This window comes from Yoonia sp. F2084L, from assembly GCF_023015625.1.
In the GTDB taxonomy this organism is placed as follows: domain Bacteria; phylum Pseudomonadota; class Alphaproteobacteria; order Rhodobacterales; family Rhodobacteraceae; genus Yoonia.
Genome location: NZ_JALKAH010000003.1, coordinates 1 through 115,343, shown reverse-complemented (window position 1 = coordinate 115,343; position 115,343 = coordinate 1). Strand labels below are relative to the sequence as shown.

At 57.0% G+C, this 115,343-nt stretch carries 109 protein-coding genes, 1 tRNA gene and 1 riboswitch (1 of these 111 running past the window's edge); of the genes, 34 read left to right on the top strand and 76 right to left on the bottom strand.

Going from position 1 to position 115,343, the window contains the following annotated elements; all coding sequences use genetic code 11:
* Together clpA and gloB are read right to left on the bottom strand one after the other, a co-directional pair.
* Positions 1-2,015, bottom strand: the 5' portion of a protein-coding gene (gene clpA, locus MWU60_RS09220; protein WP_247226980.1) for an ATP-dependent Clp protease ATP-binding subunit ClpA. 310 nt of this gene lie to the left of the window's left edge; 2,015 of the gene's 2,325 nt are visible here — the first part of the coding sequence; it begins with the start codon at positions 2,013-2,015; its stop codon lies off the left edge, out of view.
* 169 nt (positions 2,016-2,184) lie between these two features.
* Positions 2,185-2,958: a hydroxyacylglutathione hydrolase gene (gloB, locus tag MWU60_RS09215; RefSeq protein WP_247226979.1), complete on the bottom strand. Its 774-nt coding sequence runs from the start codon at positions 2,956-2,958 to the stop codon at positions 2,185-2,187.
* A 63-nt stretch (positions 2,959-3,021) separates the two neighbouring features.
* On the opposite strand from gloB, the gene MWU60_RS09210 reads away from it, so the two are divergent.
* Positions 3,022-3,807: a class I SAM-dependent methyltransferase gene (locus MWU60_RS09210; RefSeq protein ID WP_247226978.1), complete on the top strand. Its 786-nt coding sequence runs from the start codon at positions 3,022-3,024 to the stop codon at positions 3,805-3,807.
* Here MWU60_RS09210 and MWU60_RS09205 read toward each other — a convergent pair.
* Both MWU60_RS09205 and MWU60_RS09200 read right to left on the bottom strand, forming a co-directional pair.
* Complete coding sequence (locus MWU60_RS09205; RefSeq protein WP_247226977.1) at positions 3,804-4,193, bottom strand: CAP domain-containing protein; 390 nt, start codon at positions 4,191-4,193, stop codon at positions 3,804-3,806. The genes MWU60_RS09210 and MWU60_RS09205 overlap by 4 nt on opposite strands.
* Before the next feature lie 322 nt (positions 4,194-4,515).
* The gene (locus MWU60_RS09200; RefSeq protein WP_247226976.1) at positions 4,516-5,076 is read right to left on the bottom strand and encodes a CAP domain-containing protein; all 561 of its coding nucleotides are present in this window, start codon (positions 5,074-5,076) and stop codon (positions 4,516-4,518) included.
* A 181-nt stretch (positions 5,077-5,257) separates the two neighbouring features.
* Between MWU60_RS09200 and MWU60_RS09195 the strand changes: the two genes are divergently transcribed.
* On the top strand, positions 5,258-6,691 hold the full coding sequence (locus tag MWU60_RS09195) for a hypothetical protein (RefSeq protein ID WP_247226975.1): 1,434 nt from the start codon (positions 5,258-5,260) through the stop codon (positions 6,689-6,691).
* 42 nt (positions 6,692-6,733) lie between these two features.
* A complete protein-coding gene (locus tag MWU60_RS09190; RefSeq protein WP_247227481.1) occupies positions 6,734-7,843 on the top strand; it encodes a class I SAM-dependent RNA methyltransferase in 1,110 nt (369 codons plus the stop codon).
* Here MWU60_RS09190 and MWU60_RS09185 read toward each other — a convergent pair.
* The 15 genes from MWU60_RS09185 to MWU60_RS09115 all read right to left on the bottom strand — a co-directional run bounded on the left by MWU60_RS09185 (position 7,840) and on the right by MWU60_RS09115 (position 20,470).
* Positions 7,840-8,223, bottom strand: a complete 384-nt coding sequence (locus MWU60_RS09185; RefSeq protein WP_247226974.1) for a hypothetical protein — start codon at positions 8,221-8,223, stop codon at positions 7,840-7,842. The two genes, MWU60_RS09190 and MWU60_RS09185, sit on opposite strands and share 4 nt — an antisense overlap.
* An 11-nt stretch (positions 8,224-8,234) precedes the next feature.
* A complete protein-coding gene (gene dxs, locus MWU60_RS09180) occupies positions 8,235-10,157 on the bottom strand; it encodes a 1-deoxy-D-xylulose-5-phosphate synthase (protein WP_247226973.1) in 1,923 nt (640 codons plus the stop codon).
* Positions 10,158-10,336: 179 nt separating this feature from the next.
* A complete protein-coding gene (gene pufX / locus MWU60_RS09175) occupies positions 10,337-10,573 on the bottom strand; it encodes an RC-LH1 core complex protein PufX (protein WP_247226972.1) in 237 nt (78 codons plus the stop codon).
* A gap of 12 nt (positions 10,574-10,585) precedes the next feature.
* The gene (gene pufM / locus MWU60_RS09170) at positions 10,586-11,512 is read right to left on the bottom strand and encodes a photosynthetic reaction center subunit M (RefSeq protein WP_247226971.1); all 927 of its coding nucleotides are present in this window, start codon (positions 11,510-11,512) and stop codon (positions 10,586-10,588) included.
* A 13-nt stretch (positions 11,513-11,525) separates the two neighbouring features.
* On the bottom strand, positions 11,526-12,356 hold the full coding sequence (pufL, locus tag MWU60_RS09165) for a photosynthetic reaction center subunit L (protein ID WP_247226970.1): 831 nt from the start codon (positions 12,354-12,356) through the stop codon (positions 11,526-11,528).
* Between the two features lie 126 nt (positions 12,357-12,482).
* A complete protein-coding gene (gene pufA / locus MWU60_RS09160; RefSeq protein WP_019954421.1) occupies positions 12,483-12,638 on the bottom strand; it encodes a light-harvesting antenna LH1, alpha subunit in 156 nt (51 codons plus the stop codon).
* 12 nt (positions 12,639-12,650) lie between these two features.
* Positions 12,651-12,806: a light-harvesting antenna LH1, beta subunit gene (gene pufB / locus MWU60_RS09155; RefSeq protein WP_008231906.1), complete on the bottom strand. Its 156-nt coding sequence runs from the start codon at positions 12,804-12,806 to the stop codon at positions 12,651-12,653.
* Between the two features lie 147 nt (positions 12,807-12,953).
* Positions 12,954-13,178 (bottom strand): cytochrome PufQ, encoded by a 225-nt coding sequence (gene pufQ / locus MWU60_RS09150; protein ID WP_247226969.1) that lies wholly within the window; start codon positions 13,176-13,178, stop codon positions 12,954-12,956.
* Complete coding sequence (bchZ, locus tag MWU60_RS09145; protein WP_247226968.1) at positions 13,175-14,635, bottom strand: chlorophyllide a reductase subunit Z; 1,461 nt, start codon at positions 14,633-14,635, stop codon at positions 13,175-13,177. Before bchZ ends, pufQ begins: the two co-directional genes overlap by 4 nt.
* Positions 14,635-16,239 (bottom strand): chlorophyllide a reductase subunit Y, encoded by a 1,605-nt coding sequence (gene bchY / locus MWU60_RS09140; protein ID WP_247226967.1) that lies wholly within the window; start codon positions 16,237-16,239, stop codon positions 14,635-14,637. Before bchY ends, bchZ begins: the two co-directional genes overlap by 1 nt.
* Entirely contained in the window at positions 16,229-16,372 is a 144-nt protein-coding gene (locus MWU60_RS09135) for a hypothetical protein (RefSeq protein ID WP_247226966.1), read from the bottom strand. The genes bchY and MWU60_RS09135 overlap by 11 nt, the downstream gene beginning before the upstream one ends.
* Positions 16,362-17,396: a chlorophyllide a reductase iron protein subunit X gene (locus MWU60_RS09130; protein WP_247226965.1), complete on the bottom strand. Its 1,035-nt coding sequence runs from the start codon at positions 17,394-17,396 to the stop codon at positions 16,362-16,364. Before MWU60_RS09130 ends, MWU60_RS09135 begins: the two co-directional genes overlap by 11 nt.
* Positions 17,393-18,331 carry a chlorophyll synthesis pathway protein BchC gene (bchC, locus tag MWU60_RS09125; RefSeq protein WP_247226964.1) on the bottom strand — a complete coding sequence of 313 codons (939 nt, stop codon included), beginning with the start codon at positions 18,329-18,331 and terminating at the stop codon, positions 17,393-17,395. The genes MWU60_RS09130 and bchC overlap by 4 nt, the downstream gene beginning before the upstream one ends.
* A 109-nt stretch (positions 18,332-18,440) precedes the next feature.
* Complete coding sequence (locus tag MWU60_RS09120) at positions 18,441-19,589, bottom strand: methyltransferase (protein ID WP_247226963.1); 1,149 nt, start codon at positions 19,587-19,589, stop codon at positions 18,441-18,443.
* On the bottom strand, positions 19,589-20,470 hold the full coding sequence (locus MWU60_RS09115) for a polyprenyl synthetase family protein (protein ID WP_247226962.1): 882 nt from the start codon (positions 20,468-20,470) through the stop codon (positions 19,589-19,591). The genes MWU60_RS09120 and MWU60_RS09115 overlap by 1 nt, the downstream gene beginning before the upstream one ends.
* Before the next feature lie 86 nt (positions 20,471-20,556).
* Here MWU60_RS09115 and crtD point away from each other — a divergent pair, with 86 nt between their 5' ends.
* Positions 20,557-22,110 (top strand): 1-hydroxycarotenoid 3,4-desaturase CrtD, encoded by a 1,554-nt coding sequence (gene crtD / locus MWU60_RS09110; protein ID WP_247226961.1) that lies wholly within the window; start codon positions 20,557-20,559, stop codon positions 22,108-22,110.
* Positions 22,074-22,943: a carotenoid 1,2-hydratase gene (gene crtC, locus MWU60_RS09105; protein ID WP_247227480.1), complete on the top strand. Its 870-nt coding sequence runs from the start codon at positions 22,074-22,076 to the stop codon at positions 22,941-22,943. Before crtD ends, crtC begins: the two co-directional genes overlap by 37 nt.
* Positions 22,944-22,998: 55 nt before the next feature.
* Here crtC and MWU60_RS09100 read toward each other — a convergent pair whose 3' ends face one another.
* The 11 genes from MWU60_RS09100 to MWU60_RS09050 form a co-directional block, all read right to left on the bottom strand.
* Positions 22,999-23,637 carry a DUF6886 family protein gene (locus MWU60_RS09100; protein ID WP_247226960.1) on the bottom strand — a complete coding sequence of 213 codons (639 nt, stop codon included), beginning with the start codon at positions 23,635-23,637 and terminating at the stop codon, positions 22,999-23,001.
* An 11-nt stretch (positions 23,638-23,648) separates the two neighbouring features.
* Positions 23,649-24,404, bottom strand: a complete 756-nt coding sequence (locus MWU60_RS09095) for a GGDEF domain-containing protein (protein ID WP_247226959.1) — start codon at positions 24,402-24,404, stop codon at positions 23,649-23,651.
* Positions 24,405-24,516: 112 nt separating this feature from the next.
* The gene (locus tag MWU60_RS09090) at positions 24,517-25,158 is read right to left on the bottom strand and encodes an ATP-binding cassette domain-containing protein (RefSeq protein WP_247226958.1); all 642 of its coding nucleotides are present in this window, start codon (positions 25,156-25,158) and stop codon (positions 24,517-24,519) included.
* Positions 25,151-26,845 (bottom strand): ABC transporter permease subunit, encoded by a 1,695-nt coding sequence (locus MWU60_RS09085; protein ID WP_247226957.1) that lies wholly within the window; start codon positions 26,843-26,845, stop codon positions 25,151-25,153. The genes MWU60_RS09090 and MWU60_RS09085 overlap by 8 nt, the downstream gene beginning before the upstream one ends.
* Before the next feature lie 55 nt (positions 26,846-26,900).
* Positions 26,901-28,100: an ABC transporter substrate-binding protein gene (locus MWU60_RS09080; protein ID WP_247226956.1), complete on the bottom strand. Its 1,200-nt coding sequence runs from the start codon at positions 28,098-28,100 to the stop codon at positions 26,901-26,903.
* Positions 28,101-28,112: 12 nt separating this feature from the next.
* Complete coding sequence (locus MWU60_RS09075) at positions 28,113-28,721, bottom strand: CDP-alcohol phosphatidyltransferase family protein (RefSeq protein ID WP_247226955.1); 609 nt, start codon at positions 28,719-28,721, stop codon at positions 28,113-28,115.
* 97 nt (positions 28,722-28,818) lie between these two features.
* Positions 28,819-29,223 (bottom strand): GtrA family protein, encoded by a 405-nt coding sequence (locus MWU60_RS09070; protein ID WP_247226954.1) that lies wholly within the window; start codon positions 29,221-29,223, stop codon positions 28,819-28,821.
* On the bottom strand, positions 29,198-31,198 hold the full coding sequence (locus tag MWU60_RS09065) for a hydantoinase/oxoprolinase family protein (RefSeq protein ID WP_247226953.1): 2,001 nt from the start codon (positions 31,196-31,198) through the stop codon (positions 29,198-29,200). Before MWU60_RS09065 ends, MWU60_RS09070 begins: the two co-directional genes overlap by 26 nt.
* Positions 31,199-31,264: 66 nt before the next feature.
* Positions 31,265-33,055 (bottom strand): hypothetical protein, encoded by a 1,791-nt coding sequence (locus MWU60_RS09060; RefSeq protein WP_247226952.1) that lies wholly within the window; start codon positions 33,053-33,055, stop codon positions 31,265-31,267.
* A gap of 117 nt (positions 33,056-33,172) precedes the next feature.
* Positions 33,173-33,541: a GtrA family protein gene (locus MWU60_RS09055; protein ID WP_247226951.1), complete on the bottom strand. Its 369-nt coding sequence runs from the start codon at positions 33,539-33,541 to the stop codon at positions 33,173-33,175.
* Between the two features lie 35 nt (positions 33,542-33,576).
* Positions 33,577-34,512 (bottom strand): glycosyltransferase family 2 protein, encoded by a 936-nt coding sequence (locus MWU60_RS09050; protein ID WP_247226950.1) that lies wholly within the window; start codon positions 34,510-34,512, stop codon positions 33,577-33,579.
* 156 nt (positions 34,513-34,668) lie between these two features.
* Here MWU60_RS09050 and MWU60_RS09045 point away from each other — a divergent pair, with 156 nt between their 5' ends.
* Complete coding sequence (locus MWU60_RS09045; protein WP_247226949.1) at positions 34,669-35,943, top strand: acetylornithine deacetylase/succinyl-diaminopimelate desuccinylase family protein; 1,275 nt, start codon at positions 34,669-34,671, stop codon at positions 35,941-35,943.
* Between the two features lie 53 nt (positions 35,944-35,996).
* Here MWU60_RS09045 and MWU60_RS09040 read toward each other — a convergent pair whose 3' ends face one another.
* The 3 genes from MWU60_RS09040 to MWU60_RS09030 form a co-directional block, all read right to left on the bottom strand.
* The gene (locus MWU60_RS09040) at positions 35,997-36,758 is read right to left on the bottom strand and encodes a YHYH protein (RefSeq protein ID WP_247226948.1); all 762 of its coding nucleotides are present in this window, start codon (positions 36,756-36,758) and stop codon (positions 35,997-35,999) included.
* Positions 36,759-37,063: 305 nt separating this feature from the next.
* Complete coding sequence (locus tag MWU60_RS09035) at positions 37,064-37,738, bottom strand: DUF2461 domain-containing protein (RefSeq protein ID WP_247226947.1); 675 nt, start codon at positions 37,736-37,738, stop codon at positions 37,064-37,066.
* A 27-nt stretch (positions 37,739-37,765) separates the two neighbouring features.
* Positions 37,766-38,368: a TetR/AcrR family transcriptional regulator gene (locus MWU60_RS09030; RefSeq protein WP_247226946.1), complete on the bottom strand. Its 603-nt coding sequence runs from the start codon at positions 38,366-38,368 to the stop codon at positions 37,766-37,768.
* 116 nt (positions 38,369-38,484) lie between these two features.
* On the opposite strand from MWU60_RS09030, the gene MWU60_RS09025 reads away from it, so the two are divergent.
* Both MWU60_RS09025 and MWU60_RS09020 read left to right on the top strand, forming a co-directional pair.
* Positions 38,485-39,561 (top strand): efflux RND transporter periplasmic adaptor subunit, encoded by a 1,077-nt coding sequence (locus MWU60_RS09025; protein ID WP_247226945.1) that lies wholly within the window; start codon positions 38,485-38,487, stop codon positions 39,559-39,561.
* 4 nt (positions 39,562-39,565) lie between these two features.
* Complete coding sequence (locus tag MWU60_RS09020) at positions 39,566-42,637, top strand: efflux RND transporter permease subunit (protein ID WP_247226944.1); 3,072 nt, start codon at positions 39,566-39,568, stop codon at positions 42,635-42,637.
* Positions 42,638-42,798: 161 nt separating this feature from the next.
* Here MWU60_RS09020 and panC read toward each other — a convergent pair whose 3' ends face one another.
* Together panC and panB are read right to left on the bottom strand one after the other, a co-directional pair.
* A complete protein-coding gene (gene panC / locus MWU60_RS09015; RefSeq protein WP_247226943.1) occupies positions 42,799-43,641 on the bottom strand; it encodes a pantoate--beta-alanine ligase in 843 nt (280 codons plus the stop codon).
* Entirely contained in the window at positions 43,638-44,465 is an 828-nt protein-coding gene (gene panB / locus MWU60_RS09010; protein ID WP_247226942.1) for a 3-methyl-2-oxobutanoate hydroxymethyltransferase, read from the bottom strand. Before panB ends, panC begins: the two co-directional genes overlap by 4 nt.
* A 118-nt stretch (positions 44,466-44,583) precedes the next feature.
* On the opposite strand from panB, the gene MWU60_RS09005 reads away from it, so the two are divergent.
* Complete coding sequence (locus MWU60_RS09005) at positions 44,584-46,059, top strand: ABC transporter substrate-binding protein (RefSeq protein WP_247226941.1); 1,476 nt, start codon at positions 44,584-44,586, stop codon at positions 46,057-46,059.
* Positions 46,060-46,701, top strand: coding sequence for a cysteine hydrolase (locus MWU60_RS09000; protein WP_247226940.1), 642 nt, complete (start codon positions 46,060-46,062; stop codon positions 46,699-46,701).
* Between the two features lie 5 nt (positions 46,702-46,706).
* On the opposite strand, the gene MWU60_RS08995 is transcribed toward MWU60_RS09000, so the two are convergent.
* Complete coding sequence (locus MWU60_RS08995) at positions 46,707-47,147, bottom strand: 6,7-dimethyl-8-ribityllumazine synthase (protein ID WP_247226939.1); 441 nt, start codon at positions 47,145-47,147, stop codon at positions 46,707-46,709.
* 79 nt (positions 47,148-47,226) lie between these two features.
* A riboswitch (FMN riboswitch) is annotated at positions 47,227-47,370 on the bottom strand.
* A gap of 43 nt (positions 47,371-47,413) precedes the next feature.
* On the opposite strand from MWU60_RS08995, the gene MWU60_RS08990 reads away from it, so the two are divergent.
* From MWU60_RS08990 to MWU60_RS08965, 6 genes are read left to right on the top strand one after another with little or no spacing between them, the layout of a single operon-like run.
* A complete protein-coding gene (locus MWU60_RS08990; RefSeq protein WP_247226938.1) occupies positions 47,414-47,926 on the top strand; it encodes an N-acetyltransferase in 513 nt (170 codons plus the stop codon).
* Positions 47,923-48,867, top strand: a complete 945-nt coding sequence (locus MWU60_RS08985; RefSeq protein WP_247226937.1) for an ABC transporter permease — start codon at positions 47,923-47,925, stop codon at positions 48,865-48,867. The genes MWU60_RS08990 and MWU60_RS08985 overlap by 4 nt, the downstream gene beginning before the upstream one ends.
* A complete protein-coding gene (locus MWU60_RS08980; protein ID WP_247226936.1) occupies positions 48,864-49,679 on the top strand; it encodes an ABC transporter permease in 816 nt (271 codons plus the stop codon). Before MWU60_RS08985 ends, MWU60_RS08980 begins: the two co-directional genes overlap by 4 nt.
* Positions 49,676-51,262: a dipeptide ABC transporter ATP-binding protein gene (locus tag MWU60_RS08975; protein WP_247226935.1), complete on the top strand. Its 1,587-nt coding sequence runs from the start codon at positions 49,676-49,678 to the stop codon at positions 51,260-51,262. The genes MWU60_RS08980 and MWU60_RS08975 overlap by 4 nt, the downstream gene beginning before the upstream one ends.
* Positions 51,263-51,302: 40 nt before the next feature.
* Positions 51,303-52,040 carry an SDR family oxidoreductase gene (locus MWU60_RS08970; protein ID WP_247226934.1) on the top strand — a complete coding sequence of 246 codons (738 nt, stop codon included), beginning with the start codon at positions 51,303-51,305 and terminating at the stop codon, positions 52,038-52,040.
* Positions 52,024-53,049 (top strand): P1 family peptidase, encoded by a 1,026-nt coding sequence (locus tag MWU60_RS08965; RefSeq protein WP_247226933.1) that lies wholly within the window; start codon positions 52,024-52,026, stop codon positions 53,047-53,049. The genes MWU60_RS08970 and MWU60_RS08965 overlap by 17 nt, the downstream gene beginning before the upstream one ends.
* A gap of 1 nt (position 53,050) precedes the next feature.
* On the opposite strand, the gene MWU60_RS08960 is transcribed toward MWU60_RS08965, so the two are convergent.
* From MWU60_RS08960 to MWU60_RS08925, 8 genes are all read right to left on the bottom strand, one after another.
* On the bottom strand, positions 53,051-53,668 hold the full coding sequence (locus MWU60_RS08960; RefSeq protein WP_348644677.1) for a ferric reductase-like transmembrane domain-containing protein: 618 nt from the start codon (positions 53,666-53,668) through the stop codon (positions 53,051-53,053).
* Positions 53,655-54,122 carry a twin-arginine translocation pathway signal gene (locus MWU60_RS08955; protein ID WP_247226932.1) on the bottom strand — a complete coding sequence of 156 codons (468 nt, stop codon included), beginning with the start codon at positions 54,120-54,122 and terminating at the stop codon, positions 53,655-53,657. The genes MWU60_RS08960 and MWU60_RS08955 overlap by 14 nt, the downstream gene beginning before the upstream one ends.
* Before the next feature lie 205 nt (positions 54,123-54,327).
* Complete coding sequence (locus MWU60_RS08950) at positions 54,328-55,320, bottom strand: ABC transporter substrate-binding protein (protein ID WP_247226931.1); 993 nt, start codon at positions 55,318-55,320, stop codon at positions 54,328-54,330.
* Between the two features lie 52 nt (positions 55,321-55,372).
* Complete coding sequence (locus MWU60_RS08945) at positions 55,373-56,224, bottom strand: ABC transporter permease (protein WP_247226930.1); 852 nt, start codon at positions 56,222-56,224, stop codon at positions 55,373-55,375.
* A complete protein-coding gene (locus MWU60_RS08940) occupies positions 56,221-57,141 on the bottom strand; it encodes an ABC transporter permease (RefSeq protein WP_247226929.1) in 921 nt (306 codons plus the stop codon). The genes MWU60_RS08945 and MWU60_RS08940 overlap by 4 nt, the downstream gene beginning before the upstream one ends.
* A gap of 51 nt (positions 57,142-57,192) precedes the next feature.
* Positions 57,193-57,975, bottom strand: a complete 783-nt coding sequence (locus tag MWU60_RS08935) for an ABC transporter ATP-binding protein (protein WP_247227478.1) — start codon at positions 57,973-57,975, stop codon at positions 57,193-57,195.
* A gap of 244 nt (positions 57,976-58,219) precedes the next feature.
* Positions 58,220-59,674, bottom strand: coding sequence for a dihydropyrimidinase (gene hydA, locus MWU60_RS08930; protein ID WP_247226928.1), 1,455 nt, complete (start codon positions 59,672-59,674; stop codon positions 58,220-58,222).
* A gap of 94 nt (positions 59,675-59,768) precedes the next feature.
* A complete protein-coding gene (locus tag MWU60_RS08925) occupies positions 59,769-61,019 on the bottom strand; it encodes a Zn-dependent hydrolase (RefSeq protein WP_247226927.1) in 1,251 nt (416 codons plus the stop codon).
* Between the two features lie 162 nt (positions 61,020-61,181).
* On the opposite strand from MWU60_RS08925, the gene MWU60_RS08920 reads away from it, so the two are divergent.
* The gene (locus MWU60_RS08920; protein ID WP_247226926.1) at positions 61,182-61,784 is read left to right on the top strand and encodes a TetR family transcriptional regulator C-terminal domain-containing protein; all 603 of its coding nucleotides are present in this window, start codon (positions 61,182-61,184) and stop codon (positions 61,782-61,784) included.
* Positions 61,785-61,905: 121 nt separating this feature from the next.
* Here MWU60_RS08920 and MWU60_RS19585 read toward each other — a convergent pair whose 3' ends face one another.
* The 5 genes from MWU60_RS19585 to araD all read right to left on the bottom strand — a co-directional run bounded on the left by MWU60_RS19585 (position 61,906) and on the right by araD (position 67,601).
* Positions 61,906-62,058, bottom strand: a complete 153-nt coding sequence (locus MWU60_RS19585; protein ID WP_348644676.1) for a hypothetical protein — start codon at positions 62,056-62,058, stop codon at positions 61,906-61,908.
* Positions 62,059-62,130: 72 nt separating this feature from the next.
* Complete coding sequence (preA, locus tag MWU60_RS08910; protein ID WP_247226924.1) at positions 62,131-63,435, bottom strand: NAD-dependent dihydropyrimidine dehydrogenase subunit PreA; 1,305 nt, start codon at positions 63,433-63,435, stop codon at positions 62,131-62,133.
* Positions 63,436-64,770, bottom strand: coding sequence for an NAD(P)-dependent oxidoreductase (locus MWU60_RS08905; protein WP_247226923.1), 1,335 nt, complete (start codon positions 64,768-64,770; stop codon positions 63,436-63,438).
* A gap of 165 nt (positions 64,771-64,935) precedes the next feature.
* Positions 64,936-65,844, bottom strand: a complete 909-nt coding sequence (locus tag MWU60_RS08900; protein ID WP_247226922.1) for a Gfo/Idh/MocA family oxidoreductase — start codon at positions 65,842-65,844, stop codon at positions 64,936-64,938.
* Positions 65,844-67,601, bottom strand: a complete 1,758-nt coding sequence (araD, locus tag MWU60_RS08895; RefSeq protein WP_247226921.1) for an L-arabinonate dehydratase — start codon at positions 67,599-67,601, stop codon at positions 65,844-65,846. Before araD ends, MWU60_RS08900 begins: the two co-directional genes overlap by 1 nt.
* A 71-nt stretch (positions 67,602-67,672) precedes the next feature.
* On the opposite strand from araD, the gene MWU60_RS08890 reads away from it, so the two are divergent.
* A complete protein-coding gene (locus tag MWU60_RS08890; RefSeq protein WP_247226920.1) occupies positions 67,673-68,422 on the top strand; it encodes a class II aldolase and adducin N-terminal domain-containing protein in 750 nt (249 codons plus the stop codon).
* A gap of 105 nt (positions 68,423-68,527) precedes the next feature.
* Complete coding sequence (locus MWU60_RS08885) at positions 68,528-69,388, top strand: SDR family oxidoreductase (protein WP_247226919.1); 861 nt, start codon at positions 68,528-68,530, stop codon at positions 69,386-69,388.
* On the opposite strand, the gene MWU60_RS08880 is transcribed toward MWU60_RS08885, so the two are convergent.
* The gene (locus MWU60_RS08880; protein ID WP_247226918.1) at positions 69,354-70,010 is read right to left on the bottom strand and encodes an androgen-induced gene 1 family protein; all 657 of its coding nucleotides are present in this window, start codon (positions 70,008-70,010) and stop codon (positions 69,354-69,356) included. The two genes, MWU60_RS08885 and MWU60_RS08880, sit on opposite strands and share 35 nt — an antisense overlap.
* A 135-nt stretch (positions 70,011-70,145) precedes the next feature.
* Between MWU60_RS08880 and MWU60_RS08875 the strand changes: the two genes are divergently transcribed.
* Entirely contained in the window at positions 70,146-70,928 is a 783-nt protein-coding gene (locus tag MWU60_RS08875; protein ID WP_247226917.1) for an ion transporter, read from the top strand.
* Between the two features lie 20 nt (positions 70,929-70,948).
* On the opposite strand, the gene MWU60_RS08870 is transcribed toward MWU60_RS08875, so the two are convergent.
* The 5 genes from MWU60_RS08870 to phnD form a co-directional block, all read right to left on the bottom strand.
* Positions 70,949-71,872, bottom strand: coding sequence for an HAD-IIA family hydrolase (locus tag MWU60_RS08870; RefSeq protein WP_247226916.1), 924 nt, complete (start codon positions 71,870-71,872; stop codon positions 70,949-70,951).
* Entirely contained in the window at positions 71,836-72,651 is an 816-nt protein-coding gene (gene phnE, locus MWU60_RS08865; RefSeq protein ID WP_247226915.1) for a phosphonate ABC transporter, permease protein PhnE, read from the bottom strand. Before phnE (MWU60_RS08865) ends, MWU60_RS08870 begins: the two co-directional genes overlap by 37 nt.
* Position 72,652: 1 nt before the next feature.
* Positions 72,653-73,489: a phosphonate ABC transporter, permease protein PhnE gene (gene phnE / locus MWU60_RS08860; RefSeq protein ID WP_247226914.1), complete on the bottom strand. Its 837-nt coding sequence runs from the start codon at positions 73,487-73,489 to the stop codon at positions 72,653-72,655.
* The gene (phnC, locus tag MWU60_RS08855) at positions 73,486-74,280 is read right to left on the bottom strand and encodes a phosphonate ABC transporter ATP-binding protein (protein ID WP_247226913.1); all 795 of its coding nucleotides are present in this window, start codon (positions 74,278-74,280) and stop codon (positions 73,486-73,488) included. Before phnC ends, phnE (MWU60_RS08860) begins: the two co-directional genes overlap by 4 nt.
* Before the next feature lie 90 nt (positions 74,281-74,370).
* Positions 74,371-75,342 carry a phosphate/phosphite/phosphonate ABC transporter substrate-binding protein gene (phnD, locus tag MWU60_RS08850; protein ID WP_247226912.1) on the bottom strand — a complete coding sequence of 324 codons (972 nt, stop codon included), beginning with the start codon at positions 75,340-75,342 and terminating at the stop codon, positions 74,371-74,373.
* Positions 75,343-75,642: 300 nt separating this feature from the next.
* Here phnD and MWU60_RS08845 point away from each other — a divergent pair, with 300 nt between their 5' ends.
* The 5 genes from MWU60_RS08845 to MWU60_RS08825 all read left to right on the top strand — a co-directional run bounded on the left by MWU60_RS08845 (position 75,643) and on the right by MWU60_RS08825 (position 81,175).
* The gene (locus tag MWU60_RS08845) at positions 75,643-77,223 is read left to right on the top strand and encodes an ABC transporter substrate-binding protein (RefSeq protein ID WP_247226911.1); all 1,581 of its coding nucleotides are present in this window, start codon (positions 75,643-75,645) and stop codon (positions 77,221-77,223) included.
* Positions 77,224-77,299: 76 nt separating this feature from the next.
* A complete protein-coding gene (locus MWU60_RS08840; protein WP_247226910.1) occupies positions 77,300-78,280 on the top strand; it encodes an ABC transporter permease in 981 nt (326 codons plus the stop codon).
* Positions 78,280-79,239, top strand: a complete 960-nt coding sequence (locus MWU60_RS08835) for an ABC transporter permease (RefSeq protein ID WP_247226909.1) — start codon at positions 78,280-78,282, stop codon at positions 79,237-79,239. The genes MWU60_RS08840 and MWU60_RS08835 overlap by 1 nt, the downstream gene beginning before the upstream one ends.
* The gene (locus tag MWU60_RS08830) at positions 79,239-80,213 is read left to right on the top strand and encodes an ABC transporter ATP-binding protein (protein WP_247226908.1); all 975 of its coding nucleotides are present in this window, start codon (positions 79,239-79,241) and stop codon (positions 80,211-80,213) included. The genes MWU60_RS08835 and MWU60_RS08830 overlap by 1 nt, the downstream gene beginning before the upstream one ends.
* Positions 80,213-81,175: an oligopeptide/dipeptide ABC transporter ATP-binding protein gene (locus tag MWU60_RS08825; RefSeq protein ID WP_247226907.1), complete on the top strand. Its 963-nt coding sequence runs from the start codon at positions 80,213-80,215 to the stop codon at positions 81,173-81,175. The genes MWU60_RS08830 and MWU60_RS08825 overlap by 1 nt, the downstream gene beginning before the upstream one ends.
* Positions 81,176-81,300: 125 nt before the next feature.
* Here the strand turns inward: MWU60_RS08825 and MWU60_RS08820 are convergent, their stop codons facing one another.
* The 8 genes from MWU60_RS08820 to MWU60_RS08785 all read right to left on the bottom strand — a co-directional run bounded on the left by MWU60_RS08820 (position 81,301) and on the right by MWU60_RS08785 (position 87,797).
* Positions 81,301-81,681, bottom strand: coding sequence for a VOC family protein (locus MWU60_RS08820; RefSeq protein ID WP_247226906.1), 381 nt, complete (start codon positions 81,679-81,681; stop codon positions 81,301-81,303).
* Between the two features lie 69 nt (positions 81,682-81,750).
* The gene (locus MWU60_RS08815; protein WP_247226905.1) at positions 81,751-82,491 is read right to left on the bottom strand and encodes an AraC family transcriptional regulator; all 741 of its coding nucleotides are present in this window, start codon (positions 82,489-82,491) and stop codon (positions 81,751-81,753) included.
* 9 nt (positions 82,492-82,500) lie between these two features.
* A complete protein-coding gene (gene dxs, locus MWU60_RS08810; RefSeq protein ID WP_247226904.1) occupies positions 82,501-84,414 on the bottom strand; it encodes a 1-deoxy-D-xylulose-5-phosphate synthase in 1,914 nt (637 codons plus the stop codon).
* 12 nt (positions 84,415-84,426) lie between these two features.
* The gene (locus MWU60_RS08805) at positions 84,427-85,332 is read right to left on the bottom strand and encodes a polyprenyl synthetase family protein (RefSeq protein ID WP_247226903.1); all 906 of its coding nucleotides are present in this window, start codon (positions 85,330-85,332) and stop codon (positions 84,427-84,429) included.
* Positions 85,325-85,558: an exodeoxyribonuclease VII small subunit gene (locus MWU60_RS08800; protein WP_247226902.1), complete on the bottom strand. Its 234-nt coding sequence runs from the start codon at positions 85,556-85,558 to the stop codon at positions 85,325-85,327. Before MWU60_RS08800 ends, MWU60_RS08805 begins: the two co-directional genes overlap by 8 nt.
* The gene (locus MWU60_RS08795; RefSeq protein WP_247226901.1) at positions 85,555-86,478 is read right to left on the bottom strand and encodes a histone deacetylase family protein; all 924 of its coding nucleotides are present in this window, start codon (positions 86,476-86,478) and stop codon (positions 85,555-85,557) included. Before MWU60_RS08795 ends, MWU60_RS08800 begins: the two co-directional genes overlap by 4 nt.
* 114 nt (positions 86,479-86,592) lie before the next feature.
* Positions 86,593-87,294 (bottom strand): response regulator, encoded by a 702-nt coding sequence (locus tag MWU60_RS08790; RefSeq protein ID WP_247226900.1) that lies wholly within the window; start codon positions 87,292-87,294, stop codon positions 86,593-86,595.
* Positions 87,291-87,797 (bottom strand): MarR family transcriptional regulator, encoded by a 507-nt coding sequence (locus tag MWU60_RS08785; protein WP_247226899.1) that lies wholly within the window; start codon positions 87,795-87,797, stop codon positions 87,291-87,293. Before MWU60_RS08785 ends, MWU60_RS08790 begins: the two co-directional genes overlap by 4 nt.
* A gap of 146 nt (positions 87,798-87,943) precedes the next feature.
* Between MWU60_RS08785 and MWU60_RS08780 the strand changes: the two genes are divergently transcribed.
* A complete protein-coding gene (locus MWU60_RS08780) occupies positions 87,944-88,813 on the top strand; it encodes a branched-chain amino acid aminotransferase (RefSeq protein WP_247227477.1) in 870 nt (289 codons plus the stop codon).
* Between the two features lie 52 nt (positions 88,814-88,865).
* Here the strand turns inward: MWU60_RS08780 and MWU60_RS08775 are convergent, their stop codons facing one another.
* Positions 88,866-89,006 carry a hypothetical protein gene (locus tag MWU60_RS08775; protein ID WP_247226898.1) on the bottom strand — a complete coding sequence of 47 codons (141 nt, stop codon included), beginning with the start codon at positions 89,004-89,006 and terminating at the stop codon, positions 88,866-88,868.
* Positions 89,007-89,275: 269 nt separating this feature from the next.
* Between MWU60_RS08775 and MWU60_RS08770 the strand changes: the two genes are divergently transcribed.
* Positions 89,276-89,908, top strand: a complete 633-nt coding sequence (locus MWU60_RS08770; protein ID WP_247226897.1) for a hypothetical protein — start codon at positions 89,276-89,278, stop codon at positions 89,906-89,908.
* Here MWU60_RS08770 and MWU60_RS08765 read toward each other — a convergent pair.
* Positions 89,905-90,825, bottom strand: a complete 921-nt coding sequence (locus MWU60_RS08765) for a DMT family transporter (RefSeq protein WP_247226896.1) — start codon at positions 90,823-90,825, stop codon at positions 89,905-89,907. The genes MWU60_RS08770 and MWU60_RS08765 overlap by 4 nt on opposite strands.
* A gap of 144 nt (positions 90,826-90,969) precedes the next feature.
* Between MWU60_RS08765 and MWU60_RS08760 the strand changes: the two genes are divergently transcribed.
* Positions 90,970-91,965 (top strand): fatty acid desaturase, encoded by a 996-nt coding sequence (locus tag MWU60_RS08760; RefSeq protein ID WP_247226895.1) that lies wholly within the window; start codon positions 90,970-90,972, stop codon positions 91,963-91,965.
* On the opposite strand, the gene MWU60_RS08755 is transcribed toward MWU60_RS08760, so the two are convergent.
* From MWU60_RS08755 to MWU60_RS08720, 8 genes are all read right to left on the bottom strand, one after another.
* Complete coding sequence (locus MWU60_RS08755) at positions 91,962-93,113, bottom strand: PQQ-dependent sugar dehydrogenase (protein WP_247226894.1); 1,152 nt, start codon at positions 93,111-93,113, stop codon at positions 91,962-91,964. The two genes, MWU60_RS08760 and MWU60_RS08755, sit on opposite strands and share 4 nt — an antisense overlap.
* A gap of 2 nt (positions 93,114-93,115) precedes the next feature.
* Complete coding sequence (gene queG, locus MWU60_RS08750) at positions 93,116-94,153, bottom strand: tRNA epoxyqueuosine(34) reductase QueG (RefSeq protein ID WP_247226893.1); 1,038 nt, start codon at positions 94,151-94,153, stop codon at positions 93,116-93,118.
* 51 nt (positions 94,154-94,204) lie between these two features.
* On the bottom strand, positions 94,205-94,870 hold the full coding sequence (locus MWU60_RS08745) for a glutathione S-transferase family protein (protein ID WP_247226892.1): 666 nt from the start codon (positions 94,868-94,870) through the stop codon (positions 94,205-94,207).
* Between the two features lie 64 nt (positions 94,871-94,934).
* Positions 94,935-95,699, bottom strand: coding sequence for a monofunctional biosynthetic peptidoglycan transglycosylase (gene mtgA, locus MWU60_RS08740; RefSeq protein WP_247226891.1), 765 nt, complete (start codon positions 95,697-95,699; stop codon positions 94,935-94,937).
* A gap of 82 nt (positions 95,700-95,781) precedes the next feature.
* Positions 95,782-100,314 (bottom strand): glutamate synthase large subunit, encoded by a 4,533-nt coding sequence (gltB, locus tag MWU60_RS08735; RefSeq protein ID WP_247226890.1) that lies wholly within the window; start codon positions 100,312-100,314, stop codon positions 95,782-95,784.
* 53 nt (positions 100,315-100,367) lie between these two features.
* Positions 100,368-101,039, bottom strand: a complete 672-nt coding sequence (locus MWU60_RS08730; protein WP_247226889.1) for a hypothetical protein — start codon at positions 101,037-101,039, stop codon at positions 100,368-100,370.
* Entirely contained in the window at positions 101,036-101,704 is a 669-nt protein-coding gene (locus MWU60_RS08725) for a hypothetical protein (protein ID WP_247226888.1), read from the bottom strand. The genes MWU60_RS08730 and MWU60_RS08725 overlap by 4 nt, the downstream gene beginning before the upstream one ends.
* A gap of 100 nt (positions 101,705-101,804) precedes the next feature.
* The gene (locus tag MWU60_RS08720) at positions 101,805-103,232 is read right to left on the bottom strand and encodes an NAD(P)-dependent oxidoreductase (RefSeq protein WP_247226887.1); all 1,428 of its coding nucleotides are present in this window, start codon (positions 103,230-103,232) and stop codon (positions 101,805-101,807) included.
* A 217-nt stretch (positions 103,233-103,449) separates the two neighbouring features.
* Here MWU60_RS08720 and MWU60_RS08715 point away from each other — a divergent pair, with 217 nt between their 5' ends.
* Positions 103,450-104,253, top strand: a complete 804-nt coding sequence (locus tag MWU60_RS08715) for an undecaprenyl-diphosphate phosphatase (RefSeq protein WP_247226886.1) — start codon at positions 103,450-103,452, stop codon at positions 104,251-104,253.
* On the opposite strand, the gene MWU60_RS08710 is transcribed toward MWU60_RS08715, so the two are convergent.
* Positions 104,250-105,230 carry a complex I NDUFA9 subunit family protein gene (locus tag MWU60_RS08710; RefSeq protein ID WP_247226885.1) on the bottom strand — a complete coding sequence of 327 codons (981 nt, stop codon included), beginning with the start codon at positions 105,228-105,230 and terminating at the stop codon, positions 104,250-104,252. The genes MWU60_RS08715 and MWU60_RS08710 overlap by 4 nt on opposite strands.
* 159 nt (positions 105,231-105,389) lie before the next feature.
* Between MWU60_RS08710 and MWU60_RS08705 the strand changes: the two genes are divergently transcribed.
* The 4 genes from MWU60_RS08705 (at position 105,390) to MWU60_RS08690 (ending at position 111,059) form a co-directional block, all read left to right on the top strand.
* Positions 105,390-105,476: transfer RNA gene (locus tag MWU60_RS08705), tRNA-Leu, on the top strand.
* 1,244 nt (positions 105,477-106,720) lie between these two features.
* Positions 106,721-107,413, top strand: a complete 693-nt coding sequence (locus tag MWU60_RS08700; RefSeq protein WP_247226884.1) for a hypothetical protein — start codon at positions 106,721-106,723, stop codon at positions 107,411-107,413.
* The gene (locus MWU60_RS08695) at positions 107,392-108,351 is read left to right on the top strand and encodes a hypothetical protein (protein ID WP_247226883.1); all 960 of its coding nucleotides are present in this window, start codon (positions 107,392-107,394) and stop codon (positions 108,349-108,351) included. Before MWU60_RS08700 ends, MWU60_RS08695 begins: the two co-directional genes overlap by 22 nt.
* A complete protein-coding gene (locus MWU60_RS08690) occupies positions 108,348-111,059 on the top strand; it encodes a trypsin-like peptidase domain-containing protein (RefSeq protein ID WP_247226882.1) in 2,712 nt (903 codons plus the stop codon). Before MWU60_RS08695 ends, MWU60_RS08690 begins: the two co-directional genes overlap by 4 nt.
* A 242-nt stretch (positions 111,060-111,301) precedes the next feature.
* Here MWU60_RS08690 and MWU60_RS08685 read toward each other — a convergent pair whose 3' ends face one another.
* Positions 111,302-112,849: a hypothetical protein gene (locus tag MWU60_RS08685; RefSeq protein WP_247226881.1), complete on the bottom strand. Its 1,548-nt coding sequence runs from the start codon at positions 112,847-112,849 to the stop codon at positions 111,302-111,304.
* A 51-nt stretch (positions 112,850-112,900) separates the two neighbouring features.
* Complete coding sequence (locus MWU60_RS08680; protein WP_247226880.1) at positions 112,901-113,269, bottom strand: hypothetical protein; 369 nt, start codon at positions 113,267-113,269, stop codon at positions 112,901-112,903.
* Between the two features lie 419 nt (positions 113,270-113,688).
* Between MWU60_RS08680 and MWU60_RS08675 the strand changes: the two genes are divergently transcribed.
* Entirely contained in the window at positions 113,689-115,257 is a 1,569-nt protein-coding gene (locus tag MWU60_RS08675; protein WP_247226879.1) for a hypothetical protein, read from the top strand.
* The last annotated feature ends 86 nt before the right edge of the window (positions 115,258-115,343 follow it).

Genomic DNA, 115,343 nt, shown 5'->3' with positions numbered 1-115,343 from the left:
TCAACCACTTGCATGATCACAGGTTTCGGCAGCGCGCCAAAGCTGATGATCGCATCCAGACGGTTGCGGAATTCCGGCGTGAACGTGCGTTCAATCGCGGCAGTATCCTCGCCCGTGCGCGTTTCACGGCCAAAGCCCATTGCATTCTTCGACATTTCAGCCGCACCGGCATTGGACGTCATGATGATGATCACATTGCGGAAATCCGTAGTCCGACCGTTATGATCCGTCAGCTTACCGTGATCCATGACCTGCAACAGGATGTTGTAGACGTCAGGGTGCGCCTTCTCCATTTCGTCCAGCAACAGCACGCAATGCGGGTTCTGATCGACACCATCGGTCAGCATACCGCCTTGGTCAAAGCCGACATAGCCCGGAGGCGCACCAATCAGACGCGAAACCGCGTGCTTTTCCATGTACTCGGACATGTCAAAGCGCATCAGCTCAACACCCAGCGTATCTGCCAGTTGTTTCGCGACTTCCGTCTTACCCACACCGGTTGGACCCGCGAACAGGTAATTCCCAATCGGCTTTTCAGGCTCGCGCAGGCCAGCCCGCGCCAGTTTGATGGCCGATGACAGCGCTTCAATCGCTTGATCCTGCCCGAAGACAACGCGTTTCAGCGACTTCTCAAGATCTTTGAGAACCTCTGCATCATCTTTCGACACGTTCTTAGGCGGAATGCGCGCAATCTTGGCCACGACATTCTCAATCTCTTTGGTGCCGATCGTCTTGCGACGCTTGCTTTCGGCAACCAAATGCTGTGCCGCACCCGCTTCATCAATCACGTCGATTGCTTTGTCGGGCAACTTACGGTCATTGATGTAACGCGCAGACAATTCCACCGCCGTTTTGATCGCATCGGCAGTGTATTTGATATGGTGGTGCTCTTCGAAGTAAGGCTTCAAACCCTGCAAAATCTTGATGGAGTCAGGGACAGAAGGCTCTGTCACATCAATCTTCTGGAACCGGCGGCTTAGCGCGCGATCCTTTTCGAAATGCTGGCGGAATTCCTTGTAGGTGGTTGATCCCATGCACCGCAGCTTGCCACCCTGCAACGCAGGTTTCAGCAGGTTAGACGCATCCATCGCACCACCAGATGTGGCACCAGCACCGATCACCGTGTGGATTTCATCAATGAACAAGACCGCATCAGCGTGATCTTCCATCTCGGTCATCACGGCTTTCAGGCGTTCCTCAAAGTCACCGCGATAACGTGTACCGGCCAACAAAGCACCCATATCAAGCGAGTAAATGGTCGCTTTCGACAGCACCTCTGGCGTGTCGCCATTCACGATCTTGAAGGCCAGACCTTCGGCAATCGCCGTTTTACCAACGCCCGGATCACCCACCAAAAGAGGGTTGTTCTTGCGACGACGGCACAGCACCTGAATGCAACGTTCCACCTCATGTGCGCGACCGATCAGGGGATCAACATCACCCTTGGTCGCCTTAGCATTCAGATCAACGCAATACTTGGCCAATGCGCTTTCTTTTTCATCGCCTTCACCGGGGGCAATCGTCTCACCCTCGTCCGTTGAACCGGTCACAGGCCGCGCCTCGCCAAAGGCGGGGTCTTTCGCGACACCATGCGCGATAAAGTTCACCGCATCATAACGGGTCATATCCTGTTCTTGCAGGAAGTAGGCCGCGTTGCTTTCACGTTCCGCAAAAATCGCGACCAGCACGTTGGCGCCAGTCACTTCACTGCGGCCAGACGACTGTACGTGGATCGCCGCACGTTGAATAACGCGTTGGAACGCAGCCGTTGGAACAGCCTCTGACCCTTCAACATCCGTGATCAACGTGGACAGGTCATCTTCGATGAAGCCTTCCAAATCCTTGCGCAGATCGTCCAGATTCACCGAACAGGCGCGCATCACGCGCGCTGCATCGGGTTCGTCAATCAGGGCCAGCAGCAGGTGTTCCAGCGTGGCGAGTTCATGTTTGCGTTCATTGGCCAGCGCAAGTGCGCCATGAATGGACTGCTCTAGTGTTGTCGAAAATGATGGCACGTCGTGTGCTCCTTCATATCGGGGGCTGGCGTGACCCAACCGTGGCCTCTTACCCTTAAAGTTTGGTTTTATTTCCCAACCTTCAAGGACTTTTTTCTATTTGGGCATCACAAAACACGTGAAGCCTTCGTTTTGATCCACTTTTCACCACGCTGTCACAGCTTCGTGGTCAAAATTTGTCCTTCTGCGCACGCACATATGCAAATACGTCCACGTCGGGCGTATCAGCCATACCGATGGCTGCTTTGAATTCCGGGATATCTGCACGCAAAAACGGGTTTGTGTGCTTCTCTTCGGTCAAACTTGAAGGGACTGTCGGTACGCCAGTTGCGCGCGCAGTTTCGATCCTCTTGATACGAGAGATAAGATCAGGATTGCCGGGGTCAAGGGTCGCGGCAAAACGCGCATTCGCGGCGGTGTATTCGTGACCAGAACAAATCAGCGTGTCATCCGGCAATGCACGCAGCTTTTGCATGCTTTCCCACATTTGCGCAGGGGTGCCCTCAAACAAGCGGCCACAGCCCAGCGCCATCAGGCTATCGGCCGTAAAGACCAGTTCCGCATCCGGCATATGAAATGCGATGTGCCCGACGGTGTGGCCGGAAACATCGAAGATGTGGGTCTTCTGACCACAGACTGTGATCACATCGCCTTCCGCCACGGCAAGATCCAGATCAGGCAGACGGTGCGCATCAGCCTTTGCGCCGATCGCCCGTGCGCCCGTGCGCAAGGCGCCGACCCCGTCAATATGGTCATCATGGTGATGGGTGATCAAAATGTCGTTCAGGGTCCAGTCACGGGCATCCAGTGCGGCTTGGATAGGTCCAGCTTCGGGCGCATCAATAAGCGCGGTTTCACCTGTTTCGCCGTTATGAACCAAAAAAGCGTAGTTATCGCGCAGACAAGGCACGACAACCAATTCTACCGCTGCTGTCTTTGTCATGGCAAAGCCACCTTGTCTTGTTATGCTACATCCATAGCTTTGCCCAAGGAGCCGCAAACCGCAATGCATCTCGACGTTTTGGATCTGCGAAACTTCTATTATCGCAGCGCGCTGGGGCGGGCGGCGCAAAAGGTGATCAGGGATGAGCTTTGCGCGATGTGGCCCGAAGCCAAAGGGCAGACGGTTGTGGGCTTTGGCTTTGCCGTGCCGTTGCTACGTCCATTCCTTAAAGATGCGCGACGGGTCATCGGGTTGATGCCGGGGCCGCAAGGGGTGATGCCGTGGCCCGCGGATGGGCACAACGTCAGCGTGCTTTGTGAAGATACGATCTGGCCGCTTGAAACGGGCCAAGTTGACAAACTGGTCATGCTGCATGGGTTAGAGACGACCGAGCAGCCAACGCTTTTGCTGGATGAAGCATGGAGGGTGCTGGGGCCGGGCGGACGGGCGGTGTTCATTGTGCCGAACCGCGCAGGGCTTTGGTCGCGCTCTGACGCCACACCTTTTGGTTACGGACGCCCCTATACGCTCAGCCAGCTGGATGCGCAGCTGCGGCGGCACCAATTCGTGACCGAGCGTACAATGTCCGCGCTTTACCAACCGCCATCAGCGCGCAAGCTTTGGCGTAAATCATCCGGATTTCTGGAAAAAGTGGGGCACAACCTGCCTTTCGTTGCCGCCGGCGGTGTGCTGATTGTTGAAGTCAGCAAACAAATGGCGGCCCCCACGCGACCGGGATTGACTGAAGCCGTGCGCAAACCGCTTAGAGCGCTGGAAGGGATGGCAAAACCAAAGCCGAAACCGGAAACGGCGCGCACCCATCACAGATCATCTGACGGGTCTGCCTAGCGCGGCGCTGCCAGCACCAGGACCCAGTACTGCTGTGACCCGCTGCCGGCCTTCGCCAAGGCAAAGTCTTCAAAGGCCGGATTGACGTTGTTGCGCTGGTGGCCGGGTGAATTGACCCATGCTTGCAGCACGGCTTCTTCATCAGGCTGCCCGCGCGCAATGTTTTCGCCCACAGTACGCCACTGATACCCGGCTGCGGTCACCCGATCCCCGACAGAAGATCCATTGCTGCCCGTATGCGAGAAAAAGCCGTTGCGCAGCATATCGTTGGCGTGGCCAGCGGCGGCAGCGCCCAACCGGGCGTCATAGGTGACAGAGCCTGCACCATTGCTTGCACGCACGGCATTCAACATGCTGCCGAAATCACCGGTCGGGGGCGTTTCCACCGGCGTGGGTACGGTTGGGGGTGGCGCCGCGGCAGAAGTCACAGTTGGGGTTGAAGGTTCATTCGACATACTGCCGCCCGACCCGCCACATGCAGTGGCGAGGCAGATTGCGAGGACTGAAAAAGGCATCTTCATGAGAGTGGTCTCCACTGGGGTCAACTGACCGTAGGAGATGTGAAAACGCGCCGAAAGGTGTGACCAGAGCGCACCTCGTTTTCAAGCAAACCCATGCCGATAAGTGATTTAGCTTAGCGAAAATGCACTCATGAGTGTTACAGAAAGACGGCTTGGCAATGGCGCATGCGCCATTGCCGGTAACATATTAGCGATCAGACCAAAACGGCATTGGATGCACCAATAGCAGTGTCCACTTCTGGTCGCTGCCGGAGCCAGCTTTGCCTAATGCGAAATACTCGTAGCCTTCTTCAAGTTCAATCGCGTCTGCTAAATCGCCAGAAAAGTTTCCTTCAATGCCACTGCCGCGCGGTCGGCCTTCGAATTCCTGATACACCTGCATCACGGTCATTTCACCCTCGGCCACCATTTGAATAATCGCCTCCCAACCAAGGCCTGCATCATTCAGGTCATCACCCATATCGCGCCGACCGTCGGGCGCAGTGCCATCAGTGCTGTCCAACTCATAGATGCTTAAATAATCTCTCGCAAACATGTCGTTTGCATGATCTTGCGCAATCGCACCGACGCGGCTGTCATAGGACAAACCGCTAAGCCCTGCGCCGCGTGAATTCTCAATAATTGTGCCAAGTTCCGACGTTACAGAGGCTTCGGGTTCAGTGCGTACAACATCAATATCGCTGCCGCTACCACCGCCCATACAGGCGGACAACATGACAAAACCAAAAACTGCGCATACTTTTTTCATTGGAATCTCTCCTTGCCCCAACCCATAGTCCTAGCTGCAACAGCTTACATGTAAATGCAAATCACTAAGGAAGGCTGAGGAAAGCGATTATCCGCGCAAGCAAAATCGACAAGTTGCCACTAATTTGCGCCCAGGGATGCCATCACTTGCACAGGTTAGATTTCTTTGTATTGGTGCCCGAATGTTTGATAGTTCCACTAAAATAACGCTAATCCTGCGCAAAGTGGCGGCTGTCATAGGGCTTTGCCTCTATGCGTCCACAGGGGTCGGCCAAGACCAACCACCGAAGTTACAAGCACAAGCAGAAGAAGCTCTTGTCGGCGGCAATCCAACCAAAGCCACAGAGCTCACCCAACAGATACTGTCCATAGATCCCGATAGCTATGCAGCCCTGTTTGTGCTGGGACTTGCACAAGCGGACCTCGGTGAACACCGCGCGGCAGCAAACGCAGCCGCAAAAGCCTACAGGGCAGCAGTGAATGACCAAGAAAAACTGCAGGCGGCGCGCCTTGTTGCCGGATCACGGTTTCAACTGGGCCATTATGCACGCTCAGAGATATGGCTACGCCGTGCGGCCAATCACATTCAAAGCGAAGACGACGCCGAAGCAGTGGTCCGCGAGTACGCGCGCGCTGCAAGAGCCAACCCGCTTTCCATTGAATTCAATGCAACAGTCGCCCCATCGGACAACGTCAACGGCGGCGCCGAAGACGATGAGTTCTTGCTGGATGGGGCCGAGGTGTTCAACGTCATCCCTGGACTTGAAGACATCGAAGTTGGACGTGTTCCTGAAAATCAGCGTGCATTGTCAGGTATTTCATATGCGGCGCGCATGCGGCTTGGATACCGGATCAACGCTGGTGACACGCATGCGACCCGCCTGACGGGTTATCTGTCAGGTGAAACCTTTACGCTTTCGCAGGAATCCCAGGACCTACTCGACTCCTCTCCTGACCCAGATATTCAAGACCTTGATGGCGCAGATTTTGCGACATTGACCGCCGAGGTCGGGATCACGCATGAACGATCAAGTATCAGCCCGCTTGGGCCGATCCGGGCCAGCCTGAACTTTGGCACTTTCTGGAATACCGATGAGCGCATCGTGGATTATCGGGACGTGATCCTGCAGCAGGTCATGCCGATTGATAGCAGAAACGTCGCTTCGGTGCAGGCCTCCGTGCGGGATCAGCGGGCGCGCGTGGATGGTTTCGTTGATACTGTCACTTATGATGTGGTCACCAGCCTTAGTCGGGTCCTATCCACAGATGACGTATTGCGACTGAACATCGCCTACCGCTTTCGCGATGCTGACGAGAACAACACGTATGACGAATACCGCTCGGGCGTCACCTATCGTTTTGCGCAACCGGTCTGGAATACGTCATGGTCAACATCAATGCAGTTTGCGTTTCGTGACTATGATCAGTTCCTGACCACGATTGATGGGCGACAGGATAGAACCGTGACTCTAGGAGCCTCAGCCGTGTTTGAAGACATCACATATTTCGGGTTCTCACCCAGCATGGATATTTTCGCGACACGCACCGTATCAACAGCCGAGGAAAACACATCCTCGGCTGTGCAAATCGGGTTTGGGGTGACCTCAAACTTCTAGGCCGATTTGCACTTGGCCGCAAAAGCGGACTATGTGCCTGATATGGAAGACACCTTTGAAATTTTCATGGTCGCCACGCCCGGGCTGGAAAACGCGCTGCTCTCAGAGGCTTTGGAAAACGGGTTTTCTGATGCCAAAGCCACACCGGGCGGTGTGACGATCACCGGCACATGGGCGGACGTGTGGCGTGCCAACCTTGTGATGCGGGGGGCGACCCGTGTGCTGGCGCGTGTTGGCAGCTTTATGGCTTTCCATCTCGCGCAGCTCGACAAACGGTCGCGGAAATTTCCTTGGGGCGATATCCTGCGGGCGGATGTGCCTGTGCGCGTTGAGGTCAGCACCTCGAAGAAGTCCAAGATTTATCACGCGGGCGCTGCGACCCAACGGATTGAAACCGCGCTCAAAGACAGCCACGGCATGACAATCAGCGCCGATGCACCTGTCGCGATCAAGGTACGGATCGACGACAATCGGGTGACCATCAGCGTCGATACCTCCGGGGAAAGCCTGCACAAACGCGGCCATAAAGAGGCCGTCGGCAAAGCGCCTATGCGCGAAACACTCGCGGCATTGATGCTACGCGAATGCGGTTATGACGGGACCGAGCCGGTCATGGACCCGATGTGCGGATCAGGCACGTTTTTGATTGAGGCCACTGAGATCGCGATGGGGCTCTACCCCGGTCGGACACGCGACTTTGCGTTCCAACAACTTGCGACCTTCGATGGCACGCAATGGGACGACATGCGTAGGGTGGGTAAAACCCACACGCCCACCCACCACTTCACCGGCAGTGACCGCGATGCAGGTGCCATCCGCATGGCAACTGCAAACGCCGAACGGGCCGGAGTGGCTGAGCACATCACTTTTCAGAACCTCTCAGCCACCGACATCACACGCCCCGAAGGCCCACCCGGCCTGATTATCTGCAACCCACCCTACGGTGGACGGATCGGCAACCAGAACATGCTCTACGGGGTCTACGCTGGGCTAGGCGAAGCAATCAAACGCGAATGTGCAGGCTGGCGGGTCGGGATCGTGACCAGCGAAGCGGGGTTGGCCAAGGCGACAGGCTTGCCGTTCAAACCAAGAGGCCCCGCGATCCCACACGGCGGGCTGAAGGTGTGGTTGTTTCAGACGCTACCGCTCTAACGAGCACCAACCCCGTCCAGCAAGCGGCCCAGCGCACCGGCGAGCCAGCCAATCACAAGCAGCCCCGCGACTAGCAAAACGATGAAATAAACATCATACCAATCCAAGGTCCGCCCAAGGATCAATGCGATCAAAACGCGCTGGATACCTGCCACAGAGACCATCCAGATCACGCCGAATCGCCACGCCACAAGCACGCCGTTTACAAGACTGGATGCCAATAGAGCCAGTTCCAGACTGTCGATAGTCGTCGCAGGCAACCCGCTGCCACCAATTGTGATCGGTACAGAGGTTAGGCCCAAGATCACCAGCGTCCACGCAGCCGCAACGACAAAGGCAATTGCCCACAACAGCCAGTGGAGCAACTCGATGCTTTGCACAGTGTCGGTCCCTAAACCCCAACCTCAACCCGCTTCACTTCAATCCCTGCCGCCTGCATTGCTGTCGCGGCAATATCCACTGCCGTCAGCCCGGCATCTGCATACATCGCATCGGGCGATGCATGATCAATATACCTGTCCGGCAGCGTCATCGTCCGCACTTGGCAGCGTCCGTCCAGCAAGCCATCATTGGCCAGATCATGCAGCACCATTGCGCCAAAACCGCCTTTGGCACCTTGCTCAACCGTGATCAGCGCCTTGTGATTGCGCAGCAACTGCCGGATCAACGCATGGTCCAGTGGTTTGGCAAAGCGGGCGTCTGCAATCGTTGTCGATACACCTTGGGCCGCCAATTTTTCCGCAGCAAGCTGGCATTCAGACAGATGCGCGCCAAAGGACAGGATCGCAACGTCCGACCCTTCCTGTACAATCCGGCCTTTGCCAATCTCAATCAGGTTGCCCCGTTCAGGCAGGTCGATCCCCACACCTTCGCCGCGCGGATAACGGAACGCAATCGGCCCGTCATCATAGGCGGCGGCCGTGCGCACCATATGCATCAGTTCCAACTCATCTCCTGCCGCCATCACGACCATATTGGGCAAGGCGGACATATAACCGATGTCAAAGGCGCCCGCATGGGTCGGGCCATCGGCGCCGACCAGCCCCGCACGGTCAATCGCAAAACGGACAGGCAGGTTTTGTAACGCCACATCGTGGACCACTTGATCATAGCCGCGTTGCAGGAAGGTTGAATAGATCGCGCAGAACGGTTTCAGCCCGCTTGCCGCCATACCAGCCGCAAAGGTCACACCATGTTGTTCAGCAATACCCACATCAAAAACGCGGTTTTTGAACCGTGCGCCCATGATATCCACACCAGTGCCCGAGGGCATCGCGGCAGTCACCGCAACGATACTGGGGTCCATCTGCGCCTCGGTTGTCAACGCCGATCCAAAAACCTTGGTATAGCTGGGTGCATTGGGCTTGGACTTTGCCTGTGCGCCGGTCACGACATCAAACTTGGACACACCATGCCCACAATCAGCACTATCCTCGGCGGGGGCATAGCCTTTGCCTTTGGTCGTGCAGACATGGATCAAGACAGGGCCTGTCGCGCGGGTGCGTGCGGCGCGCAAGACTGGCAAAAGCTGGGTCATGTCGTGGCCATCAATCGGGCCTACGTAGGAAAAGCCAAGCTCTTCAAACAAGGTACCGGACCCACCCGTCTGCATCCCAGTCACAAGGTTTCGGGCACGTCGGGCATGGTCGCGCAAGGGGCCGGGCAAAGCAGCCTCAAACCCTTCGGCCATCTTGTGTAATTCACCCATAGGCGAGGCATAAAGACCGGACAGGTATTTGGACATCGCACCCACTGGCGGCGCAATGGACATTTCGTTGTCATTGAGGATCACAAACAACCGCCGCCCTTCGGCACCTGCATTGTTCAGTGCCTCATAAGCCATGCCGGCACTGATGGACCCGTCACCAATCACGGCAATTGCATCCCCGGTGGGCATGCCCATATCCCGCCCTACGGTAAAGCCAAGCGCGGCAGAAATTGAGGTACTAGAGTGTGCTGCACCAAACGGGTCATAATCGCTCTCGGCGCGTTTGGTAAAACCGGACAGGCCGCCCTCTTGGCGCAATGTCCGGATACGGTCTCGTCGACCCGTCAGCACCTTATGCGGATAACACTGGTGGCCCACATCAAAGATCAGCTTATCGCGCGGTGTGTCAAAGACAGCGTGGATCGCCACGGTCAACTCAACAACGCCCAGCGAAGACCCAAGATGCCCACCCGTTTCGGACACGGCAGAAATCACCTCGGCCCGGACATCATCGGCCAAATTGGCGATGGCGGTGTCGTTCATGCGTCGGATATCGGCAGGACCAGCGACGCTATCAAGGAACGGTGTTTCGGGGCGATTGGTCATTGCTTCACCTTTGTGGTAATAAAAAAGCGTCGCAAAAGGGGTGAGCCAATTGCGACGCTAGTTCTCCTGTAGCCAACAGGAAGGGAACTGGGGTTTACACCCCAATACCGGGCCAGCCAGGGAGGGTAGCCCGATGGCGATGAAACAGGCGGTGCGTCGCGCGCCGCCTGTTTCAATCTTCAGACGTGCGCAACCTCTTCGACCAGTTCGATCATCAAGGATGACCGATTGATCGGATCAGGCGTTTCACGGCTTTGCTCTGGCAGGATGCGCCCGATAAAGGCCATCGCCGCAATTATGAACCAAAGCGCCAACACGAACACAGCCGCATAACCTGCACCTTTGAGCATCAAGAGCGTGATATCGGCGGTGAGCCTGCTCTTTTCGCTCATGTCGAGGATGTTATCGTTTTTCATCATCTGTCCTCCTTAGTTCAGCGGCGCGTAGCCGTGCTGCTGCGCCCAAACAAACCAGTTATCAACAACCGTACCGGTCAACAGGATCCCAATACCGCCAGTCAGCGTTGTCAGGACTGCGAACCACCACGCCCAGCGGTGAATACCTTCCATGGTGGCGTTAAAGCCCATGGTCCAGCGCCAGAACAAAGCGGCGCGCTCAGTCGCGGTACCGCGGTCAACGATCTGTTCGATCTCGCGTTCGCCACCAAAGCGGCTGACCGCAAGGATCGTGGCACCGTGCATCGCAAACAGCAGGGCTGAACCGTAAAGGAACACAATGCTCAGAGCGTGGAACGGATTGTAGAACAGGTTGCCATATGTGATCGAGAACAGGTTCGTCCAGTCCAGGTGTGAGAAGACGCCATAAGGCACCATCTCAGACCAGTCGCCCATCAGGATCGGACGGAACAGACCCAACACAAGGAACAGCCAGATTGCAGAGGCAAACGCCCATGCGACGTGCTTGCCCATGCCCAGTGCTTCGGCACGCAGATAGGTGCGTACCCACCAAGTCAGAACCGAGATCAGCAGGAAGAAGGACGCGATCATAAAGTAACCGCCGTCATTCATCGGAGGCATACCCAAGCCATAGCCGGGGCTTGGCGGATCAAGCGACAGCCAGAACAGGTCCCGCAAGAAGATCGCCGGGTTGTAATCGGCCTGCGCCCAGAAGGACAAACCCACCATAACGAACCAGATTGCACCAGTTGCAAGCGAGATCACCCCGAAGGAGCCCAGATAGATCGGACCCAACTGTGCGTTGCCAAACCAACCCGCCAGCTTCGAGAAGCGTGCGCCTTTGCTACGGTCAATCCCACTGCCGTCGTATCCGGCGACACCCATTTCGGCCGGTCCTTGGACCTGAACCTGGGTGAAAATGTTTTGATATTCAGCCATTGTTCATATCCTCCTACAGATCAACCCACCAGGGCAGTTCAAAGTACCAATCCCACCAGACGATCCACTCTTCGAACCAGACGGTGCCTGAAATCACGATACAGATCGCAGACCAGAAACCAGCGTTCAGCGCCAGGAACAGGCCCAGACGGTGAATCCCCAATGGCCCGATCGAATAGCCGATCAGATCACGGAAGTACGTGTCTTCGTGATCAGGTGATTTGATCTCTTGGCCTTTAGGCGGGTTCACAGCCGACAACACCAGTGATCCGTGCAGCGCAAGTGCCAGACAGGTGGTGAAGAAGAACGTGATCGCGATCATATGTGCGGGGTTGTAGTGGAAGTTGCCATAAGCATAGCCCACGTTGTTGACCCAATCGAGGTGGCTGAAGATGCCATATGGGAAACCGTGCCCCCAGGCCCCCAGCAGCACCGGACGGATCACCACAAGCGTGACGTAAGCGAAAATCGCGACGCCAAACGCAAAGGGTACGTGATAGCCAATGCCAAGTTTGCGGCAAATCTCGACCTCGCGCATCATCCAACTAACGAAAGCACCAATCGCGCAGATCGTGATGATCTGCCAAAGGCCGCCTTCCATCAATGGCGCGGCACCCAATCCGTAATCAAGCGGTGGGGGGTCGATGGAAATCAACCACGGGTTCCATGTGGGGCCTTGGCTGGCCCCGTAAAAAATCAAAATCGTCCCAAGGACGGCGAAAAAGAACGTCGTGACCCCGAAGAAGCCCACATAAAACGGCCCCACCCAAAAGTCGAACAGATCTCCGCCTACCAATGTCCCGCCACGGACCCGGTATTTTCTCTCGAAGCTGAGCTGTGCCATCTTCTATCTCCATTCTTTAACAGGCCCTGCGTCCCCATTGGGCGCGCCCTGTTATTGTCAGTGTCGGTGTTTGCTACGGGCGGATCAGATTGCCCGCCCGCAGCGTGATTATTTCAGCAAAGCTGGTTACATTCCGCCAAAGGCGAGCTGGAACCAGTTTGTGCTTTCATTGCTCAACAGAACGAGGTGAATCATCGCTGCAAGCAAAAACAGGAATACGCCCTGAGCCACGAAAACGCGGCGCGGGTCGAATACCAGCCAGATCTTGTAGAACTGTGCCATGTGCTAATTCTCCTACCAGCTGAACCAAGGAAGCTTGATGTACGTCAGTACGTGAGCAACGACTGCAACGATCGTGAAGATCGTGAAACCGCTCATGTAAACTGCGTGCAGCTCCTGGGCCTGCTCGTCAGTGAGACCTGTGAAAGATAGGTCAGATTTGTCAGCCATGTTTTGTCTCCAAAATAAAGTACTGACGCCGCGCACCCCCCGCGGCCGGGTTACGACAGAAGCTCTTCCTCTGCCCCAATCCATCATCCCGGGGGGGAATGATGAACGTCGGATGCCCGTTTCCGGGCAAAACTGTTTTCGCTGCGATCACGCGCTGAAGATCTGCGGCGTAATAATGCGGGCCTGTGTCCAGGCCTTCGCGATTGGGCCCTTTGCGGGTAGCTCCATCCGGCGTGCAGCAGACAAGACCCATGTCAGAAGGCACAGCGGTAGCGTGGCCAGAAAGATCAGCCCGAAATAGGCATAATACTCGCGTTTCGGGGGTGCAGTCCGGGTCCGAAGTACCGGTGCATCTGTTGTAAAGTCAGTCATTTGCGTCCTCCCGAGGATGGTTGCAGTGTTTCGACGGTCTCTAAAACAACCCGGTCATTGCCGGCGTCGAGGGCTGCGCGCTCGGCTGCATCACGCAGCGTTTTAGCGGCAGAAATTCGTGTCAGGATCGGGTGTGTCGCCACGATCTCGTCCAGTTTGGCTTGCGCATCCGCGTCCCAAGGGAAATCGCGGCGCAGCGGTGTCAGAGTGGCATCGGTCGCGTCCATGTCCGTGCCCAAAGGCAGAATGTGGAACAGCGCGTCAAACAGGCCATTACAGACCTCTTGCAGCAGATAGGTCGCACCGGCGTAGCCCATAAACGGCGTGCCTGTGGCCCGCCGGATCGCGGCACCGGGGAAGCTGGCGGGGATGAATACCGGGCTTGGTCCGTGCCCGGCTTTCATTTCAGCCAGATACATCTTTTCGTTGATGGACCCCATCACGATCAAAGGACGCTTGCTATGCAGCATCGCGCGCACTTCTTCGTTATTCGTTTTCTTCCCGCGTGTGCGGGCCACGGCAAAGGCGCATGGGAAGCCCAGATCACCCTCAAGGAAATGCCGGACACCACGCGCATAAGTCTCGTTCGCCACAATCGCGAACTCAGCCGTGGCAAAGAAATCCTGCGTGACCGACCGCCACAAATCCCAAACGGGTTTGATGGTCGAATGCTTCTCTTGCTCGATGAACGGTTCAGGGTCGAGGCCCGTCAATTCACCCAGCTTGCGCAGGAATTTGGTTGTGGAATCAATGCCAAAAGGCGCTTGTAAGTATGGCTTACCAAGAACCTCACAAAGTCCCCGTCCAAACTCACGATACATCGTGACGTTCACATCGGCATTCACCAGATTGCGCATCTCAGCGACATGGGCGCCCAGCGGCATCACCATGTTGATCTCGGCGCCAATGCCTTCGACCAGGCGCCGTATCTCAGCCAGATCAGAGGGCATGTTAAACGCCCCATACATCGGCCCGAGGATATTCACCCGTGGCTTTGCATCTTCTTCACGCTTCTTCTCGGGCGGCATCCGGCCTTTGGTCATGCCAAATTCCGTGAAAATCCACGTCATCGCCCGGTCTGCACATTCCCACTGATCCTCATCAATGGTGCGGGGCAGGAAACGCTGAATATTGGTGCCTTGCGGGGTCACACCGCCGCCAATCATCTCGGCAATGGACCCGGTCACCACGACAGCAGGCAAAGCAGGATCAAGCGTTTCCCAAGCCCGCTTCATCGCCTCCTCAGTGCCCTCACCCATCTCGGTTTCGGCCAACCCGGTCACCACGATAGGCAATTCATGCGGCGGCAACCCGTCGGTGTAATGCAGAACAGAAGTCACAGGCAGGTTTTCGCAGCCAACCGGGCCATCAATGACGACTTGCAAACCTTTGACTGCGCAGAAGGCATAAACTGCCCCCCAATATCCGCCCGCGCGATCATGATCAGTGACAAGCATCAAATCATCTCCTGCGCTTTGGCGGCGCGCGCCATTTTATCAAGCTTTTTCTGATGGGCGGCACGGAAGTCTGGGCGCAAGTTCGGCGCACCCTCCCAGACACCAGCAGTATCACCAGAACCCACGCCCTCAAAGAACGCGCGCATCGTGTCCATCTTTTCCTTACCCGCAATCGCCGCATTCACGACTTGGGCCAGCGAGCCAGCACCCGCTGGACCCATGAGTGGCCGGGCTGAGATCAGATTGGTAAAGTAAAGCGACGGAATACCTGCCTCTTTGGCATGCTGAACGACAGGTGTCGTGCCAATCGCGAGGTCAGGCTTGATCGCATCGACAGCGGCCAGATCATCCTCTAGCGAGGCGCGGTAAACGATTTTCACACCTTTCGCCTCAAGCCATTCGGCGTCTGGACGCGACCATTCGGTCTTCGGACAAGCAGTGCCGACATAAGGGACATCAGCGCCGCTTTCGATCAGCAAACGCGCGACCAAAAGCTCTGAACCTTCATAGCCGGACAAGGTCACAGTGCCGTTGATCTGCGCGCCAGCCAAAGCACCTTTGATCGCAGGCAGGAACGCGTTTTGCGCCGCTGCAATCTGATCAGGTTTCACATTGTACGCATCACCGATCGCGGCCAACCAAGCAGCCGTACCATCGTGACCCACGGGGGCAGAGCCCACAATCTTGCGGCCAGCCGCCTGAAATTCACGGATCGCTGCGGTATAAAACGGGTGGATCGCTGCGGCGACACCGCAATCCAACGCGGCATAAAGCTCGCGCCATTCGCGGGTGGGCACAACCGGACCAGCAGCAAGGCCCATCGGGGCCAGCATCGCGCCAATCATCATAGGATCAGCCGGGAACATCTCGCCCAGCAGTGCGACAGTCGGACGGTCATGTTTGCCGCCGACGGGGCGCGCAACAGGTCCCGCTTTCACTTCTTCGCGGGCATAATTCAGCATCGCACCGGCCAGGACATCCTTGGCTTCTGCATGGGTTGGGATACCGAACCCAGGCACGTCGATGCCGACAATGCGCACGCCATTAATCTCTTTCGGCAACAACCGCAGCGGTACGCCGGATGCGGTGGGCACGCAAAGATTGGTCACGACAATCGCGTCATAGCGGTCAGGATCCGCCATATCATGGACACTCTCGCGAATGTCCTCGAACAGCTTACCCGTCACCAATGTCTCAGAATTGAACGGCACATAACCAACAGACCGGCGGGCGCCATAGAAATGCGACACAAACGTCAGGCCATACACACAACAGGCCGAACCGGACAGAACCGTGGCCACACGCTTCATCCGAAGGCCTACACGCAAAGACCCGAACGCAGGGCACATGCTCTGCGGTTGATCGTGGGGGCCTTGCGGATAGTCCTTGGCGTATTGATCTAAAATCTCGGATTTGCCAGCGGCGCGGGCTGCGGCTTCCATTGATCCGGCACTGGCTGTGCAACCACCCTCCAGGGCAGTGGCCTGCGTGCCAGCATCCAGCAGATCAGAGGTTTCTTCACGCGCAACACCCTCGATGATCTGGACTTGCCCAGCGTCATCATAGCCAACTTCATAGCCTTGGGTGTCGCTATCATGCGTCATACTTCACAGGCTCCTTTGGAGCAGGAGTTGCGTTCAGAACATCTTGAAGCAGGCGAACGGTTTGCTCACGCGTCGCACGGGCCAGCATCTGGCGCACCTCTGCTTGTACTTTTTGTTGTGGATCAGGCGTCATCATAGATCACCTCCAAGCTTTCCTTGGGGGCAGCGTTCTTGCCGCGCATGTCGACATCAGTGGCAGGGACCAATTGGTAATCGCCACCGGTATCCTTGGCATCAAACAGACCCAGCAAACCGTCTTGGTCCAAAGGTGTCGGGCGGACAGGTGGGGCAATGCCCACAGCCTCAGCCAGACCAACGAACATCGGGCCCCATTGGCTCTCATTTGTGCCAACGATCTGATAGTTTGCGGATTTCTTTCTCAGGTCGTCGTCTTGTGGGATTGCAGCAAGGACTGGAATGTTAACTGCCTTGGCGAAAGCTTGGGCTTCTCCGGTCCCATCGTCCTTGTTGATAACAAGCCCGGCCACCCCAACATTACCTCCAAGTTTACGGAAGTATTCGACTGCAGAGCAGACATTGTTAGCAACATATAAGGACTGCAGGTCATTCGATCCCACCAATATAACTTTCTGCGCCATATCGCGCGCGATCGGCAGGCCGAAGCCACCGCAGACCACGTCGCCCAGAAAATCGAGCAGGACGTAGTCAAAGTCCCAATCGTGGAACCCTAGTTTTTCAAGCAATTCGAACCCGTGGATAATCCCACGGCCACCACAGCCACGGCCCACTTCTGGCCCGCCAAGTTCCATTGCAAAGACACCACCACGCTTGAAGCAGACGTCGCCGATGGCAACTTCTTCACCCGAAAGCTTCTTCTTCGCAGATGTCTCAATAATCGTCGGGCAGGCCTTGCCGCCAAACAGCAGGCTTGTTGTGTCGGACTTGGGATCGCAGCCAATCAGCAACACGCGCTTGCCCATCTCGGCCATCATGTGGCTGAGGTTTGCAAGCGTGAATGATTTACCAATGCCGCCCTTGCCATAGATCGCAATGATCTGCGTTTTTGAGGTCGGTTCACCCTGAGGCACTTCCAGATTAGGCTCTTCATTGGCCTCATCGCGCAGGCGCTGGTCGAAATCCTTCAGGTTTGGAATGTCCTGCCCACCGGCAGGCTTACCATCAACAGAGTCTTTCATGCAGTTCCCCAATTCAAGATCATTTTCAGACACGCAGGATCGGTAAACGCGGTCTCATATGCGCCGCTGGCGAGTTCGGCAGGTTGTTGGTGAGTAATCAGATCGGCCAGTTCCAACACGCCCGCTTCGACCAAAGCTTTGGTCGCGGTCATGTCATCTGGCGCCCATTCGGCGCTGATGCGGAAACGGGCCTCTTTCATAAAGGCTGGCGGAAAGGCGAATTGCAGCGGGGCTGTATAGAAACCAGCCAGCACGATCTCACCGCCCTTGGCGATGCGACCAATCCAATCGTTCAACAAATCACCACGGCCAGAGGCGTCATAGACAGATTTGTAATCGCGGCGCTCATCCAGTTCAGGCGTTGTCACTTCGTAGCCATCAGCACCATCCATTCGAATGGGGTCAACTTCCCACACGGTCGGCGCAGGCGCACCAGATGCAATGGTCAAACGCGCCAACAGACGGCCAAGAACGCCGTGGCCGATAATCAGATCAGGAACGGCTTTGCCGGGACCAGCCATCGCATGACGGGCCGTCGCAGCCAAAGCAAGCAATGCACCAGCAGCACCAAGGCCACGGTCGATACGGGTCACGCGTGACGCCTTGGTCACCAACGTTTGCGCCGCCGCACCAAACAAACCAAAGGCACCTTCGTAGCAACTGGCACCGGGCACAAAGACATGTTCGCCCACCCGGTATCCGCTGTCGGCACCCGCCTCGATCACTTCGCCAGCGGCCTCGTACCCGGGGATCAGGGGATAGCCCATTCCGGGGAACGGCGGCATCTCACCTGTCCAAAACAACTTCTCTGTACCGGTGGAAATGCCCGAATGCTTGATCGCTACGACAATATCATCAGCCACAGGGGGAACGATTCCCACCTGATCAAGCGCCAGTTTGCCGGGCGCTGATAGGATAACGGCCTTTGTTTGCAACGTTTTCTCCTCTGCGACGCAATCCAAATAGCATCAGATCGCTACACTCTGTCTTGCCTTAGTTTAGCCTTACATGTCGTAGTGTCAATTTATTTAGACAGTTAAAGTGTCAACTTTCCCTTACACCCGTCACAACAGATGTAATAAAGGGACGGGGCGCTTTGGGTGTCTGAATTTGCGCAAAGCCCGCTTGCGCCAATAGTGCGGCGATCTGGGCCTGCGACCGCGCGCGTCCAGTCCGCATCGCCATGCAATAAAGCGCGAAATACGCATCACCTGCGCGCTGCGGCGTATCCCCACCTGTCATAGGCTCGGACACCACAATGCGGCCGCCCGCTGGCAAGGCATCAAATGCTGACCGCAAAAGCGCGATCACTGTGTCGTCGGCATGGTCGTAAAGCACCCGCACAAGGCTGATCACGTCCGAACCACGCGGCAGCGGGTCATCCCGGAATGATCCGGTGATGATCTCGGTGCGTTCAGACAGGCCAGCGCTTTCGAACCGTTCTGCCGCAGCGGGTGCCACGGCGGGTAAATCAAACAGCGTCATCTGTAGATCAGGATGCGCCGCACCCACCGCTGCCAAAAACGCGCCGGTGCCGCCGCCGACATCCAGGATGCGCGCGCACCCGGAAAGGGACGCAACGGTAAGCGTGTCGTCGGCGACCAGCACCTGACTATCTGCCATCAGTTGCGAATAGGTCGCCGTTGTTCTGGGATCGGTCGCACCACTGGCACCAAAGACGTAAGGCCAGAAGTCCGCCAGTTCTGTCTCGACCTCGCCTTTGAAGAACGCGACTGGGTCGGCCAGATCAAGGTAGAGCACATCATGGTGGTCAATCATGCCCGCCAACCCCGGCACACCGGCCAAGGCTGCCCCGCGGGTCGTCAGGGCATATCGCCCTGACTTGCGGCGCTTCACCAAACCAATCGACGTGGCACCAGCCAGCAGAACAGGCATGCGGTCTTGTGGCACATCCACTTCAGCCGCCAAGGCTTCAGCGGTCATTTCCTGATCAAGCAGTATCTGCGGCAGCTTGAGCCGGACAAAAGCCTGCAAGATCTGGCTATGACAAAAGCCCGCGACCAGATCGAACATCGCCTCGCCCTCTGAGCGGACAAACCGGCGGGTCAGGGGAAAGCGCGCGGCCCATTTCTGAAACCCGCGCGACGCGACAAGGCGTGTCAGACGTCCAGACCGTTTGACAGCGCCGCGCGATGGCGCGGGCTGACCAAGAGGAAGCGCTTGATCGTTCATTATTCGCCGGGAACAGTGGGCCTGCTGCGTGCACCGGCAGGCACCAGTTTATCGGCATAGGCACGGACCATCTGGGCCAGGGCGGCCTCACCCGGGCAAGCAGGGATCGACGAAATCGCACCGCCCAGAATGTCATCAAAGCGTTGGATCGCACCTTGTACACCATATGCGGCCACGGCATTCGGACGCCCATGCAAGTCATCCTGACCAGCAGGTTTGCCCAAAGTCGCTTCATCACACAGCGCATCGCGCAGATCATCGGCAACTTGGAACGCCTCACCAATACGCGCGCCCAGTTCTTCCCAAGGTTCAGCTTCTTGGCCAGCGGCCACAGCACCCATCTGGGTGGCGGCAATAAACAGCGCGCCGGTCTTGGCCTGATGGTAGGCTGAGAGATCAATCTGATCTTCGCTTTCCCAACCTTGCCCCGCGCAAATGCCAAACGGCATGCCGGTGCGGGTGCCCAGAATATCAATCAATTTCAGCGCCCTGTCCGGCGCATCACCTGCAGCGCGCGCCAAAATCTGGAAACCCATGATGATCAGGCTATCGCCCGCAAGAACAGCCAAAGGTTCGGAATACGCACGGTGCAGCGCCGGTTTGCCGCGCCGCATATCGGCATCATCAAAGCAAGGCAGGTCGTCGTGCACAAGGCTCGCACAATGGATCACCTCAAGGGCGGCCGCCGCAGCATTCGTCAGCTCTGGCCGATCATCGCCACAAGCCATTGCAACGGACGTAAGGATCGTCGGGCGAATGCGCGCACCACCGGGGGTGACAGCATATTGCAACGCTGCCGCCAGCTTAGCCGGGGCCACGCCGCCCTGACCGGATGCAATGGCCCGCGCCATGCTCGCATCAATACGCTCTGAGATTCTCATGCGCGTCTCCTTTACAGTCTATAGTGTCTATTTTAGTTTACATATGTCAATGTAAATCAAACACTACAAACGAGTCACAAACCGATATGGTCAAACAAGCGCCCAAAACTGTCATTATTGGTGCCGGGATCGGCGGGTTGGCTGCGGCCTTGCGGCTAAGCCACCAAGGCTGCGACGTGACCGTGCTGGACCTACACAGCGCACCGGGCGGCAAAATGCGCACGGTAGCGTCGGACGCGGGGCCGGTTGATGCTGGTCCGACGGTCCTGACGATGCGCCCGGTGTTTGAGGCGCTCTTTGCGGATGTGGGTGAGACGCTCTGCGATCACCTGACACTGCACCCTCTAACGACACTGGCGCGGCACTATTGGGATGATGGGGCGATGCTGGACCTCAAGGCAGACCCCATCCAAAGCCTCGCCAATGTTATTGCAACCTTCGGAACCAAAGCAGGCCATGAATTCGAAGCCTTCTCTGCCCGTGCAAAGCGCTTGTTTGAAGCCTTCGATGCGCCAATGATGCGCACGGCAGAACCAGATCAGATGGCCGTGACCAAAACCGTACTGCGTCAGCCAAGGCTGATCCCCGATATGGCACCACATAAAACACTGGCCGGTTTGCTGCGCCAATCATTCAGCGATCCAAGACTGGCGCAGCTTTTCGGACGCTATGCGACATACGTGGGCGGATCACCCTACGCCTCACCAGCAATCCTGTCGCTCATTTGGCAGGCCGAGGCGCAGGGGGTCTGGTCCGTCGCGGGCGGTATGCACCGGCTGGCGCAGACCATCGCTAAACTGGCCGAAACACGTGGCGCTACTTTCCACTACAAGACAGCAGCCACCCGCATCACCCGGCAAAATGGGCAGATCAGCGGTGTACAAACCGATGCCGGGCATTTCCCTGCGGATATGGTACTGTTCAACGGTGATCCGCGCGCCTTGGCAACCGGCCTGCTTGGCGAAGGGGCGAAAACAGCAGTACGACGGCAGCACACAGAGCCGCGCAGCTTGTCAGCCTTTGTGCACGCATTTGCAGCAGAACCCACTGGCCTGAACCTCGCCCATCACACGGTGTTCTTCGGGCACGATCCCAAGGCAGAATTCGCATCACTCGCCAAAGGCGAAATGCCAAAAGACGCGACCTTGTATCTTTGCGCCCAAGACCACGGACATACCGACGCGGGCGCCCTGCAACGGTTCGAAGTCATCATGAACGGCCCGCCTGTCCTACGCGACCCTGAGAAGGAAAAGCCCCTATGTCAGACACAAGTATTCAACCGGTTCCGGGACTTCGGCCTGCAATTCAGCCCCACACCGGGACCGCAGACGCTGACAACACCGCAGGGGTTCGACCAGATGTTTCCCGCGAGCCTCGGTTCCCTTTACGGGCGGAGCCCGCACGGGCTGATGGCGGCCTTCAAACGTCCGACGGCACGGACGAAAATACCGGGGCTGTACCTCTGCGGGGGCGGGGCGCACCCGGGGGCGGGGGTGCCGATGGCGACGCTCTCCGCAGCGCACGCGGCCGCGGCGATCATGACGGACCTTGCTTCCATCTCGACGTCCCGCCAAACGGCTACGCATGGTGGTACGTTGACGGGATCAGCGACTGCGGGACGAAAGCGGTCTCTGTCATAGGATTTATCGGATCGGTTTTCTCACCGTGGTATGCGTGGTCCGGACGCAAGGATCCCGCCAACCACTGCTGTATCAACGTGGCAACCTACGGACCCGGCGGGCGGTTCACGATGACGGACCGGGGACGGGACGCATTGCACACAACGCCTGACACATTCCAAGTCGGCCCCTCATCAATGCATTGGAACGGCAGCGAGCTAATCATCAACATCAATGAAATCAGCGGACCGCCTTTAATCAGCCGAGTGCGCGGCCAAATCACAATCACACCGCACGCGATGACAAACGTCGAACTGCCGCTCACTCCCGACGGCGCGCATATCTGGCGGCCCTTCGCGCCATCCTCCGACATCAGAGTCGATCTGGAAGCAAAGGGCTGGCAATGGTCCGGCCACGGCTACTTTGACAGCAACTTTGGGACACGGTCACTGGAAGAAGATTTCAGTTTCTGGACATGGGGACGCTACCCCACCAAAGCCGGGGCGACTTGCATCTACGACGCAGTGCGGCGGGATGGATCAACACTCGATACGGCGATTGCTTTCGACAACGATGGCAACGCCAAGATCGTCAATGCGCCACCTCGCACCCGTTTCAAACGCTCACTCTGGCAGGTGATGCGCGAAACGCGGGCCGATCCGGGCGTGATGCCGAAACAGGTGCTGTCGATGCTGGACGCGCCGTTCTATTCGCGGTCAGCCGTGCAAACCCAGATTGATGGGGAGGTCGTCACAGGTGTGCACGAAGCGCTTGATCTGAACCGCTTTCGGTCACCACTGATCAAACCAATGCTGGCCGTGCGGGTACCAAGGCGGCGGGGGTGGACTGGGTGATTTTTGCTCAGAGGCGCTGGTTGTACCCGTCTTCGCTCTAAGGACGAAGCCAGAACTACTCTCTTTTCCAGTTTTGGGCGTTTCGCAGTCTGATACCACTGACTTGCAAAGAACTATCCCAAGCGTCAGCCAGACCTGACAGGTCATGTCGTATCTGAAGCTCCACTTCAGCTGCTTGAAGTTCCCCAAGAAGATCAGGTAACGCGGTCATCTCGACAGGTTGGACCTTCTTGTCAATGACGTGCATTCCAACATCTTCAAGACAAACAAAGCCATCGCTCTCAAATGTGTAACGATACAATGTCGTCGCTTTGATGCGATCGACCCACCTGTCTTCGACGAAGGCGACAAATGGCTTGGTGGGGTCAATCCAATACCGGCTTATGTCAGTTTCGGACGATGTCACCAGCTTGGACATCACAATGCGCGGGCAATCACGCGGAAAGAGGTACAACGGCGCATACGCCGCATCAATCGCCCACACGAGCGGACCGTTCAGCCAATTCATTCGCTTTGGTCTGACAACCTCAGTCTGCACCGGCCTTGGGACAAACCGGTCAATGTTGGGGTCTTCACTGAAGTGATAAAGACGATGGCGCATATCCAATCCAAAACAGGGGAAACGAGCAGTGACAACGTCTATCTCATCAGCAGTCGACAACGGATGCAATGCTAGCAAACATCCAACTTCCACCGACCATCAGACTAAGCCATCGCAACGGTAGTCTCAGGGTTACTAACCTGCGTAGCCCATGGCGCGATCACATACCCGGCTCTGCCTTGCGCCTTGGCACGATAAACCGCCTGATCGGCACGCCGCAGCGCCTCTTGGCGTGACTGCCCGTCAAGCCCCAGAACCACCCCGACCGACGTCGTAACATGCCGTGTCTGACCATCCCCGATATCAAACCAGAAACCCTCGCTGATTTGTTTTGCGATATCGCGAATGCGATCGTCGTTGGCATCATGCACAACCATGGCGAATTCTTCCCCACCGATACGGGCACAATAGTCTATCTTGCGGATTTTGGACCGCAGATGCGCTGCGATCTGTTGCAGGCATCTATCACCGACATCATGGCCAAACGTGTCATTGATGTCCTTGAAGTGGTCCACATCAACGATGAAAACCGCCTGCTCTTGACCCATCCTTTCAGACGTTTTTTCCATGAACCAACGCCGGTTATGCAGCCCGGTCAGCGCATCTTGCGTGGCTTGCAGATAAAGGCGTTTTTGCAAAAAATTCAGATGCCCAATCAGCATCAACGCGAAAGCACACATCGGGAAGGCCGTAAAAGACGCGTCCATGAGATTACCAAGAAAGGCACCGCCCCCGAAGATCCCATTTTGGATCATGTCGCGCGCGTGGTTCAGCAGGCCGCTGATCCCTACGAGAACGAATAACTTGAACGTGAAATCCAACGCATTGAGTGGCGCCGTTACTCTAACGAACTTTTCCAAAAGTGACTCCGCTGGCTGGCACGGTTCCACCATAATATGACGTTTTCCGGGCGTTTCGCAGCGTAGAATCGAATGTTTAACAAAATCCTAACAGCGACACCACGGACCTCTCTTATGCGGGTTGCCCAAGGGTAATGATAACGCCATCCGCCGCTTGTGCATCATCGGCATCATGCGTGACCATCAGCACCGGCAACGCCCGCGCTTTGGCCCGATCAAACACCATATCCCGCACCTGCGCCCGTAGCGCGGCATCCAGCCGGGAAAACGGCTCATCCAGCAACAAGCCACAGGGTTCTGAAAGTAGCATCCGCATCAACGCGACGCGCGCTTTTTGCCCGCCTGACAGGGTCGCGGGGTCGCGATCTGCAAAACCACTCAGCCCGACTTCGTTCAGGGCCTCATCAATCTTGGCTTTGCGTTCCGTCGCACTCCCACCGGGCTGCAAACCAAAGGCCAGATTGGCTCCGACCGACAGATGCGGAAACAGCAGATCGTCCTGAAACAGGATCCCCACACGCCGCTGATGTGGCACGGCGCGGGTGATGTTATGCCCGTCCAGCCAAACTTCGCCCGTTGCGCGGAAATCAGGTGCGAGCGTGCCCGTGATAAACGCCAGCAACGTCGATTTGCCGACGCCTGATGGGCCCATCACCGTCAAAACCTCGCCCGGTCCGATGTCATGTGTGACCGACAACAACGGTGTGCCGCCTTTTGAAATCGACACATCCCGCAGGGATAGACCCTTATCCATGCTGCAATCCTTTTCTGTTGCGCCAGACCAGCGCAGGCAGCAATAGCGCCAGCGCAAAGGGGACCAGCGCGGCCCCGGTCTGCATCAATCCATAAACCGCAATCGCCCGACGATCACCACCTGACGCCAACGCCACGGCTTCGGTCGTCAGTGTCGCAACCCGGCCCCCGCCAATCAGCAAGGTCGCCAGATACTGCCCCACCGACACCGCCAACCCAACAGCCAAGGCGGTCAGGATCGGGCGCAGCAGCATCGGCAGGCGTACCCGCCACAGCACGCCATTTGGGCTGGCGCGCAGGGCTGCCGCGATAGTGCCCATCCGCGTGTCCCACGCGCGAAACGGATCGGCGAGCGACAGGAACACATACGGCAAGACGAAAACCAGATGCGCCGCCATCACCGGCAACCGCCCCACATCGGCACCAAGGTTCAGCATCAAGGTCTGCAATCCGGGCAGGAAAGCGGTCTGCGGGATCAAGAGTGGTAGGTAGAGCAGCCAAACGGCCCGCTGACTGAAAGACAGGCCAAAGCGATACTCGGCTTCCAGACACCCAATCGTCAGGATCAACGCGGCAAGTGCCACGGTGATCGCAATCAACGCCGTCTCGCCCAAGGCCTCTAACGTACCGGGACCAAAGCGCATCCAATTGCGCAGGGTGAACGTGTCAGGAAAGGCGTCGGGAAACCCCCAGAACCCGGCAAACGACCAGATCGCCAGCACCACCATGCCAAGCAGCACAGCCAGGGCAGATGCGGCCCCTGCAAACAGGGCGAGCTGCGCGACAACAGGGTCCAACCTACCCCGCGCACCTGAGGCAATCCAACGCTGACCTAACCGCCCAATGACGTATTCACCAATGCGCCAGAACACCAGCGCACCAATCACGAGAGCCAGTTGCAGCAAAGCACCCGCCGCCCCTTCAAGCCGCATCGCAAGGTCGGGGTCGGACATCCACTTGACGATCTGTACGGAGAGCGACGGTGGCGTGTTCGGGCCAAGGATCACAGCGACATCCACAACAGACATCGAATAAGCGAGGACGACGTAAATAGGCGGTCTGATCTGGGCATAGACACGGGGGAACACCGTCTTGAGCCACCCTGTCAAACGGCCATAGCCCAGCGCCTGCGAAATGGTCACGCTGCGTTGGGCATCCGCCTGCCCAAGGGCCGCCAGCGTGATCAGCAAAAGGAACGGCACTTCCTTCACGATCAACCCGGCGGTCATTGTCAGACCCCATGTATCCTGAACGATTAACAGGTCCGGGGGGCGATCCCAGCCAGTGACACCCGGTGACATCAACCGCGACAACCAGCCCGAGGGGGCAATCAAAAACGCAAGGCCAAAGGCGGCAGCGGCGTGGGGGACTGAGAGGAGCGGAGACAACAGCCGCTCCAACGCGCGGAAAGGCCGCGTACCGGACCACCCTGCTGTGACCAGCATGACAATCGCCAGCGAAATGGATGTCGCCAGCAACCCAGTCGAAATCGACAATAGCATCGCCCGCGGCAGGCCCGCCCAGTCAAACAGATCACGAAACGGGTCCAGCGATGGACCGGTCAGCCCCGCCGCGGGCAAATGCCCAAAAGCGGGCATGACCGTGCCCCAAAGCCCGGCAATCACCGGACCCAGCATCGCCAACAGCGTCAGCGCGGGCAAAATAGGAAGAAAACGACGGCGGTTCATTTGCCACACGGTCCCGGTTTTGATCCGGGACCGCGTTTCACCAAGAACAGCACTCTTACTGCGCAACACCGTAACGGGTCATCCAGTCATCCGCGATCCGTACCATCCAGCTTGGGTGTGGTTCGGCCTGAACGGTTCCCAACTCAGCAGGGCTGAGTGTTGCGACACCGAGGTCCAGCGCATCAAACAACGCACGATCATCTTCAGACAACGCATCCATGTTCAGCACAGTGCCATAGCCCAAAATCGCTGGGTCCTGCGCGCGGGCTTGTGCTTCCGCCGACATCAGGAAATTCGCGACAACCATGGCGCCCGCCTTGGAGCCTGAATTGTAAGGGATCGCAACAAAAGACGCGTTGCCAATGGTGCCTTTGTCCAAAACAAACGTCCGCACGGTTGGCGGCAGTTCGTTATTGGCGATCGCAGTTGAGGCAGCACCCGGGCTGAACGAGATCGACAGATCAAGCTCACCATCGGCGATCAGCGGGAACATTGCGGTGCCGGTGGCAGGATAAGCCTTGCCTTCACGCCAGAGGTTCGGGGTCAATTCATCAAGATAGGCCCAAAGCGGGGCTGTCACCTCGTCATAGGTTTCATCCGTTGCGGGCGCAGCCAGCACGGACGCATCAGGCAGAATATCGACCAAAACCTGTTTCAGGAACGTCGTACCCAGAAAATCTGGCGGCTGGGGATAGCTGAAACGACCGGGGTTTGCAGCCGACCACTCAAGCAAGGCCTGCATGGACCCAAGGCGGTCAGGCATATCAGCGGTGTCATGCACAAAGACCACCTGTGCCATCGCCCAAGGACTTTCGAACCCTTCGGTTGGCACGGTAAAGTCGGTCTGCACAGATTTGCCTTCGCTATCTACAATAGCCCAGTTCGGCAGTTGCTCGGCATAAGGACCAAAGAGCAGATCAGCCTCTTTCATCGCAGCAAAGTTCGCGCCGTTAATCCAGATCATGTCGATGGCGCCATCGTCATCTTCACCGGCCTGCTTTTCAGACAAAACACGGGTCACAGCGTCGGCGGTATCGGTCAGCTTCACATGCTCCAGCGTCACGCCGTAATCTTCCATCACGCGGTCACCGACCCATGCGATGAAGTCATTGGTTGTCGTCGAGCCGCCCCATGCGTTCCAGAACACGGTCTGGCCTTCAGCCTCGGCTGTTACGGCGTCCCAGTTGGCAGGATCAATGTCGGCCAGCACGGGCACGGGGGCCAGCAATGCAGCCAATACGGCAAGATGTTTCATGTGGGAGGTCCTTCAGTTCTTGTAGATTTGTTTGGCGGCATAAATCCGCAGTGTGGCGGTCGCAAAGCAAAGGGCGCCAAAGACCCATGCCAGCGGAGAGAAATAGACGGGCAGCAGACACAGGATCACAAAGAACACGATGGTCTCGGTCCCCTCCAGAATGCCGTTGGAATAGTAGAGGGATTTCTGGCCTTGCGCGTCGGTCTTATGGCCATGTTTTTCGGCCAGGATCGCGTAGCCCAAAAAGCTGGTGCCGTTGAAATAGAAGGAGGTCAGAAGGAAAGCACCCGCTGCACCATTCGCAGTCGGATTATAGATCACAAAGGCCATCGGGATCGCGCCGTAGAATAGAAAATCGACAGCGATATCAAGGTAACCACCAAAGTCGGTCTTTTGTGTCGCGCGGGCGACGGCCCCATCAAGTCCATCGGCAATACGGCTGGCCAGCAAGGGGACCAGCGCCCATCCGAATTGCCCCAATGCAATCAGAAGAGCCGCCAACAGCCCCAAACCCAGACCAATCAGCGTCACCCCATCCGCCGTGAACCCACGCGAAGCCAGCCCGCGACCGACTTGGTTCAGCGGTGGATCAATCAATTGGCGTGCGTGACGGTCAAGCATGAAACCCTATCCAAAGTTGTGATCCTTGTGGACGATGCGACCGAGTGGCGCAATCAGCCTGACGACAATGTGAGTGCAACAACACTCTTTGACACAATCAGCGGAAGGCAAAGAAGCGGGCACCCAGAAAATTCAGACAGGACCCAAGAAACGACCCTGAAACAAAGGCGGCAAAGACGGTCATGCTCGCGGTGCCAAACAGGCCGATAATCAAGGAGTACGTCGCATAGTTCGTCAGGTTACCCGCGACCTGCACCCCAACGTAACGGCGAAACTGGCCTTTGTTCCGCTGCCTTGAGGCACGAAAAGTCCAATTGCGATTCAAAGCCCACGTGACCATCACTGCCATCGGGAACGACAGTGCCCGTGCCAGATAAGGCGATATGTCGAACGACAAAAAGAACCACAACAGCCCGCCATCGACCACGAAACCTATCGTCCCCACTACGCCAAAGCGCAGGACTTGTGTAATCAGATCAGAGCGCAATACGTGGCCTGCCACTGGCTTCGACGCGGATCACGGCCTCAACAAACATCGTGCGGTTCTCAATCTCGGCCTCCGAGATATCCCGCACCACGGAAAAGCGGATGTCCTCGACACCAGAGGCGCGCACCAAGGTTTCGGCCTCTACCCGCAATGCGGTTTCGAGCATGTCCAACGCGGCATCACGATCGGCAAAAGTCTTGGGGCCCTGCGGCAAGTGCACGGCAAATGCCCCTTCGCCTGCGCTGGTCACCGTTCCGGTGGCCTGCATCCGCACCTGCCCCACAACTGCGCCAATCGCATTCGCCACACCCGCGTGCTGCGGCAAGACCATACGCGTCCCAAGGCGGTCTCCGACAGCCCCATAGTAAGTTGCCGCAGAGGCGCCAAGGCCAACGACCGGCACACCCAGCGACAGGCGCACCTGAACCACACCATCATGCTTGTCCAAGCCAGCCATGCTTAGCGGATGCTGCGCCAAGGCGGCGGGATCACTCCATTCCAGATCATCCTCTGCAAACCCGGCTTGCAACAAGCAATCAGCGGTTTGTGCCGTCAGTTGATCAACGATCTGCCGTGCAAGCGCCTGCCCGCTGTCGGTTAACCGCGTACCAGCACCGGTCCGGCGGCGTGCAAAAAGGGTCAGGGCCTTTTCGGCAGCGGCAGAATCCCACGCGTCCACAAAGCCCAGCGCATGCGCTGCATCAGACGGGGTGATGCCCGCCAATATGACCAAACCCTGCGCTACCAAACGGCCCAAAGCCGGGCTTTCCATGCGCGACTGCACCGCATGGCTCAAACGCAAAGGGCCTTCCGTCAAACGGTCAACAATCGTCTGCTCGCGCTGGTCCAAACCAAGCGGTGTTTTGTCCCAAAGGGGAATCGCAAATTGGCCACCATCAGCAGCAGGAATGTCCTGCGCCAAAGCCCGATCCAAAGCGCTATGCACCACGTCAGGATAAAGATTGGCCGCAAGCGCCACCGGCATCAAACGGCGCGGCCCCAACCGGAGCCCCCCATCCAGCCCATCGACAACATGCACCTCGCTATCGCCGCCCAGACCTGTGGTGCGCATCGCCACCGCCTCAACCATCGTGCGGAACGGGCCAACGCGAGCACCTTGCGGGTCGATCTTGGGGCGGCCATCACGCAACAGGCACACGTCCGTCGTTGTCCCGCCAATATCACTGACAAGCGCGTCGGTTTCACCCGTCAGCCAACTGGCACCGGCGATGGATGCGGCAGGCCCGCTCAGGATCGTCTCAATCGGTTTTTCACGCGCAAGATCGGCGGAAACCAGTGCGCCATCCCCGCGCACGACCATCAGGCGGGCGGTGATACCAATAGCAGTCAGATGATCCTCACAGGCGGTGATCAAGCGATCAAGCATACCAATCAGCCGGGCATTCAGTACCGCCGTCAGGGCGCGTTTTGGCCCGCCCAGCGCTTGGCTTAGATCATGCGAGCAACTAACCGGCTTGCCGGTGATGTCGCGGATCAGATCACGGGCCGCGACTTCATGCGCAGGGTTGCGTGTGGCAAAACTGGCGGCAACGGCAAAGCCGGTCACCCCCGCGTCCAATTGCAGAAGCGCGTCGCGCAATACATCCAAGTCCAAAACAGCGACTTCGCTGCCTGCGTGATTGTGACCGCCAGCAAGGCGGATAACAGGATCGCCGCGTAACGCCTCTGTCAGCCCCGCACGGCCAAGATCGGCATCGTCGAACCCAATGGCAATCAGCGCAATCCGCCCACCCTGACCTTCGACCAGTGCATTGGTCGCCAGCGTCGTCGACAGCGACACCATCGCAATGTCGGCGGTATCAACCCCTGCCTTGGCAATCGCGGCATCAATCGCCGCACCGACGCCAACAGCCAGATCGGGGCGGGACGTCAGCGCCTTGGCAGATGCCACAACCATATCCGCCGCCTCGTCCAAAACGACGGCGTCGGTGTATGTGCCACCGGTATCAACACCCAAAAGGTAAGCCATCGCCCTGATCCACTTTTCAACTGCCCGTCAGATAAGCGGTAGCACCGCGCGGAATGCAACGCCAAATCAGCGCGGCAGAACCTCAAAGAGCAACTGAGCATCGTCATTCACTGTAACCGGGCGCAACCAATCAGCGCTGCCACCGTTGGCCATGTCGGTGGCAAAATCGCTGTCATAGCTATTGCCACGGCACAGCAACAGATGGGTTGCGCCTGTGTTGCGGACATATTCCGCCATCTCGGCGCTCTCCAGCATGAAGGGCACAATGCCATTCGAAAACGCGGCGGCACTGCGGTGATAGGGGCCCGAAAGCCCCTTGTGATGGGTTGCCCAAATCAAAGCAGGGCCGAAGCTAACAGTGGTCAGCACAACAGCCGGCGGGACATCATTGAGCGCCTTGAGAGATGCGTAATCTCGGCAATTCGCGGCGGTCGTGCCAACATGGGTCTGGTCTTTCGTCATCAACGAAATGAATGGGCTGGTCACGACCGCTGGTGAAGAGATCATGACTGCGATAGCAATTGCGGCCAATCCTTGCGCCAGATCGCGCCGTTGCAGGTAGCCTTTGACGAACTTCGCTACGACAACCCCGCCAATGATCGGCACGACCGGGGCTGCCATGATCACCGTGCGCATTTGAACAAACATCATCGCAAAACCAACCAGACCCAAGATCAGCAAAAGACCAACCGCTTGATCCCGGTGGGCCATTGGACGCCCCGAGCGCAGTGCAGACAGCCAAAGACCTGACCCCATCAGCAAGGCCACCACAACGGGCAGGCCAAAGATGAAGGCGGATTCTGTATGCGCTTGCAGATACACCAGACCCGGCTTTGCCTCGACAATGCGTTCGCTAATGATGTTCTGCACCTCCAACGGCAAATCACCATAAGGCCCGTCCAGACACCCTGATAAAAGCGGCCAGGCAAGCCCGACACCGATCACCGTCAGCCCAATCGTGGCACCTAATTGCCATGCGGTTGATGGCAGAAAGCGGTGTGCGGCCATCGGCACAATACACGCAGTGCCCGCAACTGCGATCAGTGCCAGGGTCGGCGTGCCAAGCTGGTCACAGACAGGCTGCGCCCAAAGGCTTGGCGCAGTTTGACCCATCATCAACAACGCTGACGCGATGCCCAAGGTGATACAAAACACCACCAGAAGTTGACGCGACATTGGCGTTGCGACAAAAAGCGCGCGCATAAAAAACGCGAGCCCGGCACCCACAATGAAGGGCAGGCCTTCCAATCCGATGGCAAGAGAGAACGCTGCTGCTACCCCGCCGGCGACGCCTGCCGCGATGGGGCGGCTGGGCCAGATCAGCGCAAAGGCAACAATGATCATCATCAACAGCTGCACGTTATGATGATCAAGATTTCCAGCCGCCATGTGCAAATCCGCGGTCAGCGGCCAAAAGGCCACGCAAAGCACAGCAAAACAGGATGGCAGCGTCTCAAAGACGCGCCGCGTGCCAAATCCGATGGCAAGAATGGTCAAAAGCAAAATCAGCGTCGGCCAGATTGCAGCGGCGACCTGCTCGGCGGTTGCCATGGGCATGACATACGACAGCGGTACGATGAAAGCAGCAATGCCCACATCAATGTAGCGCGACCAATGCAACGGCAGGCCCTCGGGCGGCAGCATCTGATACTGCCGGACATCATACCACCCTTGCCCGGCAAGCCAGTCGCGCACGGTCAACAGGCGCATGATGTCGTCATTGCCCATGGTGACAAAGTTGTTTTCCAACTTGCTGCCGTCGATGAAAGCCTTGACCAGCGCAATGGTGATGGTCCCAAGCAGGACCAGAAAAAGCGGCCTCTGTCGGGCAAATTCAATCAAATTGGTTTGCTTCATTGGGATATGTCGCTTGCTAAATGATGGCTGTGAGGCACCTGCCAGATCAACGGGGCAAAACAATGACCTGTCTTGGCAGTCCAACACGGGTTTTGTCTGGTGCGCAACATCATCATATCACGCCCGAAAAGCAACGTAGCGCGCCCCGCAGAAATTCAGAACCGCCCCAAGCGCCGACCCTGCGACAAATGCCCAGAACACTGTGGCCGACGCAACGCCAAAACCAAGAATGATCAGCGAATAGACGCCATAATTGCTTAACGCGCCAACGACCTGCACCGCAAAATAGCACTGAAACTGTCCCTTTGGATGCGCATGGCTTGTGGCCACAAATGTCCAGTTGCGATTAAGCGCCCATGTCACAACCACCGCGACCGGAAATGACAGCGCCCGCGCAATATAAGGTGAGATATCCAATGAAATAAGGAACCAAAGCAACCCTCCATCGACCACAAAACCGATGGCCCCGACAACGCCAAAACGCATGATCTGTGTGAAAAGCTCGGATTGCAAAGGGGCGTCTAACGATTTTTGGGGGCGGGAAACGACAGATAGGTCAATCGTTTCATCTCGCGGCGGCCCAAGGTTACCGTATCAAGGATCAGACCGGCCAAGATCACCAAAACAGCAATCACTGCTATAGCAGAGGCCAGAATGGCAGTCGGAAAGCGAGGTACAAGCCCTGTTTCCACATACTCGGCAACGACCGGATAACCTAAGACCAGAGAGATGAGGAAAAGCAAACCACCAAGCAGCCCAAACACTTGCAAAGGGCGTTCTTCCTTCACCAGCAGGATGATCATGCGCAAGATACGAAACCCATCCCGGATCGTGTTCAATTTACTGTCCGAACCTGGAAGCCGATCAAGATAGGCCGTTTCCACGTCGGCGATGGGCATCCGCAATTCAAGCGCATGCACCGTCAGTTCAGTTTCAATCTCAAAACCGCGCGACAGAGCCGGAAAGCTTTTTACAAACCGACGCGAAAAGACACGGTACCCGGTTAGCATATCCGTGGTCCGTTTGCCGAAAATCGCGGATACCAGACCGGTCAGCATCCAGTTGCCAAAGCGGTGACCGGGGCGATAGGCCTCTTGAATTTCAGTAACACGGCACCCGCTGACCATATCAAGGTTTTCATCAACCAGCTTGGCCACCAACTGTGGCGCTGCTTTCGCCTCATAGGTGTTGTCACCATCCACCATGACATACACATCTGCCTCGATGTCAGAAAACATGCGCCGCACCACATTGCCTTTGCCTTGCTGCGGCTCAGACCGCACGATAGCGCCCGCGGCCTTGGCTACGGCAACCGTGTCATCGGTTGAGTTGTTGTCATAGACATAGATATCGGCATCCGGCAGCGCCTGCTTGAAGTCACTGACCACCTGCGCAATCGGCGTTTCCTCGTTGTAGCACGGGATCAACACAACAATTTTCGTCTCAGACGTGGGCATTTGACCCTCCACAACCATCAACCGGTCCGCAACATGTCTTACAAACAGGGGCCACCTTTGTGAACCTGTCCCGAGATCACCGTCGTGTAAGGTGCTTTTAGAGCATCATTTGGGTGGAACATTGATAATGGCCGCAATCCAAATGATAGTCAGGCTATGAATGATCTCACACAAGCCATCACAGAACGGCGCGATGACCTGATCGCGCTGACCCAAGACCTGATCCGCATTCCCACGCTGAACCCTCCGGGGGACAATTATCGCGAGGTCTGCGAATATCTTGACACGCGCCTACGCAAGGCGGGCTTTGAAACAGAGCTGATCCGCGCGTATGGCACACCCGGTGACAGCGACAAATACCCGCGTTGGAACATCGTGGCGCGGCGCGAGGGTGCGCGTTCTGGCGATTGCGTACATTTCAACAGCCATACGGACGTGGTCGAAGTCGGCAATGGCTGGACCAAGGACCCCTTCGGCGGTGAACTAAGCGACGGCAAAATCTACGGACGCGGCGCTTGTGATATGAAAGGCGGGCTCGCGGCATCCATCATCGCAGCGGAGGCCTTTCTCGAAGTGCACCCGGACTTCATTGGTGCCATCGAAATCTCTGGCACAGCGGACGAAGAATCCGGGGGCTATGGTGGCGTCGCCTACCTTGCCGAAAAAGGATACTTTGACCCCGCCCGCGTCCAGCATGTCATCATCCCAGAACCGCTCAACAAAGATCGCGTCTGCCTTGGCCATCGCGGCGGCTGGTGGGCGGAAATCGAAACCTTTGGTGAAATCGCCCACGGATCCATGCCGTTTCTGGGCGATTGCGCCGTCCGGCACATGGGGGCGGTGCTGACCGAGTTCGAAGACAAGCTTTATCCTGCCATGGCCGCCCGCACAACCGACATGCCAGTTGTGCCAGAGGGCGCGCGATCTTCAACGATGAACATCAACTCCATCCACGGCGGGCAACCCGAACAGGACGACGACTACACCGGCCTGCCTGCGCACTGCGTGCCCGATAGTTGCCGGATTGTGATAGATCGGCGCTTTCTGGCGGAGGAAAACGTGGATGACGTGCGCGGCGAAGTCAGAGAACTGCTGGAAGGGTTAAAATCGAACCGCGACCGTTTCGACTATGACATGCGCGAAATCAACGTGGTGCTGCCAAGCATGACCGACCGCGACGCCCCCATCGTGCAGACGGTCGCATCCGAAATCGAAAAGGTGCTTGGCAAACCGGCGGAATTCGTGGCCTCACCCGGCACCTATGATCAAAAACACATCGACAGGATCGGCAAACTGAAGAACTGCATCGCCTACGGACCGGGAATACTGGAGTTGGCGCATAAGCCCGACGAATACATCGGCGTGGACGACATGATCGACAGTGCACAGGTGATGGCAGGGGCGTTGGAAAAGATTCTTCTGCGAAAGTAGAAAAGTGAGAGGCGATTAGGGTCAGGACCCAACATTGGGTTTGGCAAACTCCTTCAGCCGTCGCCGCCCGGCGGGGTCCGGTTGCCGCGCCCACCGATGAAGTCGCTCGACACCGTTCCTTTGAAACAGCGTGGGAAGAACGGGTAGGTGTCGGTTGCAAAATAGACATATCGCCCGTCAACCATGGCCCCATTGCATTCATCCAGATCACCGGACCCTGCAATGAATTCGTAATCCTGCACATAGGTGCCGTCATGTGCGCCACCTGGACCGGATGCGCGTTCGCCACTTTTGAGTTGCCAGGATGATTGCGCTTGGTCACCCACGTAGTGGATTTCAAACCCATCAGCGGCATAGCCAAACAGCGTGTTCTCAAGCCCCTCGACCACCGCAGAGGGGATGCCGTGGTAGTGGTACATCCCGTCACCGTCCACATGCGCGTTTTGCGCGTCCATGATAAGCCCGCCTACGCCTTCCACATTCCATCCTGAAGACGGATCGCGCGAATATCCACGCTCGGTAGAGGCATCATAGTATTCCGCGGTGCCCGGACGCAGTGGAATACCGGTCACCGTAATGCCCGAAACACGGACGTTTCGGGTTATGGTGTCGGCAAGCTCTGGCGTTGCATCCATGCAAAACGCGTGATCCTGCTGTTCCACAATGGCCCCTTCGCGCCACGGGCCGGTGTCGTGATCGGGGACGCCATCCGATCTGATGCAGCGCTGATCCCCGTCCACTGTGATAGTAACGTGCGCCTGGACCGCGCCGGCGGTCAAAAGCGTTAGAGCGAGCGTTATGCCGAGTGTCTTCATGATACATGTCCTCAGGATGTTTGAATAATGGTCTAACGGGCGCAACCAGTTCTTCCGTCGTTCTTTGCATCACAGGACATGGGCGCGCGTGTTCTCATCAAAGACCATCCTGAGATGGACAAGAGACCATTGGCATACGTGCCACAAAAAGTGCGCGAGACTGGTGGTCGCAATGACGGCTTTGCTGCGACCCGCCAAGAGCTGCTTTCAAGTGGGATGGACTTGTCCATCTGGGGCAGCTGCAAAGCTCGCGATATCTTGATGGACAGCCAATTGCCCGACACGCGGATATATCGTTGCGTTTCCTAGGCTTGTTTTATCAACGCTGCTTTCCCAAACCGGATCAATGGCGCGGCGTTTCGCGCAAGCTGTGCAACAATTCCCGTCACGTCCCCATTCAGCCATGCTTGCTTGGTGATATCTGCCTGTATGACATAGCTTTTGAGTTTAATCTCTTCGGCATTGGGGTGGTTTTCATGCTCAATAAAGCCCTTAGGCATCCGCGTGAGTCGATCCATGTCTGCAAGACCTGTTCCCACATCTGTCAGCCCGTCCACGATTGTTTGAAACGCCGGTGTTTCATCCACAATGCGCTGCCTGATCAGGCCAAGCTGTGCTGTCGGTAGTTTGTAAAATCCACCCCCGACCCAACCGCCTGTCGCATTCAGTTCAACATAAACCATGCCCGCCATTTCAGCCTTCGTCCCGCCAGGCGTCAACACCCCCGAAACGGATGTCTTGTAAGGGCTTTTGTCCTTGGAAAAGCGTACATCCCTGTTCATGCGAAACATCGTCTTTGCACTTCCCTCAAGCGGAAGCGCGCTGTCGAGCAAGCGGTTCGATACATGCTCAAGCATCTCACCAAAGGGGGTCAGGCAATGGGCCTTGATGTCTGCTTTATGGGCATCATACCACTCTTTGGTATTGTTCTGCGCAAGTTGGGCCAGCAGGTCGAAGGATGTCTCAGATATCAGTGTCATGGGGTTTCTTCTTTCATCGGCGCTGGCTCAAGACGGCTTTGCATGCATGCACAAAATCGTTGTCACGGCCCGCTTGGTACGCTTTTCGATATCCACATAAGGCACCTTGATGACGCCCAGTTGCACGCGCACCATGCCAAGACCTTCAAGCAAACCCATCAGGTCTTCTGCAATATCCATTGCATCAGTTTCATCTGACAAAACACCCTTGCTTTGTGCGGTAGTGAACATTTTGGCAAAGTCGTTTTGCGTCTGCCCATAAGCCGCATCAAAGAACGTCCGTCCAATATCTGGGTTGTCGCGCGCCTCTTCGTGCATCAGCCGCGAGAACTCCATCGTGTCGGCAGCGTTGAGAAACGTCAAAAGCTTCGTGCTGTATTGGGTCAAAGCCTCGCGCAGATCTGCGAGGGTTTCGATCTTGGGTGGTGTGACTTCGCGAAACTTGACCGCCTCAGCCTCGGTCACACAGCGCAGAATATCTGCCATATTCTTAAAGTGCCGATAGATGGACGCTTTGGATACTGCGGCCTCACGCGCCAGCAGATCGGTCGACACTTTTTCAAACCCATGTTCGAAAAACAGCCGACGTGCAGCGTGCAAAATGCGGTCATGTGATGATGTCTTACTCATAAAGCATGTCTAAGCTGCGGCGTGCGAAAAGAAAAGTACTGTACCGTACTCTTTTGCCTTGCTGTCTGACCAACGTGCTCTAAGTACGGGTCAGTACGCACATGGAAGGCCGACCAATGAAACCGATCATCGTAATTGTAGCTGTCTTTGCGCTGACGCTCGCAGCCAAAGCGCAGGATACAGAAGTCCTGACGCCGTCGGGTGACTTGGCCCCCATGCGCGCCGTCAAGCTGATCCAAGCCGGTGGCGAGGCCGCGCAGCTAGAGCGCGTGTTTTTCGGACAAGTGGCGGCACGCGAAACGGTTGATTTATCTTTCGAGGTTGGCGGGCGGCTGGTGATGTTCGACGCCCAAGAGGGTGAGTTTCTTGATGAGGGTGTGCAGATAGCCGCCATGGACCTTGCACCCTTTGAACGCGCAGTTGAGCGTGCGACGCTGCAGCTGGTACAGGCCAACCGTGACCTGACCCGCGCGCAAACACTGGTGCAATCAAATGCAGCCTCGGCAACCCAAGCCCAGAACGCCGAAACCGCCCGTGACCTTGCCGCCGTTACCCTGCGCGAGGCGACAGACGCGCTTGAAGACGCCGCGCTTTCCGCTCCTTTTCGGGCGCTGGTCGCATCCCGCCTGACGCCAAACTTTACCAATGTGTCTCCTGGGCAGCCGATTGTACGCCTGCATGACATGTCCGAGGTACGTGTTGAAATCGACGTGCCAGAGCGTTTGTTCCAAAGTGTCTCCGATGTCACAGCCGTCAGTTTTGTCGGCACATCGCCCCTGTTTGCGGGCGAAGTGCCCTTAGCTTTGCGCGAATTCAACGCCGAGACGCAGAATATCGGCCAAAGCTACCGTGTCACGCTGGCCCTGCCATCCACCCAAGTCCCCACAGCCATAATTCCCGGCGCGTCAATGACGGTCACTGCGCGGTTGCGCAGCGCTGACACGGCAGCGATTGCGCTGCCGCCGTCCGCGGTTTCGATCACAAATGATGGCGCACAGGTCATGGTCTACACCCCCAACGGTGATGATGCATACGGGACGGTCAATCTGGTTCCTGTGAATGTGACCTCTGTGAACGGCACGCAGATCACTGTTACCGGCCTTGGCCCTGACCAGTGGATCGTCGGCGCCGGCATCCAAATGCTGCGCAATGGTGAAACCGTGCGTCCCTTCACCGGCATGAGCGTAGAGTAGATCCATGAAAATCGCCCGTTTCTCAATCGAGTATCCGATCTACACATGGCTATTCATGGTCTTCGCTCTGATCGGCGGCGCTGTGGGGTACATGTCAGTGGGCAAGCTGGAAGACCCGACATTCACACTCAAATCTGCGCTGGTCATTACCCCTTACCCCGGTGCGACGGCGGCAGAGGTGGCCACAGAGATTTCCGAAGTGCTGGAAGCTGAGATCCAGCAGATGGACGAGATTAAAACGGTCACATCGCGCAACACCCAAGGCAGTTCCGTGATTGAGGTCGAGGTCGAAGACCAGTTTGGCGGTGATGAACTACCACAGATCTGGGATGACCTGCGCGACCGCGTCGCAGATGCACGCGGTGCTTTGCCAGCAGGTGCCTTGCCTTCACTCGTGAATGACGACTTTGGCGATGTGTTTGGCATTCTCTATGCCGTATCGGCGCCCGGATTTTCGGATGCGGAAATCTGGGACATTGCCACCTTCATGCGGCGCGATCTGCTGACTGTTGAAGGCGTGGCAAATGTGGAAATCCAAGGCCTGCCGGAAGAGGCGATCTTTGTCGAACCCTCATCGCAGATCGTGTCATCGCTTGGTATTGATCCGGGTCTGATTGTCGGCGCGATCAGCGCATCGACAGCGATCAACCCGACGGGCTTTGTCGCGAACGGCAGGGCCAATCTGCGCATCCAAGGCCCGTCTGCCGAAGATAGCGTCAGCGAGATCAGCGGTCTGACTTTCGGGTTCCAAGGCGAGGTTCTGAACCTTCTCGACATCGCCCAAGTCAACCGTGGCCGCGTTGACGACCCTGAACATATTCTGCGCCACAACGGCCAAGAGGTGTTTACCCTTGGTGTGTCCGGCCTGCTTTCCGAAAACATCGTAAATGTCGGGCAAAGGGTCGAGGCTGAACTGCAAGTCCTGCAAGATCTTTTACCGGTCGGCGTCACAGTGACACCGATCTACGAACAGCATCGCGTTGTTGATGATGCGAACGGCAGCTTTCTTGTTTCGCTGGCGATGTCTGTCGGTGTCGTGATTGGCGTTCTAGCGCTGTTCATGGGCCCGCGCGCGGCTGTTGTGGTTGGCGTGTCACTCTTGCTGACCGTCACATCCACCTTCTTTTTCATGTACCTGTTTGACGTCAAAGTCGAACGGATCAGCCTTGGTGCATTGATCATCGCGATGGGTATGCTGGTCGACAATGGCATCGTGATCGCCGAAGGCATGCAACAAGAAATGCGCAAAGGCCGCACATCGCGCGAGGCCGCCGATACCGCATCACAGAAGACCCAAATCCCGCTGCTGGGGGCCACGATCATTGGCATCATGGCCTTTGCGGGCATCGGGCTGTCCCCTGATGCGACCGGTGAATTCATGTTCTCACTGTTTGCCGTGATTGCGATTTCTCTGCTGCTGTCGTGGTTCGTCGCTGTGACGGTCACCCCGCTGTTGGGGCATTATCTGTTCAAGTCGGGCGGTCTGGTCGGTGATGATACCGGCTATGGCGGCCCTGTTTTTCGCGCCTATGGTGGCCTTGTGCGGTGGGCGCTAAAGCTGCGTTGGCTCGTGATTGCGGGTTTGATTGGCACGACCGTCGCTTGCGTAATGGCCTTTGCGCAGGTCAAACAACAGTTCTTCCCGCCTGCCACGACGCCCTTGTTCTACCTTGAATACAAAGCGGCACAGGGCACAGCGATTGACGAAGTTTCCACAGATCTGTCTGTTATCGAAGATTGGCTATTGGCCCGCGACGATGTCGAAGCTGTCACCGCAACGATCGGGCAAGGGCTGACGCGCTTCATCCTGACCTATGACCCCGCCCGGCGCGACAGCTCTTACGGGCAGTTGGTGATCCGCACGACAACATCAGAAGCGATCCCCGCATTGCGCGCAGAGTTGGACCAGTTCGGGATCAAAGCACTTCCTTGGGCAGAGCTGCAAACCAAAAGGATCATCTACGGCCCGCCGGTCAGTTCAGACATTGAGGCGCGCTTCTCGGGGCCGGACCCTGACGTGTTGCGCGACCTCGCAACCCAAGCCGAGGATATTCTGCGCAACGCAACCCCACTTTTGCATAGCGAGCACAATAATTGGCGTGAACGTGAAATCGTCACGCGCCCCATCTACGCAGAAGATCGCGCGCAAGCGGCGGGTATTGCACGCAGCGACGTCGCCAATGCCATCGCTCTGGCCACCAACGGCATTCCCGCAGGCACTTACCGCGAACGGGATCGCTTGATTGATATCATCGTGCGCACCCCCCGCGAGGAGACTGCACGTGACGGTCAATTGTTGGACCAGATCGTCTATTCAAATGCCATTGGGGGCTACCTGCCCCTAAGCCAGGTGATCGACGGATTTGCCGTTGTCGCAGAAGACCCGGTGATTGAGCGGCGTAATCGCGTGCCAACAATCACCATACAGGCGAATGTCATTGACGGGCTGACCCCGCCAACTGTCTTTGCCGAAATCCGACCCTTGATCGAAGCAATTGATCTACCCGCAGGCTACCGTCTTGAGTGGGGTGGCGAGTTTGAAAGCGCCGGCGAGGCACAAGCATCGCTTGGCCGCCAGATGCCGCTGGCCTTTGGCACTATGCTGCTGATCACAGTGCTGCTTTTTGGCAAACTACGGCAAACGGCGGTGATTTGGACGATTGTGCCAATGGCGATCAACGGGGTCGCGCTCGGGCTGCTTTATGCAAACCTTGCGTTTAGCTTCACAGCAATGCTGGGCCTGTTATCTCTGTCCGGCATGCTGATCAAAAACGCGATTGTCCTTGTTGAGGAAATCGACGCCCAGAAAGCCGAAGGCTTGCCCCAAGATAAGGCCATCATCACGGCCAGCGTCAGCCGTCTTCGCCCTGTTGTGTTGGCCGCAGGCACCACAATCCTTGGAATGCTCCCGCTGCTGACAGACGCCTTCTTTGCCGCGATGGCTGTGACGATCATGGGCGGTTTAGGCTTTGCGTCCATCCTCACACTGATCGGCGTTCCAGTCTTGTATCATACGTATCTGCGCAAAGAGCGGCGGGCGGACAAACGCGCCGCCCGCGCGATGGCGGCGGCTTGATTTCTGGGATTCCGACAGAGCGCTTTGATAAAGCACAGGTCGGCTCGGCAGCAGCGCTGGACCAAAGGTCGTTGGCTGGCAGTTTCCCAGCGCTCACTTAGGTGTGGCGTTGGGACGGTCTGCGCGCCATTTCTATCAAAAGCCTGGGCAATGCATCGGAACTATACCGCGATATTATCAATCAACCGAACACCTGCCAGCCACGCAGCCGCAAACAAGCGCGCTTCGGGCTTGGCCTGATCCAATAGCGACAAATCCAAGCCATCGCGCAGTTCCAAATAATCCACATCGTTAAACCCGGCTGCCATGACCCGCGCTTTGGCATCCGGCAAGATCGCGGCCATCGTCGCACCGCCCTTCAGCTTTTCCCGCATATCTTCCATCACTTCGGCCAACACAGGCGCATAGACCCGTGACCGATCCGACAACAAAAGATTACGCGACGACATCGCCAGCCCATCCTCTTCGCGGATGGTCGGGCAGCCTACAACCTCAATTGGGATATCCAGATCAGCGGCCATCCGGCGCACGATCTGCAATTGCTGGTAGTCCTTTTCACCAAAGAACGCGAAATCGGCTGCGGTCTGGGCAAACAGCTTTGACACCACCGTCGCAACACCATCGAAATGACCGGGCCGGGATTCGCCACACAACATGTCCGTCAAACCAGACACCGAAACGGTGGTCGCAAAGCCATCGGGATAAATCTGATCCGGCTCTGGCACATAAATCAGGTCAACGCCGATGGACTCTAACTTGCGCGCATCATCTTCTTCGGTCCGTGGGTAATTCTTGAGATCATCGGGATCATCAAACTGCTTGGGGTTCACAAAGATCGTCACGATCACGCGGTCGCATTTTTCGCGTGCAGCACGGGCCAGAGACAAATGTCCCTGATGCAAAGCACCCATTGTGGGGACCACACCTATTGTCTCACCTGTTTTGCGCCAAACGGCCGTCTGCGCGCGCAAACCAGCCAAGCTGCGTACGATAGGCGCAATCATTTCAAAGGGGCCTTATCCGCAAACACATGCTCAGCCGCCGGGAACGCCCGCGCGCGCACATCGGCGGCATAAGCAGCAATCGCTGCCGCACCATCATCGCCCAAATGGGCGTAGCGTTTGACGAACTTTGCCTTGAACGCCGTAAACAGCCCCAGCATGTCATCGACAACCAAAATCTGCCCGTCACAGCCAGCACTCGCCCCAATCCCAATCGTCGGGATCGGCACAAGGGCGGTGATCTCATCCGCCAACGTCTGCGGCACCTTTTCCAGAACCACCGCAAAGGCCCCCGCCTGCGCAACCGCATCCGCATCCGCCAAGGCCGCATCCCGCGCAGCACCGCGGCCCTGCACCTTGTAGCCGCCCAGCGTGTTGATCGACTGTGGCGTCAGCCCGATATGGGCCATCACCGGAATGCCGCGCGCGACCAGAAAGGCAATGGTGTCAGCCATATGAGCACCGCCTTCCAGCTTCACCGCACCCGCCCCGGTCTCAGCCATCAACCGGGCGGCATTGCGAAATGCCTGTTCGCGGCTTTCCTCGTAAGACCCAAACGGCATATCCATCACCATCATCGCCGACGACAGCCCGCGCGCGACCGCCTGCCCATGCAGGATCATCATCTCCATCGTCACCCCAAGTGTCGATGGCAGCCCGTGCAGCACCATCCCAACGCTGTCACCCACCAGCACAAAATCGCAGTGCTCATCCATCATCTGCGCCATTGGGGTGGTATAGGCGGTCAGGCTGACCAGCGGCGTGCCGCCTTTGGCCGCACGGATATCATCCGGCATGGGCGCGCGTTTCTTGGCTGTGGCACTCATCTCAGGCTCCCTTGAATCTGCATGTTCGATAGCAGCCCGCCTTTTGCGTTTCCAGCGTGAAGGGCTTGATTTGACGAAACGTTCCGACAAGAGTGATGGTAGCCATAGGGGGTAGACCATGCATTCTTTCAAGAAACTCGCCGCATCCACGGCCATCGTTCTTTGCGCGTCCGGCGCATTGGCCCAAGACAGCATTACCGTCGCGATCCAGTTGGAACCCCCGAACCTTGACCCCACTGGCGGGGCCGCGCAGGCGATTGACAGCGTGCTTTACGCCAATGTGTTCGAGGGGCTGACCCGCTTTGATGCCGATGGCGCGATCATTCGGGGGTTGGCGCAAAGCTGGGATATTTCGGACGACGGGTTGATCTACACTTTCAACCTCGCCGCTGGTGTGACCTTCCATGACGGCACCACCATGGACGCCGAAGACGTCAAATTCAGCCTTGATCGCGCGCGGGCCGAGGATAGCACCAACGCGCAAAAGGGGCTGTTTGCCGGGATCACCGATGTCACGGTCGTTGATCCACTGACCGTGCAGGTCACGCTGGACCAGCCCAACGGCAGTTTCCTGTTCAACATGGCCTGGGGTGATGCGGTGATCGTGGCACCCGAAAGCATCGAAACCATCGCCTCCAACCCCATCGGCACCGGCCCGTTTACCTTCACCGATTGGGTGCAAGGCGACCGGTTGGAGCTAACACGCAACCCTGACTATTGGGGTCCAGCACCTGCGTTGGAAAGTGCGACGTTTCGTTTCATCTCTGACCCGACCGCCGCCTTTGCCGCTGTGATGGCCGAGGATGTCGATGCCTTCATCGGCTTCCCTGCCCCTGAAAACCTACCGCAGTTCGAGGCCGATCCACGGTTCCAGGTGCTCGTCGGTAATACCGAAGGCGAAACGATCCTGTCCACCAATAACAAGATGCCGCCCTTTGATGACGTGCGGGTACGCAAGGCAGTGGCCCACGCGATTGACCGACAGGCGATCATCGACGGGGCCATGTTCGGCCTTGGCACACCCATCGGCACGCATTTCGCACCGCATAACCCCGATTATGTCGACCTGCTGGGGAATTCACCCCACGACCCAGACCTTGCCCGCGAGTTGCTGGCCGAAGCGGGGTTTGCTGACGGCTTCACCACGACCCTGAAACTCCCACCGCCCTCCTACGCGCGACGCGGGGGCGAGATTATCGCCAGCCAGTTGCGCGCTGTAGGGATCGAAACCGAAATCACCAACCTCGAATGGGCGCAGTGGATCGAAGAGGTCTTCACCAACAAGGACTTCGGCCTGTCCATTGTCAGCCATACCGAACCGATGGATATCGGGATCTATGCGAACCCTGACTATTACTTCCAATACGACAACGCGGACTTTCAGGCCTTGATGGAAACGCTGAATGCCACCACAGATCCCGGTGCGCGCAGCGAACTGCTTGCCCAGGCGCAGACCATCATCTCAGAGGACTACGTGAACAGCTACCTCTTCGAACTCGCCGTCGCCACCGTAGCGAAAGCGGGGATCAAGGGGTTATGGGTCAACCAGCCCACTGCCGCCGTTGACCTGACCGGCGTGAGTTGGAGCAACTGATTGGCCAACGCAAACGCCCCCAAACGCGCATTGATCGAAGGCAAGCCGGCCCTGATTGTCATCGACATTCAGGCCAGCACCTTCATCGACGACAGCGTGGTCCGGTCCATCGACAACATGCCGGGGTACAAAGACCGGATGCTGGCCGCGCGCGCGGTCATCGATAAAGCGCATGACACCGGGATACCGGTGATCTTTATCCAAGAAGTGCATCGCCCCGATCTGGTCGACTTTGGGCGCGAGTTGGAGGGAGATGAGGATATCCACTGTCTTGAGGACAACCCCAAGACCAAGATCGCCAAGGCGGAAATGGGCTATCGCCCCACCGACTACATCGTCCCGAAACGGCGCTATTCGGCATTCTTCGGCACTGATTTTGAGATACTTCTGCGGGGCCTCAAAGTAGACACCCTACTGATGTGCGGCGGTCTGACAGATGTCTGCGTCCACTACACATTCGTCGATGGGCACCAGTCAGACTATTTCTGTCGGGTGATCGAAGACTGTGTCGGCGGTTCCAGCATTGAGGCGCATGAGGCATCATTGCGCGCAATGGAATACCTGCAAACCGGCGCGCGGCGTTCGCGCGCCGAAGTTTTGTCGGCGATGGACGATTATACCGCCACTAAACTGACCGCATGACCAGATCAGGCGGCACGCTCTGCACTTGGCTGCAAATCGACCAAAGCTTTGGCCGCCCGCGCCGCCTCTTTCCCCTTCTGTACAAAGTGTTCGCGGAAGATCGCGATATGATGATCGGTTTCCTGAAAGTGATGCGGCGTCAGGCTGACCGACAGCACAGGCACCTGCGTGTCCAGACCCACGCGCATCAGGCCATCAACGACAGCACTGGCGACAAAGTCATGCCGGTAAATACCGCCATCAACGACCAGCGCAGCGCAGGCAATCGCGTCGTATTTGCCCGTCAGCGCCAGCTTTTGGGCCAGCATCGGCATCTCGAACGCGCCGGGGACATCGTAGACGGTCACCTGCTCGATCGGTATTTCAGTCAAAAACCCATCAAGCGCACGATCCACGATATCAGCGTGCCAACCGGCCTTGATGAATGCAAACTGGGGAAGTGTCATACTGTGATCTCCTTTTGGCTTCGACACGTCACCCAAGGCATCACACGGCACGCAGCGCACCCAAAAGGCACACAACGCTCCGCATTCTCTTTCATCCGGACTATGACCGTCGGCTCAGGCCTCGCACCTGATCTGCTGACCCTTTCTTGCGAAAGGCGCTCGCGGGCTCGTGGGGTTGCCACATACCGCCGGTGGGGAATTCCGCCCCGCCCTGAGAATGGGCCCATTTTGGCAGGAACGTTTACAGCGGGCAAGGACTATTGGGCATGATCCGTGACGTCAAAATTCGTGCAGCATTGGATGAAGACGCGAAGGCAATCCATGTCCTGACGCGCGATGCCTTTGCGCCCATGTCGTTTGCAGACGAAAATGACCAGCATCTTCCCGCCAGATTGCAAGCAGACGGCGACCTGACGCTGTCTTTGGTCGCCGTCACCGACAAGATCATCGGCCATGTCGCCTTTTCCCCAGTCACCATCGCAAACGCGAGGGGCGACTGGTACGCGCTCGGGCCGATTTCCGTGCTGGCCGCGCACCAACGCCAAGGGATTGGCACATTGCTGGCAAAAACCGGATTGGCCCAGTTAAGGGATATCGGCGCGGCCGGTTGCGTTCTAACCGGCAATCCAGATGTCTACGGCCCAATGGGGTTTTCAAATGATCATGCGCTCACCTATGGCGGCCTGAACCCCCGGTTTATCTCGTACCTGACGCTAAGCGGATCAATCCCAAAGGGGGAAATCACCTTTGCCCCCGCCCTACAAGAGAATCACACATGATCCGCTACGCGCTGGGCCGACTGACATCGTTGATCATCAGCCTGATCGTCGCCTCCGTCGTGATCTTTGCCGTGATCGAGGTGATCCCCGGCGATCCCGCAGCCTTTATGTTGGGCGTCAACGCGCGGCCGGACACCATCGCCGCCCTGCGTGCCGAAATGGGCCTCGATCAACCACTGATCACACGCTACCTTGACTGGGTCACAGGGCTATTGCGCGGCGATTTTGGCCAGTCATGGACCTATAAGACCCCAGTATCAGAACTGATCAACGACCGTATCTGGGTCTCGCTCCCCCTCGCCATCTATGCGCTGATCCTATCGACCCTCATCGCCTTTCCCGCAGGCATTTACGCCGCCAGCAGACGGGGCGGCGCAGGCGATGTCACGATCATGGGGGCCACCCAACTGGGCGTCGCGATCCCGAATTTCTGGTTTGCGATGATCCTCGTCCTGATCTTCGCGATCAACCTGCGCTGGTTCTCAGCGGGCGGGTTTCCGGGGTGGTCTGACCCGTTCCAAGCCCTGAAATCGCTCACCCTGCCCGCCATCGCACTCGCCTTGCCGCAAGCGGCCATCCTCGCGCGTGTCATGCGCTCATCCCTGCTCGATATGCTGGGAGAGGATTTCATCCGTACCGCCCGCGCCAAGGGTCTATCGCGCCGCCAAGCGCTTTGGAAACATGCGGTGCGGAATGCGCTGATCCCGGTGCTGACGATCATCGGCCTGCAATTTTCTTTTCTGCTGGCAGGCGGGATCATCATTGAACAGGTCTTCTTCCTGCCCGGCCTTGGCCGCCTGATCTTCCAATCTATCAGCGCCCGCGATCTGATCGTCGTGGAAAGCGTGGTGATGCTGCTGGTCTTTACCGTGATCATGGTGAACTTCCTTGTCGATCTGGCCTATGCCGCCGTCGATCCAAGGCTGAGGACAAAGGCATGAGCCGCAATCTGATCATCGGCGCGGCCCTGACATTGGTCTTCATCGCGCTCGCGGCGGTGTCGTTCATCTGGACACCCGCAGAAATCGAAACCCTCGACATTCCCAACAAACTACAGGGGCCAAACGGAACCAACCCGCTTGGCACAGATCACTTCGGACGCGACATCCTGTCTATGATCATGATGGGCGCACGCACCTCGATTGCCGTGGCACTGGTCGCCGTCGGCATCGGCATGGCGCTCGGCGTCCCGTTGGGGTTGCTCGCGGCGGCCCGACATGGCTCGATGCTGGATGAGCTGATCATGCGGGGCAATGACCTCGTTTTTGCCTTCCCATCACTCGTCATCGCCATCCTGATCACGGCCGTCTTCGGGGCATCCGCCGTCAACGCCATCATCGCCATCGGCATCTTCAACATCCCCGTCTTCGCCCGCCTGACGCGCGGCGCGGCCCTGCCATTGTGGGAACGCGACTTCATCCTTGCCGCCCGCGTCTGCGGCAAATCCGCGGCGCGTATTTCCGTCGAACACATCCTGCCCAACATCACCAACCTGATGATCGTCCAAGGTACTATCCAGTTTTCCTTGGGCATACTGGCCGAGGCCGCCCTGTCCTACATCGGCCTTGGCGCGCAGCCACCCACGGCAAGCTGGGGGCGTATGCTGGCTGACGCGCAAACACTGGTCAGCATCGCGCCGCACACCGCGCTGATCCCCGGCTTTGCGATCCTGCTCATGGTGCTGGGCCTCAACCTGATGGGCGACGGGTTGCGCGACTGGCTTGATCCCCGCATCCGGGTGGCGCGGACATGAGCCTGCTTGCGATCAAAGACCTGTCGCTGGCGATTGGCGACACGAAAATTCTGCACGACATCGACCTGACCATGCAGAAAGGTGAGATCGTGGCGATCACTGGCGAAAGCGGTTCGGGCAAATCCATGACAGCCCTCGCCGTGATGGGCTTGCTGCCGCAGGGGTCAGACCCGAAAGGCAAAATCCTGCTGGACGGCACCGACATCCTGCAAACCACTGAACCCAACCTCTGCAAAATGCGCGGCAACGCGATGGGCATGGTGTTTCAAGAACCGATGACAGCCCTGAACCCGGTGCAAACGATTGGTGCACAGGTCGCCGAAACGATCCTGATCCATGAAAAAACATCCAAAGCAGAGGCCCACAAACGCGCCGCCGCCATGCTGGAACGGGTCGGCCTGAAAGTGGCGCCCACGCGCTATCCTCACGAACTCTCAGGCGGCCAACGCCAGCGCGTTGTCATCGCGATGGCCATCGCGCTGCGTCCCAAGCTGCTGATCGCGGATGAGCCGACCACGGCGCTTGACGTCACGACACAGGCGCGCATCCTCGATTTGCTTCGCGATCTTGTGCGCGAGTTTGACATGGGGCTGCTGATCATCACTCACGACCTGGCCGTGGTTGCCGATATCGCAGACAAGATCGTGGTCATGCAGAATGGTCGGGTGGTCGAGGCGGGCGAGACCAAACACCTGCTCGCCCGTATGCAGCACCCCTACACCAAAGCCTTGTTTGAGGCATCAACGCACGCCGTTTCACTCCCCGAAACCACGCAATCCTCACCGATGCTCAGCGTGCAGAACGTCAACCGCGACTATCCTATGTCACGCCAAACACTCCTTGGCCCTCGGCCCATGTTCCGCGCGCTGCATGACATCAGCTTTGAGATCAATCAGAGCGAGCGTGTCGGGCTTGTCGGTGAGAGCGGCTGCGGAAAATCGACCCTAACGCGGGCAATTCTAGGGTTGGAGGACGTACAGGGCGGCGAAATCCGCCTGGATGGGGAGCCGGTTTTCACTGGCAAACACCCCAATCTGGCTGTGCGCCGCAGAATGCAGGTCGTGTTCCAGGATCCCTACAGCAGCTTCAACCCCCGACACCGCGTGGACCGGTTGATCACAGAGCCGTTTCACCTGCTCGAAACACCACCCACCGGACAGGCCCGCACCCACGCCATTGCAAAAGCACTCGAAGACGTCGGGCTTTCATCCAATGACGCTACCAAATACATCCACGAATTCTCCGGCGGCCAGCGCCAGCGGATCGCCATTGCCCGCGCCCTGATCATCGCACCCGAATTGATCATCTTTGACGAAGCGGTCTCGGCGCTTGATGTCTCTGTCCGTGCGCAGGTGCTCGATCTGATTGCTGATCTCTGCCACAAACGGCCACTGGCATATATTTTCATCAGCCACGACCTGTCTGTCGTCCGCACGGTAACTGACCGGGTGATGGTCATGCAGGCCGGAAAAATCGTCGAACAAGGTGAAACAGAGACTGTTTTTGCCAATCCGCAGCACCCTTACACGCAAACGCTGATCGCAGCGGCACCCAAGCTGCCCACCTTCGGCATGGCGGTCTAATCCAAGGGTTGTTACCATCATTTCAACAACGGGAGGCATCATGCGACTGGAAGGCAAAACAGCCATTGTAACGGGGGGCGGCTCAGGCTTTGGCGCTGGTATCGCCCGCAAATTCGCAGCCGAGGGCGCGCGGGTGTTCGTGGTCGATGTCAATTTGGCAGGGGCCAAGGCGATTGCCGCCGAGATTGGCGGAACCGCTGTGGCCTGTGACGTCTCAGACGGCAAATCAGTGTCTAACCTTGCTGAAACCGTGCTTTCGCAGGGCCCTCTCGACATTCTTGTGAACAATGCGGGCGTCACCCATCTACCCACCAAACTCGAAGACGTCACTGAAGAAGATTTTGACCGTGTCTACAACGTGAACATGAAGTCGGTGTTTCTAACGGCGCAGGCCTTCGTTCCGCATTTCAAAGAACGCAGTACAGGTGTGATCCTCAATGTCGCCTCCACCGCAGGCGTTTCACCCCGACCCCACCTGAACTGGTACAATGCCTCCAAAGGCTGGATGATCACGGCAACCAAAACGATGGCGGTCGAACTGGCCCCTGAGGGCATCCGTGTGAATGCGATCAATCCGGTGGCAGGCGACACGCCGCTTCTCAAATCCTTCATGGGTGAGGACACGCCAGAAATGCGGGCCAAATTCCTGTCAACGATCCCACTGGGGCGGTTTTCGACGCCCGAGGACATGGGAAACGCCGCTTGTTTCTTGTGTTCTGACGAAGCCAGCATGGTCACAGGTGTCGCGATGGAGGTGGATGGTGGCCGCTGTATCTAAAGGACCGCGTAATCTGATCACGGATGTTGCTGGCCTGCGGGTTGGCAACGCGCAGGATGACCATATCAAGACGGGGACAACAGTCCTCGTCGGCGACAAACCCTTCACAGCCAGCGTGCACGTCATGGGCGGCGCGCCGGGCACGAAAGAAACCGATCTGCTTGCCCCTGATAAAACCGTAGAGCAGGTGGATGCACTCGTTCTGTCAGGCGGCTCTGCCTTTGGCCTTGATGCCTGTTCCGGCGTCATGGACGGGCTGCGCGCGATGGGCCGGGGGTTTCCGGTTGGCACGATGAACATCCCCATAGTGCCCGGCGCGATTATCTTTGATTTGATCAATGGCGGGGCAAAAGACTGGGACGAAAACCCCTATCGCGCGCTGGGGCGAGAAGCGCTGCAAAGCGCGTCCGAGCAGTTTACGACCGGCACAACCGGTGCGGGCACGGGTGCGATGGCGGCGATGCAGAAAGGCGGGCTAGGGTCCGCGTCACTGGTGCTGGCAGACGGCACGACCGTTGGTGCATTGGTTGTGGTCAATGCCTTGGGCAGTGTCACGACACCAGGCGACAAACACTTTTGGGCGGCCCCTTTTGAAATGGATACAGAGTTCGGCGGTGCAGGGCCAGATACGAACGCCGGACTGGTTTCACCTGAACCAAGTCGCAAAGAGCACGCCATGATGTTGCAAGCAAACGAAGGCGCAAACACGACTATCGCTATCATCGCAACCGATGCGGCGCTGACCAAAACACAATGCCACCGCCTTGCTGTGACGGCGCATGACGGGATGGCGCGGGCGATTGTGCCATCGCATACGCCGCTGGATGGAGATCTGGTGTTTGGGGTTGCAACTGGCGAGGGGCCGCCAGTCGATCAAAGCCAATTCCGAGAGATCGCAGCAGCCGGCGCTGTTTGTCTCAGTCGGGCCATCGCGCGCGGCGTCTATGACGCAACCGCAGCACCCGGCGACCTGCTCCCGACCTATCAAGACATGAACCGAAAAGGCTAAGTCAGCCTCGCCGGGACCGCACGCCCATCGCCCAAACCTTGCGCCGCATAATTGCAGCAAAGAGCGCACCTACGACAAGCACCGAAAGCAATATCTTGGTCACTTGTTCCATCGTGCCAGTGATCTGCAAGGCGTGAACGATAGTCCCGATCACAGCCAAAGTCACAAACGCTGTATGGCCCCAGCGCCAAACCCGCAACGGCAAACGCAATCGCAGGCTGGCCAGCAACGCAGCCCCGAAAATCGCCCACATCGCAAGTGCACCCCAGATCGCAAAAGGCGTGGGCGACCGGAACAACAGCACATCAATCACATCTGGCGGGCTGGTGATCCAAAGCCCCAACACATGACCCGCGACCGCCAAGACAAGCACCATGCCGCCGTATCGGTGCAAGCTGCGGCTGGTCTGTAAAGACAGCCCCGGCAGCGCGCCCACCGCCAACAGCGGTTGCATCAACATGATCGCCATCCCGAAGATACCAGCAAAGCCTGCGGCGATGTAAATCGGCTCTCGCCACTGCAATAGTGGGCTGTATGCCGCCGCAAGGATGGGCGCGAGGATCGCAGAGACGAGCGCGCCCCAGATCAGTGCCGGTCGCAAGCGATCAGGCAGGCTCAAGCACGAAGTCTACGTTGAGGGTGGTGTCACTCGGGCTCTCCAGCAACGGGCGCAAGAACACGGTTTTGAACGTCCCACTATCATAGGCCAAATGCCCGTGCGCCTGCCCAAATGCCGGTACTATCTGCGGCATTTCAAGCCGGAACTGCCCATTGGCATCAGTCAATGTCGCCCCATGACTATGCGCATCGCGTTCATGCCCTTCGGTGGTATGGGCCCACATCTGAATGCGCTGCCCCGGCAATGGCGCGCCATCACCGGCCCGGCGCACAGTCCCCGTCATCCAAAAGCCACCGCCACCAATGCGGTCCACAATCGGAGCATCAGGGCGATAGTTGTTTGCACCACCACGCATCGTTGGCGTGGGCGCAAGGCCAGCGGCATTCGCAGGCGTCATCAGGGCGGCCCCGCTGAGGGCGATGGCGGTGCGTCTTGTGATCAAGGAAGGCTTCATTGAAAAACTCCGCGATACATGGGTGCGCTAAAAGTCTAGCACATGAGACCGTGATTTCGAGGCACAGGCGCGGATCATGCGTCAAAACGACCTCAAACCTTTGTGACATGCCGTTTTCATATGCAAAGACCCCGGGCATAGCCCGAGGCCTTCTGGCTTAAGGTCAGGCGTCCCGGGCCGCTGGGCCCGGGACTAGGTTTACGCCTTAGTTCAACGCCTGATCTGTGATCATGCTGGTCCAAGCGCCCTCTGGCTGCTGCGAGATGACAGGATCGGACCCACCGGCAAGCAGCGTATCAACTGTCCGTTGAAAGTCCGCCGGATCAAGCGACCCGTCCGACCCAGCGGTCAGCTTGGCAACCTCTCCCATCATACGGATTTGGGCCGCCTCGCCCTGTGCACCGGTTTCATCGTAATCCAGCACGATGCCAGCGGCCGCCTCGGGGTTTTCTTCAGCCCATTTCCAACCTTGCATCGACGCCCGGACAAAGCGGACCATTTTGTCAACAAACACCGGATCTTCGAGGTTTTCTTCCAGCACATAAATGCCGTCCTCAAGCGTGGCGACACCTTGGTCTTCATATTTGAACGTCACCAGTTCGTCCTCGGATACACCGGCATCCAGCACCTGACCATATTCGTTGTACGTCATGGTCGAAATGCAGTCAGCCTCGCGGTTCAGCAGCGGGTCAACGTTAAAGCCCTGACGCAGAACCGCCACGCCGTCTTCTCCGCCATCCGTTGGAATCCCTGCCTGGCTCATCCAGCTGAGGAACGGGTATTCATTGCCAAAAAACCAAACACCAATGGTCTTGCCGCGGAAATCCTCAACGCTTTCAATGCCGGTGTCCTTCCAGCATGTCAGCATCAGGCCCGAGGTCTTGAATGGCTGGGCAATGTTCACCACAGGCAAACCACGTTCGCGGGCCGCAAGCGCCGATGGCATCCAATTCAGCATTGCGTCGGCGCCGCCGCCGGCAAGAACCTGAGGTGGCGCGATATCAGGACCGCCAGACAGGATGGTGACATTCAGCCCTTCCTCCTCATAGTACCCGTTCTCAAGCGCCACATAGTAGCCCGCGAACTGAGACTGCGTGACCCACTGCAATTGCAGTGTCACGTCATTGGCATGCCCATCGGCGTGTGCGGCTCCGCCCAATCCGGCAGCAAACGCTGCCGCCATCATTAACTTCTTCATATCATGACCTCCTAGTCAGTTTCATTTACCCTCTTTGAGGGGCTTAGTCCCGTTACTTGCGTTGCGATGGGTGCCAGAATGTCACCCGTCCTTCAATCCATGCCACCAGCCCGTAAAGTGCGCTTCCCGCAATTGCTGCGACAACAATCTCGGCCCAGACCATATCAAGCGCAAGCCGCCCAACCGAGGTAGAGATACGAAAGCCCATACCGACGGTGGGAGAGCCGAAAAATTCGGCAACAATGGCCCCAATCAGCGCCAAAGTGGTCGCAATCTTAAGCCCGTTAAAGATGAACGGCATCGCAGCGGGCAGGCGTAGTTTGAACAACGTAGCCCAGTATCCCGCCCCATAGGTGCGCATCAGGTCACGTTGCATGGCTGTCGTATCACGCAGGCCGGCAACGGTGTTCACCAAAATCGGAAAAAACACCATAACGGCAACAACCGCCGCTTTTGAGTGCCAATCGCTTCCCAGCCAGCGCACAAAGATCGGCGCGGTGCCCACAATCGGAAGGGCCGCCATAAAACCACCAACAGGCAAAATCCCCCGCGTCAGGAAATCGGACCGATCCGCCAAAATCGCCACGGCAAAAGCGACAATCATTCCAATGATATAGCCTGTCATGGCGCCCTTGATGATTGTCTGCTGAAAGTCCGCCCAAAGGATCGGCAGTTCGCTTGCGAAACGCGCGGCAATCATCGTCGGCGGTGGCAGGATCACCGGGCTGACCTCCAGCATGCGCACCAGCAATTCCCACATGATCAACAAAGTCACACCAAAGATGGCAGGCACCAAAAGCTTCACCAGCCTGCTTTGCGCGGCAGCACTATTGGCAAGGCGCGCGTTCACAAACCAGCCCGCCCCCCAAACGGCCAAAGCACTGATGATCGCCGTCCCCGTCATGCCGCGTGCATCCCCATCCGGCGCAGGGTCCAACGCTCAATCAAGCTAAAGAACCCAACCAAAGCTGCCGCTGTAATCGCAGCCGCGAAAAGAGCCGCCCATGTGACCATTGGCTGTCCGTACTGATCACCGACCAACATGCGCGCACCAAACCCGGCACGTGCCCCAGTTGGTAACTCGGCGACAATTGCGCCTACCAAAGAGGCCGAAATCCCGATCTTGAGCGAAGCAAACAGATAAGGAACAGACGCAGGCAACCGCAGCTTCCAAAACGCTTGTGACGGACTGGCATAGTACGTCCGCAACAAATCCAACTGCATCGCATCAGGACTCCGCAGACCCTTCACCATACCCACAACGACCGGAAAGAAACTCAGGTAAGCACTGATCACCGCCTTCGGAAACAACCCTTGTATCCCGATCGAGCCCAGCATCACGATAATCATCGGGGCAAGCGCCAAAATGGGAATGGTCTGGCTGGCAATCGCCCAAGGCATCACGCTCATATCCATCGCGCGGTTGTAAACGATGCCCACAGCCAGCAAAATGCCCAACCCCGTCCCAATCGCAAACCCTAGCAAGGTCGCCGACAACGTGACCCAGCCATGATAAACCAGCGACCGCCGAGACGTCACTTTCTTCATCGCAATGGTATCCCACATCTCAACCGCCACCTGATGCGGCGACGGCAAACGTGGGCGTTCCAGCGTATAAGTCATCCCGAACAAATGCGTATTGCGCAGGGCCAACCCGATCCCAGAATAATCTTGGCGCGCCACAGGGGTATCAGGCGTCACCACAATATCCTGCCGCTGGGCCAGATCAGCGGTCAGATGCATATTCATCGGCACAACAGACACGACCCAAAACAAAAGGATCGCCCCCACAACAGTCAGGACAGGCAGCAAAGACTTCACACGCTCCCCCTGACTTTCTTCGTCCAATCAAACTTCCGCCGGAGGCATCCCCTAGTCATCCACATGCCCCGCCCGCAGACCGTCACGCACCCTGTGCGCCACAGCGATAAATTCGGCACTATCACGAATATCCAAAGGCCGCTCTTTGGGCAGCGGGCTATCAATCACATCCGTGATCCGCCCCGGACGCGGGGACATGACGACAATCTTGGTCGACAGATACACCGCCTCTGGGATCGAGTGGGTCACAAACCCAATCGTCTTTTCCGTCCGCGCCCACAGCTGCAACAACTGCTCATTCAGGTGATCGCGCACAATCTCATCCAGCGCACCAAAGGGTTCGTCCATCAGCAGGATATCCGCATCAAACGCCAACGCGCGCGCAATCGAGGCGCGCTGCTGCATGCCACCGGACAATTGCCACGGAAATTTCTTCTCAAATCCGGCCAGATCAACCAGTTCCAGCACCCGGCCCACACGCTCCGCCTGCTCGGCCTTGGAAAACCCCATAATCTCCAACGGCAGCTTGATGTTGCCACCAATGGTGCGCCATGGATAAAGGCCAGCCGCCTGAAACACATAGCCATAAGCGCGCGCCATGCGCGCCTCTTCCGGGGTCATCCCGTTGACGGTGATGCCACCACCCGTCGGCTGCTCTAGCCCAGCAATGCAGCGCAGGAACGTCGTCTTGCCGCAACCTGACGGGCCGATGAAGGAGACAAAATCACCCTTATTGATCTCAAGGTTCACGTCCTTAAGGGCATGCACAGGGCCGTCGTTGGTTTGGAAGGTGAGGTTGAGGCCAATGGCCGATATGGTCGAATTCAAACTGATACCTCAGGTAATTCGCTAGGGAGCGGTTTGCGAACATTCGGCCGCATCGATTCTTCAGACGCACCAAAATCCGAATAATTGGCTTTAGCTTGGATCAAACTCACTCCGTTTGCGCCTCCCGGCATATCTGGATGTTTAGATTGCAGAGGATCATCTTCCCAGTAGCAAACTGGGCAGATTTCCCAACAGTCCTTCTCCTCGATGGTAAGACAACCACAACAGACGCAGGGCAACATGCTAATAGTTAAACCCCCGTGGCCGGAATACCCGTCCGCTTCACGGGCTGCGGCGCGGTCAGTTCTTTCCATGACGACAGCGCCTTGTTCACCGGCGTATTCGCCTCGCGCTTCACGAACTTGCCGTGGCCTTCCTGCGTGCGCACTTCGCCGTCATGGATCGCCACATGGCCGCGCGTCAGGGTAAAGCGCGGCAGGCCAGTCACTTCCTTACCCTCGAACACGTTATAGTCGATGGCAGATTGCTGCGTCCCCGCCGTGATCGTCTTGGATTTCTTCGGGTCCCAGACCACCAGATCGGCATCGGCGCCAACCAGAACGGCGCCCTTCTTGGGATAGCAATTCAGGATCTTCGCGATGTTGGTCGAGGTCACGGCCACAAACTCATTCGGTGTCAGGCGACCCGTTTCAACCCCATGGGTCCACAGCATCGGCATCCGATCTTCAAGCCCGCCTGTGCCATTCGGAATTTTCGAGAAATCACCCACGCCCGTGCGCTTCTGCTCGGTGGTAAAGGCGCAGTGGTCAGTGGCAACAACCGACAAGGATCCGGACTGCAACCCAGCCCAAAGGCTATCCTGATGCTGCTTGTTACGGAACGGCGGCGACATGACGCGGCGCGCAGCGTGGTCCCAATCTTTGTTGAAATACTCGCTCTCATCCAGCGTCAGATGCTGGATCAGGGGCTCACCCCAAACGCGCTTACCCTGCTGACGGGCACGGCGGATCGCCTCATGCGCCTCTTCGCAGGACGTATGCACCACATAAAGCGGCACACCCGCCATATCGGCGATCATGATGGCACGGTTGGTCGCTTCGCCTTCAACCTGTGAAGGGCGCGAATAGGCGTGGGCCTCTGGCCCGGTATTGCCCTCTGCCAGCAGTTTCGCCGTCATCTCGGCCACGACATCACCGTTTTCGGCGTGGACCATCGCGATGGCGCCCAGCTCTGACAGGCGGTTGAAGGATGAGAACAGCTCATCATCATTCACCATCAGCGCGCCCTTGTAGGCGAGGAAGTGCTTGAATGTGTTGATCCCGCGATCTTTGACCACGGTTTCCATGTCGTTGAAAACCTGCTCGCCCCACCATGTCACGGCCATGTGGAAGGAATAATCACAGTTCGCACGGGTCGATTTATTGTCCCAGCGCTTGATTGCATCCAGCAGGCTTTCGCCCTGATTGGGCAGGCAGAAGTCCACAACCATCGTTGTGCCACCGGCGAGGCCCGCGCGGGTGCCGCTTTCGAAATCATCGCTGGAATAGGTGCCCATGAAAGGCATCTCAAGATGCACATGCGGATCAATCCCGCCGGGCATGACATAGCAACCTGTCGCGTCCAGTTCTTCGTCGCCCTTCAGGTTCGGGCCAATCTCGACAATCGTGCTGCCGTCGATCAGGACATCAGCCTGATAGGTCAAATCATGCGTGACGATAGTGCCGTTCTTGATGACTTTGGTCATGATCTTCTCTCCCTGTCGGCCCTTGCGCAGGCCCTCATCTTCTCATGTTCTCAAATACCTCGGGGGAGGCCGCAGGCCGGGGGCAGCGCCCCCTTTAGCCAACTATCTCCGCTGTCTCGACGACCGCATGAAACAGCACATCCGTTCCCGCCGCTGCCCATTCCGGCGAAATCTCTTCCGCCTCGTTGTGGCTTAGCCCGTCCACGCAAGGGCACATCACCATCGCTGTCGGATAGATGTCATTGATCCAGCAGGCATCGTGTCCCGCGCCCGAGACGATATCCATGTGGCTATAGCCCAACCGTTCGGCCGCGTCGCGCACGGCCTTCACGCAGCCTTCGTCAAAGGCAGGCGGGTCGAATTGGCCGACAATCTCGCATGAGAATTCGACACCGATCTCTTCGCAAAGCTTCGGCGCACGTTTGTTGAACTCTGCCACCATGCCATTCAACTTGTCCAAAAGATGCGTCCGCATATCGACGGTAAAGACGACCTTGCCGGGGATGATGTTGCGTGAGTTCGGATAGACATCAATATGCCCAATCGCACCCACGGCATTTGGTTGGTTCTTCATCGCGATCTCATGCACCAGTTCCGTCACCAGCGCCAAACCACGCCCTGCATTCTTGCGCATATGCATCGGGGTTGATCCGGTATGGCTTTCCTTGCCGGTCACCGTGCATTCGATCCAGCGCAGGCCCTGACCGTGGGTGACGACGCCGATATCCTTATCCTCGGCCTCCAAAATCGGCCCTTGTTCGATGTGCAGTTCAAAGAACGCATGCATCTTGCGGTCACCGACCTTTTCGTGGCCCTTCCAGCCGATTCGCTCCAGTTCATCACCGAAACGTTTGCCATCCGCATCCACGCGGTCGTTGGCCCATTCCAGCGTATGTTTGCCTGCAAAGACGCCAGAGGCGAGCATCGCAGGGGCATAACGCGTGCCTTCTTCATTCGTCCAATTGGTCACGACAATCGGGTGCTTGGTCTTGATATCAAGGTCATTGAGGGTACGCAGAATTTCCAAACCACCCAACACGCCCAAAACACCGTCATACTTACCACCCGTCGGCTGCGTGTCCAAATGCGAGCCAACATAAACCGGCAGCGCATCCGGGTCCGTTCCTTCGCGCCGCGCGAACATATTGCCGATCTCATCAACGCCCATCGTGCAACCCGCCGCCTCGCACCACGTCTGGAACAGATGGCGGCCTTCGCTGTCTTCGTCGGTCAAGGTTTGGCGGTTGTTTCCCCCTGCAATGCCTGGCCCGATCTTGGCCATTTCCATCAGGCTGTCCCACAGCCGTTCGCCATTGATACGCAGGTTCTCTCCGGGGGCTGGCATGGGGGGCTCCTTTGCTTGCATTTGACCAAGTGGTCAAAACAACGCTAACAGAGGGGGTGTATCAGTCAAGTTTTCCGCTCGGATTGCAGGCAGATGCAACCAAAGCTGGCAAAACAGGGCATGCCGCCCTGCTGACGCCTGAAATTTGAGCAAAGGATTGGCATGACCAAACCGCCGACCCGGATCCAGACACGCAACCGCGCAGCAATCTTGTCCGCTGGTCTGGATGTCTTTTCGCAGTTCGGGTTTCGCGGGGCGACGCTGGATCAGATCGCGGACGCAGCGGGGCTGTCGAAGCCCAATCTGCTGTATTATTTTCCGTCAAAGGAATCGATCCATACGGCCCTTCTGGAACGGCTTTTGGACACATGGCTTGATCCGTTGAAGGCGCTGGATGGTACTGGCGACCCGGTTCAGGAAATCATTGCTTATGCTCAGCGCAAACTGACCCTGAGCCGCGATTATCCGCGCGAAAGCAGGCTGTGGGCCAACGAGATTTTGCAAGGCGCGCCGCGGATCGAAGACACGCTGCGAACTGACTTGAAGACCCTCGTCGATGAAAAGGCTGCGATCATCAAAGCATGGGCCAACGATGGAAAGATCGCTGATGTGGACCCGCATCATCTGATCTTCTCGATCTGGGCCTTCACGCAGCACTATGCGGACTTTGATGTGCAAGTGCGGGCGGTTTTGGGTGAAAAAGCGCCTTATGACGGGGCCAGCGTGTTTTTGGATACGCTTTATGCAAAGCTCTTACAGCCTTAAGCGATTATTTACCTAAATGGCGGCACCATTGGGCATGCAAATTGTCCATGCCGCAACCGTTCGACATCCAAGCGTCAATCCAAGTTGGTGCAGGCGCATCTTCGATGCCAAAGCTGCCAGATCAGGCGGCATCGTCAGGCGCGCGGTCAAAGATGTAGAGCGTGAAATCGGGCGCGTTGCCTTTGTCAGCGAAGTGAGCCGTCGCGGGTTTCACCTTGTGGAATGTGGTGGGCAATTCATCGTTATCTGCAATGCTGGCAAAATGATCGTTCATACGTGATTGCGATAATCTTCATACGAAGATTATCGCGCAGACCCCAAGAATTTTTGTCAAAAATTCTTGGCTCTATTCCGCCGCAACCGCCCCCGGATTATTCGGATGCGTCGTCCAGTTGGCGTATTCCTTCTCAACCACCTTGCCGGTACGTGGATCAACCTCGCCGGGCTGCATCGCCTCCATCGTAATGCAGTTCTCAACCGGACAGACATCAACGCACAGGTTGCAGGCCACGCATTCCTCATCAATCACCGTGAACGTGCGGTCCTGCGACATCGCAATCGCCTGGTGGCTGGTGTCTTCGCACGCCGCGTAACAGCGTCCACATTTGATGCAATCATCCTGATTGATCTTTGCCTTGGCCACATAGTTGAGGTTGAGATACTGCCAATCGGTGACGTTCGGGACAGCACGACCGACAACCTCTTCAACCGACGTATAGCCCTTCTCATCCATCCACTGGGACAGGCCGCTTTTCATCTCGTCCACGATCTTAAAGCCATAGGTCATCGCCGCAGTGCATACCTGCACGTTGCCACAGCCGAGGCTGATAAATTCTGCAGCGTCGCGCCAAGTCGTCACGCCGCCAATGCCGCTGATTGGCAGACCATGCGTTTCGGGGTTGCGCGCAATCTCCGAGACCATGGACATCGCAATCGGTTTGACCGCAGGGCCGCAATAACCGCCATGTGACCCTTTGCCGTCAATCGAGGGTTCGGGCGACATCGTATCAAGATTCACGGACGTGATCGAATTAATCGTATTGATCAGGCTCACCGCATCTGCCCCGCCACGCATCGCCGCAGCCGCAGGTTTGCGCACGTCCGTGATATTGGGCGTCAGCTTCACGATGACCGGCTTGTCATAGTATTGCTTGCACCAGCGCGTCACCATTTCGATGTACTCAGGCACCTGACCAACAGCCGCCCCCATCCCCCGTTCCGACATCCCATGCGGGCAGCCAAAGTTCAGCTCGATCCCGTCGGCGCCGGTGGCCGCCACACGGGGCAGGATGTCTTTCCATGCCTGTTCTTCGCAAGGCACCATCAGCGACACGATCATCGCGCGGTCAGGATAATCGGCCTTCACACGGGTGATTTCTTCGAGGTTCACCTCAAGTGGGCGATCCGTTATCAATTCAATGTTGTTGAGCCCAAGCAGGCGCCGATCCGCACCGTAAATCGCCCCATAACGCGGGCCATTGACGTTGACGACGGGCGGCCCCTCGGAGCCCAATGTCTTCCAGACGACACCGCCCCAGCCTGCCTCAAACGCGCGGCGGACGTTGTATTCTTTATCCGTCGGCGGGGCAGAGGCCAGCCAGAACGGGTTGGGGGATTTGATGCCCAGAAAGTCGGTTGTCAGATCGGCCATTTACTTACTCCCCATCAAGGTTGCATGAATATCCATCGCGGCATCGCGCCCTTCGGCGACAGCCGTCACAGTCAGATCATCGCCGCCGCTGGCGCAATCACCGCCGGCCCAAACGCCTGCGCGACTGGTGCGACCGGCACCGGTCACCGCAATCTTGCGCCCTTCGAGTTCAAGCCCACCATCTGTTGTCAGCGTCTGACCAATCGCTTTGAACACCTGATCCGCAGCAAGACGGATCGTTTCACCCGTCCCTTTCAAGCCGGTGCCATCGTCAGACGTATGTTCCAGCTCAATCTCACGCACCGCACCGTTGCCGTGGATTGCGACGGGTTGGGCGTTGAACATCAACCGCACCCCTTTTGAGGCCGCCAGATCTTGTTCGTATGTGCTGGCACTCATCGCGTTGCGCCCACGGCGATAGGCGATGGTGACGTTTTGCGCGCCCAGCAATTTGGATTGCACGGCAGCGTCAATGGCAGTCATCCCACCGCCAATGACGACAACATCGCGTCCGACAGGCAGGGCGGTCAGATCGCTGGCTTGCCGCAGGTCTTTGATGAAACCGACAGCATCGCGCACGCCGTCTTTATCTTCGCCCGCGCTGCGCAGCGCGTTCACACCGCCCAAGCCGACACCAAGAAAAACCGCCGGGAAACATCCGACCAGATCATCCATCTTCAACTCTGCGCCCAACCGCATACCGGTCTTGATCGTGATACCGCCGATACCGAGCAACCAATCAACCTCTCGTGCGGCAAAGTCATCGGTAGATTTGTAAGCGGCGATACCAAATTCGTTCAAACCTCCGGCCTTTGCCTCGGCATCGTAAATCGTCACGTCATGTCCATGCATTGCCAGCCGATGCGCACAGGCCAAACCCGCAGGCCCTGCACCTACGACGGCAACTTTTTTGCCTGTTTCTGGTGCGCGATCATAAGGGTGGCGCTGTTTGGCCATGAGCGTATCTGTGGCATGGCGCTGCAGGCGGCCAATCTCGACCGGTTTGCCTTCGGCGAGTTCGCGCACACAGGCTTGTTCGCATAAATCCTCGGTCGGGCAGACACGGGCGCACATGCCGCCAAGGATGTTCTGGTCAAAAATCGTTTTCGCCGCCGCTTCGGGTGTGCCCGTGCTGATCTGGCGAATGAACAACGGGATGTCGATGTCGGTCGGGCAAGCCGTCACACAAGGCGCATCATGACAGAAATAGCAACGATCGGCGGCGACAGCGGCCTCATGCGGCGCCAAAGGCGCGTGCAGGTCAGTGAAGTTTTTGGCAAGCGTGTCTTCCGGCAAACGCGCCGCTGCAATACCGGGGGTCATGGGGCTGGACATGGGCATCATCCTGTCGTGGCTAATCCCCTTCAGCCTGCCACAGTTTTATTTTTTATCAAATGGTAAATTTTTGGCAGTTTGTAAAAATACCTGTTTGCACGTGGGTGAGGGACCGGGATGCCTCCGGCGGAAGTTTGATTGGACGAAGAAAGTCAGGGGTTTAGCCTAGAAATGGAATGGGTCCACCATGATCCGTTTGCCCAGAGTAAGCGCGTCCGCGACGTGGATCATGGGTGATACATCAACGTCTGATGCACCCGTTTTTACCAGTTCCGCCATACGATCATAAAGTGAGGGGTATTCGCGGTTATTGCCTGCCGCGATTTCCTGACCGTCGATGATCAGGCGGTCGCCGCCATCATGCAGGTTCAGCGTGCCTGCCGTGGTTTCCACCGTGATGTCCCAGCTTTGTGGACCCTCCTGCCGCCAGTCGAAGTCGCCTGAGACGTTCTTGGTCCACTGCAACTGTGCCGCAATCGGTGTGTCGCGGTTTGCAGGAAAGTGTAGGTCGGCAGACCGCAGATGGATCGGCATCGGCAGGATTTCGGTAATGATCGACAGTGCATTACTGCCGGGATCAAACACCCCCATGCCGCCGGGGGCGAAGACCCATTCTTGGTTCGGATGCCAGCGCCGGACGTCTTCTTTCCAGTTGATATGCGCGCTTGTGACCTGTTTATCGGCCAACCACGCCTTTGCGGGGGCGACCCCTTTGGCCATCCGGCTGTGCCATGTGGTGTAGAGCGTCACACCAGCCGCTTTCGCCATAGCAACCAATGCGTCAACCTCTGCCAACGTCGCGCCAGGCGGTTTTTCGAGCATGACATGCCGCCCAGCCGCGATTGCCTTGGCCGCATAGTCATAGCGCGGCACAGGCGGCAGGCAGAGCGAGATGACAGCGATATCCGTGCGCTCGGCTAGCATTTGGTCAAAGTCGGTGAAGGATTGTACGCCATCGACAGTTCCTGCCCGGCTGACTGTGGCCGCCAATTCCCAATCCTCACTGCCGTTGATTGCAGGCACGTGTTGGTCAACGGCGATCTTGCCGATCCCGACGAGGCAAATCGGTGTCATTAATGCGCTTCCTTGCCAACAGCGTTACCGCGATGACCAACGAGAAAGTCAAAGTCGGCGCCCGTATCAGCCCCCATTACCCGATCATGATAGAGCATCGCATAGCCGCTTTCCGGACGCGGGTTCGCACCTGACTTTTCAGCGGTCCATGCATCCATGCGCGCGGCCAATTCTTCGTCTGTGATATCCAGATGAAGACGGCGACCGGCCACATCCAACTCAATGATATCCCCGTCGCGCACAACAGCGAGCGGGCCGCCAACAGCAGCCTCTGGTGAGGTATGTAAGACCACCGTGCCGAAAGCCGTCCCCGACATGCGTGCATCCGAAATCCGCACCATATCAGTGATCCCTTTTTTCAGGATCTTCGGCGGCAATCCCATATTCCCCACCTCGGCCATGCCCGGATAGCCACGCGGGCCGCAGTTTTTGAGGACCATCACGCAGGTTTCATCAATATCCAGATCATCATCGTTGATGCGGGCTTTATAGTCGTCGATATCCTCAAAAACGACGGCGCGACCGGTGTGTTGCATCAATTCAGGCGTCGCGGCGGATGGCTTGATCACCGCCCCACCCGGCGCCATATTGCCGCGCAGCACGGCAATGCCACCCGATTGGGTCAGCGCTTTCTCAACCGGGAGGATCACGTCTTCGTTCCAGTTTTTGACGTGTTTGACCTCATCCCACATGGACCCACCCGAAACGGTCAGCGCGTCCTTGTGCAAAAGCCCCGCTTCACCCAGCCGTTTGATCACGACAGGCAGGCCACCGGCATAAAAGAACTCTTCCATCAGGTATTTGCCCGAGGGCATGAGGTTCACGATTGTCGGCACATCGCGCCCCAGACGGTCCCAATCGTCCAAGGTGAGTTCAACGCCCTTGGTACGTCCGGCCATAGCCAACAGGTGGATCACCGCATTGGTCGATCCGCCTATGGCAGCGTTCGTGCGGATCGCGTTTTCAAACGCCTCCTTCGTCATCACGTCCGACGGTTTCAGATCATCCTTCACCATATCCACAATGCGCCGGCCCGTCAGATGCGCCATCACGCGGCGGCGGCTGTCAACGGCAGGGATTGCAGCGTTGCCTGACAACGCCATGCCCAGCGCTTCGGCCATCGACGCCATTGTGCTGGCGGTGCCCATGGTGTTGCAGGACCCAGGGGAACGGGACATTGACGCCTCCGCCTCCACAAATTCCTCGGCAGTCATCTCGCCCGCGCGGACAGCTTCAGAGAATTTCCAAAGGTGCGTGCCAGAACCAACACGTTCGCCCCGGAACATGCCGTTCAGCATTGGACCACCCGAAACCACGATGGACGGCAAATCGACAGAGGCTGCACCCATCAGCAATGCAGGCGTTGTCTTGTCACAGCCTGCCAGCAGCACGACACCATCCATCGACATCCCGCGGATGGCCTCTTCAACGTCCATCGCACAAAGATTGCGGTACATCATCGCGGTGGGGCGCAGGCTGGACTCGGCAGGTGAGAACACCGGGAACTCGACCGGGAAACCACCGGCCTCGTAAATCCCGAACTTCACCTTTTCCGCCAGATCGCGCAGGTGCGCGTTGCATGGCGTCAGCTCTGACCACGTATTGCAGATACCCACTACGGGCCGCCCATCCAGCAAATCAGCCGGCAAACCCTGGTTCTTCATCCATGACCGATGATAGATCGCGTCCTTCGACGACCCCCCGAACCATTCCTGAGACCGCAGTTTGCGGGGCCACTTGGCGGGCTTGAATGCCATGTTCAGACTTCCTTTGATGGGGTTGTTGCGTCATCAATACCCTGCGTCACATCCAATTCCAAGGAGCCGTCATGAATAGCCACCCACAAAATATGATCCACTGGAGCGAACGGGTTGATATGGCCGCGGCCTTCCGCTGGACCGCGCGATTGAACATGCATGAAGCGGTGGCCAACCACATCAGCCTGGCGATCAATGACAACGGGACCAAGTTCCTGATGAACCCCAATCAGATGCATTTCAGCCGGATCAAGGCAAGCGATCTGATCACCGTCGATGCGAATGATCCTGACACGCTGAAGGGGCCAAATGCGCCTGATCCGACAGCATGGGGGCTGCATGGCGGTATTCACCAGCTGGTGCCCCATGCGCGTTGCGCGATGCATGTGCATTCGATCTTTGCGACCGTGCTGGCGTCACTCAAGGACAGCCGCCTGCCGCCGATTGATCAGAACTGTGCGACGTTTTTCAACCGCTATGTGATTGACGATGGCTATGGCGGCTTGGCCTTTGAAGAAGAAGGTGCACGTTGTGCCGCGCTGTTCACCGATCCCAAACAGAAGGTGATGATCATGGGCAATCATGGGGTGTTGGTCATCGGTGCCAGTGTGGCCGAGACCTTTAACCGGATGTACTATTTTGAAAGGGCTTGCGAGACATACATCCGCGCCCTCCAGACCGGGATGGAATTGCGGGTTTTGCCCGATGATATCGCCGAAAAGACGGCACAGGAACTGGAAGATTATCCCGAACAGGATGTGCGACATCTGGCAGAGTTGAAGGCGATCTTGGATGAAGAAGGATCAGACTATAACCAATAAGCCCCATCTTTCTTCGTCCAATCAAACTTCCGCCGGAGGCTCCAGCATATCAACGACAAGCGATGCCCACTTGCAAAAGCACAAGGCCTGCGCCACCACTCCGATATGACCAAAACGCTGCTTTCCTTTGGCCACGGCTATAGCGCCCGCGCCTTGTCCCGCATCCTGCTACCGCAGGACTGGCGGATCATCGGCACCACGCGGTCCGAGGACAAAGCACCCCGTTTGATGAACGAAGGGGTTGAACCACGCATTTGGCCAGGGGCCGATATGATCCCGGCGCTGAATGCAGCGACGCATGTTTTGATTTCTGCCGCACCGGGTGACAAAGGTGACCCGGTTCTTGCGGAACTCCATGATGAGATTGCCCAGCGCGCAGAGCAGTTTGAATGGGTCGGCTACCTATCAACCACCGGTGTTTACGGTGACCACCAGGGCGATTGGGTCGATGAGAACACCCCGCTGACCCCAGCCACCAAACGCGGTATCGCGCGGGTTGAGGCTGAGGCAGCTTGGGCCGATATCCCCGATCTGCCGCTTCATATTTTCCGGCTGGCGGGGATTTATGGCCCCGGACGCGGGCCTTTCTCCAAGGTGCGCAATGGCACCGCGCGGCGGATCATCAAGAAAGGGCAGGTATTCAGCCGCACCCATGTGGCCGACATCGCGCGTATTCTTGCCGCCTCGATCAACAAACCGAACCCCGGCGCGGCCTATAACGTCTGCGACAATGACCCGGCCCCGCCCGAAGACGTCATTGCCTATGCTGCCGAATTACTCGGCCTGCCAATCCCGGAGCCAGTGGATTTCGAAACCGCCGAGATGACCCCAATGGCGCGCAGCTTCTATGCCGAAAGCAAGAAGGTGCGCAACGACCGGATCAAGGATGAGTTGGGGGTCGCACTGCTTTACCCGGACTACAAATCAGGGCTTAAGGCGCTGCTGGCGCAGGAAATCGGCGCTTGAAAGCCCAAGCGATCCCTGCGTAAACCACCAACAGCACAAGTGCCGTCCCAAAGTTAATACCGTAAAACACCGCACGATCAGCAAATTCCAGATCATTCAGGAAGCCATAGGGAAACCCACTGGTTACCGTGCCCGACGGGGTATTATTAAGCGGCTGCCACGCCAATTCCGCCAAAGCGACATAAGTTCCGATCACAGCAAACAGCCATGCCGCTGCCGCACCAATCTTGGTAAAGCTACGATGTATGAAGAGCGCATCAATCACGATCAACGCAGGGCCCAGCGCATGCCGATAGATTTCCAGATGGTATTCGGTGAAACCACCGTCACCGGTCACCAGAACTGAATCCGCATAGAAAATCCGCCAATACAGGATCAAGACCATCGTGTTGAGCACAGCTGCCATGCTGATAAAGCCATCCCAGCGGCGCTCGGAGCGTCCTTCTTCCAGCGCCATTAGGCGGCTGAAAGCAAAGAACGCGCAAAACAAACCCCAGATCGTCAGAAACCGGAACGGGCCGCCAAATTCATCCCATTCACCAAATATCAGCGTATGAATGCAGTAGCCGCCAGCTAACAAAAACGCAGTCCAGCGAAAAATCAAACGGGGGTTCATCGACATTTAAGGCTCACTCTTTAGGCAGAGGATGCGTTGGCAGGCTGATATCCGTCTACTGTTACCTGACGTCGCCGGCGACCCTTGCCGTTATGTTGCAAACAACCCATATCTGGGGCGCGCTGAACCTAAGGCAACCATATGACTCTTCGCCAAAAAACCGCTGACCTGCTTGAAACCGCGTGGGTGCGTAACTTCATCGTTGGTGTCATCATTTTCAATGCGATCATTCTGGGGATGGAAACATCCAAGTCGATCATGGCCGCAGCCGGGCCATTAATCGAAATGCTGGATCAGATTTGCCTTGCCATCTTTGTGGTTGAACTTGCGGCTAAACTTTTTGCCCAGCGCCTTCAATTCTTTCGCAACGGCTGGAATATCTTCGATTTCATCATCGTTGGAGTGTCGCTCGTTCCTGGCAACGGCGGCCTGTCGGTGCTGCGGGCCTTGCGTATTTTGCGGGTCTTGCGGGTTATCTCGGTCGTGCCATCGCTGCGCCGCGTGGTCGAAGGTTTCGTCACAGCGCTGCCCGGCATGGGATCGGTGTTCCTGCTCATGGGCATCGTGTTCTACATCGGCGCGGTTATGGCCACAAAACTATTCGGGGACAGCTTCCCTCAATGGTTCGGCACGCTTGGCCAATCCGGCTACACCCTGTTCCAGATCATGACGCTGGAAAGCTGGTCGATGGGCATCGTGCGCCCCGTGATGGAGGTCTACCCCTACGCCTGGGCCTTCTTTGTGCCCTTCATCATGGTCACAACATTCGCAGTGGTAAACCTGCTGGTCGGTCTGATCGTAAACTCAATGCAGGATGCACACGCCGAAGAAGGGAACGCAGCAACAGACGCGTACCGGGATGAAGTGATGAGCAAGCTGGAGGCGATTGAGGAGCGGTTGAACGGGATTGGCAAAGACAGTTGAGTGGCCGATTGCTTGACACGCTATGTCGTCACCAGCACGTGATCAGGCCTCAGACCGCTCGCTGCGATGGCAGACAGCGGGTTGCTGTCACGCAACAGCCCATGGGACACGATCAGCGCCGTGGCCACGCCGCCCGTTTGGCCGCCAAGAATATCCGTGTGTAGGCTGTCTCCTACCATGACGACGCGGTTGCCCGGAGCGGTCTGAAGCCGCGCAAAGGCAAGATCATAAATGCCACTGTAGGGTTTCCCGTGAAATATGGGTTCTACACCGGTCTTATCCGCAAGCTGATGCGCCCAGTGTCCCGGTTCTTGTGACGGGCCGCTTTCACGGGGTGCTGCGATATCGGGGTTGCCCACGTGAACGGGTCGAGGATTGTTGCGCAGTGATGCCTCTAGCAAGGCCTGCCGGGCCGGTGTCCAAATTCCGCTACCGATCAGCAGAAACCCTGCGGCGCTGTCGTAGGGTGCAGGATCGTCTTCGAGAAAATCGAATGTCAGCGCTTCAAGGTCTTCGCGCCCCAATGCGGGGTTGGCCATCACCCCCCAATGGTGTGTTGTCCCGGTGAGCGCCGCAAGCAGTGCCTTACGGCTGGTGATCACGTCATCAGGCGAAAAATCAAACCCCAGTCGCGCGTATTTTTCCATCAGCAAGCGATGGGGAAAGCCTGCCGCGTTGGACACGACAAGCACCCGTTTGCCTGCCGCTTGCAGATCAGCAATACGTTCGGGCGCGTCGGGGATCGCTGTTTCGCCCACATTCAAAACACCAAAAGCATCCAGCAAAAAAACATCGTAGAGGTCAGCAATGTCCGACAAATCATGCGCGGGCACGCAGGCCCCGCCCGGTCCTGCGGCAGGCAGCCTTTGGCGTACCGCCTCATAGGCGTCAAAGATTGGTCCGTGCGTCAGATGATGGCTCCACGCACCTTGGCCGAAACCCATTCTGAAATGACGACAGCAGCAAGGATCACCAGCAAGATCAGCGACACCTGCGGCCATGCCAACGTGTTCAGCGACGCCTGCAATTGCAACCCGATCCCGCCTGCGCCCACAAGTCCAAGAACGGTGGATTCGCGGATGTTGATATCCCAGCGGAACACGGCGATACCCGCAAATGCAGGCATGATCTGTGGCACGATCCCATAGACCATGACCTGCCAGCGTGACGCACCCGTGGCGGTGACGGCCTCGACCTGGCTTTGGTCGATTTCTTCAATCGCTTCGTAAAGCAGCTTGGCGCAAAATCCGATTGACCGGATCGCGATGGCGATGATCCCGGCAAAGACACCAGGTCCGATGATCGCGATCAGCAGCAAGGCCCAGATCAGCGAATTGATGGACCGGGTGGCCACGATGATCAGCAGCGCGATAGGCCGGATAAACAGGGTTGATGGGGTGGTATTGCGCGCCGCAAGAAAGGCGATAGGCACCGCAAGGATCAGCGCGCCGATGGTGCCCAGCGTCGCGATGTTGAGCGTGTCCCAGATCGGCCACCACAGGTTATCCATATAGGACCATCGCGGCGGCGTCGCGCGCCCCAGAATGTCGCCGGCGATGTTGGGTGCATCCCACACAAAGAACCATGTCGTCGCGTCCGAGATTTGTTGCCAGCACCACAGGAATATCGCGACCCCAAACAGCCATCCGAACCAGCGTTTCAGCGTCTCATTGCGGTTGCGCAGGCGCCAGATAGGACCTTGTGAGCTTTCAATAACCGGCATCTTATTGCACCCGCGCGCGGACAATGCCGCTGATGTATTCAAGGGCCATCACAATGCCGATGATGATCAGCAGGATCGCGGCGGCCGTATCATATTCATAGCGATCAAAGGCGGTGTTCAGCGTGGCGCCAATGCCGCCCGCACCAACAAGGCCAAGAATGGCGCTTTCACGGAAATTGATATCGACGCGATAGATCGACAGGCCGATCAGGCGCGGGATGACCTGTGGCTTGACCCCATAGTCAATCCACTGTGACCAGCGCGCACCGGTGGCGCGCACGGCCTCGGCCTGTGACCGGTCCATGCTTTCGATATCTTCGGCAAGCAGCTTGGACAGGAACCCGATTGTTGCAAAGCTCAAGGTGACGAACCCCGCAAAAGGGCCAAAGCCAAAGATCGCGACCAGCAGGATGGCAACGATAATCTCTTGCAGCGCGCGCGAGACGGCGATGATGCCGCGACAAATCAGATAGATCGGCAAAGGCGCGATATTGCGCGCAGCGCCCAGTGCGATGGGGATCGAAACAAGGATGCCCACGACCGACGACGCAACGGTCATTACGATGCTTTCCAGCATGCCGTCCCAGATCGCATCAGCGCGACTGACGAAATCGGGTTGCGTGAAGGCCATGATGAACGCGCCGCCTCGGTCCAACCCTTCGTAGACACGTGCCCAGTTCACCTCGACCGATAGGAAAGCCGCGATCAGGTAGGCGATCCCTCCGATCACCAGCACCCAACGCAGCCATGCGCGCTGCACCAATGGCGGTCTGCGCCAGCGGGTGCCGAGCATATCGTTCAAAGTTGGGTGCGTTTCACCGGTTGCATAGGCGCTCATTCGGCGGCCTCTGCGGTGTCGTCTTCGTCGATCTTTTCAATCGTCGCTTCCCAGTCTTCTTCGCCGTAAATCTCGTTCAGGGTTTCCGGCGTCAGGCCATCCGGCGGGCCGTCATAGACGATTTCACCAAAGCGCAGGCCGATCACCCGTGCCACAAACATCTGGGCGAGGGCCACATCATGAATGTTGATAATCGCAGCGAGGCCGCGTTCGGCGCAAAGCTCGCAGATCAGGCGCATGATCTGCCGCGATGTTTTAGGATCAAGCGATGCGGTGGGTTCATCCACCAGCAAAAGGGCCGGATCCTGGATCAGAGCGCGGCAAATGCCGACGCGCTGCCGCTGCCCGCCCGATAGCTGATCGGCGCGCTTGTCGGCCATGTGCAGCAGACCCACGCGGTCCAGCAGGCGGAACGCTTCGTCCACGTCTTTCTGCGGGAACCGGCGGGTCAGTGCGCGCCAGAAACCCACATATCCCAAACGACCCGACAGCACGTTTTCCATCACCGTCAGCCGTTCAACCAGCGCGTATTCCTGAAAAATCATCCCCATGCGGCGACGTTCGCGGCGCAGCGCACCCGCCCCAAGGCTGGTGATATCCACATCAGCCAAAGTGACTTTGCCTGACGTTGGCGGCACCAAGCGGTTGATGCAGCGGATCAAGGTGGATTTCCCCGCGCCAGACGGACCAATCAGAGCGAGCACTTGGCCCGCTGGAACATCTAATGTGACGGCTTTGAGCGCTTGGTCGCCCGTCTTATAGGTCTTGGTCAGCGCGTCCAGTCGCAGCATTGATGGTCCCTCAATATGAATGGCGTGCAGCGGATAGGCCCGCCGCACGCCTGCGTTTCAAACCGAAGTTTTCCCCTCGGCAATCCTGACTTATGAGCAGGCGTAAGACACGCCGTTGGCGGCATCAATCTGACGGATCACAGACCAGAAGTCTTGATAAGTCATTTCAAGGAACTGCGCTTCACCGTTCTTTTCAAACTCTTCCTCCAGCGACGTGCCTTCCCATTCGAACGAGAAGAACGCGTCACGAATGCTCTGTTGCAGTTCGGGCGTCAGATTATAGGCGGTGCCATAACCGGTTGTGGGGAAAGTCTGGGATTTGTAGATCGAAACAAGCTGATCCTGAGAGACCACGTCACGTTCCAACATGCGCGCAAGGACCGAATTGGCGATGGCGGCGGCAGGATAGTCCTGATTGGCTACACCAAGGATCGAATTGTCATGCTTGCCTGAGAAGACAGGTTCAAAGTCTTCGCCTGCGACCATGTCGAACTCAGACGCGAGGATCGCGGAGGGCGCTTTGAAGCCAGAGTTTGATGTCTCGGACGTGAACGCCATCTGGTTGCCGCGGATGTCTTCGACGCTTTCAATGCCTGATCCGGGGTGGGTCAGGATTTCCATTTCGTATCCGAATGACCCATCTTCACCCGCCATGATCGTGAATGGACGGAATCCCGCACAGTTCACGGCCAATGGGTTTGATCCAGTATTGAAGCCCGCGATATGCAAACGGCCCGAACGCATCGCTTCGATCTGGGCTGCGTTGTTTTGGACCGGGAAGAATACGACGTCCTTGCCGGTTGCTTCCTCCAGATGGGCCAAGAAGTCCGCCCATGCGGTTTCATAAACGGCAGGATCTTCGACAGGTGTGTAGGCAAAAATCAATGTATCGGGATCAATCTGATCTGCTGGATCGGTTGGGATGTCCGCGATCAAGTCGCCGTCTGCATCGCAATATCGTGCGTCCAGATCGCCGCGCGGGCAGTCCTGAGCGGCGACGGGTGTTGATGCGATTGAAAAGGCGGCCAAAGCGGCAGCGCCCAAAAGATGTGTCTTGATCATGATTTAACTCCCTAGAAACAAACGGCTTTGCCGCTGGCCCGCTTCGTTGAGCGGGACTCAATGGTTGTATCTGAGCGGTTTTCGCCGTTGTTGGCTATCCAATTCGTTGCCGCAGCGCAGCAATAATGATGGGTTCGTCAAAATTTCCCAAGCGTCCACCATACCATTTTTTTCGTCACTATTTTGGACACTCAAGACACCAAAGACCTATTGTGTCGCGGCTTCTTGCCATTCCCCCACAATTGGGGACAATTGTTCCAACCTTCATTAAGTGAAGGATTCTAAAACAGGGGAAATCAAATGAAGCCAACATCAGCTTTAACACTTGTCGCCGTATTGATGGCCACAGCAGCACCGCTGAGCGCGGAAACGCTGCGTTGGGCACGCTCGGGCGACGCGCTCACGCTTGATCCACATGCCCAAAACGAAGGGCCGACCCACACCATCCGCCATCAGATGTACGAGCCACTGATCATCCGCGACATGACCGGCGCGTTTGAGCCTGCATTGGCGACAGATTGGGCACCATCTGCCGATGATCCTAATGTCTGGGTCTTTAATCTGCGCGAAGGCGTGACCTTCCACGATGGCGCGGCCTTTACCGCCGAAGACGTTGTTTTCAGCTTTGACCGCGCCTTGCAGCCCAATTCCGATATGAAAGAACTGATCGGGTCTATCACCGAGGTACGCGCCGTAGATGACTTCACGGTTGAAATCGTGACAGACGGGCCAAACCCGATCCTGCCTTCCAATCTGACCAACCTGTTCATGATGGACAAGGACTGGACCGAGGCGAATAACACCGTTGCCGTGCAGGATTTCGAAGGTGGGGAGATCACGTTCGCCACCACCAATGCGAATGGAACGGGGCCATATGTGCTGCAAAGTCGCGAACCTGATGTCAAAACCGTCATGGTCCGCAATGAGAACTACTGGGGCATCGACCAATTCCCCATGGAAGTGACCGAGATTGTCTACACTCCTATCCAGAACGCTGCCACCCGTGTGGCTGCGATGCTGTCGGGCGAGATTGATTTTTTGCAGGATATGCCTGTTCAGGATCTGGAGCGGGTCAATGCCGTTGATGGCTTGGTGGTCAAGCAGGCGCCACAGAACCGTGTCATCTTTTTCGGGATGAACCAAGGCGCTGACGATATCGAAGCCGACAATGTCGATGGGGCCAACCCGCTGGCTGATGTCCGTGTACGTCGCGCGATGTCGATGGCCATTAACCGTGATGCGATCCGTCAGGTTGTTATGCGTGGCCAAAGTGAACCCGCAGGCATGATCGCGCCGCCATTCGTGAACGGCTGGACTGCTGAAATGGACGCAGAATCATCTACCGATGTCGAAGGCGCAAAGGCGCTGTTGGCCGAGGCAGGTTATGCCGATGGGTTTTCTATCCGGCTTGATTGCCCCAATGATCGTTACATCAATGACGAAGGCATCTGTCAGGCCGCCGTTGGCATGCTGGGTCAAATCGGGGTCACCGTGAATTTGGATGCCAAACCAAAGGCGCAACACTTCCCGCTGATCGCCGATGGCAAAACAGACTTCTACATGCTGGGCTGGGGTGTGCCCACGTATGACAGCGAATATATCTTCAACTTCCTCGTCCATGGCCGCGAAAGCGACATCGGCACATGGAACGGCACGGGCTATGACAACGACGAGCTGGATGCGATGATCGCATCGCTGGCGTCCAATACTGATCTTGAGGCGCGCAATGCAGATATCGCCAGCATCTGGCGGGTTGTTCAGGACGAACAGCTCTATATCCCGATCCATCACCAGGTGCTGAACTGGGGCATGTCCGAGAGCGTAGGTATCGAGGTTGATCCAGAAGACCAGCCAAAGATCAAATACTTCACCATGAACTGATCTCAGATAGCGACGCGCCTGTGCAACAGGCGCGTCGCATTGCCTCAAATGCGGGGCCATTTAGGACAATCACACCATGCTGGCCTACACTATTCGCCGTGTCGCGCAGTCTGCGCTCGTCCTGCTGATTGTTGGGCTTGTAGCGTTTTCGATGTTTCGTTTCGTGGGCGATCCCATTGAAAACATGCTTGGCCAAGAGCGCACAATCGAAGACATCGAACGGCTGCGCGACCAACTTGGCCTGAACCAATCCTTCGCTGTGCAATACTTCAAGTTTTTGGAAGGTGCCGCCCAGGGAAACTTTGGCGTGAGCTACAGGCAAGGACGACCCGTCGCCGAAATCCTGATGGAGCGCGCACCAGCAACATTAGAACTGGCCGCCGTATCAGCCGTGTTCGCCATTGTTCTGGGGATCGCTTTTGGTGTTTTGACAGCGATCCGCCGGGATGGATTTGTCGCCAATTTCATCATGTCCGCATCCCTGATCGGGGTATCCTTGCCGACATTTCTGATAGGGATACTTCTGATCTATATTTTCTCGGTCGAGCTGGGGTGGCTGCCCAGTTTCGGTCGCGGTGAGACCGTGCAGATTGGCAATTGGTCCACCGGTTTCCTGACGTCTTCAGGCCTTCAGGCGTTGATCCTGCCGTCCATTACACTTGGGCTGTACCAGATGACGCTGATCATGCGGCTTGTCCGCTCTGAAATGCTGGAGGTGCTGCGGCAGGACTACATTCGTTTTGCCCGCGCACGCGGGTTGAAAAGCCGCGCGATCAACTTTCGCCATGCGTTGAAGAACACCATGGTGCCGGTGATCACGGTGATTGGCCTGCAACTGGGTGCGATCATCGCTTTTGCTATCATTACCGAAACGGTGTTCCAGTGGCCGGGCGTTGGTCTGCTGTTTATCAACGCGATCCAGTTTGTCGATATCCCCGTGATGGCCGCTTATCTGATGCTGATCTCGGTTATGTTCGTCGCGATCAACCTGATCGTCGATATGCTTTATTTCTTCATCGACCCACGCTTGCGCGTTGACCGGGCGGGGGGCCACTGATGACCGAACTCTCAGATCATAAGGTCGCCCCAAAGGTGGCGCAAAAATCCCGCCTGCGCGTGTTTCTGGACAGTGATATCTACTACACGTTCCGGCGGTCACCCATTGCGGTCATTTCGACCATCGTGGTCACGATCCTGATCCTATCGGCCGTATTTGCCCCGCTGATTGCACCGACAAATCCGTTCAACCCGGCATCACTTAATCTGATGAACGGGTTTACACCGCCAATGGCGCCCAACGCCTTCACTGGTGAAAGCTTCATTCTGGGTACGGATGATCAAGGGCGCGATGTCTTCTCGACCATCCTGTATGGCATGCGGATATCGTTGTTTGTCGGGGTGGCTGCGGTGCTTTTTGCGATGGTGCTGGGGATCACGCTGGGCCTGATCTCGGGCTATGTGGGTGGCTGGACCGAAACCATCATCATGCGGGTCGCTGACGTGCAGCTTACCTTTCCTTCAATCCTTGTGGCTATGCTGATTTTCGGGATCGCCAAGGGAATTACGCCCATCGAATACCGCGACCAGATGGCGATTTGGGTCCTGATCATTGCCATCGGGCTAAGCGATTGGGTGCAATTCGCCCGCGTGGTCCGCGGGGCCACATTGGTGGAGAAACGCAAAGAGTATGTCGAGGCCGCGCGCCTGATCGGGCGCAAACCCTATGCCATCATGTTACGGCATATCCTGCCCAACGTGCTGTCACCGGTCCTTGTCATCGCGACGATTTCACTGGCGCTGGCGATCATTGCTGAAGCGACGCTTAGTTTTCTGGGCGTCGGTGCGCCGCCAACGCAGCCAAGTCTTGGCACGCTGATCCGCATCGGACAGGGCTTCCTGTTTTCGGGCGAGTGGTGGATTTTACTGTTCCCGGCGCTGACCCTTCTTACACTGGCGCTGAGTGTGAATTTGCTGGGTGACTGGCTGCGCGACGCCCTGAACCCGAGGTTGCGTTGATGTCAGATACCGTTTTGTCGATCCGGAACCTTTCCGTCGAAATCCCCACGCGCACGGGCGTTGTAAAGCCGGTTGATGGCGTCAGCTATGACATATCGGCCGGTGAAATACTGGGCGTGGTGGGGGAAAGCGGCGCGGGGAAATCCATGGCGGGCAATGCAGTCATTGGCCTGCTCAACCCGCCTGCGCATATTGCGAAGGGCGAAATCTGGCTGAACGGCAGCCGCATTGATGCGCTGAAAGGCGAGGCAATGCGCCGTTTGCGCGGCAAGGAAATCGGGATGGTGTTTCAGGACCCGCTCACCTCGCTGAACCCGCTGTTGTCGATCGGGGATCAACTGACTGAAACGATGTTGACCCATCTGCCTATCAGCCGGGCAGAGGCGAACAATCGTGCGGTCGCAGCGCTGGAAGAGGTCGGCATTCCCGGAGCAGCCGAACGGATCGACAGCTACCCCCATGAATTCAGCGGCGGTATGCGCCAGCGTGTCGTCATCGCACTTGCGCTTTGCGCCGAACCATCGCTGATCATCGCGGATGAACCTACGACCGCTTTGGACGTCTCTGTTCAGGCGCAAATCATCGCATTGCTGAAACGGCTTTGCCGTGATCGTGGGACCGCCGTGATGCTGATCACCCATGATATGGGCGTGATCGCAGAGGCAGCCGATCGTGTTGCGGTGATGTATGCCGGGCGTCTGGCCGAACTGGGTCGCGTCCGCGATGTACTTACCCAGCCGCAGCACCCTTACACCGCTGGGTTGATGGCATCCACGCCGCTGGCCTCGGCAGGCAAGACGCGGCTGCACCAGATCGAAGGGGCGATGCCCCGGCTGGACAAGGTGCCCGACGGTTGCCCGTTTCACCCGCGCTGCACATACGCTGAAAGCAAATGCCGCGCGGCCCCGGCCCCACAAATATCGCAAGACCACGCCGCCTGCTGGTTCCCGCTGATGGCCGAGAAAGTATCGTAATGGCCCTGATTTCCGTGAAGAACCTGACACGCGTGTTTGATGTGTCAAAACCCTGGCTAAACCGGGTGATTGAACGGCGCGGAAAGGCGTTGCTGACCGCCGTTTCAGACGTCGATTTTGAGGTCGCGGAACGCAGCACCTATGGTCTGGTCGGCGAAAGCGGGTCCGGCAAATCCACTATTGGCCGTATGCTGGTCGGCTTGCTCACACCATCGGGCGGTTCGGTTGAAATTGAAGGCGTGAACCTGGCCACGGAAACGGATGCCGCCAAAGTAGACGCCGTGCGCTCTGATATTCAGATGATCTTTCAGGACCCTTTTGCGTCGCTCAATCCGCGTTGGCGGGTGCGCGATATTGTCGTCGAACCGGTCGTGGCGCGTGGGGGTGATGCGACCGGGTTGGCCGAAAAACTGCTGGAACAAGTGGGGCTATCCGCCTTGGACGCGGGCAAGTTCCCGCATGAATTTTCAGGCGGGCAGCGGCAGCGGATCTGCATTGCACGCGCGCTGTCGTCCGAGCCAAAACTGATCGTATGTGATGAACCGACATCGGCGTTGGATGTTTCGGTACAGGCGCAGGTGCTTAATCTGATGAGCGATCTGAAAGACAATTTCGGTCTGACCTACGTGCTGATCAGTCACGATCTGACGGTTGTCCAGCATATGTCAGACGTCATAGGCGTGCTTTATCTGGGGCGGCTGGTGGAAGAGGCGACCCCGGAAGAGCTGTTCAACAACACAAAACACCCCTACACCAAAATGCTGCTAGAGGCGGCCCCTCAGATGGACGGCTTTGGTCGCGAAGCTGAATTACCCGAAGGTGAGATCCCCGATCCAATCAACCCACCCAGCGGCTGCGCATTTCATCCGCGCTGCCCGATTGCCGAGACTATTTGCAGGCAAGAACGGCCTCTGCTGCGTCAAGTAGGCAACGCGCGCGTCGCCTGCCATTTGGCACAATAGCGATACATGCGAGCGCGAATGCAAAGAAAAACCGGACCTTCGCGGCCTTATGTATCAAGCGCACCAACAAAACAGAGCAGGGCGGGTGACCTTTCAACCACCCGCCTCGCTTTGACCTACAGAAATCACTTCATGGAACTGATACCGAACATATTGCCTTCGGTATCCTGACACAGCACCACGAAACCGAATTCCCCGATCGAGAATTTTGGCCGCATGACCGTGCCACCGGCATCGGCCACCCGCGCTTGCTCAACCGCGCAATCCTCGGCCATGAAATAGATGACAGTGCCGCCAATACCCGGCTTTGCATGCGGTGACTTGGTCAAGGCGCCGCCCGCGCCATAAGCACTCATGTCGGCGGGGAAGCTCATCATCTGGTTTTCGCCGGTCGGATCACCCATCGGTTCCAGCTTGGCACCCAACACCGTTTCATAAAAGGTGACGGCGCGAGGCAAGTCGTCAACGTAGATGTCAAACCAGCCTACTGCATTCATTTTGGTCATTTTTCATATTCCTTTGGTTGTCGTTATGCCCCTGTTCTAACGATCCCAAAGCAGCCGGTATTGTAGATATCAGACATCAAACTTGCGGCTGTATTTTCCCGGCGTATAGCCTGTGGCCTTGCGGAATGAATGGATGAAATGGGATTGATCGGCGTAAGACCAAGTGTCTTCGCCATTCAACGATTGCTGCAAACGCAGGACTTTCAGAAAGTCATGCGGCGCAAAGCCCGTAGTCCGTTTCAGCGTGCGCTGCAATTGTCGCGCTGAGATGCCCGCCGCCTCGGCCATATCGGCAACTGACGCGATATCATCCAGATGCGCAAATATCTTTGCCGTCACCGGGTTCACGGCAACCATCTGCCTGTGCACCAACCAATCGGCGAACGCGGTCAGGATGCTGTATTGTTCGGCAAAATCACGGCCTGCCAGATCATCATTGACTGCGCGCAAGGGCAAATCACCGACGTAGGGCTGATCCACTTGCCCATGTGACAGCTGCTCGGCCGGATTTTGCCAAACGCCGGGCAGAAAGCGGATGTTCACAAAGTGGAACGACCGGCCCAGATTGAATTCCTCCGAAGTCGCCCGCAGTTTCGACACGCCGTTGATCCGGCGATCGTCCTGATCGAAAACAACATAGGTGCAGGCATCTGGCAGGGCGTGAAACCGGTAGTCAGCCGGTAGAGGTGCCGCAGTCTTCAGTTCCAGAAACCGATGCACAATGCCTTGCAGGTGCGCAGGCGGCTCAGCTTCGACGAACTGAACAGTGTCTACCGATTTATCTTTGCCATTCCCTTTGGGATCATACATGCAAGGGGCCTAGGCCCGTTTTTCCAACGTGGCGACACCCATGACCTCAAGCACTTTCGCCTCAATGTGTTCAGCGTTCATGCCTGCGACATCATACATCGCCTTGGGGCTGGCTTGGTCGATGAACGTATCTGGCAGCACCATTGACCGGTACTTTAGCCCATGATCAAACACGCCTTCCTCTGCCAAAAGCTGGGCGACGTGTGATCCAAAACCACCCACCGCACCTTCTTCGACAGTGATCAGCGCCTCATGGTCAGCCGCCAGCCGCAGGATCAGGTCCCGGTCCAGCGGCTTGGCAAAGCGCGCGTCAGCGACGGTTGGTTTGATCCCCTTCGCTTCAAGCGCTTCACAGGCTTTCATGACCTCTTGCAGGCGCGTCCCAAAGGACAAGATCGCAACGCGGCTACCCTCGCGGATCATGCGGCCTTTCCCGATTTCCAAAAGCTCGGGGTTTTCAGGCATTTCAACGCCCACACCTTCGCCACGCGGGAAGCGGAACGCAATCGGTCCTTCGTCATGCGCCGCAGCGGTCGCCACCATGCGCACCAATTCAGCCTCGTCCGCCGCAGCCATCACCACGAAACCGGGCAGGTTCGACAGATAGCCAATGTCGAACGACCCCGCATGGGTCGCGCCATCGGCCCCGACCAGCCCGGCGCGGTCAATCGCGAAACGAACCGGCAAACGCTGGATCGCTACGTCATGCACAACCTGATCATAGCCACGTTGCAGGAAGGTCGAATAAAGCGCACAGAACGGACGCATCCCGCCCGCGGCGAGTCCCGCACTGAAAGTCACCGCATGCTGTTCGGCGATGCCAACGTCGAAACAACGACTGGTATAGCGTTCCATGAACTTCGTCAGGCCGGTGCCGTCCGGCATCGCTGCCGTAATCGCACAAATCTTGGGATCGGTCGCGGCCAGCTTGCACAGGCTTTCAGAAAAGACCGACGTGTAAGACGGTGCATTGCTGGGCGCTTTCTTCTGTTCACCCGTGATCACGTCAAACTTGGCGGTCGCATGGCCCTTGTCACTGGCGCGTTCGGCCGGGGCATAGCCTTTGCCCTTCTTGGTGATCGCATGGATCAGGATCGGGCCATCGGCGCGTAGTTTGACCGTGCGCAGCACCGACAGCAGCTGTTCCATGTCATGCCCATCAATGGGGCCAAGATAGGAAAAGCCCAGCTCTTCAAACAGCGTTCCGCCGACGGTCATATGCTTCAGCATATCCTTGGCACGCTTGGCCCCTTCGCGGAAAGGTTCGGGCAACAACGACACCGCACCTTTGGCCGCCGCCTTGAATTCCTGAAACGGCTCGCCTGCATAAAGGCGCGACAGATAGGACGACATCGCGCCCGTTGGCGGCGCAATCGACATCTCGTTATCATTCAGGATCACGATCAACCGCTTACCCAAATGGCCCGCATTATTCATCGCCTCATAGGCCATGCCCGCAGACATCGCGCCATCGCCGATAATGGCAATCGCATCACCACCTTCGCCGCCCAGATCGCGGGCCACTGCAAAGCCAAGGGCCGCCGAAATCGACGTGCTGGAGTGAGCGGCACCAAAGGGATCATAGGGGCTTTCAGAGCGTTTGGTGAAACCGCTTAGCCCGCCTTCAGTACGTATGGTACGGATACGATCACGACGCCCTGTCAAAATCTTATGCGGATAGCATTGGTGGGACACATCCCAGATAATCTTGTCTTTGGGGGCATCAAAAACGGCATGCAATGCAACCGTCATTTCAACCACCCCAAGCCCAGCGCCCAAGTGCCCGCCGGTCTGTGACACAGCCGAAATCGTCTCGGCCCGCAACTCATCAGCAAGCTGGCGCAGCTCGGTGTCCGACATGCCCTTCATATCATCAGGCGTGTTGACGCGGTCCAGAACGGGGGTGTGGGGTTGGTCTGACATAGCGGACCCTTCTTAATGCGTGCGCGCAATCACAAACTGTGCGGCCTCTTTCAACGTCTCAGCGTCTTCACCGTAAGGAGATAGCGCATCGCAGGCCTCTTCCACCAGTGCGTTCGCGCGGCTTTTTGCCCCATCCAGACCCAATAAAGACACGAAAGTCGCCTTGCCAGCAGCGGCATCCTTGCCCACAGCCTTGCCGACAGTGGCCGCGTCGCCGGTTGCATCCAGCACGTCATCGGCAATCTGGAACGCCTGTCCAAGGCACGACCCATAGATCGACAATGGCTCGCGCTCAGCTTCAGCCATACGCGGACCCACAAGGGCAGACCACGAGATAAGCGCACCCGTCTTGGCCGCCTGTAACTCCATGATCTGATCAAGATCCAGCGCTGCCTCAGCGCTTTCCGCCGCAATATCCATGGCCTGCCCGCCGACCATGCCACGCACACCAGCCGCGTTGGACAAAGACATCAGCAGGGTCAGCTTGGCACGCGGCGCGCATTCGGCCTGCACCAGCAGTTCAAACGCCAGCGCTTGCAAGGCATCACCGGCCAGAACGGCGGTCGCCTCATCCCATTTCTTGTGCACGGATGGCTGACCGCGACGCAGGGCGTCATCATCCATGCAGGGCAGATCATCGTGGGCCAGCGAATAGGCATGGACACATTCAATCGCAGCCGCAGCACCAACTGCCGCAACCGGGTTGATCCCGTGCAAACGAGCAGTTTCGAGCGCAAGAAAAGCACGCAGGGCTTTGCCTCCGGTGACGGCATAAAGCATGGCTTTGGGCAAATCACCCTCCAACCCGCTGAGCGCAAAACCGATCCGCGCCTCAGCAACTTTTGAGGCCTGCGCCAAAGCGTCCTGCAACGATTTCCGTTCTAACGCCGCGATCTGATATGTCTGCGCCTTAGTCATCGAGTGGGGCCGTCCCAGCCGGTACACCACCCTCACCAAGGGTGATCTTTGCAACCTTTTCTTCGGCTTCTTTCAACTTGGCCTCGCAACGGGCTTTCAACGCGGCACCACGCTCATAAAGCGCGATGCTTTCATCAAGGGCCACATCGCCACGCTCCAGCTGACCAACGACCGTTTCCAGCTCCTTGATCGCATCTTCAAAGCTCATCTTCTCAACGTCGCTCATCGGCCTCTGTCCTCCAAAACCTTCACATGGGCGGCGGCGGACGCGCCCAATGCGGCAAGGTCATATCCGCCTTCTAGGCTTGATACCACCCGGCCCTGACAATGTGTGTCGGCCACATCGCAAATGCGCTGCGTGACCCAACTGAAATCTATCGTACTCAAATTCATACCGGCTAACGGATCATCCTTATGCGCATCAAATCCGGCCGAAATTATGACGAGTTGCGGAGAAAATGCGTCTACTCTGGGAAGAACCACCCGTTCCATCACATCGCGGAACACCTTTGATCCTGTGCCTTCGGGCAACGGGACATTCAACACATTATCCACACCAACCTCATGGGCTGCACCCGTACCAGGGTAAAGCGGCGACTGATGGGTCGAGCAAAACAGGATACGCGGATCGTCTTCGACCAGATCCTGCGTGCCATTGCCATGATGGACATCGAAATCAACAATCGCCACACGCTCCAGCCCGTGATGGTCCAACGCGTGCTTGGCCCCGATCACGACATTGCCAAAGAAACAGAACCCCATCGCGGTCTGGCGTTCCGCATGATGACCCGGCGGGCGGACAGCAGCAAAGGCATTCGCCACCTCGCCACCCAGGACCATATCAACGGCACGGACCACCCCACCAGCAGCACGATAAGCGGCGTTCAGCGTGCCAACGGACATATGCGTATCAGCATCCAGTGACCGCCAGCCCTCATGCGGCGCGGCAGCTCGGATCGCATCAACATGGGCCTTGGGATGGGCGCGCAGTAGATCATCCTCCGCCGCCAAAGGCGCTTTCACCCGCATCAAAGGCATATCTTCCAGCGCACCCAAAACCGCATCCAGCCGCGCCACCTGTTCAGGATGGCCGGGGGGCGTCACATGGTCCGCACAATCTTCATGAGAAATCAAAGCTGTTGTCATGCGCACAAAAGACGAAATTCAGGGCCAAAGCACAACCATCTTCTCATGTTCGAAAATACCTCCGCCGGAGGCAATCCAATAAAATAGAATCCGCCCGCAGGGCGGCCCTTTGGATTACTCAGGCGCCAGCATATAGCCAGCGCCCCGCACCGTCTGCAAATACCGCGGCTGCTTGGGGTCGACCTCAATCTTGCGTCTGAGCCGCGTGATCTGCACGTCAACCGCGCGTTCCTGCGTCTGGCCACCGGACCGGCTCAACTCCTCGACCAAGCGCGTCCGCGTCACCGCCTCACCCGGGCAGCCCGAAAAGATACGCATCAACTGGCTCTCGGTCGCGGTCAGACGGACAAGTTGATCACCATGCCACATCTCGCCGCGTTCAATGTCGTAGCGCACCGGCCCCATGTTCAGGACCTTGGGCAATACAACGGCGGGTTCAGCCGCAGGGACACGGCGCAAAATCGCGTTGATACGCAGCAACAGTTCTTTGGGTTCAAAGGGTTTGGCAAGATAATCATCGGCGCCCGCCTCAAGCCCCGTAATCCGATCATCCGTACCACCTTTGGCAGTCAGCAGCATGATCGGCGTGGTAATCGTCTTGCGCAGATCGCGGCACAGCGCCATGCCGTCTTCGCCCGGCATCATCACATCCAGCACGATCAGATCAAACTCCAACCCCGACAGGATGCGGCGCGCATGGGCGGCGTCACGGGCGGTGCTGACCAGAAAGCCGGATCGCATCAGGAACTTCTGCAACAGACCGCGAATACGTTCATCATCGTCAACAATCAGCAGGTGGGCGTCGTCGTTACTCATTCCGGTCTATCCTTCATCGCCTCGTAATGGTGGCGGGTCTCTTCATCCATCATCGCCTCAAGCACCTGCCGAAATCCGGCAACCGCCGCAGGACCAGCCGCACGATAAGCGGCGCGCATACGGTCGCGCTGGGCATCCGACAACTCACGCTCCAACACAGCCCCCGCCGGGGTCAAGTGTAAATGGCGCTCGCGTTTGTCCCTTTGGCCAACGGTGCTGGCTACCAAACCGTCTTCGATCAAAGTACGCAAGACACGATTAAGCGATTGTTTTGTAACGCCAAGAATAGACAACAGGTTGTTGACGGTCGTTCCCGGACTGCGATGAATGAAATGAATGGCGCGGTGATGGGCGCGGCCATAGGACTTGTCGGCAAGGATACGGTCCGGGTCAGCGGTAAACCCGCGATAGGCGAAAAACATCGCCTCAATCCCTTTGCGCAGTTGCTCATCCGTCAGGAATAGCAGGCTCTGGCCCATCTGCGGTTGCAACCCGTCACTCATCCGCGTCCTCCCATCGTACCATGTTACAATACGTCAGCTTTGTTGACATTCCAAGAATCAACTCGTAGTAAAATGCAGAAACTACGCAATATTATGTCCGAAACGGACCTATATGCGTAACAAATGCAAATCGGATGGAGGATACGATGGCCGGTGCATATGACGACAGAGACGGAAAAATCTGGATGGACGGCCAGTTGGTCGAATGGCGCGATGCTAACGTCCACATTCTGACGCATGCGATGCACTACGCTTCATCCGTGTTTGAAGGCGAACGATGCTACTCTGGCAAAATCTTCAAATCGCGTGAACACTCCGAACGCCTAATCAAATCCGGGCAACTGATCGACTTTGAAATCCCCTACACCGTGGACGAAATCGAAGCCGCCAAACAAGCCGCCCTTGATGCGAACGGACTGACTGACGCCTACGTGCGCCCGGTTGCATGGCGCGGGTCCGGCGAAGACATGGGGGTTGCGGCTGCGCGAAACCCGGTCCATCTGGCGGTCGCCGTGTGGGAGTGGGGCAACTACTATGGCGACGCCAAGATGAAGGGCGCCAAGCTCGACATCGCGAAATGGAAACGGCCCAGCCCGGAAACCGCCCCCTCACAAGCCAAAGCCGCTGGTCTTTACATGATCGCAACAATGTCCAAGCACGCAGCCGAGGCCAAAGGGTGTTCTGACGCGATGATGTTCGACTATCGCGGCTATGTGGCCGAGGCGACGGGCGCCAATATCTTCTTCGTCAAAGACGGTGAAATTCATACGCCCAAGGCGGATGCGTTCCTCAACGGGATCACACGCCAAACAGTGATCGGCATGTTGAAAGACAAGGGGCTGACCGTGAACGAACGGGTCATCATGCCAGAAGAGCTGGAAGGGTTCGAGCAATGCTGGCTGACAGGCACCGCTGCCGAAGTAACGCCCGTGGGCCAAATCGGCGACTATAACTTTGAGGTCGGCGCAATCACACGTGAAATTGCCGAGGATTATGAGAAACTTGTGCGGGCCTAAGTCCGAAGCCTAAAGCAAAAGAAGGGGCACCACAGTGCCCCTTTTTCGTTAGTCAGGTCTGCTCATTCCGCGCGAATTTGGTATAGAACTTCGCGCGCTGATCCCAATCACGCTTACGGTTGCGCCGTTGCAGCGCCACGGTCGCTGGATTGGGCTGCTTGCCATGCTCAATCGCGACAGCGCGTGTTGTCATGGCTGGCGTTACAGTCTTTGGTCTGTCTAATGGGTGTTTAGGCATGTTGTCCTCCGATCTGAGGGGCCACCATAACACATTTTCAAAAGATTCGCGCCAGAACCTGCGAAACCGCCAGTTGTGTCCTTGCGCGGCAGGCCGTCCAAAGACAGGAATTGGGCGTTATTGTCGCAAAAGTGGCAACACTTTCTGTACGGATTTCACCGCCGTCGTCAAACTTCGGTCTGGTTCATGTGTCACCTTCGGGCACGTAAAGAGTCAGAAGTTCCATGTTTTTCCCAGACACCATTAACACGCCACCGCGCGCAGATTCCCAATCCGTGACTGAAAGCGAGATCATCCTACGCCGAGTGCTCAGGTCTGCGCCGCAGGACCTGTGGCTTGATACGATTCGACGCACGCAAGGCCCTCAGCACGACAGTCTGATCTACTGGATGCTAAACCAGACCGAATGCGATTTTGCCGTTGCCTGCCATGCGTTCTATCGTAGCAATCCCGCGCAGCATCTTGATAATCCGCGCCCGCTGCCATCGCGACCCGGGCCTAAGGATATCTTTGCGCTGGTGTTATTGAACTGGGATACCGGATCATACCGGACCCACCGCTTGATGGTAGATACCGTTGATGCCAATCCACGGATGGTGGCCCGCATCAATCAAAAGGTCATGGCCCGGCCAAGCGGATCACTGCCCTTCAGAATCCCACAACAGTTTTTGACGCCTGTCGGTGGCACGCCAATGTCCGTGCCGCAATATCTGTCAGCTGATGACGCAAAGCACCTTTGGCCGGTCTATAATGACCTCGGACTGAAGGTCGCCAAGGCCCCACCGGGGATATCGCGACAGGTGGCACGGGCCAAGTCGCTTTTGGTCAAGGTCAAACGCGGTAGCGGGTTACCCTAAGTCCCAACATTACCTGTTGCTTTGCGCTGCTGAGCGCGTTGCAGGCCCAGTTTGCGTTCGCGCCAGATAATCAAAACACCAGCGGCAATCACAATGCCTGCACCGATCAGCATGGTTCCTGTCGGCACCTCATCAAAGATGAAATAGCCGATCAGCAACGCCAGTATCATTGAGGTATAGTCAAACGGTGCGACCAGCGACGCATCGGCATAGCGATAGCTGGAAGTCAGCAAAATCTGCCCGATCCCGCCCAAAAGGCCAGCCATGATCAACATGACCGCCACTGTCCATGATGGCACGACCCACCCCCAGGCCAGTGTAAACAGCGACATGACAGACGATGTGATCGTGAACCAGAACACAATCGCGGCGGTGCTTTCGGTCGCGACCAGCTTGCGCACAAAAACCTGCGCAAGGGCCGCCAAGACCGCCCCCATCAGCACAACGACAGCGCCCAGTGTTTCGGATGTATTCAGCGATGCACCAACAGACAAACGCGGCGACAGCACGATCAAAACGCCCACCATGCCCAAGGCAACGGCAGACAACCGAAAGGCACGTACATTTTCATTCAGGAACATGGCGGCAAAGATGACCACAAGAAGCGGTGCGGCATAACCAATCGCCGTCACCTCAGGCAGTGGCAACAACCCAAGACCGGTAAAGCCCAGCCCCATCGCAGAGGTCCCGACCAACCCGCGCCAGAAATGCCCCATCGGGTTGGTGGTTTTCCAACCGTGCCGTAGCTCATGCCGGATTGCCAGCCAGCCCAGAATAATCGGCAAAGCAAAGAAAGAGCGAAAGAAGACCGCCTGACCCGGCGGCACGTCGGCGGATGCGGCTTTGACCAGACTGGCCATCGCCATGAACATGCAAACCGACATGATTTTGAAGATGATGCCACGAAGCGGCTGCATGACGGGTCCTCTCAAAGGCACACTATGCCGCGAGGTGAACACAATGAAGCCTTTTTCACTTGCTAATGCCTGACGTTAGGTTATCCGAAAGTATCGTTGGCTAAGAAGCAGTGTATGCAAGATAAAAATCAGACCCCCGCAAATATGACCCCCCGTGACTGGGTCCAGATTTTAGCCAAGTATCGTGAGCCAAGCAGCATTCGCAGCAGCTTTGAACTCGCGGTCAGTTTGATCCCCTTTGTCGTGCTTTGGGTGCTGGCCTGTTGGGTCGCGCAATACAGCTATCTGGCGGCATTCCTGATCTCGGCTGCGAACGGTCTGTTTTTGCTGCGCCTTTTCTGCATCCAACACGATTGCGGGCACGGTTCTTTCTATGGCAACCGCAATGTCAGTGATTGGGTCGGGCGCGCGTTGGGCGTTGTGACACTGACGCCCTACGATGTCTGGCGACGGACCCATTCGATCCACCACAGCCATGCCGGCGATCTTGATCAGCGCGGCATTGGTGACGTGATGACGCTGACGGTCGAAGAGTATCACCAGCGCACCGCATTTGGCCGGTTCATGTATCGGGCCTATCGGCATCCGCTTGTGATGTTTGGGCTTGGCCCGACATATCTGTTCTTCCTGCAAAACCGGCTGCCAATGGGGCTGATGAACCAAGGGCGCAAATACTGGATCAGCGCGATGGGCACCAACGCTGCGATCGTCACGATCCTTGGCACAATCGTCTACTTTGGCGGATTTCAGGCGCTGTTCCTTGTCTTTCTGCCCACCACCCTGATTGCCGCATCCATCGGCGTCTGGCTATTTTACGTGCAGCACCAGTTTGAAACGACCCATTGGGAACAAAACGAAGACTGGCAACTGCACGAAGCCGCGTTGCACGGCAGTTCACACTATGACCTGCCGCCGATCCTGCGCTGGTTCACGGCCAATATCGGCATCCATCATGTGCACCACCTGTACAGCCGGATCCCGTTCTATCGCCTGACCGAGGTGTTACGCGATCACAATGAGTTGGTTGAGGTCAGCCGCATGAATATCGCGCAAAGCATCAAATGCGCGAGCCTTGATCTATGGGACGAGAAATCCAAACGTTTGGTATCCTTCGCGGCGGCACGCAAGCTGGCCGCCTAACGCGGCATCACGCGCAGAATTTCACCTGCGTCCAGCAAAACCAATACCGCGCCGTCATCCAAGACTTCGACGTCGCGAATACGGCCCACATCGGTCAGCATGCGTTCTTCGCCGATCACACGGCCGCCTTGCAGCTTTAACCGGACCAGACCGCCGGGGTTCAGCGACGCGATCAGCAGATCACCCCGCCAATCGGCGTAAGGCCCATCATAAAACATCATGCCACCGGGGGCGATTACCGGATCCCAATAGTAGACCGGTTCTTCATAATCCGCAGCGCGCGACAAACCGCGACCGACATCGGACCCGCGATAGTTGATCCCGTAGCTGACAACAGGCCAACCATAGTTCAGACCCGCCTGCGGTTGGTTCAGCTCATCGCCACCGCGGGGGCCATGCTCAACCGTCCAAAGGCTCCCATCAGACGCAATTGCAGCCCCTTGTATGTTGCGATGGCCCAAAGACCAGATCTGATTGCTGCCGCTACGGCCCACAAACGGGTTGTCACGCGGTTCGGACCCGTCGGCATTCAATCGGATAACCTTGCCATGGGACGTGTTGATATCCTGCACCAGTTGGCCACTGTCACCGGCCCCACGGTCGCCCGTCGTAATCCAGACGGTGCCATCGGCCATCGGAATAATCCGGCTACCAAAGTGACGGCCATTCCGGGCCGGCCAATCCTGCACAAAGATATCTGTCGGGCGCTCAAGTTCCCCGTTACGTCCCAAGGTCGCACGGGCGGCAGCCGTTACAAGACCACCGCGTACTGATTTGGCGTAGGTCCAGAACACCGTACCGTCGCGCGCATAATCCGCTGAGACCGCAACATCCAGCAAACCACCCTGACCCTCGGCCGCGACCTCTGGCAGGCCCGGCAGTGGCGCACTTACCGTGCCATCATCATTGATGATACGCATCGTGCCCGGCCGTTCGGTCACCAAGAACTGACCGTTGCCCAAGGGCGCGATGCCCCAAGGATTTTCCAACCCTTCAGCAAAAACCTCAACATCCACTCGGGTGGTCCGCAGTTCAGGCGCACGGGTCTGGTTTTCAAAGGCAGGTTGGAAACTGGCGTTTGGGCGGCCTTGGTCGACCTGTGCCGCCGCCGCAGCGGGCAATAGCATCAAAGCAAGAATACGGATCATGGTCAGTCCTCCTTAAGGCGCAAGATAGCCCAGCGCGCGGCGTCCGCCACTGCCGGATCGGGATCATCAACCAAAGGTGAAACGGATGCGATCAATGTAGGATTACCGGAATTACCAATCGCATAGGCCACATTGCGCACGAAACGGTCGCGGCCGATCCGCTTGATGGGCGAGCCCGAGAAATGCGCGCGAAACGCCGGATCATCCAAGGCGGCCAGTTCCGCCAAAGGGGGCGCAATCAGATCATCGCGGGCCGCCAGCTTTGCATCGCGACCCTCTTGCGCAAACTTGTTCCACGGACAAATCGCCAGACAGTCATCACAGCCATAAATCCGGTTGCCCATCAGGGCGCGCAGATCTTCGTCCACCGGACCCTTATGTTCAATCGTCAGATAGGAAATGCAGCGGCGGGCATCCAGCTGATAGGGCGCGGGAAAGGCGGCGGTGGGGCAGATATCAAGGCATGCCTTGCAAGACCCGCAATGGCTGATCTCTGCCACATCCGGCTCCAGATCAACGGTCGTAAATATCGCCCCCAGAAAAAACCAGTTTCCAAGATCACGGCTCAAAAGGTTCGTATGTTTGCCTTGCCACCCCAGCCCTGCGGCTTGCGCAAGCGGCTTTTCCATCACTGGGGCGGTATCGACAAAAACCTTAATCTCGGCCTCTGGCACCTGTTCAATCAACCATCGCCCCACACGTTTAAGCCGCTTCTTCACCACATCATGATAATCGCGGTTCTGGGCATAAACGCTGATCGCTGCACGGTCGGGTTCTTCCAAAACCGCCATTGGATCGTGCTCTGGCGTATAAGGCTCCGCCAACATAATCACAGACCGCGCAGCAGGCCAAAGCGCCGCTGGATCACTGCGCCACACCATCCGCTCGGCCATCCAGCCCATCTGCCCATGCATGCCTGCACCGACAAAAGCCTGCAATCGCCCTGGCAATTCTGGCACTGACTCAGGACGACAGACACCGACGGACGCAAACCCGGCTTCCCGAGCGAACGTGATCAGCTGCTCTTTCAAGCTTCTCATGTTCAAAAATACCTCGGGGGGAGGACCGAAGGGACGGGGGGCTGGCCCCCTTTAGAAATCCAGATCAGCATAATGCGCAGCAGGCTGAAACCCCGGCACCTCATCTGCCAAGATCGACCGAAAGGCTGGGCGCGATTTGATCTTGGCGTACCAATCCTTCAACACCTCATGCCGGTTCCAATCCACATCACTGGTGTAATCCAGACAAGACAACTGCGCGGCAGCCGCAAAATCAGCCATCGTCATCTCATTGCCTGCCAGCCAGCGGCGTTCATCCAACAAACGCGCCATATAGTCGAGGTGGTACTTCACCGCCCGCGCACCCGCCTTCACATTGGTGCTGTCGGGATAGCCTGTGCCCATCACTTTACGATACACGCGCTCACCGGTCAGTTTGGTTGTAACTTCGTGATAGAACTTATCGTCAAACCAGCCAACCAGGCGGCGCACCTCGCAACGTGCCTCGGCGTTCTTGGGGAAAAGCGGAGGGGTGGGGTGCGTCTCATCCAGATATTCGCAAATCGCCACACTATCAGACATCGTGCGGCTGCCCATCTTGAGCACAGGGACCTTACCCGCCGGGTTGCGGCGCAGAAAATCCGGGTCCTGTTCCCAATAACGTTCTTCGACCAGTCCCACTTCGATCTTCTTTTCCGCCAGACACAGGCGGACTTTGCGGGAAAACGGGGATAATGGGTAATGATACAGCGTGTTCATGATGCACTCACGGGATGGACTATCCCTTCAATGCCGCATGACAGCCTTTGGTTCAATGGGGCGGTCAGTTTTCAAAGCAGTCCGCGCGCCCGTCCGCCGCAATTGTCGCGGCCCCGCTCATGATGGATGCTGCGCGATTGCGGGTGAATGTGCTTGGGTTACTGGCTGAGCGGTTCTTGGGCGACGGCAGGATCGCGGCCAGCCGGGCGGCCTGAATTGGCGAAAGATCGCCAGCATCCACACCAAAATAGTGCTGCGCCGCGGCCTGCACGCCAAAGACACCCTCATCGAACTCAGCGACATTCAGGTAAAGTTCGACAATCCGACGCTTGGACCAAACCGCCTCTGTCAGCGGCGTCCAAACCGCCTCAATCGCTTTGCGAGACCAGCTGCGGCCATGCCACAGGAAGACGTTCTTCACAACTTGCTGCGAAATAGTCGACGCACCCCCGCGCCCGCGTTCCACCGCAGCCTGGATTGCTTTGACGTCGAGCCCCCAATGCAAACAGAAATTTGCATCTTCGGCGGCCACAACCGAACGGGCCATCACCGGGGCAATATCGTCAATCGCGACCCATTCTTGTTTGACGCTGACCAGACGATGCGCCTCAGAGCGTATATAGGGTGTCGTCGGGGGGTTGATCACCGCGTAAAGCAGCGTCCAAAGCAGGGCGAAGGAAAACACCGCAAAAACACCCCAAAAGATCACCCGCCGCACAAACCGCCGTGCCCGTTCAATAGGGCCCAGCTTTTTGGCTTTCTTCGCAGGTTTCTTCTTGGGTGCCGGCTTTTTCGCCGGTTTCTTCTTAGCTGTGCTCGTTTCTGCCATCGACCCCATAAGCCACAGCGGCAGTTAACAGGTCAAGAACATGGGCTGCCCCCGCGCGCATTTTGGCGCGGGGGCGTGTCATTTACTCCGCAGGGATCGCGGTTTCTTCGACACTCAGCGGTGCTGGCAGATGCACCAGCATCTCTTTTGGGCAGACCTGCACAAAGTTGACCTTCTCAAGGTCCCAATGCTGAAGGATATCTGCGGCCTTCCGGCTGCCGGTCTCTTCAGCGTGCCGCTCGATCAGCCCCTTTAGCTGGTCGTGCCAATGATCCACCGTCACAGGGTTCGTCACCAGCGTTTCCATGTTGATCAGATCGGCTGCCTGACCGACCGGATCATAAAGATACGCCATACCACCGGTCATCCCGGCCCCAAAGTTCGCGCCAATCGTCCCAAGGATCACGGCCACACCACCGGTCATATATTCACACCCGTTTGTGCCGCATCCCTCGATCACGACATGCGCGCCAGAGTTCCGCACCGCGAAACGCTCACCCGCGCGACCGGCGGCAAAGAGATAGCCGGCCGTCGCACCGTAAAGCACCGTGTTGCCGATGATGGTATTCTCAGACGCCACAAGCGGGCTGACCATCGGCGGACGCACAACAATCGTGCCCCCCGACAGGCCCTTGCCGACATAGTCATTGGCATCACCCGACACTTCCAACTTGAGCCCCGGTGCGGCAAAGGCCCCCAGCGACTGACCCGCGCTGCCGCGCAGTTTCACCGTCAGGTGGTCCGGCTGCAACGCATTGCGCATCCCAAACTGCTGCACGATGTGGCTGGACGTGCGCGTACCGATGGTCCGCAGCGTGTTCTGCACAGCATAATCCAACTGCATCTTCTCACCGTCATTCAGGAAGCGCGCAGCGTCCTTCACGATCTGCGCATCCAGCGTGTCATCAACCGGGTTGCGTGGGCGGTTGCGATCATAGGTGATCTTGTGTGCGCCATCGACAGTGATCAACAGCGGGTTAAGGTCCAGATCATCCAGATGTGCCGAACCACGCGACACTTGGGTCAACAGATCAGCACGGCCAATCACATCGTCCAAGGAACGCGCGCCAATGGACGCGAGGATTTCACGCACTTCGGTTGCATAGAAGGTGATCAGGTTCACAACCTTATCGGCATTGCCCGTAAACTTCTCGCGCAGTGCCTCATCCTGCGTACAGACGCCTACAGGGCAGGTGTTCGACTGGCACTGACGCACCATGATGCAGCCCATCGCGATCAAGGCGGCGGTGCCGATACCGTATTCTTCGGCCCCCATCATCGCGGCCATGACAATGTCACGACCCGTGCGCAGGCCGCCATCGGTGCGCAGCGTGATGCGTTCGCGCAGGTTGTTCATCGCCAACACCTGATGCGCCTCGGTCAGGCCCATTTCCCATGGCAAACCGGCATATTTGATTGACGTGCCGGGCGATGCACCCGTCCCGCCATTATGACCGGAAATCAGGATCACATCCGCCTTGGCCTTGGCCACACCAGCCGCAATCGTGCCAACACCGGACGACGACACCAGCTTGACCGTCACCTTACAGCGCGGGTTGATCTGCTTGAGGTCATAGATCAGCTGCGCGAGATCCTCGATCGAGTAAATGTCGTGGTGCGGCGGCGGTGAAATCAGGGTCACACCTTTGGTCGAATGGCGCAGGCGGGCGATCAGGTCAGTGACCTTCATGCCGGGCAACTGACCACCCTCACCGGGCTTGGCACCTTGTGCGACTTTGATCTCAAGCTCTTCGCAGGCGTTCAGATATTCGGCTGTGACGCCAAACCGGCCAGAGGCCACCTGCTTGATCTTCGCCGATGGATTGTCGCCATTTGGCTCTGGGTGGAAGTGTGCGGGATCTTCGCCGCCTTCACCGCTGTCGGACTTCGCACCAATGCGGTTCATCGCGACATTCAGCGTCTTATGCGCCTCGGGCGACAGCGCGCCCAGCGACATGCCCGGCGTCACGAAACGCTTGCGGATCGCCGTGATGCTTTCGACCTCTTCAATCGGGATCGCGGTGCCCAAAGGCTTGATCGCCAACAGATCACGCAAATGGATCGGTGGGTTCGATTGCATCGACTTGGAGTACTGCTGCCACAACGAATAGCTCGCGTTGTTGCAAGCGGCCTGCAACATATGCATCGTTTGCGCTTCCCAAGCGTGCTTTTCACCGGACCGGCGGGATTTGTAGAAACCACCGATGGGCAGAACGTCGGAGCCACCTTTCCAGCCACGCGCATGCACTTCTTCGACCTTGGTTTGGATGCCAGATGTCCCAATCCCGGAGATGCGCGAATGCATACCGGGGAAGTATTCGGCCACCATCGCACGGGACAGGCCGACAGCCTCGAAATTCAGACCACCGCGATAGGACGACAGCACCGAAATCCCCATCTTCGACATGATTTTCAGCAGACCGGCATCAATCGCCGCGCGATAGCGGGTCATGGCCTCGGTCAGCGTGCCATCAATCAGGCCACGACGCACACGGTCCGCAATGGAATCCTGTGCCAGATAGGCGTTTACGGTCGTTGCACCGCAGCCAATCAGCACGGCAAAGTAATGCGGATCAATGCATTCCGCCGCACGCACGTTGATCGAACAGAATGTGCGCAGACCCTTCGCGGTCAGCCCCGAATGCACCGCAGAGGTCGCAAGGATCATCGGCATCGGCACCTGATAAGGTGACTGGTTCTGATCGGTCAGCACAATGTGCCCCGCGCCAGAGCGCACGGCATCTTCGGCTTCAGATCGGATACGTTGCAAACCTGCATTCAAGGCACCCGGACCGGGTTCAAAGATACAATCGATGAAGGCCACATTGTCACCGAAGTGGCGGACCATTTCATCAAACTCGGCGTTGCCGACAAACGGGCTGGCAAGCTGCAAAATCTCGGTTTGCGAACTGTCTTCGTCCAACACATTCTTCAGGTTCCCAAAACGTGTCTTCAGCGACATCACCCGGCTTTCGCGCAAACTATCAATCGGCGGGTTCGTCACCTGAGAAAAATTCTGGCGGAAGAAATGCGACAGCGGGCGGTAGGTTTTGGACAGCACGGCAGAGGGCGTATCATCGCCCATCGACGCGATCATTTCCTTGCCGTCCTCGGCCATAGGCGCCAGCACCTGTTCAAGCTCTTCGATGCTGTAACCGGCGGCCATCTGGCGCTTGCGCAGCTCATCGCCTTCATACAATGCCTTCTCCGACACATCGGTCAGCACGTCGTTCAGCACGACAACCTTCTTGACCCAGTCACCAAACGGCTGTGCGGCGGCCAGTTTGTCTTTCAACTCCTCGTCATGGAACAAGCGACCCTCTTGCATGTCCACGGCGATCATCTGCCCCGGACCAAGCGCGCCTTTTTCAACGACGGTCGCCTCATCAATCGGCACCATGCCAACCTCGGACCCGGCAACCAATAGGCCATCACCGGTCACAACATAGCGCAGCGGGCGCAGACCGTTCCGGTCCAGACCGCCACACACCCAGCGACCATCGGTCATGGCAAGGGCGGCGGGGCCATCCCACGGTTCCATCACCGCGTTGCAATAGCCGTACATATCCTGCCACGCTTGCGGCATCTCAACCGCCTGTTGTGACCAGGCCTCTGGCACCATCATGGTTTTGGCCATTGGGGCATTGCGGCCTGCGCGCACCAGAACCTCGAACACGGAATCCAAGGCGGAACTGTCAGACGCACCCGACGGAATGATCGGTTTGATATCCTCGGCCTTGTCGCCAAACGCGCCAGAGGCCATGCGGATTTCATGGCTTTTCATCCAGTTGACGTTGCCCTTCAGCGTGTTGATCTCACCATTATGGGCCAACATGCGAAACGGCTGCGCCAGCGACCACTGCGGGAAGGTATTGGTGGAATAACGCTGGTGGTAGATCGCAAAGGCGCTCTCAAACCGGGCATCCATCAGGTCGGGGTAGAACTCGGCCACTTGTTCGGCCAGCATCATGCCTTTGTAGATCAGCGAACGGCAGGACAGCGAACAGACATACATGCCAGCGATGCCCGCAGCGGTCGCAGCTTTTTCAATCCGGCGGCGGATGATGTAGAGCTCACGCTCAAACTGTTCTTCATCCAGACCCTTGTCATTGCGGATCAAAATCTGCTCAATCTCGGGCCGGGTCGCGTTGGCCTTGTCGCCCAGCACTTCGGTATTCACCGGCACATGGCGCCAGCCATAGATATAGTGACCCATGCGCAGCACTTCGGTTTCGACAATCGTGCGGCACTGCTCTTGGGCGGCAAAATCGGTGCGGGGCAGGAAAATCTGACCAACCGCGATCAAATGATCCTGATCAGGTTCATGGCCAGTACGCTCAATCTGGTCATAAAAGAACGGAACCGGGATCTGCACGTGAATACCCGCGCCATCGCCGGTTTTGCCATCAGCATCCACAGCACCACGGTGCCAGACGGCTTTGAGGGCATTGATCCCCTTTTCAACAACATCACGGGATGGCGTGCCATCAATGGACACCACAAGGCCCACACCACAAGAGGCATGTTCATCGTCATCCTTATAGAGGCCATTTTCAGCCATCCACTGACGCTTGGCTTCCTCGGCTGCTACCCAAGTTTCGTCATATGTTGTCATCGGTATTTCCTTTCAGCGGAGCCACCACGGATGGGTGGGCTTGATCATCAGTTCTAAGAGATTGCGATGCCGCAGCCGTGCTTTGGGCTGCTGCTTAGAAAGCCGGGTTCACCGGGGTAAATAAACTCAACCGGGCGATTGCTGCGTTCAAATTCACCCTCAGGCGTTGTCACGGTACCTGTGCCAGACAAGAACATACGCCAGTTGCGGCTGATGAACTCGCGCCCTTTTGACGACCAGACTTCAGTCCCGTCAGCATCATAAGCAGTAATATCATAGGTGGTTTCGTCCAGCGTCACGCCATCAATGGTGATCTGACGCCCTGTCAGCGTGTCCTGACCAACATAGCGTGTCGTGCCGATTTCATCCGACAGCGTGCGGAAATCATAACTATCGACACCCGCTTCCATCAATTCGGTCATGGATGCCGGATCAGCGGGATCAGCTTCCAACTGTTCACGATGGTCGCTTAGGACATGAAAGCTGCTGATCCACTGCGTTTCACGATCAATTTCACCCACATAGGTCATACCGCCTTCGTCCAGACTGACGCGCCGCTGATGACCGGGAGTGTCGCCTTCGCACGCAAAGTGATGATCCACCTGACAGCTTTCGCTTTGAACGGTCAGATAGGCATCGCAGCCCGCGGGCAGGCTAAAGGTTGCGGGACCTTCCTGGGCCACCACAGGTGCGGCCAAACATATGAACGCCAGTACCGCTCTCATGGGCGAAAGCTCGCATCGGTTTGGTTGCATTCATATTGCGGCTGGTCGGTGAAAAAGCCGGGCTCGTCAGGATAAATGAAGTCGATGGGCGACATATCGGTAACCTGACTAGGATCATCGGCTGTCCACGCTTCACCAAACAGGAAAATCCGGTGTTCTTCGCTGACGTATTGGCGGCCACTGCTGGACTCGATTTCATTGCCGTCACTATCAAGTGTGCGGCCCTGAAACTCAGTGTTCAACAGTGTTTCCCCGTCGATCACCGTGGTTTCCCCGGTCAGCATGTCAAAGCCCACGTTACGCTCGGTCCCGGTTTCGGTTTCAAGCGTGAAATCCCATGTGTCGATCTGATCAGAGAAAAGATCAGTCAAGGATGCGGGGTCTTCAGCAGGCGTGATCAAACGTTCAGTGCCAGACATCTTGAAAGACTCGATCCACTGAAACTCGGCATCCACCTTTTGAACACTGAACAGACCCACCTGACCAAACAGCGCAATCCACTGATCACCGGGGTTATCTGCCTCGCAGGTCCAGACATTGACCATCACACAGCCTTTGTGCTGCACGGTCAGCTTGGCTTCGCACCCGTCGGGTGGTGCAAAGCTTTGCTGGGCAACCACCGGGGTCGCCAAAGTCAGGGCAGTCAGGATAGAGAGTGATTTCATCATTTCTTTACCTTCCGGGTCAGCGCGTATGACCTATTCATCAAATCTGTATGTGCAGGTGTACGTACAACATCTGTACAGGTTCTGTACGGGATACGTATCACTCTGCGGCGACGTTTGCCGCCTGTCCCAGATACTCCAACATTGCGGTTGCAGCGTCACGGCCATCACGGATTGCCCAGACAACAAGCGACGCACCGCGCACGATGTCACCTGCCGCATAGACCCCCTCAAGGCTTGTCGCCCCAGTGTTGAAATCCGCCTTAACAGTACCCCAACGGGTCACTTCCAACCCATCAACACCCCAGAGCTTCGGCAGGTCCTCAGGTTCAAAGCCCAGCGCTTTGATCACGATATCCGCACCCTCGACATAGTCCGATCCTTCGATCAATTCGGGTGTTTGGCGGCCAGTCGCATCTGGTGCACCAAGGCGCATCTTCTGCACCTTCACACCTGTCACCGCATCGCCCTCAAAACCATTCGGCGCAGAGAGCCAAACGAACTCAACACCCTCTTCTTCCGCATTCTGCACCTCGCGCTGCGATCCGGGCATGTTGGCGCGGTCGCGGCGATAAAGACATTTGACGCTTTCCGCACCCTGACGCACGGCGGTCCGCACGCAATCCATCGCGGTGTCACCACCACCGATCACGACAACGCGCTTGCCGTCAGCGTTTAGCTCACCGCTATCAAATTCTGGCACGTCATCGCCAAAGCTTTTGCGGTTGCTGGCGGTCAGATAATCAATCGCATCGACGATCCCGTCAGCACCGGAATCCGGCAGATCACGTGTTTTATAGACGCCTGTCGCGATCAACACCGCGTCGTGCTTGCCGCGAATAGCATCAAACGACAGGTCCTCACCCACGTTGCAGTTCAGCACAAACTGCACGCCGCCATCCTCCAACTGCGCCATGCGCTGCATGACGATGTCTTTTTCCAGCTTGAACCCGGGAATGCCGTAGGTCAGCAAACCACCGCCGCGATCGTAGCGGTCATAAACGGTGACCTGCACGCCCTGACGGCGCAGCATGTCAGCAGCGGCCAGACCACCGGGACCAGCGCCAATGATACCCACGCTTTCGCTACGCTCTGCATGGGGGCGGATCGGCTTGACCCAGCCTTCTTCAAACGCGGTATCGGTGATGTATTTCTCAACCGACCCGATGGTCACGGTGCCATGGCCGGACTGTTCGATCACGCAATTGCCTTCGCACAGACGGTCTTGCGGGCAGATGCGGCCACAGATTTCAGGGAACGTATTTGTCGCCTGGCTGATCTCATAGGCTTCTTCCAACCGACCTTCGGCCGTCAGGCGCAACCAATCAGGGATGTTGTTGTGCAATGGACAATGGGTCTGGCAATAGGGTACACCACACTGGCTGCACCGGCTGGCTTGCTCGGCGGCCTTGTCGCGGGCGTACTCTGCGTAAATCTCGCCGAAATCTTCCTTACGTAAGTTCGGCGGGCGCTTTTCAGGCATGTCCCGTTCAACCTTAGTAAACTTCAGCATCTTCTGGCCAGCCATTGGCAAACCTCCCATATTCCAGCGCGAACTGCCTTTTAAAATGCTCCATCCGAAATGAAAAGGCAGTAATACTGACCTATATCTAAGAAATTTCAAGCTAGAGCAAGAAAGAGTCGATGAAACCGTTAACATTTAGGTCCGATATGTTACCTATATCCCCTCTTTCCCCAAGAAATGGGGAGGTTAGGTTGAGCGAGACGAATCAAAGACCGGATCAATGACGACATTTCACCTGCTTCTGATCGCACTGATCCAAGGGATCACCGAATTTCTGCCGGTGTCGTCCTCGGGGCATCTGATCCTTTTGCCGTCCTTGTCGGGATTGCAGGACCAAGGACAAGTGATCGACGTCGCTGCCCATGTCGGTACGCTGGCGGCGGTCGTTCTCTATTTCTGGTCAGACGTCAAACTGGCACTCGGCGGCACACTGCGCCTGATCCGCGGCAAGATCGACACGCAAGGGGCGTTCCTCGCGCTTTGCCTGATCATCGCAACTGTGCCCGTGATCATTGTCGGCCTGATCCTAAAGATCACAGGTCTGTCGGAAGCCATGCGCGGGATCGCTGTCATCGGCTGGGCAATGATCATCTTTGGGGTCTTGCTTTATTGGGCCGATCAAAACAGCCCGACCGAGAAGACCGCCCCGCAATGGTCGCTGAAAGACGCGTTCCAAATGGGGCTATGGCAGGCAGTCGCCCTCATCCCCGGCACATCACGGTCAGGCATTACCATCACTGCGGGTCGGATGCTGGGCTATACCAGAACAGATGCCGCCAAACTTGCCATGCTGATGTCGATCCCGACGATCATCGCATCAGCGGCATTGCTGGGGCTTGATGTGATCAGCACAGGTGACATTGGCGAAATCCGGGATATCGGCATTGTCATCGGGATGTCATTCGGAGCGGCGCTTCTTGCTCTGACACTCATGATGCGCTTGCTCAAGTCCGTCAGCTTCACGCCCTACGTGATTTACCGGATCGGATTGGGTGTTGTGCTGCTTTGGATCGCCTACACTTAGGTCTTGAGGTTCTTGGCGGACTCTTTGATCGCGTCGTACTGACCCGACGGGCGAAAGCGCCACAGATAGTCTGGCAGCACGGCCTCCATCGCTGTCGGACGTATGCCCAAGGTATCAAAGCTATGGGCATCGTCCGAAACCACATTATCGACCGCCAGATTGATTACCTGATCCTTGGTCACAGGGCCCTTTATCAGACCAAGCGACAGGGTCCGCACAACACCAAAGCCAAAGGCCATCAAACGCGCTACCCAGAACGGCGTATTCACGATCAAGCGACGGCGGCGGATCACACCCAGCATCAGCTGCATCAGCTCGCGGAAGCTGTGCACATCAGGGCCGCCCAATTCATACACGCCGCCTTCCGCCTCACCCAACACACCTTTGACGGCAGCGGCTGCGATATCATCAACATAAACTGGCTGAAACCGGGTATGGGCACCAATCACAGGCAAAACCGGACCCATGCGAGACATGCCTGCGAAGCGGTTAAAGAACTGGTCTTCAGGCCCAAAGACAATAGAGGGGCGCAGGATCATCGCATCGGGCATATGCCGCAAAACGCCAGCTTCACCAGCAGCTTTCGTCTTGGAATACACACTAGCCGCATCAGCATTCGCACCGATCGCCGAGATGTGCACCATGCGCGCCACACCATGTGCCGCAGCAAGACGCGCGATACGTTCGGCACCCTCAGACTGCACCGCAGAAAAGGTGTTCTTGCCAACCTCATCCAGAACACCGACACAATTCACAACCGCATCGGCACCATTCATCACTGCCGCAACACTGGCATCGTCACGGATGTTGCAAAAAACCGGCTCGACCTGACCGACGACACCGTAAGGGCGCACAAACATCGCCTCATTGACGTTGCGGACGGCAACGCGCACACGCCAGCCTTCTTTTGCCATGCGCCGGGCAATGTAGCGTCCGACAAAACCGGAACCGCCGAAGATCGTGACAAGCTGAGACATCGCTTAGGCCTTTAAATAAGTCGCTCGCACCGGGTTTACCCCCCGGTGCCACCCTAAGACAAGGCGCAATGGGCACGGAATCAAACCGCCATCTGCTTTTTCATCTCGAATCGCGTTGACAGCGCAAGGATCGGCGCGTAAATCGCCCAAACGTGACCTGCCCAGGTGGCGGAATTGGTAGACGCGCCAGCTTCAGGTGCTGGTGTCTGTATGGACGTGGAGGTTCGAGTCCTCTCCTGGGCACCAATTACTTTGGTTTATCTCACGAAATCAACGAGATATCGTGCGTAAATCTCCTTCGTTCCCCGAATATTCCCCATTCTTCGACCATACTGCGCGGCTGAGCTCTGTCGATGTTCGACAATGGCAAAGACCTGTTACCGTACATTTAGAGAATTCATTTGTTCGTCTAACGCATTCTTTTTCAGTTGTGCAATCGACTCCATAGTCCCTTGTCTACTTTAAAGCGCGTCAGTCTTTGCAGCCAACTTGATCACGGAAGCCAACAAGGATGACTGTTTCTTAGGGACTCTCGAGGGTCACTTGCCCACTGAATTGCGCGATAAGGTAGTCTCCACTCAAGCATGCATATACGAAATCAGTAAAAAACGAGCGGTCGATGTCCGGTTGAATATCTCAAGATCCAATATGCAAAGGCTTTCCACTACGTTGGCAGAAAACTAACGTTACCGTTCGCAGCCGACTGGTGCAATGCCCTGAGGGTAACGATAGACGCCTAAGTCGCTACCTCCTTCTTCGATGGTCGTTAAAATGCTCCTCGAGTCATTCTTGGGGCGCGATTCGGCGTGTCCAAGCGGCGGACAGACAACTAGGAAATATTGTCCTACTGCGGACGTTCGTTGCGGCGCCCTTGAATTAGTAATGCAGAGAGGTTGTGTGAAAACTCTTGGCATGCAGAAAGTTTGGTCAAAAACGCCTGATATGGACGTTCTATCGGTCCGCTGGACCGTCTTTTCCTCGAATGATAAAAAACGAGCTCGACTAGAAAGGGTCACGACCCGTGTTTTTACAGAACCCACGGACAAATCTGCAATCGCTAAGGGCTCCTAGAATACCAGTTTTCTTTTTTTGGGGCAAGAAGTTGCTCTCTACGACACCATTAGCGTTCGTTTCTGCGTTTATTGGGTAGTTCAACAATCTGCATGTTTTGAGCACGCCTCCATGGCCCTTTGTTCAAGATCTAAACACCCAATAGGAGCGCATTAGAATACAGTCACAACAGTTATTCAGAGTCCCTCAGGTACGCAAAGTCTTTGCGAATTTCTCATGGATCCTAACACTTCTATTTTAATGCTGTTTGGCCTATCATCATATCCGGACGAGTTTGCGGTAAGGGGTCGGAAGTGATGCGACTTGAATGTGATTGGCTCTTTAAGTGGCCTGCATCTCGAATGCTTGTTTGCCTACTTCTGTGCTGCTCCTTCCCTGCCTCTATTTCGATAGCCTACGCGCAAAACCTAGAATGCGCTTTGGCAATCGAAGATCGGGCCGAAAGTGCGGTGTCCTATATGGCGCGCGAAAACCGGTGCGAAGGCGTGTTCGTAGAAGACGTTGCCGGTCGGATTAATCTGCGCGTTGTCGGGTATCAGACCAGTCGCTTTCCTTCCGGCGAGGATCCGGCCCCTGTCCCGCAAGAGGTGGCTTTGAAAGCCGTGGGGCTGACCGAAACCGTCCAAGGGCGTTTAAAGATCGTGTCACTTCGACCCTCTGACTATTACCAGATGGATACTTCCGCGCTTTTGGACGGCACTTTTTTATGGAACACTGAGATCCTTCTTGCGCTTGAGGATCCGCCGCGCGGTCGACATCTGGCAGCCATTGCATGCTCGGTTCAGTGTGCGCATGACGCGGGGCAAGCGCCCCTATACTATCCCATTGTCATAGGACCCGAGCAGTCTGCAGATCGGGAAGACCGGGCCATCCTGTACGTGACCGCCGATGTTGATCTAAGCGAGTTGAGTGTCGTGGTGCGCGAACAAGGCTCAGGACGCACACTGTTTGAAAAGGATAGCAGCACCGGCTTTATCCCGGCCCGCACGTCCAGCAGGTTTATTTTGACGGATGTCGGCGCAGATGTGGTTGACATTGTCATCGTAGGCGAAACCCACGGCGGACGGCGTGAAGTGATCGAGGCAAGGTTATGGCCAATAGCGGGGAACTAAGCTGGTCAGATCTTGTTTTGCGAGGCTGGCGTTTTGCGCTGGTTGTCTTTGGTTTGGTGCTTGCCGGGATTTTGTTGATCCTCGTGGGTTTGCCAATGCCACGTGCAACCATCACGGGATTTGCCGAGTCTGACACGATTGATCTAAGAACCACAGCCTCCACCGTGCTTAACGACATTGCAGGTCGGGATATCACGATCGCATTCGAAGGCCGGATCGCGGTTACTGGCGGGCAAGTGATTGAGGACGCTGAAGGACTGCTGCGGTTCACGTCTGTGACCGGTGCTGCGAACATCACCGGGCTGACAGTGCCTGAAAACACGAGCTTCAAGCTGACGACGATACCTGGCGCAAACCGTCTGTCTATTCAACTGGTCGGCCCGCCCATCCAGTTTCGCATCTCGCCCGGATCAGACACCAGCCTGCGCTCGGATATTGATGCTTGCGCAGAAGTTGGATGCGGCGAAGACTTGTCTCTGCAGCCGCTGGACTTTGTGTCAAATGACGGGTCTGTGGTTTTGCTGACTGTAGATCTGCCAAGTTTCCCGTTTCAAATCGCCGAGACGATTTCGGTAAGTGATCTTCGCTTCTGGCAGCCCGTCCAGACAGCCGGCGGCGTTCGGTCTGACAGTGGTTTGAGTGGTGGGCATTTGCGCTTTCTGATCGCGCCCACGACTTACACGCGATTTGAGCCCGGCGAGATCATTCATTTCGACACGCTTGGTCTGGGATTGCGCAGTCTTGTGGTCGCCCCCGAAGGGCTATCGGTGCGGTTTTCGGGTGAGGTGTCGGACCTTGAGGGCGAAATTTCCAATAAGAGGTTTAGTATGATGCCGCGCATTCTTGAATGGTTTTCTGCGCAGCCCGCCCTGCGTGTGGCCCTTGGCTTGGTGTCATTCGCCTTTGCTGCTGGATTTGGATTGCGGAGGTCACTATGAGCGCGGCGCTTCGCATTTTCTTTGTCTGCTTGTGCTGCATTTTTCACGGCAGCCCCGGCCTCGCGCAGGACGACCGGCTGGTGGCAATGGTGCGTATCTATATCGATGACGAGCTTGATCGTGTCGGCGCTGCCATTCTGGTCGCAGATCAGAATAACGCGTTAACCATGGTGACTGCGGCGCATACGCTTGCCGATGTTAATCCCGATTTAGGCGACCGGATTTCGGTTGAATTTCTGTCCGAAGCCGCAACCCAGTTCGATGCCAGTATCGAAGCGGTTTGGCTGCAAGAAGATTTTGCGGCAATCACCGTAGAACTACCAGCTGACAGCCCCGCACTGCAAGACTTCCGAGACGCGCGTGCTGTGCTTTTGCCGGGTGGTCTGCAAAGCGAGGCTGGCGACGCATTGTATGGCATCGGTTTCCCCGGTGAAAGGGCATGGTTCGGAAACCGACGCCCCGATATCCTGCGGGCCGTCGAGGACACTCTAATCATTTACGAGTCGACCGTCACAGTGCCCGGAATGTCGGGTGGTGCGCTTTTCGGGGATCATGGCGCGCTTTTGGGGATGGTCCAGAATGTCAGCCGAACGCAAGCGCGGGCGCTGTCAATCGGAGCAGTCCAAGAAGCGTTTCTGTCCAGAGGCCTGCCATTTTCCTTGAGCGAAAGCAAAACGGCCCTGCCAGCACTTCTGTCACCCAAGTTGCAAAGACTTGGATCAGGCGCTGACGCTGTGGCCCGTGCCGCGCAGGCAGAAATGCCCGTGTTCCCCGACCTTCATGTTTTTTGGGCAGGCGGGGTGGATGCTTCTTTTTTCGCAGATGCTTTATCAAGACGGGTGACCGGATCGGATATGTCTGTCTTTGAACATATCGCTCAGAAGTCTGCTGTTGGTCAATGTTTGCTGTCCGAGACTGCAACACCAGACCGGGCCGATACGGCTATGATGTTCATTCTTTTCGACACTGGGCTTGCCGACGATACCGATTGTCAGGCGCATTATGGTCTCTGGATCACGAAGGTGTTGGAGGCCGGGCTGGACCCTGATCTTTTGATCACTGACCGAGACGGCCATGCCCGTGCGCTTCTGAATATGGCTATTCGTGACAAGTCTTTCATCATGACGCGCGCATTGATCCAAGGCGGTGCCGCACCCAACGCCTATCAGGATCTGAATGGTCGGCGTGGTAGGCGCTCTATTTTTACACATCCCTTAGAAGCAGTTGCGTCTCAATTTGCAGATCGCGATGCAGAAGTGCTGTGGTCTGCACTGGTCGATGCGGGCGCCGTTCTTCTTGAAAACCCTGCAGACGCAGGTACGCTCAGTTTCCCCGAGCCGTATTCAGCGCCGCCATCAGCGGTTGAACCGCTCTGCACCCGCCGCGACAACCAGCTGGGCACGGCTTGGTGCGCGGCAGCGGAAGTCTTGCCGCCAAATTTCGGGCTAAGGGCCCCGGAAGAACTACGGCACAATCAGGTGACACACGAGGGCTTTGCGGCCTTTGGACCCCTGCTCTTCGCAACAGAGACACAGGCCTATTTCTCGGCATGGGCCATGCATGTCTATAGCGGAAAGAGAGCGCCGCTCGTTATCGAGATTACGCCTGCGACAGGGAAATGGCGTGCCCTTTTCCATTCAGAAAGTTATGGATGCCGGATTGAAGACGATGGGTATGAGCCTTCGACGTGCTGGCGCGGTTTTCACGCCTTTTCTCAAGTGGCTTCGGCTTCAGCCGACCCGGCGATGATCCTGACGGAAGACGATATAGCCTCTCAGATCTCAATTCAGGGGATCCGCCCTGGTATGTCTGTAGAAGACGCCCAGACTATTCTTGTCGAAGCTGGCTATCAGCCAGAGTTCGGCAGCTCACCAGAGGATTACGGCGATCTGATTGTTGCGTTTGACTTTCGTCGCTCAGGTGCCAGCGGTACCGTTGCCGTTATCGCCATGGCAAACCAGATTGTTGGAATTGCGGCCGCCGGACCATCGGCTGATCTAAAGTTAACGGGTCTGGACGCCTTGGATGCGCTTGCAACAGACCCCCAAGCGTTTCTGCACCGTTCAGCCGATCCGACACGCCCCAGTGTAAGGGCCCGCCGCGAGCAAGCTGAAGGTGCCTGGGCGTTTTCATTCGAGACGAGTTCCCGGCAACCACCGACAGCTCGCGCCTTTTTGTATCAGCGCATGCGCGAAGAAACACTTTCCGAGGTTTCTTTCTGGATGCGTCAGCAGGACAAATGGCTTGGCCAAAAGGATGCTGCGGAAGAAAACCTGCCGTGCTCTGATGCCGCCGCCGATGTGCGTCTCTTTGACTTGCAACCATGTCCGACCCATGAGGATCTAACCGTCCATTTGGCGGAAAACTTTGGCAGTTCGATCGATGCTGTGACCTTACCCGACGGTGTGCTCTACAAAGTTGTGACGAGCGGAGAGGGCGAAACCATCGCTTTGGGCGACACCGTCGGGTTAAGCTACACATCACAAATCTGGGGTCTCAGAAAAGTGAGTGACAGCGGCAGTGCTTCGATGATTGCAGGCAGCACGGATTGGCGTACGAAATTCTATGACGATCTTCTCCCGCGATTGCGGCGCGGTGATGTTGTGGAAGTCTTTGTCCCGCCAGATACGTGGAATGCTTATATGGGGGAAAGCACCGAGTTTCACCGGCGCGTACCGACGGTTTTCAAGATTCGCATCGCTGGATAACAGTGGGATCAGCTGTACCAGAACAATTGATATTTGCTTCGCAGCTTTAGGGGGTTTGACCGACTAGCCGACTGTCATGGTAACGCTATTCTTCGAAGTTATTAGTATTAGCTGTTTCTTGGCCGATTTGGTAACGTCATTGGTCGGACATTCACAGACTGAAGGTAGGTGGTTTCCAAGATCGTTTTTGTACATCGAAGTAAGTCTCTACGGTCCACTGATGCACCGAGTTGGTTGATCGCTTATGCGGCTCTCAGAGACACAACGTTCTTGTTAGAGCCTTGGCCAAATTCAGGTAGAAATTCAGTGTCTAGCTCAGCCAGACCAAGCGCTGAAATGGCATCAACCTTCATCTGCATCAATTGATCATATGTTGCCTGAGATTTGACAGGGTAGAGCGCGTAGTGCGTCGCACCACCACCAGCCAGTCGCATCTGAGACACCCAAGGTTCGAACTCGCGGCGTCGCGGCTCAAGGGTCTCAAACTGATGTTCAGCGTCGACGGACAGCTTGAACAGGGCTGTCAGGTACTCAGCTTGGTGCGTCCGCTTTGGATCCCCACCCAATGGCACGCAGACAAAAGCTTGTGACTTTCCAGCGGTGCCCTTGCCCGAGGTGCTGCCGTCCTGAAGCGGCGGAAACTCCCAAACAAAGTTCCTGAGTATCCACGCGGTCTTGTGGATTTGCTCCAGCTCACTGCCCTTGATCCGGGTCGCATTGCCTGCACCATGTGCCCAAGCGCCCGCAAGGCTCACGATATCGACAAGTAGAGCAAAGATAACAAATGGGAGGATCGTTCCACGCGTAATTCCCACTTCGCGCCCCTGTTGGCCGTCCATCAGCACCGGCAAAACCAACATGAAGACATCGAATATCTTAACATCCCGGCGCACGGGTGCCCCTGAAGGCAATTCAATGACATTTCGAGCCGATGTTTCAATTTCGCTAAACAGGGTGGCGAGGACCGGATCTGGACAGAACCTCTGACGTCCTTCGAACAAGAACCCGTCAGTGCCATATCCGCGTTTCAAGCCTTCGGCAGCATTTGCGATCGCCAACCTCTCTGGGTCAAGACGCAAGTTGACAGCATCCTGAAAAAGAGCTTCGACACGTGCCTGACTTTGGGCGGCAATCATGTTGCTGCTGATTAGACGTGCCCGTTCACTTAGGGCGGTTGCCCGTCTGAATATGTTGGCCGCCTCTTCGGCATGTGCCGCACGCATACGCGTCAGTGGCCCGGCTCCGGCGGGCGAGACACCACACGTACCGCCAACGGCCGATTCAACTTGCGAGCGATTGCTTGCCAATGCATCAGCTTGAGAAGCCGTAAGCGCAATTTCGGTCATCCCGTCTGACAACACGCTCACTGGACCAACGGTGCTGGAGAAAGCAGCATTGTTCATCATTGCCTGCACGCCATCCTTGTTGTTCATGTACAAGAGGGCAGTGATCGCGGTCAGCAATGACATTGATGTCATGAGGACACCCGCAAAAACCCAGCCTGTTGCTCTTGGCTTGGGCAATGCCCGTTGAGATCTGCGCAATCGGCGTTCGTGTACGGCATGTCCCGCCTTCACCCAGAAAATGAAGGCCAAAGAGGTAATGAAGAGAGTTGCAATGCCTGAAATGGCGAGACGCTCTGGCTGGCCCAGCGTCGTTCCCGCTGTCGAAAAGTAGATGCCGCTACCGCTCAGGAAAGTAGAGATTGTTAGGGCAAGAATGCCAATCGTTCCTGCCACGGACATGTGGGCAGTATAACCCGTTGTCAGGCGTGATTTGATATTCAGCATGGTTGCTTTCTCCGATTTGGTATGTTGTTCGCTTGAGTGACTAGGCAGGCGCTACTGACAGCCGGCGCGTCTTGCTTCGGCGTCAAATTTCGCGCCATACGTCATGCCGATATCCAGAGCGGTACAGAACGCTCGGTGGGTGTGGCTGTTGATCGCAATCCAATCACGTTCAACCAAAAAGGCACCCGAGTGGGCTGCAAAATACGCCACGACGGCTCCGACCGGGAAAATCCATATGATCCAAAGCCATCGGCCAGATCTGCGGTTATCGACCCCGGGAAACAGGTTTGGTGACTTTGACGGGGTCTCGCGCTTGCGCAGAAGACCTGCGCGCGGCCGATTTACACGGCTTTCAACGAGGTACTGGGTCACTTTTGGACCGCCGGAATTTGGCTTTGCCTGGTGCGGTGCGGATGTCATTTTCGGCGTTGACGAGATAGTCGCGTCCCGCTTTGATTGTTTAGTTTTACGTGTATTCCTCGCCATAGTTGCGTCCTCCCGTTCGCTTCTTGCCACCCTTGTGGAGTGGTCAATAAGGAAACAGTGTAAGAAAGCAGGCTGGATTAGGCGTCAGACCTTCAACAAGTATTAGGGTTCTTAATGTATGAAGATCGGAGCCATCTGGCGGAATTTAGCGCGCAAAGTTCTACAATCGGAATTAAAAGTTCCGAGGCACGGAAAGCTAAATCTGACCCAAAGGATTTTGTTTCGCTATCTTGTGACGTTTTTTGGATGTTTTTTCGCAACAACTGCTCTAAACATCCAAACTTTAGCACACACGACTTGGACTGATTAGTCGATAGCGGTATTCCGTCCTGACGTATCGGGGGGATGCGCGAATGACAAGCGCCAACAGCAAAAAAAACACCAACAAGCCTGCATTTAAGCTTCCAGATCCAACTGCGCTTAAGAACCGTGCATTGTTGGGATTGTTTCAAGGTCTTGGGCTCGAAAATGATTGGACGCAGAGACAAGAAGCGCCTCGAGAGGATCCATCTGACGCGTTAGTTGGTGCCGCACGGGCGCTTTTAGTGGCCGCAGACAAAATTGTTACTGAGATACGAGGAAGCTCTGCCGCAAACAATCAGTTTGCACTCTACAACCTAGCTTATCCAAGAATCCTTCTCGAAGAACTCAAGCGCATGGGCACAGCTGAGGCCAAGGTCAAGATCGTTGATAAGAAGGAAGAGCAAGCGCCGCTGAACCGGATCGCCCTTGCTGTGGCAGAAATCCGAGAAGAGTTGTCGAGTATCGCAGATCCGGACGGTTCAAGAGAAGATGGTGTCGGCAAGAACGTATCGTCGGGTGTCACGAAGTACTTCAACCGTCAAAACTTTACGATGACTCAGTGCGAAAATTATGGATTCATTTTGTTTCTTCATATTGGGATTTCGAAATCCGAAGGTTTTTCTCTCACTGATGAGAAGGTTCTGCGCGCATCCCCGTCGATTTTTGGCATGGTAAGGGATGCGGCGGGCATTCTGTCTGACAACTGTGGGACACCGGACCAATTGGCTGAGGAAGTTACGGAAGCGCTCACAACGCGTCGCGATCAGCGTAATGCCATCAGCTACCTCGGCGGGCTTATGGAATTGGGTAAAACCGATATTCGAGACCTTTGGAGCCCTTTGTTTGGTAAGCTCAAGAAGGATCATGATATCCTATCCCGCAACGTGTCAGAGGAACGGCACTATGTTTGCTACAGGTTGACGTCGTCTTTGGTCAACGTTCGGGTTCTGAAGTCGTTTTTGGTACTACAAGCCCCAGGTCGCGTGAAGCATAAGCCGGATAGTCGGCGAGACCACTTTGCTGTGAAGGCATTCACAAAGTACGATGGTGGAATGACGCGTAGCGTTGGCGCCATCGTTCCCCTCGGCAAAGAAGTGGTTTGTTTCGCGAGCCGCCGAGATAAGGCGGAAGAACAGGAGAGTGGAGGTTGGCAACCCCCAATCAATTTCCGCGGGGCAACGATGTTAATCTTTTCTGAACAATGGTTCCAAGGAAAATCAGGTATTCTGAGCGGTATGCTTATGACGACCAATCAAGATACACGAACCGCCTCATGTCCGATTGTCTGTGTTCCTAGTTGCGCGCCACATTCTGATGACGTCGAACTGGGCCAAATCGAGTTTAATCAACTCGTTGAGGACATGTGTAGATATACGAGGCTTACTGGTGCGCGCGACGCAAACTCAGGTGATCTTGAGAGATACATTCTTGAAAAATTGTTACAGTCCCACGGCCTCGAAACCCAAGAAGTAGATCCGAGCTGGCCTGGTGGACCACCGGTTGTTGCGCACAACATAAAACCGGCTGATCTAAGAACGTCATTTCAACGTTTCGGATATGAAGTCAGGGATCCAAAGGAATTGAACCGCGCCGGGTTTGCCGGAGGCTCCAACTCATGAGTAGGATGGAGCATCATGACAAAGACAACGAACAAGTATTCACCAGAAGTCCGCGAACGCGCTGTACGGATGGTATTGGATGGCGC

Excerpts from the sequence above, each read along its gene's own strand:
- gloB (WP_247226979.1), bottom strand. The coding sequence starts at position 2,958 with ATGACAAAGACAGCAGCGGTAGAATTGGTTGTCGTGCCTTGTCTGCGC.
- MWU60_RS09210 (WP_247226978.1), top strand. The coding sequence starts at position 3,022 with ATGCATCTCGACGTTTTGGATCTGCGAAACTTCTATTATCGCAGCGCG.
- MWU60_RS09200 (WP_247226976.1), bottom strand. The coding sequence starts at position 5,076 with ATGAAAAAAGTATGCGCAGTTTTTGGTTTTGTCATGTTGTCCGCCTGT.
- MWU60_RS09195 (WP_247226975.1), top strand. The coding sequence starts at position 5,258 with ATGTTTGATAGTTCCACTAAAATAACGCTAATCCTGCGCAAAGTGGCG.
- MWU60_RS09190 (WP_247227481.1), top strand. The coding sequence starts at position 6,734 with ATGGAAGACACCTTTGAAATTTTCATGGTCGCCACGCCCGGGCTGGAA.
- dxs (WP_247226973.1), bottom strand. The coding sequence starts at position 10,157 with ATGACCAATCGCCCCGAAACACCGTTCCTTGATAGCGTCGCTGGTCCT.
- pufX (WP_247226972.1), bottom strand. The coding sequence starts at position 10,573 with ATGAAAAACGATAACATCCTCGACATGAGCGAAAAGAGCAGGCTCACC.
- pufM (WP_247226971.1), bottom strand. The coding sequence starts at position 11,512 with ATGGCTGAATATCAAAACATTTTCACCCAGGTTCAGGTCCAAGGACCG.
- pufL (WP_247226970.1), bottom strand. The coding sequence starts at position 12,356 with ATGGCACAGCTCAGCTTCGAGAGAAAATACCGGGTCCGTGGCGGGACA.
- pufA (WP_019954421.1), bottom strand. The coding sequence starts at position 12,638 with ATGGCACAGTTCTACAAGATCTGGCTGGTATTCGACCCGCGCCGCGTT.
- pufB (WP_008231906.1), bottom strand. The coding sequence starts at position 12,806 with ATGGCTGACAAATCTGACCTATCTTTCACAGGTCTCACTGACGAGCAG.
- pufQ (WP_247226969.1), bottom strand. The coding sequence starts at position 13,178 with ATGACTGACTTTACAACAGATGCACCGGTACTTCGGACCCGGACTGCA.
- bchZ (WP_247226968.1), bottom strand. The coding sequence starts at position 14,635 with ATGCTTGTCACTGATCATGATCGCGCGGGCGGATATTGGGGGGCAGTT.
- bchY (WP_247226967.1), bottom strand. The coding sequence starts at position 16,239 with ATGACGCATGATAGCGACACCCAAGGCTATGAAGTTGGCTATGATGAC.
- MWU60_RS09135 (WP_247226966.1), bottom strand. The coding sequence starts at position 16,372 with ATGACGCCTGATCCACAACAAAAAGTACAAGCAGAGGTGCGCCAGATG.
- MWU60_RS09130 (WP_247226965.1), bottom strand. The coding sequence starts at position 17,396 with ATGAAAGACTCTGTTGATGGTAAGCCTGCCGGTGGGCAGGACATTCCA.
- MWU60_RS09120 (WP_247226963.1), bottom strand. The coding sequence starts at position 19,589 with ATGAACGATCAAGCGCTTCCTCTTGGTCAGCCCGCGCCATCGCGCGGC.
- MWU60_RS09115 (WP_247226962.1), bottom strand. The coding sequence starts at position 20,470 with ATGAGAATCTCAGAGCGTATTGATGCGAGCATGGCGCGGGCCATTGCA.
- crtD (WP_247226961.1), top strand. The coding sequence starts at position 20,557 with ATGGTCAAACAAGCGCCCAAAACTGTCATTATTGGTGCCGGGATCGGC.
- MWU60_RS09090 (WP_247226958.1), bottom strand. The coding sequence starts at position 25,158 with ATGGATAAGGGTCTATCCCTGCGGGATGTGTCGATTTCAAAAGGCGGC.
- MWU60_RS09085 (WP_247226957.1), bottom strand. The coding sequence starts at position 26,845 with ATGAACCGCCGTCGTTTTCTTCCTATTTTGCCCGCGCTGACGCTGTTG.
- MWU60_RS09080 (WP_247226956.1), bottom strand. The coding sequence starts at position 28,100 with ATGAAACATCTTGCCGTATTGGCTGCATTGCTGGCCCCCGTGCCCGTG.
- MWU60_RS09075 (WP_247226955.1), bottom strand. The coding sequence starts at position 28,721 with ATGCTTGACCGTCACGCACGCCAATTGATTGATCCACCGCTGAACCAA.
- MWU60_RS09065 (WP_247226953.1), bottom strand. The coding sequence starts at position 31,198 with ATGGCTTACCTTTTGGGTGTTGATACCGGTGGCACATACACCGACGCC.
- MWU60_RS09060 (WP_247226952.1), bottom strand. The coding sequence starts at position 33,055 with ATGAAGCAAACCAATTTGATTGAATTTGCCCGACAGAGGCCGCTTTTT.
- MWU60_RS09055 (WP_247226951.1), bottom strand. The coding sequence starts at position 33,541 with ATGCGTTTTGGCGTTGTCGGGGCCATCGGTTTTGTGGTCGATGGAGGG.
- MWU60_RS09050 (WP_247226950.1), bottom strand. The coding sequence starts at position 34,512 with ATGCCCACGTCTGAGACGAAAATTGTTGTGTTGATCCCGTGCTACAAC.
- MWU60_RS09045 (WP_247226949.1), top strand. The coding sequence starts at position 34,669 with ATGAATGATCTCACACAAGCCATCACAGAACGGCGCGATGACCTGATC.
- MWU60_RS09040 (WP_247226948.1), bottom strand. The coding sequence starts at position 36,758 with ATGAAGACACTCGGCATAACGCTCGCTCTAACGCTTTTGACCGCCGGC.
- MWU60_RS09035 (WP_247226947.1), bottom strand. The coding sequence starts at position 37,738 with ATGACACTGATATCTGAGACATCCTTCGACCTGCTGGCCCAACTTGCG.
- MWU60_RS09030 (WP_247226946.1), bottom strand. The coding sequence starts at position 38,368 with ATGAGTAAGACATCATCACATGACCGCATTTTGCACGCTGCACGTCGG.
- MWU60_RS09025 (WP_247226945.1), top strand. The coding sequence starts at position 38,485 with ATGAAACCGATCATCGTAATTGTAGCTGTCTTTGCGCTGACGCTCGCA.
- MWU60_RS09020 (WP_247226944.1), top strand. The coding sequence starts at position 39,566 with ATGAAAATCGCCCGTTTCTCAATCGAGTATCCGATCTACACATGGCTA.
- panC (WP_247226943.1), bottom strand. The coding sequence starts at position 43,641 with ATGATTGCGCCTATCGTACGCAGCTTGGCTGGTTTGCGCGCGCAGACG.
- panB (WP_247226942.1), bottom strand. The coding sequence starts at position 44,465 with ATGAGTGCCACAGCCAAGAAACGCGCGCCCATGCCGGATGATATCCGT.
- MWU60_RS09005 (WP_247226941.1), top strand. The coding sequence starts at position 44,584 with ATGCATTCTTTCAAGAAACTCGCCGCATCCACGGCCATCGTTCTTTGC.
- MWU60_RS08995 (WP_247226939.1), bottom strand. The coding sequence starts at position 47,147 with ATGACACTTCCCCAGTTTGCATTCATCAAGGCCGGTTGGCACGCTGAT.
- MWU60_RS08990 (WP_247226938.1), top strand. The coding sequence starts at position 47,414 with ATGATCCGTGACGTCAAAATTCGTGCAGCATTGGATGAAGACGCGAAG.
- MWU60_RS08985 (WP_247226937.1), top strand. The coding sequence starts at position 47,923 with ATGATCCGCTACGCGCTGGGCCGACTGACATCGTTGATCATCAGCCTG.
- MWU60_RS08980 (WP_247226936.1), top strand. The coding sequence starts at position 48,864 with ATGAGCCGCAATCTGATCATCGGCGCGGCCCTGACATTGGTCTTCATC.
- MWU60_RS08975 (WP_247226935.1), top strand. The coding sequence starts at position 49,676 with ATGAGCCTGCTTGCGATCAAAGACCTGTCGCTGGCGATTGGCGACACG.
- MWU60_RS08970 (WP_247226934.1), top strand. The coding sequence starts at position 51,303 with ATGCGACTGGAAGGCAAAACAGCCATTGTAACGGGGGGCGGCTCAGGC.
- MWU60_RS08955 (WP_247226932.1), bottom strand. The coding sequence starts at position 54,122 with ATGAAGCCTTCCTTGATCACAAGACGCACCGCCATCGCCCTCAGCGGG.
- MWU60_RS08950 (WP_247226931.1), bottom strand. The coding sequence starts at position 55,320 with ATGAAGAAGTTAATGATGGCGGCAGCGTTTGCTGCCGGATTGGGCGGA.
- MWU60_RS08945 (WP_247226930.1), bottom strand. The coding sequence starts at position 56,224 with ATGACGGGGACGGCGATCATCAGTGCTTTGGCCGTTTGGGGGGCGGGC.
- hydA (WP_247226928.1), bottom strand. The coding sequence starts at position 59,674 with ATGACCAAAGTCATCAAGAACGGCACTATCGTCACGCATGATTTGACC.
- MWU60_RS08925 (WP_247226927.1), bottom strand. The coding sequence starts at position 61,019 with ATGCCAGCCCCCGGAGAGAACCTGCGTATCAATGGCGAACGGCTGTGG.
- MWU60_RS08920 (WP_247226926.1), top strand. The coding sequence starts at position 61,182 with ATGACCAAACCGCCGACCCGGATCCAGACACGCAACCGCGCAGCAATC.
- MWU60_RS19585 (WP_348644676.1), bottom strand. The coding sequence starts at position 62,058 with ATGAACGATCATTTTGCCAGCATTGCAGATAACGATGAATTGCCCACC.
- preA (WP_247226924.1), bottom strand. The coding sequence starts at position 63,435 with ATGGCCGATCTGACAACCGACTTTCTGGGCATCAAATCCCCCAACCCG.
- MWU60_RS08905 (WP_247226923.1), bottom strand. The coding sequence starts at position 64,770 with ATGTCCAGCCCCATGACCCCCGGTATTGCAGCGGCGCGTTTGCCGGAA.
- MWU60_RS08900 (WP_247226922.1), bottom strand. The coding sequence starts at position 65,844 with ATGACACCGATTTGCCTCGTCGGGATCGGCAAGATCGCCGTTGACCAA.
- araD (WP_247226921.1), bottom strand. The coding sequence starts at position 67,601 with ATGGCATTCAAGCCCGCCAAGTGGCCCCGCAAACTGCGGTCTCAGGAA.
- MWU60_RS08890 (WP_247226920.1), top strand. The coding sequence starts at position 67,673 with ATGAATAGCCACCCACAAAATATGATCCACTGGAGCGAACGGGTTGAT.
- MWU60_RS08885 (WP_247226919.1), top strand. The coding sequence starts at position 68,528 with ATGACCAAAACGCTGCTTTCCTTTGGCCACGGCTATAGCGCCCGCGCC.
- MWU60_RS08880 (WP_247226918.1), bottom strand. The coding sequence starts at position 70,010 with ATGTCGATGAACCCCCGTTTGATTTTTCGCTGGACTGCGTTTTTGTTA.
- MWU60_RS08875 (WP_247226917.1), top strand. The coding sequence starts at position 70,146 with ATGACTCTTCGCCAAAAAACCGCTGACCTGCTTGAAACCGCGTGGGTG.
- MWU60_RS08870 (WP_247226916.1), bottom strand. The coding sequence starts at position 71,872 with ATGGGTTTCGGCCAAGGTGCGTGGAGCCATCATCTGACGCACGGACCA.
- phnE (WP_247226915.1), bottom strand. The coding sequence starts at position 72,651 with ATGCCGGTTATTGAAAGCTCACAAGGTCCTATCTGGCGCCTGCGCAAC.
- phnE (WP_247226914.1), bottom strand. The coding sequence starts at position 73,489 with ATGAGCGCCTATGCAACCGGTGAAACGCACCCAACTTTGAACGATATG.
- phnC (WP_247226913.1), bottom strand. The coding sequence starts at position 74,280 with ATGCTGCGACTGGACGCGCTGACCAAGACCTATAAGACGGGCGACCAA.
- phnD (WP_247226912.1), bottom strand. The coding sequence starts at position 75,342 with ATGATCAAGACACATCTTTTGGGCGCTGCCGCTTTGGCCGCCTTTTCA.
- MWU60_RS08845 (WP_247226911.1), top strand. The coding sequence starts at position 75,643 with ATGAAGCCAACATCAGCTTTAACACTTGTCGCCGTATTGATGGCCACA.
- MWU60_RS08840 (WP_247226910.1), top strand. The coding sequence starts at position 77,300 with ATGCTGGCCTACACTATTCGCCGTGTCGCGCAGTCTGCGCTCGTCCTG.
- MWU60_RS08835 (WP_247226909.1), top strand. The coding sequence starts at position 78,280 with ATGACCGAACTCTCAGATCATAAGGTCGCCCCAAAGGTGGCGCAAAAA.
- MWU60_RS08830 (WP_247226908.1), top strand. The coding sequence starts at position 79,239 with ATGTCAGATACCGTTTTGTCGATCCGGAACCTTTCCGTCGAAATCCCC.
- MWU60_RS08825 (WP_247226907.1), top strand. The coding sequence starts at position 80,213 with ATGGCCCTGATTTCCGTGAAGAACCTGACACGCGTGTTTGATGTGTCA.
- MWU60_RS08820 (WP_247226906.1), bottom strand. The coding sequence starts at position 81,681 with ATGACCAAAATGAATGCAGTAGGCTGGTTTGACATCTACGTTGACGAC.
- MWU60_RS08815 (WP_247226905.1), bottom strand. The coding sequence starts at position 82,491 with ATGTATGATCCCAAAGGGAATGGCAAAGATAAATCGGTAGACACTGTT.
- dxs (WP_247226904.1), bottom strand. The coding sequence starts at position 84,414 with ATGTCAGACCAACCCCACACCCCCGTTCTGGACCGCGTCAACACGCCT.
- MWU60_RS08805 (WP_247226903.1), bottom strand. The coding sequence starts at position 85,332 with ATGACTAAGGCGCAGACATATCAGATCGCGGCGTTAGAACGGAAATCG.
- MWU60_RS08800 (WP_247226902.1), bottom strand. The coding sequence starts at position 85,558 with ATGAGCGACGTTGAGAAGATGAGCTTTGAAGATGCGATCAAGGAGCTG.
- MWU60_RS08795 (WP_247226901.1), bottom strand. The coding sequence starts at position 86,478 with ATGACAACAGCTTTGATTTCTCATGAAGATTGTGCGGACCATGTGACG.
- MWU60_RS08790 (WP_247226900.1), bottom strand. The coding sequence starts at position 87,294 with ATGAGTAACGACGACGCCCACCTGCTGATTGTTGACGATGATGAACGT.
- MWU60_RS08785 (WP_247226899.1), bottom strand. The coding sequence starts at position 87,797 with ATGAGTGACGGGTTGCAACCGCAGATGGGCCAGAGCCTGCTATTCCTG.
- MWU60_RS08780 (WP_247227477.1), top strand. The coding sequence starts at position 87,944 with ATGGCCGGTGCATATGACGACAGAGACGGAAAAATCTGGATGGACGGC.
- MWU60_RS08775 (WP_247226898.1), bottom strand. The coding sequence starts at position 89,006 with ATGACAACACGCGCTGTCGCGATTGAGCATGGCAAGCAGCCCAATCCA.
- MWU60_RS08770 (WP_247226897.1), top strand. The coding sequence starts at position 89,276 with ATGTTTTTCCCAGACACCATTAACACGCCACCGCGCGCAGATTCCCAA.
- MWU60_RS08765 (WP_247226896.1), bottom strand. The coding sequence starts at position 90,825 with ATGCAGCCGCTTCGTGGCATCATCTTCAAAATCATGTCGGTTTGCATG.
- MWU60_RS08760 (WP_247226895.1), top strand. The coding sequence starts at position 90,970 with ATGACCCCCCGTGACTGGGTCCAGATTTTAGCCAAGTATCGTGAGCCA.
- MWU60_RS08755 (WP_247226894.1), bottom strand. The coding sequence starts at position 93,113 with ATGATCCGTATTCTTGCTTTGATGCTATTGCCCGCTGCGGCGGCGGCA.
- queG (WP_247226893.1), bottom strand. The coding sequence starts at position 94,153 with ATGAGAAGCTTGAAAGAGCAGCTGATCACGTTCGCTCGGGAAGCCGGG.
- MWU60_RS08745 (WP_247226892.1), bottom strand. The coding sequence starts at position 94,870 with ATGAACACGCTGTATCATTACCCATTATCCCCGTTTTCCCGCAAAGTC.
- mtgA (WP_247226891.1), bottom strand. The coding sequence starts at position 95,699 with ATGGCAGAAACGAGCACAGCTAAGAAGAAACCGGCGAAAAAGCCGGCA.
- gltB (WP_247226890.1), bottom strand. The coding sequence starts at position 100,314 with ATGACAACATATGACGAAACTTGGGTAGCAGCCGAGGAAGCCAAGCGT.
- MWU60_RS08730 (WP_247226889.1), bottom strand. The coding sequence starts at position 101,039 with ATGAGAGCGGTACTGGCGTTCATATGTTTGGCCGCACCTGTGGTGGCC.
- MWU60_RS08725 (WP_247226888.1), bottom strand. The coding sequence starts at position 101,704 with ATGAAATCACTCTCTATCCTGACTGCCCTGACTTTGGCGACCCCGGTG.
- MWU60_RS08720 (WP_247226887.1), bottom strand. The coding sequence starts at position 103,232 with ATGGCTGGCCAGAAGATGCTGAAGTTTACTAAGGTTGAACGGGACATG.
- MWU60_RS08715 (WP_247226886.1), top strand. The coding sequence starts at position 103,450 with ATGACGACATTTCACCTGCTTCTGATCGCACTGATCCAAGGGATCACC.
- MWU60_RS08710 (WP_247226885.1), bottom strand. The coding sequence starts at position 105,230 with ATGTCTCAGCTTGTCACGATCTTCGGCGGTTCCGGTTTTGTCGGACGC.
- MWU60_RS08695 (WP_247226883.1), top strand. The coding sequence starts at position 107,392 with ATGGCCAATAGCGGGGAACTAAGCTGGTCAGATCTTGTTTTGCGAGGC.
- MWU60_RS08690 (WP_247226882.1), top strand. The coding sequence starts at position 108,348 with ATGAGCGCGGCGCTTCGCATTTTCTTTGTCTGCTTGTGCTGCATTTTT.
- MWU60_RS08685 (WP_247226881.1), bottom strand. The coding sequence starts at position 112,849 with ATGCTGAATATCAAATCACGCCTGACAACGGGTTATACTGCCCACATG.
- MWU60_RS08680 (WP_247226880.1), bottom strand. The coding sequence starts at position 113,269 with ATGACATCCGCACCGCACCAGGCAAAGCCAAATTCCGGCGGTCCAAAA.
- MWU60_RS08675 (WP_247226879.1), top strand. The coding sequence starts at position 113,689 with ATGACAAGCGCCAACAGCAAAAAAAACACCAACAAGCCTGCATTTAAG.